This window comes from Streptomyces sp. cg36 (assembly GCF_041080675.1).
In the GTDB taxonomy this organism is placed as follows: Bacteria; Actinomycetota; Actinomycetes; order Streptomycetales; family Streptomycetaceae; genus Streptomyces.
This window is the reverse complement of sequence record NZ_CP163520.1, coordinates 7,640,552-7,755,894: the sequence shown is the minus strand read 5'-3', so window position 1 is coordinate 7,755,894 and position 115,343 is coordinate 7,640,552. Positions and strand designations below refer to the sequence as shown.

Genomic DNA, 115,343 nt, shown 5'->3' with positions numbered 1-115,343 from the left:
TCACGGATGCCGCCCCCGTCGGCCGCAGGCCCTTCGACGTGGACGTCGCCCCGGACGGCCGCGAGGTCTACGCGACCGGCCACGACTCCTTCGACGTGACGGTCGTCGACACGCACAGCCGGCGCACCCGCCGCATCGAGGTGGCCCCCTACGGCACCGAGGGCGGCCTGGGCTCATGGCTCAAGCCGCACTACACGGCCGTACGGCCCGCCGACGGACGCCTCCTCCTCCCCTTCGAGGGCGAACGGCTCGTCGTCGTCGACCCGCGCACCGGCGCCTCCACCATCGAGCGCATGACGGCGAACACCCATCAGCACGGTGCCACGGTCACCGCCGACGGCACACTCCTCGTCGTCGGCACGGGGCCCATCGACCCGTCCGAGGACGACGGCCCGTCGCTCACCGTGCGATCCCCCGATGGCCGGGAAACCGTGATCCCACTGCCCGGCCCGCACGAGAACGTGACGGTCTCCCCCGATGGCCGCACCGCCTACGTCACCGGCGGCTTCACCCGCGACGGATACTGGAACGGCATCACCCTCGTCGACCTCAAGAGCCGTGCCATTTCCCAACTGCCCGTAGGGTCGCGCCCGCTGGGCATTGCGGTACTCAAGGCGCCGGGCGACTCCGAGCCGTAGCCGTTCTCACCCAGTGGCCACATACGGTCTGACGCGGAGCCTCGGCGAGTGCCCGTCCGTACGGGAACACGGCCCGGGTTACTGTGGCGCACCACAGGACTGTCACCGAACCGTCCTCGTCTCCGCACGCCACAGATCGCTCGTCCCGCCTGGAGGAAACCGTGGCCATGCCCGCGCGTACGCCCGCCGACCCGATGCCGAGCCACCGCGCCGTCGAGAACCTGATCGGGCGGTACGCCGAGCTCGTCGACGACGGTGACTTCGCGGGTCTCGGGGACCTCCTCGCCGACGCCACCTTCACCGGCAGCGGCGCACCCGTCAGAGGCCGCGCCGCGATCGCGGAGATGTTCCAGGACACCGTCATCCTCTACGCCGACGGCACACCGCGGACCCAGCACGTCACCACCAACATCGTCATCGACGTCGACGAACAGGCGGGCACGGCCGTCTCGCGCTCGTACGTCACCGTGCTCCAGGCCCTGCCCGGTCTGCCGCTGCAACCCATCGCGGGTGGCCGCTACCACGACCGTTTCGAGCGCCGTGACGGAGAGTGGCGCTTCACCGAGCGGCGGGTCCGCATCACCCTCGTCGGCGATGTGAGCCACCATCTGCGCCCGGTCGGCGCGGATCGCTGACCCCGCATCGCCTCCCCGCCCTGCGGACAGCAGCCATGGAGGACGACGAGCGGTGGGCCCCGCACGCCTTCGCCGCCCCTTGGCTTCAGGTCATCCGGCCCTGCCCCGGGCGGAGTTGGTGCGGGGCGGCGCCTCGCCCAGTACCAGACGGGCGGCGGACGCCCATGTGACCGAAGCGGCGAGACGGGAGCGTACCGCGTGCATCCGCTCGAACGCCTCGTCCCGGCCCGTCAGACACTTCTCGATGCGATCGGCCCATCCCCGGGCGTCCTCGTCGAAGTCGCCGGTGACCGGGACGATCAAGTGGTCGGCCTCCGCACCGAGTTGTTCGCGCAGCAGCTGCGCCAGGCCGCTCTGGTCGCTGACCAGCACCGGCACCCCGCGCAGGATCGCCTCCTGCCCGACGAGGCCGAACGCCTCCGAGCGGGAAGGCACGACCACCAGCGCGGCGCGCAACATGTCGGATTCCAGTCTGCGCGGGTCGGTGGAGTAGGGGCGCACCACCACGCGAAGGCCCGGGCAGGCCGACCAGTCCCGGATGAGCTGCTGCTGTTCGTCGGCCTTCTCCGGCGGTGCCCCGCGCACGAACAGCTCGATCGGCTCACCCGCCGTTCTGGCCCTCAGCTCGTGCACCATTCCGCTGGCCCGTGCGGCGAGGTCGACGCCCTTGAGCCGGACGTCCTCGGTACGGCCGACGAACAGGATCTTGTGCAGCCCATCAGGCGGGGGGCGGCGGCACGCGAAGGCGTTCGCCGCGCTCCCCTCGACGAGCGCCGCCGTGGCCGAGGCCCTGTTCGTGGGTGAGTCGAAGCCGGGGTCCAGACGCAGCGGTTCGGGAACTTCCGCGCCCCACAGTTCGTTGCTGAAACGGCGTTTCAGCGCGGGGCCGACGGCGACCACCCGGTGGGCCGTGAGCCCGAGCTCGCGCTCGATCTCGGTGCGTTCCTCCGCCTGCCGCGCTCGGTCGACACCGTCGCCCAGCTTGTGCCATTCGATCTCGTCCGGCGCCATGTGGACGAAGTGCAGCCGTCGGGCGTTGGGGAAGAAGTCCTCCTTGAGGTGGGCGGCGGCCGGGCCGGTGATCCGGGCGTGCCCGATGACCAGGTCGGGCTCGACGCCGTGCGGGAGGGCCGGTCGGCGGGTGAGCCGGCCGTACTCCGGTGCGCCGGGCGCGCCGGGGTGGGTTAGCAGGGTGACGTGCTTCTCCTTGGCGTCCGCCACCTCGGAGGCGTCGGCGTCCAGCACGATGCAGAAGACCTGGGCACCGGCGGTCGCCATCGCCACGCACAGGTGACGGTTGAAGGTGCTCAGGCCGCCCCGGCCGGAGGACCACTCGGTGGCGACCACCAGGACGCGGGTCTGCTCCGCCAGGACGTGGGCGGCGGCCAGTTCGGTGGCGCTCACCCGGCCCAGGACGGAGTCCGGGACGCCGGGGTCCGAGTCCGGCGGATCGAGGACGAAGTCATGGCCGTACGCGTCGTCCCCGTCCTCGTCGGCGGCCACGTCCTCGTCCGTGGTCATGCCCGTCTCGACCTCGGCGTCCGCGCCCACGTCCTCGTCGGTGGCCGCGTCCTCGTCCGCGGCACCACGGGTGTCCCCGGCCCAGGAAGCGTCGGCCGGGCGGAGGCCGACGCTGTCGTCCAGCGCCCGGGACAGCGGCTCCGGTGCGGCGTGGTCGAGGTAGGAACCGTCCCGCACCACTTCGTCGAGGATCCGCCCGGCGGCGGCGTGGGTGGCGAGGTGTTCGAGGATGTACGGGTCCGCGCCGGCCCAGTCCCGTCGCCCCTCCGCCGTACGCGGCACCAGGCGGACCAGTTCCCGGGTCATGCGCCGCTGCTGGTCCCGCTCGTCGGTGGACGCCCGCAGGAACTCGGCGAACGAGACGTGGAAGAGGCGGTGGACGGTGGACCCGTCGGGCCTGGTGCTGTCGACCACGAGGGCGTCCGCCCGCTCGCGGAACCGCCCGAGCTCCTCGGCCGTGCACACCTCGCCGGTGAGGGCCTCGACCAGTGGTGCCCAGAGTCGGTCGGGCAGGCCGGTCCCCTGTGCGTAGGCGAGGGGCAGCATCAGATGTGTCGAGAGTGCCTCGTCCGGGCCGAGGCGTTGGACGAGGCCCCGGAACAGGGAGGAGAGGTCCCCCGGGCCGGAGAGCATGTCGTCGGGTGTCACCAAGCCCGACGCCAGCAGCTGCACCATCAGGAACGAACGGTCCGCTTCAGCGTCGGCCTGGCGCTCAAGTTCTCCCAGTACGGCGGCGGTCCGGCCGGGATCCGCAGCCAGGCGGTGGGCGACTTGGCGCAGGGCGTCCTCGTCCCGGTACTCGGCCGAGTCGAGGTCGAGCACCTGCACATCCGGTCCCAGCGACTCCAGTTGGGCCGCGCGGGTCGAGACGAGGAGACGGACGGCGGGAGCGCGGCCGAGCGCACGGACGAAGGCGGGGAGACCGGCGTCGTACGCGGACGGAGAGATCTCGTCCAGCCCGTCGAGGACGACGACGACGGGGTCGGTCCGTGTGCGCAGTGCCTCAAGCACCCCTGCGGGGCTCGACTCCGGGGGCAGGCCGAGGGCGGCGGCCAGGTCGGAGGCGAGCGCGGGCGGTCCGCCGACTCCCCCGCCGCTGAGCGGGATGACGGCCAGACCCGGTGGGGGCAGCGTCTGGGGCGCGGTGTTCATCCGGGCCGCGCTGTCGAGGTCGGTCAGGGCCAGGAAGCGGCCGAGCAGGGCGGTCTTGCCGGAGCCCGGCGCTCCGATCACCGCCAGCGGCGGCACCGGGTCGCCGGGGGCGGCCCGCACCCAGGAGGCGATCCGGGCCAGGGCGTTGGTGCGCCCGACGAAGAGGTCACCCGGCTCGGCGGGGTGCGCCACGCCACGGGCGCGCGGGCCGAAGTGGCTGCTGAGCTCGTGCCGCAGACGGGCGACACCAACGGGGTCCAGGGCGTCTCGCGGCAGGTCCGGCACGTACTGGGGGTTGGGGAAGAACGCCTCGGTCCCCGAGATCCGGCGCCCGACGTACGAGACTTCCTCGGCCGCCCCCTGGCGTCTGATGTGCCGTTGCACTCCCTGGAACACGTCCACGACGGGGAGGTAGCGCCGCCTGGGCCCCGCGTCCGAGTGGGTGAGCGCATGCTCGAAGGTGTCCACCAGGGACACCTGGGTCTCTGGGTTCCGGTTCCGCGTGATCACGTGGTGGGCAGTGTCGTGAAGCCGGGAGTCGACGTGGGGCACGTCCCACCCGGCCATCGCGCGGTGAGCGACTCCCGACACGCACGCGTCGAGAACCAGCAGCACGCTCCCGACCCCGCTGTCGATGATCCTTTCGGAGAGTTCGCTGACGGCCAACGCCGTGTACGCGCGCTCCGGTTCGCTGTCCGAGGTGAGCAGATGGAGACGCGCCCCGTCCGCCAAGCCGTGTCCCGCGAAGTACACGATCAGCAGATCGTCCGGCCCCAGCCGGGCGTCCCTGCTCCAGCGCGCGACGCCGTAGCGCAGCTGCTCGGCGGTGGGAGCCGTGCCGAGTTCAGTGAGCACGCGTTCGTACCCGAAGCGCGCGAGCAGTACGGCCATCTCGTCCGCGTCCTGCCCGGCCCGGGGGAGGTCCGGCAGACGCGGTGAGCCGTAGTGGGACACGCCGACCGCGACCAGATACCGGCGCCCCTGGTCCGTACGGTGACGACCGCCTTCGCCTGCGTCCACGCCCGCCCCCTCGCTCCGGCACACGAGCGGGACCCCTGCCGCCGCTGCCGGTCCGACACTAGGGCAACCCGCCCGTCCTCCGCGGCGGTTCGCCGGGAACTCATCGCGCCGAAGCGGGCTCCAGCGGCAGGCATTCGGCGAGGAGGTCGACGATGTCGCGCCACGCCCGTCGCGCGTGCTCGGGGTGGTGGCCGACGCCGGGCACGGTGGCGTGTTCGACGGGAGGGTGGTGGAAGGCGTGCAGGGCTCCGCCGTAGACCACCAGGCGCCAGTCGACGCCGGCGGCGCGCATCTCGGCGGCGAACGCGTCGCGTTGGGCGGCCGGCATGATCGGGTCCTCGGATCCGACCCCGGCCCACACGGGGCAGCGGATGCGGGCGGCCTCGCCGGGGCGGCCGGTGTTGAGTGCGTTGACGGTCGCGATGGCCCGGAGGTCGGTGCCGGCGCGGCCGAGCTCCACCGCGATGGCACCGCCGGTGCCGTAGCCGATGGCGGCGACCCGGTCGGGGTCGCTCCTCGGTTCGGCGCGCAGCACGTCGAGTGCCGCGTGGCCGATGCCGCGCATCCGGCCGGAGTCGGCGAGCAGCGGCATCGCGCGGTCCAGCATGTCCTGCGGGTCGGTCAGCACGCGCCCTCCGTGGAGGTCGAACGCCAGGGCCACATAGCCCAGTTCGGCCAGGGCGTCGGCGCGGCGGCGTTCCACGTCGGTCAGGCCCATGCCCTCCGGCCCGACCAGGACGGCGGGCCGTCGGCCGGTACCCGCGGGGAGCGCGAGGTGCCCGATCATCGTCATGCCGTCGGCCGGGTAGGCGACCGTGCGGGTGGCAATCGTCGTCATGCCGCTCGACGGTAGTGAACGCCGGGTCCGTCCGGTCCGGTCTTCACTGTCGGCGGAACGGCCGGGCGCGGACCGGCCCGCCATCAACCCTCCGCTCGTCACTCATCACCACCGCTCGTCACCCACCGCAGAGCGGCATGCTCCAAAGCGGGGCCGTCTCGGCGGCCGGGTGGAAAGTGATCAAGTCGAGATGCCGCACGAGCAACCGTGACCTGCGCGTATGCGTCGCGTAGGGCATGGAACGCGAATGGCTCTTCTCCCTCATCCCCCTCACCATCGGTGTGGCCTTCCTCGGCATCGGCGTCCATGGCCTGCGCCGCACCAACGCGCTGCGGCGCGACGGTGTGAACGCCACCGGCCGGATCGTGCGCCACGAGGTGAGCCGCAGCGACGAGGGCACCAGGTTCCACCACCCCGTCGTGGCGTGGACGACACCGGACGGGCGCCCGTGCGAGTACGCGTCGAGGTTCGGCCGTACGTCCCTCGGGGGCGGCTTCGGGGTGGGGGCGCGGGTCACGGTGCGGTACGCCCCCGATGCGCCACAGCGTTTTCTGATCCTGGGCTGGGACAAGAAGGTGGTCGACGTCGTGTTCACCGTGCTGGGAGCGGTCTTCGCGGCGGGCACGGTGGCGGCCCTGCTCATCCGTCTACTCACCCTCTGAACTACGGCCCGCCGCTCCCCGCCACCGACCGATGGGCGCACCGACGCCTTGACCCCGCGTCAGCTCCCGGCGGCGAGCAGGGGCAGCAGGAGCGCGGCGGACCAGCTGAAGTTCGACGCCTTCAAACCCTCCCCGGTCAGCGGGTCGTAGTTCTCCCTGATCGGCCCCTCCCCCAGCAGCCCCTGCGCACCTGCGGTCAGGCGCGCGGCCAGTGTGTCCGCGTCGCGGCCGAAGCCGTAGCCGCGCAACCCGGCGAGGGCGAAGTACGCCTGGTCGAGCCAGACCGGGCCGCGCCAGTACTGCCGCGCGGAGAAGTACGGCGAACTCCTCGCCACCGTGGGAAGGGGCATCGCCGTGGCGAACTCGTCCTGGTCCAGCAGTCGTTGACGTACTGCGGTGGCTTGGGCGGGGCTCGCGAGGCCCGCCCACAGCGGGATCGCGCCCTCGATCCCCCGGCCCCGGTCCGTCAGCCGGGTTCCCGTGCCGAGCGCGGTGTCGTAGAACCAGCCGGTCGCCGGGTCGTACATCCGCTCGCGTACGGCCTTGGCGGTGGTGGCCGCCCTGGCGTGCCAGGCGTCCGCCGCCGACCGCTTCCCCAGCTCCGCCGCGATCATCGCGAGATAGCGCTGGTCGGCGGCGAGGTAGGCGTTGAGGTCGACGGACTCCTGGGTCAGCGAGTAGCCGGTGAGCCGCCCGGAGCCGTCGCGGTTGGGGACCACCGAGGTGCCCAGCGCGGCGTCGAAGCGCGGGGCGTTGTCCATGCCGCTCTCCCAGGCCGCGGCCAGCCGCTGCTGGGCGGGCGAACCGTTGGCGGGATCGACGGTGGCCCCGTACTCCGCGAGCCCGTTGTGGTCGTGGTCCCGGTTGCGGTACCACCAGTCCTCGTACGCGGCGAGTTTGGGGTACACCTCGCGCAGGAAGTCCTTGTCGCCGCCGCGCCGGTAGACCTGCCACACCGACCAGGCGCCCAGGGGCGGTTTGCTGTTGCGCTCGTTCCAGTTGGTGCCGCCGCGCTGCGGGTCGTTGTAGAAGACGACGTCGGGGATCATGCCCGCGTCCTGCGGCCGGGTCGTCGAGCCGGGCCGTACCTGATGGTCGAGGACCGAGCGGATCTGCGTCCGGGCGAGCGCCGGGTCGAAGCGGGCCGTGCCGACCGCCTGCTTCCAGGTGTCCCAGGCCCAGAAGCCGCCCGCGAACCACTTGTACGACACGGACGGGGTGATCCCGTCGTGTGCGAGGGCGCCTGCGGCGCTGCGCCAGTTGGTGACGAGTGTTTCCAGCGCCTTGACGGCGAGCCGCCGCTCGGCGACGGGAACTCCGGCGGTCACACCGTCCACGTATCCGCGCCAGCGGGCGTCGACGGCCCGGACGGTCCGGTTCGCGTCGGCGAGGACCCGCTCGGTCGCGGTGGCCTCCGCCGTGTGTTCGGCCGTCGTGAACGTATAGCTCTCCGTCCAGTCCAGGGAGCGCTGGGCGCCGGGTGCGAGGGTGAACGGGCGGGCCAGTTCCGTACGGTAGGAGTCGCCGTTCACCGTCGTCCGCACCGGGTCCGCGTGCCGGACCTCGAAGCGTTCGGTGCCGTCGGTGAGGAAGTCGTCCGCCGCGCGCACCTTGGCGAAGCCGACGGCCACGCCCCTGGGCGCGGCCATCAGCGAGAGCGCCTGGCGCAGGGGCTCCTCGGCGGGCCGCAGCAGGGTGCCGGTCCAGTCGGCGCGCAGGGTGCGCGGGACACCGCCGGTGTTGCGCACGGCCGCGCGCACCAGTGCGGTGCGGTGGGTGGCGTAGCGGAGTTCGAGCGTGAACCCGAGGCCGCCGCCGAGGTCGTACGCCTGGAACAGGGATCCCGGGCGGGAGGTGAAGCGCGGCTCGCCGCCCCCGGCGAGGTCCAGGGTGCGACCCCGCTCGCTCAGCCCGATGCGGCTGAAGGCGGTGCTCAGCCACCAGGGGTATTCCTGGGCGATGTAGAGCGGGCCGGTGAATCCGCCGTAGCCGCTCGGGGCGCCCGTGGCGGGCAGGGCGTAGGCGTGCCAAGCCCCTTGATCCGCGAAGACGTTGACCGGGTTGTCGTCCTGCGCGTCCCCGGGCAGCGCGGCCACGGGAGCACCTCGCAGGTCGAGCACGTCGTCGTAGCGGTCGCGACCGGTGCCCCCGGCCGGCTCGTGGGCGGTGCGGGCCGTGACTCGGGGCCCGGCGTCGGCCGGGAACTGGAGGCAGGCCAGGGCCAGTACGAGGGCGAGGACGAAGAGGGCACGCGGGGGTGGCCGCACCGGCGGACTCCGTTCTTCGAGGGGGGTCCCGGGGTGTGTTTGACGGGAGCTGCTTCACGGGATCTGCTTGACGGGTTCGGCGTGCTCGGCCGGAGCGGCGACTCACCGCCCCTCGGCCGTGGTGGCGCCGCCTACAGCCAGCTCACGCGCATGCTGGTGGCCTGCGGGCCCGCGTCCCCCGGCGGACGGCCGAGTTCGCCCGACCACACGCGGTCCAGGAGGCGGCGGACGGTGTCCGTGATCTCGGGTGCCGCCGTGCGCAGGGCCTCCGCGTCGGCCGCCGGGATGTCCTCCGGCGCGATACGGGTCTCCTTCAACAGGCTTTCCAGATGGGTGAGTTTGTCGGTGAGCCACACCAGCGGGTCACGGGTCAGCTCCTCGACGAAGACGCGCGGCCCCGGGTCCCAGCCGTGGAACTCCGGGTGGTGGTGGGTGCGGTCGAAGGTGCGCGGGGCGGCGTCCGCGTCCTGGAGGAGGTCCACCCGCCACAGCGGGCGGGCGATGGTGAGGGGCCGTGCCGCGTAGATGGTCCCGGTCAGCTCGCCGCGCTCGAAGACCCGCAGTTCCAGCCGGACACCGCGCTCGGGCGTCTCCTGGCCGGGCGAGGGGTCGGGATCGATGAAGTACAGATCGCCCACCACGACGCCGACCCGCTCGAAGCCGAATGCGTACAGCACGTCAACCACCTCCACGACCGCTCGCGGAACCCCTGCCTGTGCGCCGTCGAGCCTACGGTGGCGGGGGTGTCGTCAACAACGGCACGGCAGGCCACATTGTCGCCACCGCTCCCGGGCGCCGCCTTCCGCCGCACACGGTGGAGGCCCGCGCCCCTACGGCCGACGGGCCATCAAGTGGGCGTCGAGGAAGCCGCGTTCGGAGGCCGGGTCGTGGAGCAGCCGGGCGAAGGGGACGAGACCCGCGGCGGTCAGGAGCTCGGCGAAGCGGTCCACCGGCCAGCTGTACGCGGGCGCCACCTTGTGGTCGAAGCGGACCGGTTCCGGTGCGTCGGTCGCGAAGAACGAGACCAGGAGCAGACCGCCGGGTGCCAGGACGCGCACCTGCTCGGCGAGGAGCGCGGGCAGCTCCCCGGGCGGGGTGTGGATCATCGAGTAGTGGGCCAGCACACCGCCGAGCGCGCCGTCGGCGACCGGCAGCGCCTCCATCCGCGCCTCGTCGAACCGCAGCTCCGGCTCGGTCCTTCGGGCGTGTGCCACCATGCCCGGGGAGAGGTCGAGACCGAAGGCGTCCAGTCCCAGCTCGTGCAGCATGGCCGTCATGTGTCCGGGCCCGCACCCGACGTCGGCCGCCCGTGGGTTGCCGGACGCGCGCACCAGTTCCGCGAAGGTCGCGAGCATGGCCCGCGTGAACGGCTGCGTCTCCAGCCGACCGGCGAACAGCGACGCGTACAGCTCCACGACCCCGTCGTAGGCCGCCCTGGTCTCCTCCTGGTGCTCCGCCACGGGGAGGACGCTAACACCCGTGCCCGCGGGTGGTTTCCTCCGGTCCCGCGCCGGACCCGGAGACCGCCGACCACTGTGTGACCGTCGCCGGTCGCGCGCTCGCCAGGGCCGCCACCGCACCCCGCCGGTGATCCGTCCACTCCACGAGGTGGGGGCTGTCCGAGCCTTGGGCCTTGAGGTCCGAGCCTCCCGCGTTGAAGTCCGGACCCCCGGCCTTGAAGAGGGCCTCGCGCCGCACCCAGGCCCGCAGTACGGCGGCGCCGTCGTGCGGGTCCTCGTGCGGGAAGAGGCGGCGGACCACCGGCAGGGGGGCGGGGCGGCGGATGCGGGGTTCCACGTCGATGCCGAGCGGGCCCGGTCCGGCCGCCGCCGCGACCACACCGTCGGCGTGGCTGAGGCTGACACCTATGTGCGGGAGTCCGGGCAGGTAGGGGCGGCCGTGCTCGGCGCCGCCGCACTGCGCGCAGTGCTGTGCGGGCTGCACCTGACCCGGCGGGTTTCCGGTCAGGTGTGCCACGCACAGCCGCAGCAGCAGGCGGGCGGCCAGTACGTCGTCACGTCGCCGTGGCAGCCGGATCCTCGCCAGCCGGCCGAGCTCCCATGGTGCGAGCAGGTCCTCGGGGAGGTCGGGGCGGGCGAGGACCTCGGCGGTCGTGGCCACCACGGCGATGACCGGTAGGGGCGTGACCGGTACGGCCGCGGCGGGCGCGAGCGTACTGCTCACCCGGTGGTGCTCAGGAAGCGGTCCTGGACCCGGTTGAGGGTGCGGAAGTCGTCGATGGTGACTTCTTCCAGGTCGATCGAGCTGCCGGAGATCTCCTCCAGGAGGTCGACGAACTCCAGGAAGTCCATGGAGTCGATGAGTCGGGCTTCGATGAGGTCCTCGTCGGTGTCGATCGGCCCGTCGAGGCCGGGGTTCTTCTCGTGGAGCCAGGCGGTGACGCGTTCCATGACGGGTGGTGCTCCTTGTGTCGCGCGGGTGGGATCAGACCGGGTCGGCGGCGCGCAGGCGGTCCAGCGCCTGGGCGGGGGTGCCGTGGGTGAGGATCATGGCGTGCACCCAGCGTTCGAGGCCGAAGGCGACGCAGGCGCTGTGGACCGGGCCGTGCGAGCCCGCCCGGATGCCGAGGCGCTCGCCGAAGAAGTTGCGGTGCCGGTTGACGGAGGCGATGGCGGTGCCGTCGGGGGCGCTGAACTCGTGCTTGACGGGGTCGAGCGCCATGAGGCGGGCGCGGGAGCCGCCCTTGTCGTAGAAGGGGTCGTCAGCCGTCGCCCGGGTGAGTTCCAGGCCGAGCCGCCGGGCGGCCTCCTGGATGAACTCCTCGCCCCGGGCGAGGTGTTCCAGGGCGCCCTCCCGGGTGCCGAGGTACACCACCTCGCGCATGTGGAAGCCCCACAGGCGGCGGAGCCCGTCGTAGTGGGTCTCGTTGCGGAAGCACCGGCCGCTCGCGGAGAGCCGCAGTCCGTCCTCGCCGACGTCGCGCCCTTCCAGGGAGAGGAGCAGTCCGTAACAGGTGGCGGAGGGCAGGAGGTATCCGGTCGGCTCCAGCGGCAGGTCCGCCGGGGACTCACCGACCGCGAGGCCGTCGAGGGCGCCCGCGGGGAACCGGCCCGCGGACACACCGAGATGGGGGAAGTTGCGGAAGTAGTCGAGGCGGGCGAGTCCGGCCGCGGGCAGCAGCGGCGGGCCCACCGTCTCGGGGGCGGCCAGCGCGGTGGCGAGGCCGGTGAGGAGTCTGTCGAGCCCGTGCAGCAGGGCGGTGTGGACCGGATCCAGCGTGATCAGTCCGGCACCGGGGCTCTTCAGGAAGCCGTCCGGCAGGACCGTGGTGCTGGGTGTGCTCAAGGAAACCGTCCCCTCTCGGCATGGCGGATTCGGTCAAGGGCGCGGCGGGCTGGTCGGACCCGTCGGCGGAGGCGGTCCCGCGGTCATGTCCTGACGGCCGGGTTCTCCTCCGCCCGCGATCGCCGTCGACCGGGGCGCGCGGTACGTGTCCGGCTCACCCCCCGGGGGATCCGGTGCCGCGCAAGGGCGACGTTAGGCCAGCCTTCTCTGAATGTCTAGACCAATCAGAGGGAACTTATGGGCACTCAAATCCGTCTTCCGGACGCCAGTTGACCGCCGCGGGGGCACAGACACGCCCGTACCGGCCGGTCACTTGACACCATCGATGGTCTACACCAATCCTGCTCATCCGGAGCGTGTCCGCACCGCCCCCACCCGAGCAGCGCGCCACCCGGCCACCCGTCACCACCCGTCCGCGAATCCCGCCTGGAGGGCCACCTTGACGACACCCACCACCGGCACCCGTTCCCGCAACTTCCTGCACCGCGCCGCCTCCGAACGGCCCTACTTCAGCGCGGACGGCGAGTCCTACCTGGCCCAGACCACCCTGCGCGAACTGAAGAAGTCCCGCCCCCTGCGGGTACTGTCCGAGGAGGACTTCGCCCACTGGCAGACCTATGGATACGTCATCGTGCGCGAGGCGATACCGGCGGACGCGGCGCGCCGACTCCTCGACTTCACCTGGGACTTCCAGGGCCTGGCACCGGACCGGCCGGACGACTGGTACGCGGACCGCCCGTTCCGCAACGAGCTGGACCGGCAGCTGCACGTGTACGGCTTCGTCGAGGCGTACCACCACCAGCTCCTCTGGGACAGCCGCCAGGCACAGCGCGTCTACGACGCCTTCGTCGACGTCTGGGACTGCGAGGAGCTCTGGGTCACACTGGACCGGCTCAACCTCAACCCGCCCAACCGGGGCAACCGGGACCGCGCCCTCATCGAGGCCACCGAGCGCGGCTTCGACATCGAGCTGCACTGGGACATCGACACCACCCTCGGCGTACCGCCCCAGCGGGTCCAGGGCATCATCGCGCTCAACGACACCCGCCCCGAGACCGGCGGCTTCCAGTGCTGCCCGGAACTGTTCCGGCGCTTCGAGGACTGGAAGACCGGCCAGCCCGGGGACCGCGACCCGCTCCGCCCCGAGCTGGACCGGGCGGAGTTGCCCGTCGTACGGCCCGATCTGCACCCCGGCGACCTGCTGATCTGGAACGGCCTGCTCGCCCACGGCGTGGCCCGCAACCTCTCCGAGAACGGGGTGCGGGCGGTGCAGTACCTGTCGATGATGCCCGCCCTCGAAGAGCACGAGCGGCTGCGGCGCTCGCGCGTCGATTCCTGGCGCCATCTGCGCACCCCGCGCTGGAACCGCTCCCTGGTCGGCGACCCCGTACTGCACGAGTCCAAGCGCTACCCCACGGCCGAACTCACCGAGCTCGGCAGCCGGCTGCTCGGACTCGGCTCCTGGCACGGCACGCCGGACGGGCAGCGGAGCGGGGAGCCGGCATGCGCCGTATCTGCCTGACCCTGCCCACCCACCGCGCCTGCCCCGACACCATCACGGCCCTCGCCGAGGAAGCCGCCCACGGCGCCCGCCACTTCGGCGTCGAGGTGCGCCTCCTCGTCCTCGACACCTCCGGCCCCGCCGCGCTCGCCGAGCACCGCGCGGCCGTCGCGGCGCTGCCCCCGGCTCCCGGAGTCGTGGTGCACCACCTCGACGAGGACGAGCAGCGGCGCTTCCTGCGCGAGGTGATCGCCCGTTCCGCCCTGCCGGAACCGGAACGGCTCCTGGATCTGATGCTGCCGTCCGCCGTCTCCTACGGCGCCTGCACCAACCGCGCCTTCCTCCTGGCCGAAGCCCTCGGCTGCTCCTCCGTGCACCGCCGCGACTCCGACAGCCACTACCCCGAACTCGACGGCACACCGCTTTTCCCCCTCCACCACGAGCTCACCGCCCTCGGGCTCCCCGCCCACGAAGTGGCCGGGCTCGTCACCCGCAGCAGGCTCGACCCGGCCGACGCCCACCGCGACGTGGCCCTGGTCGGCGGCTCCTTCACCGGCGCGATGTCCGTCGACGTCGAGGAGATCCAGCGGCTCGACCCCGCCGTCTACCAGCAGGTCATCGGCCTGTCCGTGTCCGAGGACCACCCGCCGCTGTGGCGCCGCAACCTGATCGACGAGGCGTTCCGGGGCGCCGGGGACACCCCCTTCACCGCCGACCGCACCACCCTCACCCACGTCAGCCCCACCCGCGTGGACATGTGCAACATCGCGCTCGACCGCGCGGTGTACGGGCGGGTGCCGCTGCCACCGGCCACCGACACCATCGGCAGCGACTACTTCCTGCTGCACCTCGTCCACAACGCCCGGCTGCCCGGGGTCCTCCACAACCGGCACATCGTCAACTACCACACGGGCGAGCGCCGTTCACCGGAGGGTTTCCTCGCCTACCAGTGGCGTTTCGCGAAATACCTCATGGCCGCACCCCACCTGGAGAGCGTCTACACCCGCCTGAGCGCCCTCGGCCCGGAGATCCTGGACGCCGACGGGCTCGTGGACGCCTCCGCCGTCGCCACCTTCGCCCGGCACGCCTCGGCGGCGGAACCCGGCCGCGACGCCGCCCGGCTCGACGTCCTGGACCGCTGCTACCGCACCCTGGGCGGCCACTACACCGAGGCCGCCGACCTCTTCGCCGCGCGCCGCGACCGGCTCCTCGCCGAGGCGGGAAGCGACATGGCCGACTTCGCCGATCTGACGGACGCCTGGGCCGCGCTGACCGAACACGCCCGGCGCACCCCCCTGCGGTCCACCCGCACCACCGCCGTGCTCCGGGCGCGCGCCGACGGGACCACCGACCGGCGGGGTCCCGTCACCATGGGCCAGGCCAACATGATCCGCTGCATCCTGCGCGACGAGCCCGACCAGATGAACATCCACGACGTGTGGCCGGTCCCGGCGGGCACCACCAGCGAGGCCGCCCTCGACGCCCTGCGCGCCCTGGCCGTACGGCACGAGGCGCTGCGCACGGTCTTTCCTGCCGACCCCACCGCCACCGCGTCGGTCACCGGATCCGGCACGGCTTCGGCCCCCGCCGCACCGCGCGAGCAACTCGTCGCGGCGGAGCTCACGTTCGAGGTCACCGTCGCCGACCACGACGAACTCCCCCACGACGAGGCCCGCTACGCGGAGGAGCTGGCCCTCGAATCCCGCCGCCACGCCTTCGCCCTGGACCGGGACTTCCCGCTGCGCGTCACCCTCGTCACCCGGCGCGGCACACCGGTGCGGGTCGCGCTCGCGGCCAGCCACGCCGCCACGGACGGCGGCGCGCTCGCCGTCCTGCGCGAGGAGTGGCTGGCCCTGGTCGCGGGCGAGCGGCTGCCCGACGTCACGGCCCTCACCCCGCTGGCGCTCGCCACCGAGGAGGCCAGCCCCGCCGGGATCCGCAAGTCCGACGCCTCCCTCAAACACTGGGAACGCGTCATCGGCACCGGGCCCCAGGCCATGTTCGCCGAGCCGGGCGCCGAGGGCGCCGAAGTCCTGGCGCCCGGCCTCACCCTGCGCAGCGCACGCGGCGCCCGCGCCCTCGCCCGCGTCGCCGAACGCACCGGCGCCCTGCCCTCGACCGTACTGCTCTCCGCCTGGTGCGCCCTCGTCGCCCACCGGGCCGGACAGCCGGTCTGCGTCACCGCCGTGCCCACCTCCAACCGCTTCCAGGGCCGCCTGGCGCGCTCCGTCGCCGCCATCTCCCAGGACGCGCTGCTGCTGCTCGACACCCAGGTGGCGACCTTCGACGTCCTGCTGTCCAAGGCGTGGGGCGCGGCCCTCAAGGCGTACCGGCACAGCCAGTTCGACGCCCTGCGGCTGTGGGACATGATCGACCGGGTCACCCGGGAGCGCGGCAGCCACTTCGCCCGCGACGTCGTCTTCAACGACATCAGCGCACTGCCCGCGACCCTCGCGGGCGCCGCCCCGCCGGACACCCGCGCCCCCGACCTCGAACTCACCTGGGGCCAGGCCCAGATGCTGCCCGGCCGCGTCCTCACCTTCGTCTACGAGACGGCCCCCGTGCTGCGGCTGGCCACCTGGACCGACCCCGCCCTCTTCCCCAAGGACCGGGCCGAGGAGCTGGCCACCGGACTCGTCCGGCTGCTTGAGGCCGCCGCCGAGCACGACGTGCCCCTCGCCTCCCTCACGGAGGTGACCGGGGTGCATCCCGCCGAACGCGGCCCCGACTGGGTCCGGGTGGACGGCTGCTGGGTCTCCCCGGCCGCGGTGGCACGCACACTGGGCCGCGCCCTGGACGACCGGCCCGTCCACGTCGCCCTGGACGCCGACGCCGCGCTCACCGCCTACCTCCCGGCCGATCCGCGCCCGCTCACCCCGGCCTCGGCGCACGACGCCCTGATGGCCGCGCTGCCGGGCAACCCCGGCGTGCTGGCGCCGCACCGGTACGTGATCGTCGCGCGGGCGCCCGAGCAGACCGACCACACGCCCGCCTGGCTCCAGCAGCGCGTTCTCACGGAAGGAACCGGCCGGGAAGCGGCCGGAACACCATGACGACCCACGACTCGACGGGCACGGCGACCGCCCCGCAGGACGGCGCCGCACTCCCCAGCCCCTGGCTCTCCTCACGCTTCCGGCTCTTCTTCATGGCCCGCAGCACCTCGCTCCTCGCCGACGGCATGCTGATGGTCTCGCTCACCACGGCCGTCCTCGGCGCGGGCTACGGCGCCGGTGGCGTCGGCTACGCCCTCGCCGCCTGGATGGCGCCGATCGCCCTGCTCGTCCTGTTCGGCGGGGTGCTCGCGGACCGGTTCACCCCGCAGGTGATGATGGTCGGCGCCGACGTCGTACGCATGCTGGCCATGCTCGCCATGGCCGTACTGCTCTACGGCTCGGGCTCCGGAGTGCGGCTGTGGCAGATCATGCTGCTGATGGCGGTCAGCGGCGCGGCGACCGCCATGTTCCAGCCGGGTCTGGCGAGCATCGTGCCGCAGGTCGCCGAGGACATCCAGCGGGCCAACGCCCTGCTGCGCGTCTCGGAGGCGATGAGCGCGCTGATCGGCCCCGGCCTGGCGGGCTTCGTCGTCGCGTACGGCGAGGTCGCCGCCTCCTATCTGGTCATCGCCGCCGCGTACGCGCTGAGCGCGCTCGGCCTCGCGCCACTGCGCCGGCTCGCCACCGCCAAGGACGACAGCGGCGACCCCATCTGGACCCGGCTCGCCACCGGCTGGCAGGAGTTCCGCGCCCGGTCGTGGCTGTGGGGGGTCATCGCCCTGTGGGCGGTGTACGGCCTGTTCGTCTTCGGCCCGGCGCTGCCGCTGGGCGCGGCCCTGCTCACCGAACAGCACGGCGCCGGCGGCTACGGCTGGATCGCCTCGGCCGACGGGGCGGGCACGGTCCTGGGCGGTCTCCTCGGCATGCGGGTCCGGCCGCCCCGGCCGCTCGTCGCGGGCGCCTGCGCCATGTTCTTCTTCGCCCTCAACCCGCTGGCGCCCGCGCTCGGCTGGTCGTTCGCCCTCACCGTCGTCACCGGGGTCCTGGCGGGCTGCGGCTTCGCGTTCTGGGGCGTGATGTGGGCGACCAGCATCCAGTCCCACATCCCGCTGGCCGTCCTGAGCCGCGTCTCCGCCTACGACGTGGCCGGCTCCATCATGGTCATCCCGCTGGGCCGGGCCCTGTCCGGACCCGCGGCCTCGGCCTGGGGCGCGGACAACGTGCTGCTGTTCTCCTCGGCCATGTCGGTCGTGTGCATCGCGGCGATGCTGTGCGTCCCCGCCATCCGGCGCCTGGGCCGCGCCCCGGAGCGTATCGCCGGCGAGATGACGGTGCGGGAGGCGCCGGTCTAGCGGGGCATCGGCGGCGGACGGCTACCTTTGCGTGGCGAGCCACCGGGCGGCAGCGGATTCCGCCCCGGTGGCGCCATGGACCACGGATGGCTGGAGGGGTTCTGTTGACTGCCGGCACGGCCTTGAAGACCTTGTTGGAGCGCCGGGAGATCGTGCTGGCCCCGGGAGCGCCCGACTCGATGACCGCACGGCTCGTCGAGGCCGCGGGCTTCCCCGCCGTCTATATGACGGGCTTCGGCGCGACGGCCAGTCGGCTCGGCATGCCGGACATCGGGCTGCTCAGCCAGACCGAGATGACCGAGCACGCCCGCAACATGACGCGCGCGGTGTCGATCCCGGTGATCGCGGACGCCGACACCGGATACGGCGGCCCCAGCAACATCGACCGCACCGTACGCGAATACCTCCAGGCCGGTGCGGCGGCGATCCACCTCGAGGACCAGGCCATGCCCAAGCGGTGCGGGCAGAGCAGCGGGGTGCGGCTGGTGGACGCGGAGAGCGGCGTCAAGCGACTGCGGTGCGCGCTGCGGGCCCGCGGGTCCGCGGACCTGCTGGTCATCGGCCGCACCGACGCCCTGCCCGTGGCGGGGGTGGCCGAGGCGGTCCGGCGGGCCCGGCTCTACCAGGACGCGGGCGCCGACCTGGTCTTCGTCGACGGCATCAAGAGGATCCGCGACCTGGAGGCGGTGGCCGCCGCCGTGGAGGGCCCCAAAGCGGTGTCCGTCGTGGACGGCAACGAGACCACCGCGCTGACCGCCGCGGACCTTCAGGAACTCGGCTTCTCGCTGGCCTTCTACGCCGTGACAGCCCTGTTCACCGCCACCCGGGCGGTCGCCGACGCCCTCTCCCACCTGCGGAGCGCGGGCACACCCGCGGGCGGCCCGCCGCAGCACAGCTACACGGAGTTCTCCCGGCTGGTCGGCACGGACCTCCACGCCGAGCTCGACGAACGGTTCGGCGGCTGAGGACCCCAACTCGCCATGTCCCACACACCATTTGGATACGCGTCGGATCAGCCAGTGGCTCCGGTTCAGGCCAGGCCCGCCTCGATGGCCCGGCGCACCGCCTCGGCCCGGTCGCGGACCCCCGCCTTGGCGAACAGGTTGTTGATGTGGGTCTTGACGGTGGCCTCGCTGATGAAGAGCTCCTCCGCGATCCCCCGGTTGGGCAGGCCCCGGCCGATCAGCGCGAGCACCTCGCGCTCGCGGGGCGTCAGGTCCACCGGCAGGGCCCGGCCCCGCTCCGGCGCCCTGGTCCGCGCGGTGGCGAGCAGCCGGTCCTGGACCTCGCGGTCGAGGACGGACTGCCCGGCGGCGGCGGCCCGGATCGCCCGGGTGATGTCCTGGCGTCCCGCGTTCTTGGTCAGATATCCACGGGCGCCCGCGCCCAGCGCGCCCAGGATCGACTCGTCGTCGGCGAACGTCGTCAGCACCACCACCGCCACACCCGGGTACTCCTCGGCCAGCCGACGGGTCGTCTCGATCCCGTCCATGACGGGCATTCTCAGGTCCATCAGCACGACGTCCACCGGCCCGGCGGCGACGGCCGTCAGTACCTCGCTGCCGTCCGCCGCCGCCGCGACGACCTCGATGCCCTCCGACAGCCCGAGCACCGCCGCCAGCGGCTCCCGCACGGCGGCCTGGTCATCGGCGACGACCACCCTCAACTGCCCGGTCCGCTCCACCGGTCCACTCACCTGATCCACCCGTCCGCTCCGCTCATCTGGTCCACTCATCCCGGAATCACTGCCTCCACGCGCCAGCCGCCCCGGTCCGGCCCCTCGGTGACCGGGCCCGCGCTGACCGTTCCGCCCAGCAGGGCGACCCGTTCGCGCATGCCGATCAGCCCCATCCCGCTGCCCGCTCCCGCGCTCGCCCCGCGGGTGGCGGGGCGGTTGCGTACGGTCAGCGCGGTCGACGCGGCGGCGAAGGCCAGCTCCACGCGGACCTCTCCGCCCGGAGCGTGGCGCGCGGCGTTGGTGAGCGCCTCCTGGGCGATCCGCAGCAGGTTCTGCGTCGCCGGGGCCGGCAGCTCCCGTACCGTGCCCGTCACGGTCAGGACGTCGCGGTGGCCCGACGACTCGATCATCGCGGTCAGGCTCTCCACCAGCGGCAGGGAGTCCTCGCGCAGCGCGTGCACGGTCCACTGGGCCTGCTTGAGGCTCTCCTTGACCAGGGCGTGCGCCTTGTTGTTGACCTCGCGGACCCGCTCCAGATCACCGGCGTCGATCAGCGCGTCGGCCAGTTCCAGCTGCATGTTGATCCCGGCCAGGGAGTGCGCCAGCACGTCGTGCACGTCCCGGGCGATCCGGCCGCGCTCGGTCAGCACCGCCGTGCGCGCCTCGGCCCGGGCCGCGCGTTCGGCCGACTCGGCCGCGTCGATCGCCGCCCGCACGGCCAGGCGCTGGCTGCGGTTGATGATTCCGATCAGGACCGGGACGGCGGAGGTGAGGCCGATGAACCAGGGCACCACGTGGTGGCCGGGCCCCAGCTGGAAGTAGAGGACGCCGCCGCAGAGCAGTCCGCAGGCGCCCGCGAGGAGGAGGGCGGGCTTGGTCTCCAGCCGGTATCCGGCGTGGCCGGTGAGGAAGAACGCGAAGAGGTAGCCCGTACCGCTGCGGCTGACGGCGATCAGGGCGACCGCCGCGATGATGCCGAGGCCGAGCCAGACGACGGCGAGGCGCTGGGACACCTTCTCCTCGGGCAGGCGCCGCGCCAGCAGGGACGCGGAGTTGAGGACGAGGAGGACGGCGACGACCAGGCCGCGGCCGGTGAAGTCCAGGGGCCGGATCGTCAGGACGCCCACGGCGATGACCCCCAGGGTCAGAACCCACTGGACGCGCGGGTCCTGGCCGGGGACGGGCCGCGGCCCCGCCCCCCGGGGTGCGGACTTCGCGGGGGGCGGGGTCTTCTCGCTCGCGGTCACGGGCCGAACATAACGCATGGTCAGACCGTACGGTTGCCGACGGGCACGGCCGGGGCCACGGCCCGGGTCCGGCTGCGCAGGTAGATCGTGGCCACCCGGGTAACGACCTCGGTGAGCGCCATGAGGACGAACGCGGTCACCCACGCCTGGTCGCCGGTGATGTGGTGGTCGATGCTGAACCGGGCGATGTCGTCGGCGCCGCCGCCGTGCTCGGCCCACATCTGGAAGCCCATCCGCGCCCCCATGCCAACCACCCACAGGATCGCCGACACCGCGCCGGCCTTGATCATCAGGTGGCCGTCCACCGCGCGGATCCGGGTGTAGACGCCGCCCGCGACACCGAGCACGGCACCGACCGCGACGAGGACGCCGATGAGCACCAGGTCGTTGCCCGCGGTGGGGATGGTGTCCAGGTACGAGTAGGCCACGTACCCCACGATCCCCAGCGGGATCAGGAAGGTCTTGAGGTCGAGGCGGTCCTCCCGCAGCTGCCGGAAGACGACCAGGACGAGGGCGATGTCGGTGATCCACTCAGTCGTTGTCATGCCCTCCAGACTGCGGTGAAAGGGCTCCGGGCACCTGGACCCATGGGTGGAACCCGGGGTGGAGTTCCACCCCCTCCCCGCTCTCCACCCCGGGCCGCGGCCGATAGGGAAACCCCTCGCACTCCGCGCAGTGCCTGGCAGCCCCGCCCCCGCGTTCCGGACACTCGTGCGTCGGCGCCGCTCTCCCCGCGAGCGGCGCCGGCAGCCACCCGCAGGCGTGCTTCCCCGAACGCCTGGCGCAGTACCGGCGGACGCGCCCCCGCGCGCGAGCCGCCCCTCGGCACGAAGTGAAAGGAACCCCCACCTCCATGGACATACGAAGAGCCGCGAGGCTCTGGACGGTCACGCTGGCCTGCGTGTCCGCGTCCGCGATCGCCCTGCCCGCCGCCTCGGCGGCCGGGGCGCCCTCCGCACGGCCCGCGCCGACCGGCGCCGCGGCGTTCAGCGCGCCCGCCTTCACCGCCGACCCGACGCCCGCCGTCCGCAGCCGCGTCGTGGACGCCGCGCAGAAGGCGCTGACGGCCCACTCCCGGGACGCCCACAAGGCCGACGGCGACGCGTTCTCGGTCCGCAACCTGGTGGTCGACCGGGACGGCTCGGCCTCCGTCCGCTTCGACCGCACGTACAAGGGTCTGCCGGCCTACGGCGGCGACGTCGTCGTGCGGCTGAAGAAGGACGGCACCTACCAGTCGCTGGCCACCGGCTCGCAGGTCTCCGGGGCGGTCTCCACCGAGCCCGAGCTGACCGCGGCCCGCGCCGTTCAGCTGTCGAAGTCCGCGTTCCGCGGCCGGATCGACTCGGCCTCGGCCGCACACCTCGCCGTGCAGATGAAGGGCACCGACGCCGCCCTGGTGTGGGAGACCGTCGTCAGCGGGGTGCGCCCGGACCAGACGCCGAGCCGGCTCCACGTCCTGGTCGACGCCCGCACCGGCAAGGTCGTGCGGACCAGTGACGAGGTGAGTACGTTCGCCGCAGAGGGGGCGGCGCACGCCACGGGTGCGGCGGCGGCGCCGAAGACCGGCGCCGCTGCCCCCGCGGTCGCGGGGACCGGGGTGTCGATCTACAGCGGCAGGGTCTCCATCGACGTCACCCAGAGCGGCAGCGGCTACTCGATGACGGACCCGTCGCACGGCAACGGCTACACGACCAACCTCAACCACGCCACCAGCGGCACCGGGTCGGTCTTCACCAGCTCCAGCGGCACCTTCGGCAACGGTTCCACCAGCGACCCCGCGTCCGCCGGTGCCGACGCGCACTACGGCGCCGCGGAGACGTACGACTACTACAAGAACGTCCAGGGCCGCAGCGGCATCTTCGGCGACGGCCGGGGCGTGCCGTCGCGCACGCACTACGGCAACGCGTACGTGAACGCGTTCTGGGACGGCTCCCAGATGACGTACGGCGACGGCCAGGGCAACGCGCGCCCGCTGGTCGAACTCGACGTCGCGGGCCACGAGATGAGCCACGGCGTCAGCGGCGCCCTCACCGGCTGGGACGAGACCGGTGAGACCGGCGGCATGAACGAGGGCACCAGCGACATCTTCGGCACGATGGTCGAGTTCTACGCCAACAACCCGGTCGACAAGCCCGACTACACCATGGGCGAGCTCATCAACATCAACGGCGACAACAAGCCGCTGCGCTACATGTACAACCCGTCCCTGGACGGCCAGTCGCCCAACTGCTGGGACAGCAACAACGGCAACCTGGACCCGCACTACTCGATGGGCCCGCTGAACCACTGGTTCTTCCTCGCGGCCGTCGGCAGCGGTGACCACGGCTACGGCAACAGCCCCACCTGCAACAACTCCACGGTGACCGGGCTGGGCAACGACAAGGCCGCCAAGATCTGGTACAAGGCGCTGGCCTCCTACGCCAACAGCAGCGAGAACTACCACCAGGCGCGCACCGACTCGCTGAAGGCCGCCGCCGACCTCTACGGCGCGCACTGCACCGAGTACAACACCATCGACGCCGCCTGGGCCGCGGTCAGCGTCACCGGCGCCGACCCCGTACCCGGAAACTGCAACGGCCAGCCGGGCTCGCCCTCGGTGACCAACCCGGGCAACCAGAACGGCGCGGTCGGCACCGCCGTCTCGCTGCAGATCCAGGCCAGCGACCCGGCCGGCAAGACCCTCACCTACAGCGCGAGCGGCCTGCCCGCCGGGCTGTCCATCAACGCCACCACCGGCCTGATCACCGGCACCCCGACCGCCGCCGGTACCTCGTCGGTGACCGTGACGGCGAAGAACACCGACAACGCCACCGGCACCACCTCCTTCACCTGGACCGTCACCGGCAGCGGCCCGCCGCAGGGCTGCGGCAACCTGCCGGCCTGGAGCGCCAGCACCAGCTATGTGCCGGGCGACCAGGTCTCGTACAACAACCACAAGTGGTCCTCGCAGTGGTACTCGACCGGCGCGGAGCCGGGAGCGCCCGGTTCCTGGGCCGTCTGGAAGGACGCCGGGGCCTGCTGAACGGCACGCCCCGCGCCTTCAACTCTTGTACGTGGACGGGTCGTTGGTCTTCTGACCAGCGGCCCGTTCCGCATGCCGGTGACCGGCTGTGAGAGCGACAATTGGTCTTGACCTTTCACCGACGGCGGTCCTACATTCGGGCGCGGCGCAATGAATGGCAGGTTCATGATCGCTGTCTGAGACATGAACGAGGCCGTCTCCGGAAGGGCTTGCGATGACCGAGCCGATCACCCTGCCGACCGGTGGCCCGGCCCACCCCCGGCCGCCCGCCGTCGCACGCGACGCGCTCCGCGACACCGTACGGGCCCATCTGCCGCGCGGCGGCGTGCTCCTGACCGGACCGGCGGGCATCGGCAAGACCACGGTGGTCTCCCAGGTGGTCGCGGACCTCGCCCCCCGCGGCCACCGGGTGCTCCACTGCTCGCCCTCGCCCGCCGAACGCGACAGCGCCTTCCTCGGCCTCATCGACCTGCTGACGGGCGTCGGCGACGACGTCCTGCGCGCGCTGGCCGCCCATGAGCGCGCCCTGCTCGAAACGACCCTGCTGCGCAGCGCGCAGCCCTGGACGACCGACCCGGGCGGACCAGCGGGCGGGCGCGACGCGCTCGTCCTGCGGATCGCCGTGCGCAAGGTCCTCGCCGTGCTCGCCGCCGCTGGCCCCCTCCTGCTGGTCGTCGACGACGCGCAGTGGCTGGACCGGCCCACGGCGGAGATCCTCAGACACGTCGCCCGGCGCGCCGACCCCGGACTGCGGGTGCTCGTCACCCTGCGCACGGATCCCGCGGGCGACGACCTCGGCCCCGCGGCGGACCGCCGGGAGGGCTGCGCGGGCGCGGCCGAGCTGTGCCCGCGGCCGGTCCACCGCCTGCGCGTGCCGCCCATGACCGCCCACGAGGTCGCGGAGTTACTGGAGCGGCACGACCACCCGTACTGGCCCCGCGCCCTGACCGCGCGCCTGCACCAGGCGAGCGGGGGCAACCCCCGCACGGCACTGGAGCTCAGCTCCGCGCTCGACGACCGGGTCCGGGGCGAGGGCCGGGAGCTGCCCGACGCCGCCGAACCGCTCCCCGTCCCGGGCTCCCTGCGCCGCCCCATCCTGGCCCGCATCGGCGCCCTGCCCGCCGACGCCCGCCGCACGCTGGTCGTCGCGGGCGCCGCCGTACGCCCCACGGTGGAGCTGCTGCGGCGCGCGGGCCGCCAGGACGCCGCCGCCGACCTGGACCTCTGCGTACGCCACGGCATCCTCGACGTCCTGCCGGAACCGGGCCACGGGACCATCAGGTTCCTGGATCCGCTCACCCCGATGGTGCTGCGGGCGGAGACCCCGTACGAGCGCCTGGTGGCCGCGCACCGCGCGCTCGCCGACGCCTCCGACGACCCCGTGGAGCGCGCCCACCACATCGCGCGGCTCGCGGCGGGCCCCGACCCGGCGGTCGCGGCCCGGCTCACCGCCGCCGCCTCGGCCGCCCGCCGCCGGGGTGCGCCCGGAACCGCGGCGCGGCTGGGCCGCCTCGCCGCCCAGTACACGCCCCCGGGGCAGGCGGACGCCGACATCGCCCGCAGGCTCACGGCCGCCGAGGACGCCATCGAGGCCGCCGACCTCGACTTCGCCCGGCAGCTCGCCCACGAGGTGCTCGGCGAGGCGCGGCGGCCCGCCGAACGGGTGCGGGCCTGGAACGTGGTCATCGACTCCTGCGGCCAGGCCATGGCCGAGATCGCGGACGTCTTCCCGGAAGCGGTCCACGACGCCGCCGACGACCCCGGGCTGCTGGCCCAGCTGCACTACCGGATGAGCTGGCGCGAGTGGATGGTGGGCGGCTCGGCGGCCCGCGCCCACGGCCACGCCGTGCGCGCCGCCCATCTCGCGGCCGGGACCGGCGACCGGCGCACCGAGCTCATGGCACTGACCCAGCAGGCCGCCCTGGAACTCTTCCTGGGGCTCCCGCAGGCCGAGACGACCCTCGCCGCCGCACTCGCCGCACCCCACGACGCACACGCCATGACCCACCACAACGGCCCCCTCTACCTCAAACACCGCTTCCACCTCGTACACGACGAGCTGGACGAGGCCCGGGCCGAACTGCGCACCCTCGTGTACCGGCTGCGCCAGCGCGGCTCCGCCGACAGCCTCAGCCACTGCCTCATCGGTCTCGCACAGGTCGAGATCCAGCGCGGCCGATGTCGCCCCGCCCTCACCATCGCCCGGCAGAGTCTGCGCATCGCCGAGGAATCGGCGCTCAGCCAGGGGCCCGCCTGGTACGCGGTCTCGCTCGCGGAGACGGCGGGCGGCAGCCTCAGCCAGGCCCTGACGGCCGCGGAGACGGCCAGACGGCACAGCGAGGACGACAACGACCGGCTCTTCCTGCCCCGGGCCCTGCACGCCGAGGGCCGGATCCGCCTGTTCAGCGGCGAGTACGAGCAGGCGGCCGAACTCCTGCGCCGCACCGCCGAGTCGGAGACCGCCCAGGGCCAGCGGGACCCCGCCACGCGACGGTGGCACGCCGACCTCGCGGAGGCGCTGGCGGCCGTTGGCGCCCCAAGGGAAGCCGGGGCCGTGATCACCCTGGCCCGCCACCAGGCCGAGCGGCTCGGGCGCCCCGGCGTCCTGGCCACCCTGGACCGGGCGGCGGCGACGGTCAGCGCGGCCCGGGGCGATCTCGCCCATTCCGCACGGCAGTTGGAGCACGCCGCGGTCCGGCTGCGAGCCGCCGGATACCCCTTGGAGGAGGCCCGCACCCAGGTCACCCTGGGGCGGGTGCGCCGCCTCCTCGGGGACGAGGCCGCCGCCCGCGCCGCCTTCGCGGGCGCGCTGCGGATCTTCACCAAGGCCGGTGCCCGCTCCTGGGTCTCCCTCACCCGCGCCGAACGCGACCGCGTGCAGGACGGCTCGGTCTGCGCACCCGAGGGCGGCTCGTGGGCGGAGCACCTCACGTCGACGGAGCGCAGTGTCGTCGCGCGCGTCGCCCAGGGCGCCAGCAACCGCGAGATCGCGGCGGGCCTGGTGGTCAGCGTGAAGACCGTGGAAGCGGCCCTGACGCGCGCCTACCGCAAGCTCGGTGCCAAGTCCCGGGTGGAGATCGCCCGGATGGTGATGGCGCGGCCGGCCGGATAGCTCCCGGACCGGGCGTCGTGCGACGGCGCCCGCCGCCGGGGCGGCGGGCACACCGTCGCCGAAGTGCCCGCGCTCCCGCCGCGCCACGGTCCGGCCGCCCTCCTACTGCTCGCGCTCGTCCGCCGGGGACGGTCTGCGGTGCCGGCCGCCGCCCTCGCCCGGCGGCGGGCAGTCCCACTCGGCGGACCCGTCCTCGGCCGGGCGGGGCGGATAGAGCAGGGCCTTCGCGGCGGCGAGGTCCTCGGCGACGCCGACGGCCACCCACTCCGAGCCGTTCCACTCCTGGATCACCCGGGGCGTGTCCGGCTCGATGTGCGCACCCTGGTGCGGTCCTCTCGTGAGCGGGATCGCCCGGAGTTTCCCGGCCGACCGGGCGCGGCGCTCCTCGCGGCGCCGCGCCCATTCCTCCAACGGCTCCTCGTGCATCGCAGCATCGTGGCGCAGTCGCGTCCTCGATCGCCACCCCGGGCCGGCCCCCGCCCCCTCCGGGAAAACCGTGCCGGACCCCCGGCGTACAGTGCGGCTCGCCCCGGCACCGGCCCGGGCAGTCGACGAGGAGTTACGTGAGAACGCTCAAGTCCGTGATGGCCCTGTTCGGGACCTTGGCCCTGCTTCTGGGGATGTGCGTCCTCGGCGCCGCGACCGCGTCGGCGGCGGACGTGGTGGATCCGAGTACGGCGCCGCCGCTCAGGTTCTCCACCTTCAACATGTGCGGCCACAAGTGCGTGGCCGTCGACAAGCTGACCAACGACGCCTACCGCGAGGACGTGGTGGTCCGGGAGACCGACCTCACCGGCTGGAAGGCGGACCAGATATTCCTCCAGGAGGTCTGCGAGTACCAGTACAACGCGATCGCGGCCCGGCTCCAGCCCCGCGGTTTCACGGGCCGTTACGTGGCGACGCTCCCGAAGGGGGCCGTCGACGCCGACCACAACACGATCTGCCTGGGCACCTCCTCGTACGGCATGGCCGTCTTCGCCAAGGGCGCGTTCGTCGGCGGCACCGATCTGGATCTGAACACCTACGGCGCGGACAGCAAGCGCCAGGAGCCCGAGGACATCACGAGCCCCTGCATCCAGAGCTATCTGCAGAACCGGCTCACCTGGTCCTGCTCCGCGCACCTGTACTGGGAGCCCGAGTCCTCCGGGGCCGCGCTGCGCAACGCCGAGGCGCTCAAGCTCGCCGCCAGGGTCAAGCAGTGGGACGACGCCGGCATCCCCGTCGTCGTGGGCGGCGACTTCAACACCCAGCCGTGGAACGGCGGCACCCAGCCGCTCTACTCCCCCGCCGCCGGGAGCGGCGGCGCGCTCGGCCCGGGCAGCGGCACGATGACCGAGGCCGACGAGACCGACGCCGACTTCTTCCAGCAGAAGTGCAAGGACCTCCAGTTGACGCACTGCCGTTCCGGCGCGACGACGTACGAGGACGCGGGCGGCAAGCGCAAGATCGACTACCTCTTCTTCGCCTCCCGCTTCTTCAAGGACGAGAAGGGCGACTCCCAGCCCCGCGAGACGACGGTGTCCGACCACCACGTCTACCGCGCCGCCGCCACCTGGTCGGACTGCGGGCCCGCCGCGCCCACCGCGGGAGGCGTCTTCCGCGTCGACGCCACCGGCGCGCTGTTCCGCTACGCGGGCAACAGCGACGGCACCCTCGCGGGCGCCTGCAAGACCGGCTTCGGCTGGGGCAACATGCGCCACATCGCCCGCCAGGGCGGCACGCTGCTGGCCGTCGACCAGAGCGGTGACCTGTGGCGGTACCCGGCCGACCCGGTGACCGGCTCGTACTCGGGCAGCACCCGCACCAAGGCGGGCAGCGGCCTCCAGGGCGCGACCGCCCTGCTCGCCCCCGGCGACAACAACCACGACGGCCACCCCGACCTGCTCGTCCGCGACGCGGCCGGTGACCTGTGGCGCTACCCCGGCACGGCCGCGGGCGGCTACGACTCCGCCGCCGCGGTGAAGGCCGCCGCGCCCGCGCCCGGCACCTCCTGGGGCGACTACAAGGCGCTGCTGGCCGTCGACCTCGTCCGCGACTCCGCCAACGCCGCCGACCTGGTCGGCCGCGACACGACCGGGCTCCTGTGGCTGCACAAGGCGGACGGCAGCGGTGGCTACGCGCCGCGCGTCCAGATCGGCAACGGCTGGCAGACCTACACCGCCCTCGCCGCCCCCGGCGACCTCGACGGTGACGGCAACGCCGACCTGATCGGCCGCGACCACGTCCTCAACAAGAGCTACGGCAACCTCTGGTTCTACAAGGGCGACGGCACGGGCGGCTACGCGCCGCGCGTCCAGATCGGCAACGGCTACCCGGACGACGAGCCGCTGTTCTGAGCACGCGGCGACCGGTGCGCCCCTGGGGGCGGTGACCGACGGCGGTCACCGCCCCTCCCGGCCACCGCCCCACCCGGTCGGCGCCTGCCGCCGGCGGCGGCGTTTGTCCAGACGTGACCGGACCGCTTCGCGGAAGGCGTCCAGGCGCGCGGTGTCCTGCTCGACGCATTCGAGGATGTCCAGCGCGGTTTCCGTGTCACCGTGCGTCGCCTCGCGGTAGATGGCCCAGATGCCCGCGCGCACCTGCTGCTGGATGGCGGCCCTCCCGCTCTCGTCCTCCGCTCCCAGCACGCAGCGCCACAGCGTGATGATCAGCTCGCTGCGGGCGTCCGCGCCGAGGTCCTCGTGGAGTGCGGCCATGATGACGCCGGCGGCCGGTACGGCCACATCGGCGAGCATCCCCTGGTCCTCCACGTGCCCGTCCAGCGAGGCAGCGCCCATCTCGGCGACGGACCGGGCGGTGATGATCTGCCGCAGGTCGTCGGCGAGATGCCCCCGCTCGCCGCACCAGCACGCGTACGCGTTCCAGTCGACTCTCTCCAGCTCGACCGTCCAGGGGACCAAGACCGTTCCTTCCGCCGCGTGCCGCCGAGGTGACCGAGGCGGATGCCCACCCCGGTCGGTGGCTTCCGTACACTTCGGCCACTCCATCGTACGGACGCGGCGAGTCAGGCCGGGTGGGGAGGATCCGCGAGTAGGGTCGACCGGAGACCAACGGCCTTTCCCCGACGGGGAGTCGGCCAGACAGGGGGTACGTCCAGGTGGAGTCCGGGGTCGTTCTGGGCGGCAGCTTCGCGGGGCTGCTGGCCGCACGGGTGCTGAGTGAGCACGCCGACGACGTCGTCGTCATCGACTCCGACGACCTGGCCACCGGCGCGACCGGCCCGGGAGCTCCGCACCGGGAGCAGCTGCACGCCCTGCTGTCGATGGGGCACCGCCAGCTCGAACGCTGGTTCCCCGGGTTCACCGAGGAGGCCCTCGCCGAGGGCGCGCTCCTGGGCCGCGGGCCGGAGGTGCAGTTCCACGTCGACGGGGTGCGCAAGGTGGATGTGCCGCGGCTGCGGATGCTGAGCGCGACCCGCCCGTTCCTGGAGACCCTGCTGCGCCGCCGTGTCATGGCGCTGCCCAACGTGCGCCCGCTGCACGGCCGGGCCACGGGTCTCCTCGACGACGGCCGCCGGATCACCGGCGTCCAAGTGGCGGCCCCCGGCGCCCCGCCCGGACCGTCCGGCGCGGAACACACCGTCCTCGGCGCCGACCTGGTGGTCGACGCCATGGGCCGCTCCAGCAGGCTCGGCAGCTGGCTGCGGGCCAACGGCTGGGACGCGCCGCCCGTCAGCCGCATGCGCATCGACCTCGGCTACGCCACCGCCCTCTTCGCGCGCGGCGACGAACTGCCCGGCACGGTCATCGCCCACGCCACCCCCGGGCCCGCCAACCACTACCAGCCACGGCTCAGCGAGCCCGGCGCCCTGGCGGCCGTCGAGGGCGGCCGTTGGTCCGTGGTCCTCGCCGCCTACACCGACTACCGGCCGGGCAGTGACCCCGAGCGGTTCCTGGCCCGGATGCGCCGGTGCGTGGCTCCGCTGCGCACGGTCGCCGACTCCTGCACGATGCTGGGCGAGGTGCGCACGTACCGGTTCCGCGAGAGCGCGCGCCGCGACTTCACCCGCCTCACCCGCTTCCCCGGCGGCCTCGTCGCCGTGGGCGACTCCGTCGCCTCCGTCAACCCCGTCTACGGCCAGGGCCTCACCCTCGCCGCCCTCCAGGCGTCCTCCCTCGCCGTCCATCTGCGCTCCGGGGCCCACCCGCACACCGCCGCCCGAGGGTACTTCCGCCGGGCCCGGACCGTCGTGGACGCCGCCTGGTCCACCGCGACCACCGCCGACCTCGCCCAGCCCCATGTGACCGGCCCCTATCCGCGCGGCTACCGCCTCACCCGGTGGGCGGGCGATCGGCTCATGACCGCCTCGGTCCACAACCGGGAGGTCAACAGCGCCTTCATGGACGTCCTCCACATGAACGCCCATCCCCGTACGCTGGCCAGCCCTGCCCTGTTGCTGCGGGTCGCCCTGACCCGCCCGCCCCGCTGACGCGTCCACCGGTCACCCTGCTGGGGGCTGGCGGGCCGGTGCGGTTCCGCGACACCATCGCCCTCACGCCCGCCAGCCGTGAGGAGCGTCCCGCCATGGCCCCTGCCGCGCCCACGCCGGTGCTCGACGCGTCCGGGCCGCCGGGCCTGCCGCTGTTCGGGCACCTCTTCGCCTTCGGCCGCGACCCGTTGGCCTTCTTCGTACGGCTGCGCGACGAGCACGGCGACTTCGCCCGCTGGTCACTCGGTCCCTACCGCAGTCTGCTCGTCTCCCGGCCGGAGCACATCGCCGAGTTCCTGGGCGCCGTCGAGGACACCTTCGAGGTGATCGACATCAGCTGGACGCTGAAGCAGCTGGTCGGCGACAGCGTGCTGCGCAGCCGGGGAGCCGAGTGGCGCCGCAAGCGCTCGCTCGTCCAGCCGGTGGTCCGCCCGCGCCAGGTGCGCGCGTACGCGGCGACGATGGTCGAGTGCGCCTCGGCGCAAGCCGACGGCTGGCGCGACGGCCAACGCATCGACGTGCAGGCCGAGATGGCCGACCTCACCCAGCGGATCGTCGTACGCACCCTCTTCGGCGGCGACCTCGGCGACGACGGCCGGGCGCTCGGCGCCGCCATGGCGGTGGCCCAGCGCGAGATGCGCGCGGAGCTGCGCGGAGTCGGCCTCTTCCTGCCCGGCTGGGTCCCGACCGTGCGGCGACGGCGGGTGCGCGCGGCCGTCGCGGTGATCGACGCGGAGGTGCACCGGCTCATCGACAGCCGGCTGAACGGCGGCGCCGGCTCCGGGCACGGAGACGATCTGCTCAGCCGTCTGCTGGCGTCGCGCGACACGGAGGGGCGTCCGCTCTCCCCCAAGGAGGTCCGGGACGAGGCCGTCACGCTCTGGGCCGCCGGGCACGAGACCACCTCCACCGCCCTGACGTGGTCCTGGTATCTGCTCTCCCGCTCCCCCGAGGCATTCGCCCGGCTGACCGAGGAGCTCGACCTGGTGCTCGACGGCCGTCCCCCGGCCTACGAGGACTACGAGCGGCTCGTGCGGACCCGGCACACCCTCAAGGAGGCCATGCGCCTCTACCCGCCGGTCTGGACGGTGCCCGCCCGGGCACGGGCGGGCGCGACGCTCGGGGGCGCGCCCGTTCCCGCCGGTACGACGGTGTGGTGCAGCCCGTGGAGCGCGCACCGGGACCCCCGCTGGTTCCCCGACCCCACGGCCTTCCGGCCCGAGCGCTGGGACGACGACGCCCCGCACGCGGTGCCCGAGCACGCCTGGTTCCCGTTCGGCGTTGGCCAACGCGCCTGTCTCGGGGCGCGGTTCGCGCTCGTCGAGGCGGCGCTCCTGCTGGCGACCCTCGCCCAGCGGTTCCGGCTCGCCGTCGACCCCGGCGAGCCCGTCCCCCGCCCGGGCATCATCCTCCAGCCGACCGAGCCGCTGCACGCCACCCTGCGCGCACGGTAGCGGCCCACGCGGCACGGGCGGGGGCGCGGCGGGCGGACGTGACCGTCCTCAGCCGGGCGCGACCGTCCTCCACCATGGCCGAGCCGACCCATCTGCAACGCATCGACAGGAAAGGGTCACGTGCAGACAAAGGCATCGCCAGGTCTCCGTGGCGGTGCGCGGCCTCCCGTACACCGCGCTCCTAGCCTCCCGGCATGAGCGAGGAACGTCCGCACCGTACGGAGAACAGGGCCGGGGCCGACGCGCGGGCGCGGGACGGCGCACGTCACCGCGACGCCGAGATCGCCCGCCTCCGCCTGTACCGGCCCGGCCCCGCGCCGCCCGCCGCGGACTCGGCCGAGGTCGTGGCCCTGGTGCGGGACTGGGAGCGCGACGGTTCCGCCGCCATCGAATGGCCTTGATGGCGCGGCCTTGACGGACCAGCGCGGGGAGAGCGCCGCGGCCCGGCGCGTCAGTGGGCCAGCAGCCGGATTCCGCCCGTCAGTTCCCGCAGACAGCGGATGGCGAGCTCCGCGGGGGAGCCCGCGCCCGACACCGGCGCGTCCGTGGCGGCCCACTCCTCCAGGGCGACGCGGATGGCGTCGGTGGCCGCAGCCGCGGCGAGCCGCACCTCAAGGGAGTCGGCACCCGGCCCGGCGAGGCGGGTGAGCACGGGCAGCAGCTTCTCCTCGGACTCCTGGTTCACCCGGTACCAGACCGCGCGCAGCGCCGGGTCGTCCTGGGCGGCGCGCAGCAGCCCGCGCGTCCACCCGAACTGCTCGGCGGCGTGCTCGTCCGGCACCGACAGGGCCTCGGCCACGGCCCGCTCCAGGACGGCGGGCAGCGGACCCGGCTCGGCGGCTTCGAGCAGGGCGCGCCAGCGCTCGGCGCCGCCGGAGAGCAGCGGGCCGACGGCGTCCTGCTTGGAGCGGAAGTAGCGGTAGAAGGTGCGCAGCGCCACTCCGGCCTGGCCGGCGATGGCCTCGGCGGTGGTGGCGTCGGGGCCTTGCTCCGCGAAGAGCGCGGCGGCGGCACGCGCGATGTCGAGCTGGGTCGCGGCCTTGCGGCGCTCGGTGAGGGAGGGCTGGGTCACTGCTGCAGCCTACGCCCGCACCAGGCGGAAGACATGAAATGCCTAGGTGGCAAACCGTGTCACTTGGGCGTACGGTGACATGCGAGGGAGCCGATACGAGCGGGCTCCCCGTACTCACGAAAGCGGGAACGCGATGACCGTCACCCACCGCTACGAAGGCCGCCGCGCACTGATCACCGGCGGCGGCTCGGGCATCGGCCAGGCCACCGTGCTGCGCCTGCTCGCCGAAGGCGCCCGGGTCGTCGCCGCCGACGTCAGCGAGGCCGGCCTGGACGACACCCGGGCCAAGGCGGGCGCCGACGCCGCGCGCCTGAGCACCGTCCTCGTCGACATCGCGGACGAGTCGTCGGTGCGCGCCGCAGTCGCCGCCGCCGTGGAGACGCTGGGGGGCCTGGACGTACTCGTCAACGCGGCCGGCATCCTGCGCTCCTCGCACACCCACGAGACGTCGCTCGCCGACTTCAACCGGATCGTCGCGGTCAATCTGACCGGAACGTTCCTGATGATCCGCGAGGCGATACCGGCGCTCCTCGACGGCAACGGCGCCGCCGTGGTCAACTTCAGCTCCACCTCCGCCGCGTTCGCCCACCCCTACATGGCGGCGTACGCGGCCAGCAAGGGCGGCATCCAGTCGATGACCCACGCGCTCGCCGCCGAGTACGCCAAGCGGGGCATCCGCTTCACCGCCGTACAGCCCGGCTCCATCTCCTCCGGCATGACCGACGGCTCGGGCGCCTCGAAGGCGAGCCTCGGCCCGGGCCTGCCCGAGGACGCGGACATGTCGCTGTTCATGAAGCTGGCCCCGGCCATCGGCCAGGGCTTCGCGGGCCCGGAGACCGTCGCCTCGGTCGTCGCGATGCTGGCGTCGGAGGACGGCCGGTTCATCACGGGTACCGAGGTGCGCGTGGACGGTGGAACGCACTTCTGACGGCCCCCGCGCCCGAGCCCCCTCCGATGCGACCGGCCGACGAGAAGGCGGGACGCGTCAGCGGGGGCGTCGAGGTGTCAGGGGAAGGTCACCGTCGCCCCTGCCGAGCGGATCGTCTCCACCACGTCATCCACGTAGCCGTCTCCGAGGTGGGCGCGGGCCGTTGCCACGGAGTGCCAGTTCAGCTGGAAGGGCGCTCGCACCCCGAAGCCCCCGTTGAGGCAGTCCCGCAGCGCGTCCAGGGTCCCTCCGAAGTAGCCTCCCGGCCCCCGGAGCGCCTCGCCCAGAGCGCAGTACAGCCCCACCCAGTCGGTGATGTGGCGCCCGTCCAGCTCATACACGCCGCCCGACACGTCCGCCCCCGTGCGACGGGGCGCGGCGAAGTGGTGGAGCCGTACGCAGTCGAGCCAGGCGCGTCGTACCGGTGCGGGCAGGGAGGCCCACGCGCCGGCGCGGAGCTCGCCCGGCTCACGCCAGCGATCCCAAGCGGCGGGCGCCAGAGGGTGGGGCCGGCTCAGCAGATAGCCCGTCACCTCAAGGACCGGCTGCCCCTCCTCCTCGGCCTCCTCGATATGGACAGCGCTGACGTCGTAGGAACCGAGCACCCCGCCCCGGGAATCGAGGACGCGGACCTTGAGCTCGTCCACCTCCCCGGCCGCGGGACGGCCGCTCGCCGCACAGCGCAGCGCGCGGAAAGTGCGCCAGTCGTCGTCCGCGTCGACGAAGAAACCGGAAAGGTCGCCGACGGTGAAGAGCTCCCTCTCGTCATCGACGGAATAGAGGGAATAGAGGGGGGCGGACTCTTCACGGTGCACATCAGTCATTCGGACCACCAAGGGAATCGGGATGAACATCGAACGGGCCGGCGGGGTGCGTCATCCTACGCACCCCGCCACCGTCTCGTTTTCTAGGACTTCTTCTTCTTCAGGTTCGGGACCTTACCGCCGTCCTTGTACCAAGGACCGGGGAACAGCCTGGGGTTGTCGTAGTCGTGCTCCCAGGCAAAACCGATCAGCCCGTCGGGCCTCTTGATGATGCGGTGGCTGGTACCGGGCACGTCGTAGATCACCGAGCCCTTCCACTTGGCCTTCTGGGCCCCCTCCAGGTTGTTCGCCTGGTAGATGTCCAGTCCGCCGGGGCCGTTGCCGGGCCGGGGCGTTCCCCGGCCGGCGAGGACCTCTTCGTACTCGTACCGCAGCTCCTTGCTCGGGATCGGGTTCCGGTCCGAGAGCTTCGGGCACTTCCGATCCGGGTTCGGCTTCGCCGCGGCCTTGGCGAAGTAGACCTGGGAAACATTGAGTGAACGGGCGCTGCGCGAAGACTGGCTGAAGCTGCTCGGCTCGAACTCGATTTCACAGGCGACGACCGTTTCGAGGGCGTCCTCGGCCTTCTTGACGTACTTCTTCGCCTTGTCCGACTCTTCGAGGAGCTTACCGATTCCGGCGAGGCGCTTGATGGCCTTGGCGATCTCCGGGAACTTCTCGATGGCCCGGAGCGCCTTGCCCCACGGGAGGTTGTTGACCAAGCTCCAGAAGCAGGCTTCGACGTTGCCCTCGCTGACGCACTTCTTGATGTTCTCGACGTCGAAGTACTCCGCGAGGAGTTCCCCGCCGATCTCGATGATGAAATCGGTGAGGCTCTTGTTCGCGAGGTCGCGCAGCCGCTCGTACTCTTCCGGGTCCAGGCCGGCGGCCCGCAGCGCCTTCTTCTGCTCGTCGGTCAGCTCCAGCAGGTCACCCTTGGCGGTGGCCTTCGTGGCGGCTTCCTCCCGGGCCTTGCGTTCCCGTTCGGCCTGGTCGGCTTCGGCCTGCTTGGCTACCTCGTCGGCCTCCTTGGCGTACTTGAGGGCGTTGTCGGCCGCTTCCTTGGCGGACTTGGCGTGGCCTTCGGCGGATTCGGCGAGTTTGCCCGCGGCTTCCGCGTCCTGCTGGGCCTGGGTGGCGGCGGTCTGTGCGGTGGCCGCTTCCTTTTCCGCGAGGGTGGCGGCGCCGGCCGCGGCGTTGGCGTGCTGTTCGGCTTCGGCCGCGGCGCCGCGGGCTCGGGCGGCTTCGGCTTCGGCCTGGTTGGCGGCCTGGCGGGCCGCGGCGGCGTCCGCGGCGGCCTGGTTGGCGGCCTGGCGGGCGAGCTGGGAGTCCTCGCGTGCCTGGGCCTCGGCCTTGTTGGCGCTGGCCGCGGCCGCGCGGGCCTTGGCGCCGTCCTCGGCGGCATCGGCCGCGGACTTCATGGCCGCGGCGGCGGAACGCGCGGCACTGGCCGATGACTTGGCGGCGTCGGCGGCGGCCTTGAAGGCCGGGGCGACCTGGGCGTTGGCGCGCTTGGCGGCGGCCTCGGCGGCCTCGGCGGCCTTGACCGCTTCCACGGCCTTGGCCTCGGCGGCGGCGACCTGCTCGCGTCCCATGTCCTCGGCGGCCTTGGCGACCTGGACGGCGAAGTCGGCGTCGACGTCGGTGCCCGCGAAGGGCGCGGCCAGCTCGATGGCGGTGTTGGCCGGGTCGGCGATCCCCGCGGCGGTGCCGCGGGCGGCGGTGGCGGCCTGGAGGGCGATGCCGGACTGGAGGCGGGCCATGGCGGCCTCGCGGGTGGCGCCTTCGGCTTCGTCCTTGGTGCGGTTGGCCGCCTGGAAGGACAGCTTCGCCTCACCGGCGGCCTCACCCGCGAGGCGGGCGGCCTCATGGGCGGCGAGCCCGGCGCGGGCCTCCTGCGCCGTGGCCTCGGCGGCCTTCTGATTGGCGCGCTGGGCCGCGGCGCGGGTGGCCTGGTACTCGGCCTCGGCGCGGTTGGCCGCCGCGTTGGCGGCGGAGGCCGCGGCTTCGGCCTTGTTGGCGGCGGCGTTGGCGCGGGCGGCGTGCGCGGTGGCTTCCGCCGCCGCTGCCCGGGCCCGGGCGGCCGCTCCCGCGGCCTGGGTCGCGGCGCTGCGGGCGCGGATGGCAGCGCCACTGGCGGTGTCGGCCGCGCTCTGCGCCTGTCCGGCGGCGGCGTTGGCGGTGTCGGCGTCGGCCCCGGCGGCGGTCGCCGCGGTCTGGGCCTCGACCGAGTAGGCGGTGCCCTTGGCGGCAGCCGCCATCGAGGCGGTGGCCTGGGCGCGCGACGTCTTGGCGTCGGCGTCCATCCGGGCCTCGCGGGACTTGCGCCACGCCTCGCGCGAGGCGTTCTCCATACCGCGCGCGTTCTCGTCGGCCTTGGCCGCGATGCCGTCCTGCTTCTCCGCGTCGGCGCGTGCGGAGGCGGCGGTGGCCGCGGCGGCCTGGGCGTCGGCGCGTGCCGCGGACGCGGTGCGGGCCTCGGCCTCGGCGCGGGCGCGGGCCGCGGCGGCGATGTCGCGTTCCTTCTCCGCGCGGGCGCGTGCCTGGGCGGCCAGGTCGCGTTCACGCTCGGCGATGGCGCGCTGCTCGGCGGCGATCTTCGCCTGGCGCTGGGCCTCGACGCGGGCCTCGCGGGTCTTCTGGGCGTGCTCCCACGCCTGCTTCTCCGCCTTCTCCGCCTCGATGCGCGCCGTCCTGGCACGGGAAGCCGCGTCCGCGGCGATCTTCGCCTGCTTGTCGGCGGCCTCGGCCAAAGAAGCAGCGGCCCTGGCGTGCTGCTCGGCGTTGGCGCGCCACTGCTTGGCCTGCTGCTCGTGGAGCTCGGCCTGGTTCTTGGCGTTCAGGCCCTTGGCGTCGGCCTCGGTGGCGTCGATGGCGTGCTGCGCGGTCTGGCTCGCCTTGACGGCGGCCTCCGCTGCCGCCGCGATGCCGGCCGCGACCTCGGACCACTGGGTGCCGTAGGTCAGACCGGTCTCCACCAGCACGTCCGCCTGGACCTTGGCCTGCGCGGACGCGACCTGCGCCGCCTTGGCGGCACCCGAGGCGATGGCGACCTGACGGGTCGCCTCGGCCTTCACCGCCTCGTAGGAGGACAGCGTCTTGCCCGCCCGGTCCGCCGACAGCATCCGGTCGGCCTGGCGCGCCTGCCCGGCCGCCGAAGTCATCGCGTTGGACGCTTCCTTGAGCGCCTTGACCGCACTGCCGTGCGCGGCGATCAGTTTCGTACGGGCCTCCGCCGCACGGGCGGCCTTCTCGGCCAGCTGACGGAGCTTCTCCGCCGCCTCCTGCTCCTCCTTCAGCGCCTTCTCGTGCGCCGCGCGGTCATCCGCGTCCTTCTGCGCCGCGATCTGGTAGCCCTTTTCCAGGAACTCCGCGATGGCCTTGTCATCACCCGTGGCCAGGGCCGCCGCGGCGGCCTTCTTGACCTCCGGGCCACCCGAGGCGACCAGCGTCTCCACGCGCTTGCGCAGCTCGGCCGCCCGCTCCTTGGCGGTCTGCTCGTTCTTCTTGTCCTGCGCACGGGCGAGGTCCGCGCCGAACGCCAGGAAGTCGGCACGGGCCTTGGCGTCCGACTTCAGGACCCGCTCGACCTCGGCGTTGAACACCGGGCCGCCACTGCCGCGCAGCGCCTCGATCGCCTTGCGGTTCTTGACGTCGGTGCCGTCACGCTTGTCCTTGGCACGCTGGCGGGCCTCGGCCTCACCGTGCTCCAGGAACTCCTTCACCGCGTTCGGATCGCTGCTCTCCAGCGCCTTCTTCGCGGCCTCGCGGACCTCGTCCTCCTCGTCGAACTCCGCGTAGTCCTCCACCAGCTGCCGGTCCCGCTCGGCGCTGATCCTGTCCAGCTCCGACAGCGGCGCGGCGGCCGGCGCGCCCGGCGGCTTCGGCAGGGCCGCCGCCACCCGGTCCAGCGCCGCCAGAGTGCCGGTGTAGGACGCCTGCTCGGCGCGGGCCGTCGTGGCCTCGGTCGCCTCGGCCGTCGCGCCACCCAGCATCGCCAGCACCAGCGTCGCGGACAACGTCCCCGACGCCACCGCGGCCACCCGGCCACGTACCCGTCCGGCCCGCGGCCGGAATCTCCCCATCACGGAAGCAATCCCCCTCAAAAAAGAAACACACAGAACACCCCCCACCCCAGGCGTCACCGCACCACGGAACAGGGGGCACAACACATGCGCGCGGAACGCGGCGAAAGAGGCGCACCCCGGTAGGGCGCGCGGCAGGCAGCCGCCGGGCGCGCGAAGTCAGGGGTGCCGGCCGACCGGTCACGCCGGCCGGCACCCGGGGCGGATCCGCGGATCAGCCCCGGACGCGGGTCTCCGCGTCGCGGGCACGCCCGTACATGTCCTTCCAGAAGTCGGCCGACGCGACCGCCCCCGCCTGCTCCTCGGCCCAGGACGTCCCGTTGGAGTCGGCGGGACCGCCGATCTCCTTCCAGAGCCCGTTCGCGGACGCCTTGGCGGCCTCGGCGATGCTCCGCCAGTTCGCCGCCTGCGCGGCGGCGGCCTCCTGCTCCGCCAGCCACGCCTTCTGCGCGGCGCCCGCGTGCTCGGACACGGACTTCCAGGCGGCCTCCGCCTCGGCCCGGGCCCTGGCCGCGTCCGCCGCGCCCTTGACCGCTTCCTCGGCCGCGGCCGCCTTCGCGATCAGCTGCGACAGCGTGGCGCGCCGCGCGGTCTCGGCGTCCGACACGTGCAGCCGGTACGCCTCCAGGTCCAGCGTCCCGCCGGTGGCCCAGCCGTACCCGTAGAACTCGGCGACGTCGGCGTCCGTCGCGCCCGCACGCAGCGCCCACCGCGCCGCCACCCGCACCTGCTCACCGGGGGCGTTCTGAGCCAGCGCGGCCACGAACTCCCGGTCGGAGGCGGCGACTTCGAGGCGGTGCTGGACATCGGCCGCACGGCTGTCCCGGTCGAGCTTCTGGGCCTGCGCGTAACCGGACTTCACGAACGCGGCACGGTCGGCGTCCGAGCCCTTGAGGGCCTTCTCGGCCGCCGCCCGCACCGCCGGGGAGAACTGCGCGGGGTGCGTGGCCACGACCCGCTCGCAGAAACTCCGGTTCTGGGTGCGCGAGTCCTTCAGGCGCTGCTTGGCGTACGCGTAACCGCCGCCGGGTGCGATCCACTCGGCGATCGCCTCGTCCCCCCGGGTGCTGCGCAGCGCGTTCCACGCGGAGACGCGCAGCTCGGGCGGCAGCTTGGAGATGGCGATCTGGTGCACGTAGTCACGCGCGCTCTGCGCGGCGGCGGCCCTCATCGCCGCCGCCGGATCGACCGGCTGCTCCGCCACGGCCGCCGGGCCGGGCGCGGCCCACGCCGGTGCCGCGCCCGCCGCCAGGACTCCCCCGCCGGCGAGCAGGGCGACCGCAACGGCCTGCGCGATCCACCGCTGTCGGTTCACGGCGGTCCTCACTTGACCGGCTTGATCTGCCACAGCTGGGCGTCGGTCTGGTTGCAGTGCCAGGACTGGGCCTTGACGCCGTTCTCCGTCTTGGAGCTGACGATGTCCAGGCAGCGGTCGTCGGTGTGGCCGGGGCGCAGCTGGAAGAGCTTCCTCGCCGGGTCGACGAGCACGGCACGCCAGCGCATCTGCGCGCCGCTGCCGCACGTCCACTGCTGGACGGCCGCACCGGCCTGGGTGCCGCTGTTCTCGACCTCCAGGCACTTGTTGCCGGTCACGGTCCGCAGCTCGTAGGAGGCGCCCCCGGTGGGGATCATGCGCCACTGCTGCGCGACGGTGGCCGCGTTGCAGGTCCACTGCTGGGCCGGGAGGCCGTCGTTGACGGCGCCGTTGTTGATCTCCAGGCACTTGCCGCTGGAGGAGACCTGGAGCTGGACGGTGGTGGCGGGCAGCTTCGCCCGCGCGGCGGCCTCGGCGGCAGCGGCACGCGCCGTGTTGGCGGCTTCCCTCGCGGCGATTGCCGCGTCCTCGGCGGCGCCGGCGTGGGCGGTGGTGGTGGTGCCGGCCAGGGCGGCGGCGCTGGCGGTGAGGGCCAGCGTGGCTCGGATGATCCGGGACATGGGGTGTGCGGTTTCCTCTCGCGGGTGGGGGTGGTCGGGCCCGTGTCGGAGCGGGCGGGGTGGTGGGTGGTCAGACCTTGGCCGGCTTGATCTGCCACTGCTGGGCCGCGCTGCCGTTGCAGTAGTACAGCTGGGCGTTGGCGCCGTCGGTGGTGGCGCCGTTCTTGATGTCGAGGCAGCGGGGCGCGGTGGTGTGTGCGGGGCGCAGCTCGTAGAGGTCCTTGGCGACGTCGACGAGGAAGGGGCGCCAGCGCATGTTGCCGCCGCCGCTGCACCACCACTGCTGGATGGTGGAGCCGCCGTTGGTGGCGCTGTTCTCCACTTCGAGGCACTTGCCGCTGTGGGCGGGGCGCACCTCCAGGGTGCCGTCGCCGGTGGGGGCCATCTCGAAGAGCTGGTTGTCGGCGCCGTCGGCGCAGGTGCTCTGCACGGCGCCGGCGCCGTTGCGCAGGCTGGCCTTCTCGATGGTCAGGCACTGGCCGCTGTGGGCGGCCTGCAGCTGCACGACCGCCACCTCGGGGGCGGCGGCCTTGGCGGTGGTGGTGTCGTCGGCTTGGACGGCGGTGACGGTGCCCGCCAGGGCGGCCAGGCCGGCGGTGGCGGCCAGCGCGACTCGGGTGATCCGGGACATCGGGTGTTCCGTTCTGTCTGTTCAGGTCGGTGAGGAGGAGGCGGCCGGTCGGGCCGGATCAGGGGGCGAGCGGGCCGGCGAGCTTCCAGGTGGCGTCCTGGGCGAAGTCCTTGCCGCCGTCGAAGCGGTTCTTGCCGTCCTTGTCGGCGGCGTGGATGTCACCGGCGAAGTGCCGCAGCCAGCGGCCGGGCTGGCCCGCCGACTCGAAGGACTTGCCCACCCCGGACAGGCCCGGACGCACGCACCAGGTGGCGGCGTTGGCGGAGGCCGCGCTGCCGTCGTGGGCGGCGGCGACGACCCGCTGGCCCTTCAGCGTCAGGAAGGAGCCCCGGTCACGGGCGGACTCGAAGGAGTAGCACTCGGCCTTCTTGGCGAGCGAGGGCACCACGACCCAGGTCGCGTCCTGACGGTCGGCCACCTTGCCCTTGGCGCCGACGGGGGCGACGAACGCCTCGTTGGCGTCCACCTTGGACTGGCGGACGAAGAAGCCCGCCGCCCTGCCGGACGCGGGCTGCAGCGACTGGCGCATCGCCCGGTACTGGCTGTCCTCCTTGAGGAAGTCCACCACCTGCTCGTCGGTCCCGGCCAGCGCCTTGTTGGCCTGGGCGACGAACCACGGGTTGACCCCGGTCTTCGCCATGGCCGCCGTGATCTGCTTCAGCCGCAGCCGGTTCGCCGTGGCGATCTCCTGGCGCCGCGCCTCCGCGTCCGCCTTGTACGCCTGCTCCGCACCCGTGTGGATGAACGCGCTCCAGTCGGCCGCGCTCTGGCTCAGCGCCGCCTTCTGAGCCGCCGCATACAGCTGGGGACCGTTGGCCGCCACGCTCTGGCGCAGCAGCTCACGGATGAAGTTGTCATCGCTGAGCGCCAGCATCGCCTCGGACGGGGTCAGGTTGAACAGCGCCGCCGTGCTCTTGCGCGCGGCCAGCTCCTGCAGGCGCCGCGCCTCCTCACGGTTCTTCTCCTCCAGCTCCTTCAGCTCGGCCGCCACATCACGCTGATGCGCCTCACGGGCACCATTGGTGATGAACTCGCGCCACGCCGCCGCATCCCCCGCCAGCGCCGCCGCCGCGGCCGCCTTCACCTGCGCGCCCGAGGCCGCGTGCTTCATCACCGCGCGCACGAAGTTGTCGTCGCTCAGCGCCAGCAGCTCGGGGCTGCTGGGGATGCCCACCACGATCAGCGCCTGCGCCTTGGCGAGCCGGTCCGCGCGGGCCGCCGCCTCACGCTCCTGCTCACGCTTCTTGTCGACCGCGTACGCCTCGTGGATGCCGGTGGTGATGAACCGTACGTGCACCTCCGCGTCCGCGGCGAGCATGGCCTCCTCGGCCGCCAGGCGCACGGCTTCGTACCTCTCGCCACCCTCGCGGGCCTTGCGCCACAGCTCCTGGATGAAGTCCACGTCGTTGCGCTGCAGCACGTCCCAGGTGGCGTCCAGGCCGACGACCGCCGCCGCTTCCACCCGCTGCTTCTCGTCCGTGCCGATCGCGGCAGCCGCGGCGACGGCCTGCGCGGGCCGGGCGTGGGCGACACCCGGTGCGGCCACACCCGCCACAGCGGCCAGGGCCGTAGTAGTGACAACGCCACGCGTGATGGCCCTGCGCATGCGCGCCGGGGTGATGTCTTGCTTGTCCATGCTGGTTTGGCTAACCCTCTTCGTCCCGTAATGCCCCTGTAAATAAAGGGGAGATGAAGGCGAAGTCTTGAAGAGTCACCCGATAAGAGTCAAACCGGACTAGCGGGATATGATCTCGTCCAGCACACCCAAAATTTGATTTGCTTTTGCAATTTCATGGGATGTGGTTGGTCTGCTGTTTACCTGCATGGTATAGGTAGGCCCGCCTCAACTCCCGGCACGGGCACGGCGCGACACCCACCCCGGAACGCGACCGGCACGCAGATCCGCGCCGCGACATTTGTCCAAGACACGGGTGCGCACCGGCCGCGACAGTGGGGCCATGAACAGCACCAACATCATCGAGAACGTCTTCGCGGCGCTGGCCGGCTCGGACTCCGACCGCATCAGTGCCGTCTTCACGGAAGACGCCGAATGGCTCTCACCGGCGGGAAACGCCACTGCCGTGGCGCTCGGGAGAACGCATCACATGGTGGGCCGGGACACCATCACGCGCTTCTTCGCGGAGGACTTCCCCCGCCTGTTCTCGCGCGACCTCTCCGTCGAGTTCCGCAGCATCCACGTCAACGGCGAGTGGGCGGTGGTGGAGGCGACCATGACGGCCACCCTCACCAACGGCAACCCCTACAGCAATGACTACTGCTTACTCTTCGAGCTCCGGGACGACCTGATCCACCGGGTGCGGGAGTACGTGGACACGGCCCGCGGGCTGCGCACGGTCCTGGGCGAAGTGCCGCGGGAGACGCCGCAGTTCCACGAGTGAACGGGGCGGCCCGGCGCACGGTTCGGCCCTATCCTGGGCGCCGACAGGCACTCACGACCGAGTGGCCTTGCCGCACTTCCCGCTCTCGGCGCCCTGTATCCGCGCGTCCAACGACTGGCTCCGGTCGTACGGGTCGACCTCACGGTCGCTCCTGACCTCCGAGGTCGAACGGTCGGCCAGGAACTTCGGGACGAAGTATCCGGTCGACTCACCGCAGCCGCCGTTGGTCGTGTCCACCTTGTAGGAGACGAGGGAGAACGTCCCCTCTTCGGTGATCACCTTCGCCGGGTCGTCCCAGCTCATCACGATCTCCCGGCGCACGATGGTGCGCGCGACCTCGTCGCTGCCGCCGTTCGCGCGTACGACGGGATACACATAGGTGACGTCGGCGGTGACCTCCACGGCGCCCCGGCTGCCTTCCCGGTAGGTGAGGCGCCCCCGCGTCTTGACCACGGTCCCGACCAGCCGCACCTTCTCGGTGTCGAAACGGCTGAACAGGGTCAGGGGGTCGTTGGCCCGGCTGGGTGTGCGGAACGAGGTCGTCAAGTGGTCCTGGACGTCGGTCTGATGCGGATTGATCAGCGCGATCGCCTTGGCGGGACGCTCGCCCCGCAGCACCCCGGCGTCGAGGTTGGCGGCGGAGAGGAAGTCCTGGGTCCGCCGAAGGGTCCGCGCGACCTGTTCGCCGCTCATCCAGCCGGTCGCCCGGGCCCCGGGCACATGGACACCCGCCGCGCCGTCGGCCCACCGGGCCGCGGGAGACCCCCTGAACGGCGCGTCCAGGGTGGGCAGTTGCTCCGCCGCGTCCATAGCGGGCGCTCCGCTCGGGCGGTCGGACTCCGCTGCCAGCGGCGTACTGTCACCGTCTCCGCCGCCGAACCAGCCGACCACCCGGCCCGGGGCCAGCGCCACCACCAGCAAAGCGAGCCCGGCCAGTACACCGAGCACGTGCCAACCCGCCCGCCGTCGGGGCCGGACCGGCGGACCGGCCCGCCACACCTCCGGCCGCCGCTTCTCCCGGCTCAGCCGCTGCGCCACCATGCGCGCCCGCGCCGACGGCTCCTCCGGTGCCCCCGCGGTACCCGCCTCGGATTCCCGCAGGAAACGCTCCCACTCGTCGTCCGGTACCGACGCCCCGCACTTGCTCACGATCCTCGCCCCTCACAGCCGTGCGTCCCTCCCCAGAGACGCCCCCCATGCCAGAGACGCACGCGACCAGCGGTGGTGGATGGGGAATCGATGTAAGCGTCAAGTATAGGGAGCCCCGTCACCAGTGGCGTCGGCCCGTACGGGAGCGCCCACGCATGCCCGTACAGCGGCCGTGACAGACGTGTACGGAACATGTCACAGACTGCTTTCGGCCAGGTACCGCTGCTTCCCCCCGCACCCCATCGGTGGGATCTTTACGGCCCGAAGCGGCCCGAAGCGGGCCGCACGGAGGGATTCGGGGTGGCACCTTGAGAGGTCAGCAACCGCGCACCGGCGACGGCGAAACCGCTGGAACGGCTCGAAGAGCCGGCAACTCCCGCAGGGACGGCACGGCCCGACGGCGCCTGGCGGCCCGCGCCGCCATGGCGGTCGTCCTCACCGCACCACTGACGCTCGGCGCGGCCACGGGCGCGGGAGCCACGGCGGACCACGCGATCGTCTTCGCCCGCTACACCACGGCAGCACCCGTCGAGGACCTGTACGCGATCTCGCCGGGCGGCACGGGCACCGTCAAACTCACCCACACCGCCGCCGTCAGCGACGTGTCGCCCAGTTGGTCCCCGGACGGCAAGCGGATCGCGTTCGTACGGTACGGATCCGGTGGTGCCATCGACGGCATCTGGACGATGACGTCGACCGGCGGCGGCCTGAAGGCCGTGCCCGGCACCGCGGGCGCCTCCGACCCCGCCTGGTCCCCCGACGGCAAGCGCGTCGCCTACGCCAAACCGGTCGGCGCCCGGCGCGAGATCTACGTCGCCGACCTCGACGGAACCCACACCACCCGGCTCACCCACACCGCCGCCGACGACCTCCACCCGACGTGGTCCCCGGACGGCGCGTCCCTGGCGTTCAACCGCGCGGACGCGGCCGGGCACAGCAGGGTGATGCGGATCCGGCTGTCCACCCTGGCCCAGGCGGCGGTCACCGGGTCCGGCGCCCACGACTGGACGCCCGACTGGTCGCACGGCAACCGGATCGCGTTCAGCCGGGTGGACTCCACCGGCTTCGCCCACCTCTACTTCGTCCGCCCCGACGGCACCGGACTCCGCCGCGTCACCAACGGCCGCTACAACGACAAGTACCCGTCCTGGTCCCCGGACGGCGGCCGACTGGTCTTCACCAGGGGTGGCGGCGACGACACCGACCCCGAACACCTCTACCTGGTACGGGCCGACGGCACGGCGCTGACCCAGCTCACCACGACCGCCTCCCACGACCTGGAGGCCGACTGGCGCCCGTGAGGCGCGCCGACACGGCCGCCACCGCGCCCGGATCCGGCAGGCTGGGCACCGGATCCGGGCGCCACACCGCGACGCCCGCCAGACTGTCCGTCCGGTCGCCCAGCCCGCTCAGCCGCGACCGTGGCGCGCGACCGAGTCGAAGAACCGCACGGTCTCCGGGGCAGACTTCATGAAGGCCCCGTTGTGGCCGACCGCCCCCTGGTCGACGACCCGCGCCCGGACGCCGTGCGCGGCGAACTGCCGGGCGCAGGCATGGGTGTTGGCGATGGGTACGTCCGTGTCGCCGGTGGCCGTGTAGAGCCGTACGGGCACGGCGGGCTTCCAGTCGCAGGTGCCGTCGGCGGCCTTCATCGCGGCGAGGAGGCCGCCGTCGGGGTGGCGCAGCCGCTCGTAGAAGGCGGGGGTGAGCAGTTCCCGCACCGACGGGGCGAGGGATGCCACCACGGCGTCCTCCTCGTGCTCCCCGTCGAAGAGGGACTCGACGCGTGAGGCGTAGGGCTCCCGGAAGGCGTTCTCGGGGGACTTGTAGAGGGGGTGGAGCCGGTTCTGGGCAACGAGCCAGTACGAGAGGTAGAACACCCCGCTGACATCGTTGACGCGCCCGTCGAACAGGGCTGGCATCTCGGTGTGTTCGATGTCGTACGGCCCGGACACGGGCGCGACGGCCTTCAGCCGGAACCGCTTGTCCACCCCCTGGTCCAGCTGCTTCGCCAACGCCATGGCGACCTGGCCGCCCTGCGAGAACCCGGTCGCGTAGACGTCGTGGCCCACCGGCCGCCCGAGGGCGTACGCGGCGGTGCGGGCCGCCCGCAGCATGTCGAGCGAGGCGGACACACCGGAGGCGGTGTCCATGTACGGGTGGAGCCCCGGGCCCTCCCCCAGCCCCAGATAGTCGGGTGCGGCCACGGCCCGCCCGGCGGAGCCCTGCACGAGCGGTGAGAGCCGGCCGAACTCCTCCCCGGCGGAGGGTGCGTAGCTGCGTTTGACCATGGTGCCGTGGGTGTCGGAGACGAGGTCGAGGCGGCGGTGGCCGCCGGTCTCCGGGAGGACCAGCAGGCCGGTGGCGGCGGTGGGGGTGCCCTGCGGGGTGAGGGTGCGGTAGGTGAGCCGGTAGGTCGTGACGCCGTAGCGAACGGTGGCGGGGTCGATGTGCCCGTCGGCACGGCCGTCGCCACTGAGCACGCTCCTGACCTGGTCGGCGGTGAGGGTGTCCAGGGGCACCGGGTCCCCGACGAGCTCGCCGCGCCAGGACGCGGGGTCCTGGGCGTGGGCCGGCCCGGCGAAGGCCGGGACGGGAGCGAGCCCGCCGAGGGCGGCGAGGGTGAGGGCGGCTGCGGCGAGAGCGCGCGATGACTTCATGTCCCAGACGGTAGGACTCCACGGCTCGGCGCCCCATCCGGCGGTCCCCCCGAGCGGGGGTGTACCTGGAGACACCCCCGGGGGGACCGCGGTTCAGGCCGGGGTGGGGACGTGCCAGATGCTGGGGCCGTCGAGCTGGGCCTTCTCGACCTCGGCCAGGGCGGCCCGGCAGGCGTTGACGAACGCCCAGTAACGCGTGTTGGTGTTCTGGGAGCGCAGCGTGGGGCTGTTGACGTCCGGGGCGTTGCCGAAGTCGTCGAAGAGGCTCTCACGGAGTTCGCTGGTCAGCTCCAACTGGGCGCCGCCCTCGTCGGTCAGCGTCCGGTTGCAGATGTTTCCGGGCGCGTCGCCGTTGATCTTGTCCGGGCTCGTGTCGGCGATGGTGAAGCCCGCCCTGTCCAGACGAACGGCCAGTGCCTCGCGCAGCCGTCGGCCCGCGCCGCCCACGATCACGGCCTTGGTGCCCGCGGGGAGCTTGGCCGAATCGGTGGTGCAGCCGTGGACGCTGATGACGTTGGCACTGGCGGCCGCGATGGAGCGGGCCACCGGGTCGTCATTGTTCTCGGCGGTGACGTGCAGCTGCACGTTGTCCTTGGACAGCAGGCCCTCAAGCATCCAGTAGTCGTACAGGGGCGCGCTCTTGTCGACCGGGGCGAGGGTGGCGGGGTGGTAGCCCGCGATACCGAGGCAGAGTTCGGAGGTGCCCCGCTCGATGTTGCCGCCGTGGATCGCCAGGATCGAGCTCAGACGGGGGCGGGCGTTCGTGGTCATCGACGAGTCGAGCAGCTCGTGGCGCTTGAAGCGGCGCCCGAAGTCGACCCCCTCCACGGCGTTCGCGTAGAGCGCCGTGTTCGAGGCGTAGAGGTCGGCGGCGTGCGCCGGGGCGGCGGTGAGGGTGTCCAGCAACGGGGCGCCGGCAGCAGCGGCCACGAGGCCGGCCAGCACGGTCCGGCGGCTGGCGGAGGGCTTCGACATGGGAATCCTTGATGGTGCGTGGCCCGGCGGGCGCAGCCGCTCGGTCTCCGGTACATGGGCGTGGAGGAACCACGGCTCACGGATCGCTCCGCACCCCACCGCGCACGGGTGAGCTGCGCCGCTCACTCATGTACTCGCGTCCCCCCGACGTGGCGTGAACCTATCACCACGTCGTGCGGGGCCGCCGGGCCCCCGGCCACCGTCCGCCCGTGTCCAGGCCGCCGCCAGACGCCGAAGGCCCGTCCGACGGGCGCGACGGGGTGGTCCGTGGCGTCACCGTCGCTACAGCTCCCGCGCCAGCCGCGCCCGGGTGTGGGTGTCCAGGCCGTCGAGGGGGCCCATGCGGGAGAGTTCGGTGCCGTCGCGGCCCACGGCCACGACGAGGGGGCGGAGCGGGCGGCCGGGGTGGGACGAGGTCCAGACGGCTACGAGTGCGCGCCCCTCGGGCACCGGGATGCGGCGGGTGCCGACGAGTACGTGGTCCACGTCGGGGCCCACGTGGACTTCGAGGCAACCGATCCACAGCGTAAGGGAGTTGGGGAGCGGCGGGGTGTGGTCGTGGGGAAAGGTGCGCACACCGCAGCCACTGCGCACGTCCAGCACTTCGACGTCCACGGGATCGCCCACGGGGCCGCCACCACCCCCGACAGACCGCCACCGCCGCCCGTACCGCCGCATCAGCTCGAAGTGCTCGCGCCCCCGCCGCGACCTCGGGCGCCACACGAAGCGCAGCGCCCCCACCCCCTCGGCGGCGTCGACGTCCGCCGACACGCTCAGCACCCGGCGCGGAATCCAACGGGGCCGCGCTGTCGCGCCCGCGAGCACCCGGCGTACGGCACTTCGCAGCAGCGACTCCCGCAGCAGCCCGGTCCATGTGTCCACTCCCGCAGTCCGCATGTGGCTGCGATACCCCGCCCGCGGACGCGCCAAAGCCCGGGCGCCGGCCCTGTCCGGTCGGCGCCCGGCTGCCCTGCGGTCGCTCTTACTGGAGCTTCCACTGCATGGAGTCGAGGCCGTCCGCCGTGGTGCAGGAGGAGACGGTCAACTGGCCCTCGCCCGAGGGGGCGCCCAGGCACAGGTCGCCCCGCTTGCTGCGGACGCTGTACCAGCCGGGGCGGTTGGGGGTGGCGCGGAACCGCCAGAGCTGGTTGTCGGACCCGCCGCCGTTCACCTGGTGCGACCAGGCGGTGCCGTTGGAGAAGTTGTAGTCCAGGACACGGGCGTTGGCGCCGGTGAGGCCGTTGCGCTCGGTGTAGCGGTTCTCGATGAGGAAGTAGCCGCCGCCTTGGTCCCACAGGTGCCACTGCTGGTTCTCGGTTCCGGTGGCGTGGTAGCTGTAGACGGCGGTGCCGTCGCCGGTGTTGTACTGGTAGAGGTCCGCGAGGTCGTTGTTCGCGTTGGTCAGGGTCGTGATCTTGTTGTGGGCGGGCTGGCCGTTGACGCCCTGCATGCTGTTGAAGACGGCGTAGGCGGGGTCGCGCCAGGCCGCGGCGGCGGGGTCGTCGCCCGCGCTGCCGGAGTAGTTGCCGATCTGGACGGGACCGCTGTCGAAGGTGTCCCCGTTGAGGAGGGGACCACCGCTGGCGCCTCCCGGGAGGTCGCTGCCGCCGGTGCAGGGCCCGCCCCTGCCCATGATCTGCGGCGGGTTGTCCGAACCCCAGTAGGGCTGCTTCACACAGGTGTGGAACTGGTTGCTGTCGGCCGGGATGCCCGCGAACACGACCTGCGACGGCAGGGACCCGATGTTGAACTGGTAGCCGGAGGCGCCGACGGCGTCCTGGACGTGGGTGCCGTTCTGGGTGTTGAGCGCCAGGAAGGCGGTGTCGTCCGTCTGCGGGGCGTTGACGGTGAAGCTCCCCACGACCCCGAGGCCGCGGTAGGTCCACTTGCCGACCGGGGCATGCTCGCCCTTGTCGTCCGTGTAGTAGCCGGGGGTGAACTCGTACTCCGCCTGCGGGTTGATCCGGCCCTGTCCGTCGTGGGGGATGCAGTGGCGGGCGGTGGCGACCATGTCCTTGCTGTCGCTGCTGATCACATTGCCCGTGCACAAACTGATGTTCCACCAGCCGGGCTTCTCCTCGTTGGGCCAGGCTATGCGGACGCGGCCGGTGGTGGCCCGCAGGCGGGTCTCTCCCGGAGACCCCGCGGTGATGCCGCTCTTCGCCTTCCGCACGGGCGCGGTCGCGGGCGCCTTCACGGGCTTCCCGGCGCCGGGCGCGTCGGCCTTCGGGGGCGTGGCGTCCGGCTTCCAGTCGCGCATCTCGCCCTTGAACGGGCGGAAGGTGCCGTTGCTGTCGTGCTGGTCCCAGAAGGCCCGCTGCTGGGCGTCGCTCGTGTCGGCGGTGGCGTACACGCCGCCGTCCGAGGCGCGCGGTGCGGGCGCCCCCGTACCGGCGGCGTGCGCCGCGGCGGTGGGCAGGGCGGCGGCGAGGCTCGCGGCCGCGAAGGTCAGCGTAAGAACGTGTCTGCGCAACAGACTCTCCATCCATGCGTGGTTGACCGCGATGTGCGATGCGTGGAGAGCGTCACCGCGCCGAATCCATGGGAGATCGGCGGACGATAAACAGCGGCCCGCGCGGCGATGCCGCAGGCACGTCTTCCCCTGCCGGAAGCGGGGTGCGCCAAGGGGCAGTGGTCCGGGCCGGGTCAGCCGCCGGGCAGCAGCCGGGTCTCGGCGGCGGACACGCCCTTGGCCCACCAGTGGTCGTAGCGGGCGTAGGCCCGGAGGTCACGGGCGGCCAGGAACGCCGCCAAGGCACGGGCCTCGGCCGCCAGTTCCTCCCAGGTCCCCTCCGGCAGGCGGTGGAAGGCGCCGGCCTCGATGCCGTCGTCGGCGACGCGCCAGACACCGGCGACATGGCCGTCGACGAGCAGGGTGGGCAGCACATCGCCGTTGACCCGGATCACCCGTTTGCGGTACTCGGGCGGGAGCACCCGGCCGCGGTCGGCGTACGCCAGCAGGACGCTGTCCCACATCGCCATCAGCCGGGGCGGGGCGGGCGTGTCCTCCACGGGCCTGGGCGCGCCGGGAACGTCGTACAGCACCGTGCCGTCGGGGCCCTCCAGTTGCTCCAGGCCGTCCGCGAGCGCCGCGACGGCCGCTCGGACCCGGGGGCGGTGGACCATCGCGAACTGCGCCATGTCGGCCATGGACGCCGGTCCGAAACCCGCCAGATACCGCAGGATCAGGTCCCGCAGCCCGGCCTCCGCCGCCCGTGGGTCGCCCAGCGCGGGTCGCGGGGCGGCGGCGACGTACGAGAGCCGGTTGGTGAACGTCCAGGGCCCGCCCGTGGGCGCGTGCCACAGCGGCGCGTACTGCCGGAGCATCCGCTGGGCCCCGTTCTCCAGGGGGCGGCCGAGGCGCGCTTCGAGCCACTCCCCCAACTCGGCGCTGCCACGGGGCCGCCCGGTGTGCTTCAGCAGGTCCGGAAGCAGGGCGTCCGCGTCCTCCCCGGTCAGCCCCGAGGAGCGGAACCGCGCGTCGCCGAGCCGGGACGAGCGCAGCGTGGGTTCCATCGCCTCGCGGAAGCCGCGGTAGTCCTCGGCGTGGACCGCGTGCAGGGTGACCCGCATCAGGGTCGCCTTCACGATCCGCCGGTCGCCCAGCGCCGCGTCCAGCTCGGCCGGGTCGAAGCCGTGGATCCTGTTCCACAGCGCGATGTACGGGGACGCGGCCTGCTGCGCCTGGAGCGCCACCAGGCGGCGCAGCGCCTCCACGGTGTCGACCTGCTCGCGGCCGAGCAGCAACTGCCGGGCGAGGGTGGCACGGTTCAGGGCGCGCGCGGAGATCACCATGCGCCGATTCTCCCCTGTCCCGGTGCGGCCGGTCCTCCCTTGTCCGTCCCCGTGCGGCCGATCCCCCCCTTGACCCGGCGCGTGGGAACCCGTGCCATTCGCCCCGCACACGGCACTCGGGGGCCGGCCCCCTCCGGAGCCGACCGGACCCGACCGGCCCTCTCGGCCCGCCCGACCGCCTCGGCCCGCGCGCTCGCGGTGTCCGCGCCACGCCGGGCGCGCCCAACCCCGCTGCCCCGCGACGCCCGGCTTTCTATGGTGGACGCCCGACCGGGGCGCCCCGACAGCCGCGCGGCGCCGGACAGCCGGACAACACACGGGGAAAGCACGGGGGTCATGCACGGAGACGGGCTTCGTTATGCCCTGCTCGGGCCGGTCAAGGTGGTCAACGCCAAGGTGCCCAACGGGGTCGAGGAAACGATTCTGCTCACACCGCAGCAACGGGCGGTCCTGGTCATGCTGGTCGCTCGGCGCGGCCGGGTGGTGACTGTCCACGACCTGGTGAACGGCGTCTGGGGCCACCGCCCTCCGGGGCGGGCGCGTTCCATCCTGCAGAGCCAGATCTTCGAGCTGCGCCGCAAACTGGAACCCGGACGGCCGCCCCGCGCGCCCGCGCGGGTCCTGGTATCGGCGGCCGACGGCTACCGGCTGCTCACCGCGCGCGGCGCCTGCGACACGGACCGCTTCGACCAGGCCGTCCACGACGCCGGGCGGGCGGAGCTCGCGGGCGACCTGGAGGGCGCCCGGCGGCTCCTGTGCGCGGCGCTCTCGTCGTGGCGCGGCGAACCGCTCGCGGGCGTACCGGGACCGTACGCGGAGAGCCTGCGCGGCGCGCTCACCGAGCGGCGGCTGGCCGCCGTGGAGACCCGCATCCGCCTGGCACTGGAGCTCGGCGCCCACGCCGAGATCGTCCCCGAGCTGACGCCGCTGATCGCCGAACACCCGCTGCGCGAAGGGCTGCGGGCCCTGCAGATGCTCGCCCTGTACCGTGGCGGGCGGCAGGCCGAGGCGCTCACCGCCTACACCGACTGCCGCTCGGCACTCGCCGCCGAACTGGGCGTGGAACCGGGTGCTCAACTCAACGACCTGTACGAACGCGTCCTGCGGGCCGACCCGTCCCTGACCCTCCGCCCCACCTCCAGCCCGGCCGTGAGCGGTCGGCCCACGGCGTGCAGCGCGAGCCCCGGTGACGAGGAGCCGCACGTACCGACGGCCGACGCCGCGCGCTACCAGCACCCCACACCCGCCCAACTCCCCGCGCCCGCAGCCGACTTCACGGCGCGGGCTGCCGAAGTCGAGCGACTGACGGCCGTGCTCGACCCCGGCTCCCCGCACGCGGTGGTCGCGGCCTTATCGGGTCCCGGCGGCGTGGGCAAGACCGCGCTCGCCCTGTACGCGGGACATCGCGTCCGCGACCGCTACCCGGACGGCCAGCTCCACGCCGACCTGGGCGGCACGGCGGCCGAACCCGTGTCGCCGGCCGAGGTCCTGGCCCGCTTCCTGCGCGCCCTCGGCGTCACCCCCGTACCGGACGGTCTCGACGAACGGATCGCGCGTTACCGCTCCGCACTGGCCGGACGCCGAGTCCTGGTCCTCCTCGACGACGCCGCACACGAGCGGCAGATCGCACCGCTGCTGCCCCGCGCACCCGGCTGCGCGGCCCTGGTGACCAGCCGCGAGAGGCCCGCGCCGGCGTCGGCGTACGCGTACGAGCTGGAGGTCTTCTCCACCGAGGAGGCGCTGGCGCTGCTGTCCCGGCTCGCGGGGCGAAGACGGATCGTCACCGAGCCGGAGGCCGCCGCCGAACTCGTCGCCCTGTGCGACCATCTGCCCGGCGCCCTGCGCGTCGCCGGGGCCCGGCTCGCCCAGCACCCCACCTGGACGGTCACCGACCTCGTCGAACGAGCGGCCGAGGCGCGGTACGGGCCCGACTGCGGCAGGGCGGGCGGCGCGTCTGGGGCGGCGGAGTTCCGGCCCGAGCACGGCCATGCGGGCACCTCTTCCGGGGAGGCTGTTTTCCGGCCCGAGCACGGCAATACGGACGCCCTTTCCGGGGAAGCGACGTTCCGGCCGGGTCACGACCGGCCGACGCCGGAGCCTGTGCCCGCGTCCCGCTTGGCCGCCCCCGCCCCCGCCACGGGCCCGGCGCCCGGCGCCCATCGGTCGCGTCCCCGGCCCGCCGGAGCGAACGGCCGACCACATCTACACCCTCACAACGGCCTCTGAACGGTCCCGACGCGCCTTGCACTGCCGCGCCACACGAACGTCTCGTCCCCGCCGACCGCACCCGGCAACGAAGGCCCTGCCACTGCCACCCGTTCCCCTGCCCGGACACCAGACCGCCCCGGTCAGCCCACTCCGTCGGCCCGACCGGCGTAACTGGCCAAACGCGAACGTCCCCACCCCGTACGAATCGGGGTGGGGACGGATCGGAGCGCTGGGCAGGGCTTGCACCTGCATCCCCCCGCAGGAAGCGGGATGTCTTGACTTGGACCACCAACGCGCGGCCGGATGGCGGCAGTTCTGCCGACCGGCTCAAGATCCATCCTACCCCATCGGAGCACCGCATCCCGGCCATCCCCCGGACCCGGCCGGGTGCCGGGCCGCGGCACATGAGGGTAGGGTCCCAGGCCACTCGGGGGACAGACCGACACACCAGTCGTGCCTTCGGCACCACGGCAGGGGGGATCGCTCGTGACCATCGTCCAGCGCCGCCGCACGTCCCAGCGCGTACTCGCCCTCGTCTCCGTCGCCGCCGCGACGGCCACCGCCGTCGGCACCGCGTTCGCCGCCCCCGGCCCGGCCGACGCCGACCTGCGGCTGGCCCGCGCCCAGGCGGCGCACCACGACGGCTCCCCCGCGGGCAGGGGGCACGGCCGGCCCGGCGCCGCCCCGGGAGAGGTGGTGACCCCGACGTTCGACCTGACGGCCGTCGACCGGCAGAGCGGGAACCTCTATCTGTACTTCGCGGACGGCCAGGGCGGCTTCGGTCCCCGCTACGACGTCGGCGTGGACTACTCCTCCTCCGCCGCCGTCGCGGACGTCGACCGCGACAAGGACGGTCACGGCGACGGGTTCTGGAACTTCCAGAAGGACGGCCTGCTGACCTACACCTGGAGCGACGGACACGACGCGTACACCAAGGACATCGGCCCGGGCTGGCAGATCTACGACAAGGTCCTCTCCCCCGGCGACCTCGGCGGCGCGGGCGACGCCGATGTGATCGGGCGCGACGCGTCCGGGGTCCTGTGGCTGTATCTCGGTTATCCGGACGGGGAGTTGACGGCCCGTCACCGGGTGGGCGGCGGCTGGGGCCAGTACACGGAGATCGCCGGTCAGGGCGATCTCGACGACGACGGCCACGCGGACATCGTCGCCCGCGACCGGGCGGGCACGCTGTGGCTGTACCGGGGCACGGGCGACTACACGAACCCCTTCGAGGCCCGTACGAGAATAGGCGGCGGGTGGAACACCTACGACCGGATCCTCTCCGTAGGCGATCTCGACGGCGACGGTCACGCCGATCTCGTGGCCCGCAGCAGCGGCGGCGACCTGTACCGCTACTCCGGCAACGGGAACGTGTCGGACCCCTTCGACAACGCGGTCAAGATCGGCCGGGGGTTCGACATCTACAACCTCCTCTGAACCTCCGCGCAGAGCAAGCCTAAGACGGAGAAGCAGCGAACGGCCGAGTGGTCGTCGCTACGCGGCCCGCAGCGCCTCCACCGCGACGCGGGCCGCCGTGCCGATGACCGCGTCGGCCGCGGGCAGGGTCGCCGCGGTGCCGGCGGCACGGGTGAAGACGGCGACGGCGTACCGTCCGCCGTCGGGGTACTCGACCACGCCGACCTCGTTGCGCAGGGTCGGCAGGCTGCCCGTCTTGCCCGCGACGTGGACGTCGTCGAAGGGGAACCCGGAGGCCATCCGGTGCGGCCAGACCTGGAGCCCCAGCAGCCGGCGGATCGCGGCGCCGTGCTCGGGGGCGCACGCCTCGTCGCGCCAGACGGCGCCGAGCAGCCGGGTCATGTCGCGGGGCGTGCTGCGGTTGGTCCTGGCCGGATCGAGCGCCCGGAGCCGGGCGATGACGTACGGATCGGTGAGCGCCTGGGCGCCCTCGGGCCCCGCGTCCTCCTTGACGGTGTCGAGGAGCTCGCGGAAGCCGTGGACCGCGTGGGTGTGGGCGAGGCCGAGCCGGGCCGTGGTGGCGTTGACGGCGTCGAGGCCGACGCGGGTCAGGAGCACCTCGGCGGCGGCGTTGTCGCTGACGGCCATCATCAGATAGGCCGCGTCGCGCAGGGAGATCCGGACGGGGTCGAGCATGGCGGCGAGACCGGTGGGGCCCGGCGCGCGTCCCGCCGCCGGCACGTCGATGCGCTCGGTGAGGTCGAGGCGCCCCTCGGCCGCCTGTTGGTGGAGCGCGACGAGCAGGCAGAGCTTGTGCACGCTCGCGGTCACCACCGTCCGGTCGCCGCCCGCGCTGATCTCGGCGCCCGAGTCGATGTCGACGGCGTGCAGGCGGCCGGTGACACCGGCCGCGTCGAACGCCTCGCGCAGGCGGGTGAGGGCGCCGGTCACAGCCAGTACTCCGAGGCCGGGCGCAGACGCAGGGGGTGCGGGGGCGGTTCGCTGCTCACGTCCGAAGTCTCCCGCAGCGCGCGCGTGGCCGCTTCGGCGAAGGCGCGCACCGCCGTGTCGCTGCGCCCGCGCGGCCAGGCCGCGGACAGCCGCCAGGAGAGCGGCGCGCCGGTGAGCGGGCGCCAGACGAGGTCGGGGTCGCGGTCCGCGGTGTGCTCGGGGTGGGCGTCGCGCGGGCTGAGGGCGACGGCGTTGGCCGACAGGATCAGCCCCCGGATGAAGCTGGCGCCCTGGCCGTGGCGTACGGCGGCGGGCGTGTAGCCGTCGCGGGCGCAGGTGGTCAGCACGTCGTCGTGGAGCGCGGGCGCGGCGGCGCGGTGGAAGAGGATCAGGTCGTACGGGGTGAGCGCGGCCAGCGGGACGGTGTCCAGGGCCGCCTCCGGGGCGTCGCGGGCCAGCAGGACGCCCACTTCGCGGCGCAGGACGGGTCCGAGTTCGAGGCCGGAGACGTCGCACGGGTGGTGCAGGAGTCCCGCGTCGAGGTCGTGCGAGGCGAACTGGGCGAGCTGCTGGGAGGTGGTCAGCTCGCCCAGTTCCAGCTCCACGCCGGGGTGCCGCTCCTGGAACTCGGCCAGGATCGCGGTGACCGTCTCGCCCGCGATGTCGGGCGGCAGCGCGGCCCGCAGCAGCCCGCTCTCGCCGTCGCGGATGCGGCGTGCGGTGGCCATGAGCGCCTCGGAGCGGGCGAGCAGCTCGCGGGCCTCCGCGAGGAGCAGGGTGCCGGCCTTGGTGATCGTCACCTGGCGGCTGGTGCGCTCGAAGAGCCGTACGCCCAGTTCGCGCTCCAGCCGCTGGACGCGCTGGGAGAGGGGCGGCTGGGCCATGCCGAGCCGCTCGGCCGCCCGACCGAAATGTGACTCTTCTGCAACAGCCGCGAAGCACTCCAGATGCCGGATCAGGTCCACGAGCAGCAATGATATCGGATTTTTATTGATGGTCGATTGATAGGGAACTTGGACATGCGGCGCAGAGCGCTGTTCCCTTCAGGCCAGGTCCAGGGCCTGCCCCCCACCCCGCGGCCTCCACGTCAACCTCGGCGTCCACCTCAACTGGAGCGTGATGAACCGGCCACTGCGGCGCGCCGCCGTCTTCTGCGGGATGCTCGTCCTCGCCCTGCTCGTGCGGGCCACCTGGGTGCAGTTCGCCCAGAGCGACAGCCTCGCCAAGCACCCCGAGAACCGGCGGGTGCGGATCGAGGCGTTCGCCCAGCCCCGGGGCAACATCATCGTGGGCGGGGTACCGATCACCGGCTCGGTGGCGACCCCGGGCTCGGACTTCAAGTACAAGCGCGTCTACCGGGACGGCCCGATGTACGCACCGGTCACGGGCTACCTCTCCCAGGCACAGGGGTCCACCTTCCTGGAGGGCGTCCACCGCGATGTGCTCAGCGGCAAGGACAGCCGTCTGCTGGCGGGCCCCCTGGCCGCCCTCACCGGGGCCAGGCCGCGCGCCGGGGACGTGATCACCACCATCGACCCGAAGGCGCAGAGGGCCGCGTACAAGGGGCTGACGGACCTCAAGGCCAAGGGCGCCGTGGTCGCGCTCGACCCGCGCAGCGGACGGATCCTGGCGATGGTGAGCACGCCCTCGTACGACCCGTCCGTCTTCGCGGGCATGTCCCGCGCGGAGGGCGAGCTCTTCAAGAAGCTCGACGGGGACCCGGGCAAGCCGCTGAGCAACCGGGCGATCCGCGAGACGTACCCGCCCGGCTCCACCTTCAAGATCCTCACCGCGGCGGCGGCCCTGGAGCACGGCACGGTCACCGACATCAACGCCCCCTCGAACGCCCGGGCCCCCTACCGGCTGCCGCAGAGCACCACGGAGATCGGCAACGTCGTCCCCAACGCGCAGTGCGACAAGGTCTCGATGAAGACCGGCCTGCAGTGGTCCTGCAACAACGTCTTCCTCGACGCCGCGCTGAAGACCGGCAAGGACAGGATGCGCGAGACGGCGGAGAAGTTCGGCTTCAACAAGGAGCAGTTCACCCCCGTGCGCGCGGTGGCCAGCGGCTACCCCAAGGAGCTCGACAAGCCGCAGACCGCCCTGACCGGCATGGGCCAGGGCAGCCTCACCAGCACCCCGCTGCAGATGGCCATGGTCACGGCCGGGATAGCCAACGGCGGTGAGGTGATGAAGCCGTACCTGGTGGAGGAGTTGCGCGGCCCCGACCTCTCGCCGCTCGCCACGACCCGGCCCGAGGTGCTGGACCGGGCCGTCTCGGAGGCCACCGCGAAGAAGGTCCAGGAGATGATGGAGTTCACGGTGACCGACGGCTCGGGCGGCAAGGTCCGCATCGACGGCGTGACGGTCGGCGGCAAGCCGGGGACGGCGCAGCACGGCGCCGATGTGCGCGACGAGCGCCCGTACGCCTGGTTCGTGTCGTACGCCAAGCAGCGGGACGGCACTTCGCCGGTGGCGGTGGCCGTGCTCGTCGACCCCGCCGGCATGGACATCTCGCGCGACGCCATCGCGGGCGGACGGCTGGGGGCGCCCATCGCCAAGGCGGTGATGCAGGCGGTGCTCAAAAAGTAGCGGCCCGGGGTGAGACACGGAAAAAGGTGACGCGTTCTGTCACCTTTCACGTGCACGGTGGATGACATGGACAAGGACATCACCACCCAGCGCCCCGGCCCGTCGGCACCGCTCGCCGACCGCGTCGCGCTCGTCGCCGGAGCCACCCGGGGAGCCGGACGCGCCCTCGCCGTCGAGCTCGGCCGCACGGGCGCCACCGTGTACGCGACCGGCCGCACCACCCGCGGACACGCCAGCGAGGTCGGCCGGACCACGGAGACCATCGAGGAGACCGCGGAGCTGGTCACCGCGGCCGGCGGCACCGGCATCGCCGTCCCCACCGACCACCTCGACGAGGACCGCGTCCGCGCGCTCGTCGAGCGCGTCGAGCGCGAACGCGGCCGACTGGACATCCTCGTGAACGACCTCTGGGGCGGTGAGCACCTGCTGGTCGGCTCGGTCTTCGGCAAGAAGAGCTGGGAGACACCGCTCGCCGACGGGCTGCGCATCCTCGATCTGGGGGTGCGCTCCCACATCATCACCGCGGCGCTCGCCCTCCCCCTCCTGATCCGCTCGGACGCGCCGCTGCACGTGGAGGTCACCGACGGCACGGCCCGCTACAACCGCCGCTACCGGGAGAACCTCTACTACGACCTCGCCAAGAACGCCCCGCTCCGGATCGCCTTCGGACTGGGCGAGGAACTGGCCGAGTTCGGGGGCACCGCGGTCGCCGTCACACCGGGCTTCCTGCGCTCGGAGCAGATGCTCTCCCACTTCGGTGTGCGCGAGGAGAACTGGCGCGAGGCCGTCGCCCAGGACCCGCACTTCGGGATCGCCGAGTCGCCGTACTACCTGGCCCGGGCGGTCGCCGCCCTCGCCGCCGACCCGCGCCGCGCCGAGCGCTGGAACGGCAGGTCCACCTCCAGCGCGGAGCTCGCCCGGACCTATGGGGTACGGGACGTGGACGGCAGCAGGCCGGACGCCTGGGCCTACTTCGAGGACGTGGTGCACGGCGGGAAGGACGCTTGCGCGGACGACTACCGCTGATCCTTCGCCGCATCCCGCCCGTAGAGGCGGACGAGGGCCTGCGCGTGGTCGCGGAAGCGGGCGCGCAGGCCCGGCGGGGCAAGGACCTCCACGTCCGCGCCGAGCCCGGCGAGCTGCGCGAAGGCGACGTCCTCCGACTCCACCGGCAGCTCCAGGGTGACGCGCCCGGCCCCGTCCGGCTCGCCCGCGTGGGCCAGCGCCTCCTCGACACCGGCCGGGTCCGCCACGGACGGCAGTCCGCGCAGCCCCCGCTCGCTCAGCCGCACGGTCACCGTGGCGCGCAGCAGCACCCGGGCGAATCCGGCCGCGCTCCGCCGCCAGTGCGCGGCCAGGTCGAAGGACGGGTCGCGCGCGAAGGGTCCGTCGGCGCCGGGAGCGGGGGCGAGCGCCGTGACGCGGTCCACGCGATAGGTGCGCCAGCCGCCGTCCCCGTCGGCCGGCTCGCCGGGGATCCGGCCCACGACGTACCAGACGCCGGCTTTCAGGACCAGTCCGTACGGCTCCAGCAGGCGCGTCACCGTACGCCCGGGAGCGTCCTCGCGGTCCGGGCGCGCGTACGTCAGCTCCACGGTGCGGTCGGACCATACGGCGCGGGCGAGTTCGGGCAGCAGCTCCGGCGCGGAGGGCTCGCGGAACCAGGCCGGGGCATCGAGGTGGAAGCGGCGCGCCGACGACTCCGCCGCCTCCCGCAGCGACGGGAGCAGGGTGGCCGAGAGCTTCAGACGGGCCGTGTCCGCCGCGTCCGAGAGCCCGAGATCGCGCAGGGCGGCGGGCAGCCCGGAGAGGTAGAGGGTCTCGGCCTCGGTGGGGCGCAGGGTGGTGAGCCGGGTGCGGTACCCCGGCGCCAGCCGGTAGCCGCCCGCGCGCCCGCGCTCGGACCGGACCGGCACACCGGCTTCCACCAGCGCCTGGGCGTCCCGGATGACGGTGCGCTCGGAGACCTCCAGCTCCCGGGCGAGGGCGGCGGCGGTCAGACCGGGCGTCGACTGGACGAGGAGGGCCATACGGATCAGGCGGGCGGCACGCATGGGATCAAGGATCGCCCACCGGGCCCGACCAGCACACATGCTGGACAGGCATTGACAATTCCTTTTGCCACGTGCCTAACTTGCGGCGCACGACGGGACGCACCACGACCGGAGAAGCGACGGTGACAGCGATGTACGCAGCTGACGGGACGGCCGCATGGCGGCGCCTCGGCCGCGTCCTGCTGTGCGCGAACCGCTCCGTCGACCTGCTCCGCGTCAACAGCGCGCTGTGTACGGGCTCTTCCCGCGCCCTTCGACAGGGCTGACCCTCCCGAAGCCACCGGGTCCCCCGCTCCTGTCGACGTGATGCGCCCGCCCGCTTCCTGAGCCTTCCGGCCTCCTGAACCGCGCGTTCGCCGTGCGGTCCTCCCCTGCCCGGCCCCGTCCCCGTGCCACCGCGCGCCGTCTCGCCCCCGGGCCCTCCCGTCCGGCCCGGTCCGGCCGCTCCCACGGGTCCGGGCTGTCCGAATCCGCTGGAGCCCTCCATGAGTGAATCTCCCGGCATCGCCGTGTCCTCCGGATCAGCGCCACCCGAGGCGATGCCCCTGCCCGACATCCCCGCCCCGCCCGAACCCCCGGCGGCCCGGCGCGTGCTTCCGCTGCGGCGCCCCGGACGCTGGATCGTCACGGCCGTCGTACTCGTCCTGGTGGCGCAGATCCTCCACGGGCTGGCCACCAACCCGTTCTACCAGTGGGACCGGTTCGCGTACTGGTTCTGGCGGCCCGCGATCCTCGACGGGCTGGCCATCACCCTCGAAGTCACCGCGTACAGCGCGGTGCTGGGACTCCTCGGCGGCGTTCTGCTGGCGCTGGCGCGGCTCTCCCCGAGCCCGGTGCTGCGCTCGGTCAGCTGGCTCTACACCTGGCTGTTCCGGTCGGTGCCGCTGATCGTGGTGCTGCTCTTCCTCTACAACTTCAGCGCGCTCTACCAGACGCTGAGCGTGGGAGTGCCGTTCGGCCCGGCCTTCTTCACCTTCGACGAGTCGCGCCTGGCCACCGACATGGTCGTCGCGGTCGTCGGCCTGAGCCTCAACGAGGCCGCCTACGCCTCCGAAGTGGTGCGCGGCGGCCTGCTCTCCGTCGACCAGGGGCAGCACGAGGCCGCAGCCGCGCTGGGGCTGCCCAAGCGGTACCAGTTCGCGAGGATCGTGTTCCCGCAGGCGCTGCGCTCCATCGTCCCGAACTACGTCAACCAGCTGATCGGCCTGGTCAAGGCCACCTCCCTGGTCTTCTACGTGTCCCTGCTCGACCTGTTCGGCTCGGTGCAGAGCATGGGCGCGACCTATCCGGGCGACATCGTGCCCCTGCTCCTGGTCGCCACCACCTGGTACCTGATCCTCACCAGCGTCGTGTCCGTCGTCCAGTTCTACGTCGAGCGGCACTACTCGCGCGGCGCGCTGCGCACCCTCCCGCCGACCCCGCTGGGCAAGGCACGGACCGCTCTGCGCGAACTGCGCACCCGCGCCCGGAGGGAGACGGCGACATGAGCCTCAAGACCACACCCACGGCGGACACCGCGGTGCCCGACGCGCGCCCCGCCGCCGTCGAGGTGCACGACGTACACAAGTGGTTCGGCACCCAACACGTGCTTGACGGAGTGGAGTTGACCCTGCGACCCGGCGAGGTCACGGTCGTCCTCGGCCCCTCCGGCTCCGGCAAGTCCACGCTGCTGCGGGTCATCAACCATCTGGAGAAACCCGAGAGCGGCCATGTCAGCCTGAACGGCGAGCTGATCGGGGTACGGCGGCAGGGCGAGCGGTTCCGGGAGCTCAGCGAACGCGTGATCCTCGCCCAGCGCGCCCGGATCGGCTTCGTGTTCCAGAACTTCAACCTCTTCCCGCATCTGACGGTGCTGGACAACGTGGCGGCGGCCCCGGTGGCGACCGGAAAGCTCTCCCGCCCGCAAGCCCGGACACTGGCGCGCGAACTGCTCACCCGGGTGGGTCTGGCCGACCGGACCGGCGCCTATCCCCGGCAGCTGTCCGGCGGCCAGCAGCAGCGGGTGGCCATCGCCCGCGCTCTCGCCCTGCGCCCCGGCGTCATCCTCTTCGACGAGCCGACCTCCGCCCTCGACCCCGAACTGGTCGGCGAGGTGCTGGCCGTCATCAAGGACCTCGCCGGCAGCGGCACCACCCTGCTCATCGTCACCCACGAGATCGGCTTCGCCCGGGAGATCGCCGACCGGGTGGTCTTCATGGACGGCGGCCGGATCGTCGAACAGGGCCCGCCCGCGCAGGTGTTGGACCACCCACGACACGAGCGGACCCGCGACTTCCTCAGCAGGGTCCTCTGACTCCCTCCGCACATCGAAGCCCCGCACACCGAAATCCCGCACAACGCACCACGGCAACCGACAACGGACAAGGAAGACCATGAACACCCTCGCTCTGCGCAGCAGACTCCTCCGTGGCGGCGCCGCGTCCACCGCCGTCGTCTCCCTGGCCGCCGGGCTCTCCGCGTGCGGCGGCGACAGCGACGCCGCCACCCGGCCCGCCGCCGCGCCGGCCGGGACCGTCACCGTCGGCGCGCTCTCCAACGGCGCAGCCCGGCAGATCGCGCTGGAGGTGCCCGAGGTGAAGTCGATCAGCGCCAAACTGCCCAAGGGCGTTGCCGCCAACGGCACTTTGGTGATCGGCGTCGGCGCGCTCCCCGCCGGGTCCCCGCCGCTGGAGTACGTCGGCCAGGACCAGAAGACCCTCACCGGCGCCGAACCCGACCTCGGCCGTCTCGTCGCCGCCGTCCTCGGGCTGAAGCCGGAGGTGAAGAACTCCACCTGGGAGAACCTGTTCGTCGGCATCGACAGCGGCAAGGTCGACGTGGCCTTCTCCAACGTCACCGACACCGAGGAGCGCAAGAAGAAGTACGAGTTCGCCTCCTACCGGCAGGACAACCTCGCCTTCGAGGTGCTGAAGAACAGCACCTGGGAGTTCGGCGGCGACTACGAGAACCTGGCCGGGCGGACCGTCGCGGTGGGGGCGGGCACCAACCAGGAGAAGATCCTGCTGGAGTGGAAGACGAAGCTGGAGCGGGAGGGCAAGAAGCTCACCGTCAAGTACTACCAGGACAACAACGCCATCGCCCTGGCCCTGTCCAGCGGCAAGATCGACACTTACTTCGGCCCCAACCCCGGCATCTCCTACCACGTCGGCCAGACCGCGAAGACCCCCCGTCCCACCCGTAACGCGGGCAAGTTCTCCGGCGCGGGCGCGAGCCTCCAGGGGCTCATCGCGGCCACCGCGAAGAAGGACAGCGGGCTCGCCGGACCGGTCGCGGAGGCCATCAACCACCTCATCGCCAACGGCCAGTACGCCAAGTGGCTCGCCGCCTGGAACCTCGGCAACGAAGCCGTCACCACGTCGCTGGTCAACCCGCCGGGCCTGCCGCTCGACAACTCCTGATCCCTGCGCGCCCGTTCGTCCCGCCAAGGGGCTCGCGGCACGCTCAACCCACTCACAGCCGCCCCCTCCGCACCGGTGCGGCTCTTCTGCGACACTCATCAGGAAGGCGCGTTCCCTTGTCCACAACACCTTCGCCTCTGCACCTCGCCGTCGCCCTCGACGGCGCGGGCTGGCACCCCGCCGCCTGGCGCGAACCCGTGGCCCGCCCCCGCGAGCTGCTGACCGCCGCGTACTGGACCGATCTGGTCACCGAGGCCGAGCGGGGCCTGCTCGACTTCGTCACCATCGAGGACGCCCTCGGCCCCCAGTCCTCGCACCCCACCGAACCCGACGGGCGCACCGACCAGGTCCGGGGCCGGCTGGACGCGGTCCTCGTAGCGGCCAGGGTCGCCCCGCTCACCCGCCGCATCGGACTGGTGCCGACCGTGGTGGCCACCCACACCGAGCCGTTCCACATCTCCAAGGCGATCGCCACGCTCGACCATGTGAGCCTGGGCCGGGCGGGCCTGCGGGTACAGATCGCCCCGCGTCCGAACGAGGCGGCCCACTTCGGCCGGCGCACCCTCCCGCCGCTGCCCGCCGACGCCTTCCGCACACCCGCCGGACAGCAGGCGGTGCGCGGCCTGTTCGACGAGGCCGCCGACTACGTGGAGGTCGTGCGCCGGCTCTGGGACAGCTGGGAGGACGACGCGGAGATCCGCGACGTGGCCACCGGCCGCTTCGTCGACCGCGCCAAGCTGCACTACATCGACTTCACGGGTGAGCACTTCAGCGTCAAGGGCCCCTCGATCACCCCCCGGCCGCCCCAGGGCCAGCCGCTCGTCAGCGCGCTGGCGCACGCCACCGTCCCGTACCGGCTGGTGGCCCGCTCCGCCGACCTCGCCTACGTCACCCCGCACGACCGGGCCCACGCCCTCGCGATCGTCGAGGAGATCCGTACCGAGCAGACGGCCGCGGGACGCGGTGGCGAGCGGCTGCACGTCTTCGGTGACCTGGTGGTCTTCCTGGACGACGCCCCCGGGGCCGCCCGGGCCCGGCGGGAGCGTCTGGACGCCCTCGCCGGGGACCCGTACACGAGCGACGCCCTCGTCTTCGCCGGCACTCCGGCCGAACTCGCCGATCTGCTGCTGGACTGGCAGGAGGCCGGGCTGAGCGGATTCCGGCTGCGCCCCGCCGTCGTGGGCCACGACCTGCCGGCCGTCACCCGCGCGCTGGTGCCCGAGCTCCAGCGCCGTGGCGCCTTCCGGGCCGCCTACGAGGCCGACACCCTGCGCGGCCTGCTCGGGCTCGCCCGTCCCGTCAGCCGCTACGCCGCCACCCCGACCGTCTGAGCCCCGAGGAATCCCACCATGAGCAAGCCGCTCAAGCAGATCCATCTCGCCGCCCACTTCCCCGGGGTCAACAACACCACCGTGTGGAGCGACCCCGAGGCGGGCAGCCACATCGACTTCAGCTCCTTCACCCACTTCGCCCGCACCGCCGAACGCGCCAAGTTCGACTTCCTTTTCCTCGCCGAGGGGCTGCGGCTGCGCGAACAGGGCGGCGAAATATACGACTTGGACGTCGTGGGCCGCCCGGACACCTTCACCGTACTGACCGCGCTGGCCGCGGTGACCGAGCGCCTCGGGCTGACCGGCACCATCAACTCCACCTTCAACGAGCCGTACGAGGTGGCGCGCCAGTTCGCCACGCTCGACCACCTCTCGCAGGGCCGCGCCGCCTGGAACGTGGTCACCTCGTGGGACGCCTTCACCGGGGAGAACTTCCGGCGCGGCGGCTTCCTGCCGCAGGAGGAGCGCTACTCTCGGGCCAAGGAGTTCCTGGCCACCGCCCATGAGCTGTTCGACTCCTGGCGCGGGGACGAGATCGTCGCGGACCCCGCATCGGGCACCTTCCTCGGCGACGCGCGCGCCGGGGCGTTCGCCCACCGGGGCGCGCACTTCGACATCCAGGGCCGCTTCAACGTTCCGCGCGGCCCGCAGGGCCGTCCGGTGATCTTCCAGGCGGGCGACTCCGACGAGGGACGCGAGTTCGCGGCGGCCGGTGCGGACGCCATCTTCAGCCGGTACGCGTCCCTGGAGCGCGGCCAGGCGTTCTACGCCGACGTCAAGGGGCGGCTGGCCCGCTACGGCCGCGCGCACGACCAGCTGCTGATCCTGCCCGCCGCGAGCTTCGTGCTCGGCGACACCGACGCCGAGGCGGAGGAGCTGGCGCGGGAGGTGCGCCGGCTCCAGGTGAGCGGGGCCACCGCCATCAAGCACCTGGAGTTCGTGTGGAACCGCGATCTGTCGGCCTACGACCCGGACGGCCCGCTCCCCGACATCGACCCCGACCCGGGTGAGCACACCATCGCCCGGGGCCGGGCGCAGGTGCGGATGTACCGCGATCCGCTGGCCACGGCCCGCGAGTGGCGCGAACTGGCCGCCGCCAACAAGTGGTCGATCCGCGACCTGGTCATCGAGACCGGCAACCGGCAGAACTTCGTCGGCTCCCCGGCAACGGTGGCCGACACCATCGACGCCTTCGTCCAGGCGGACGCCGCCGACGGCTTCATCCTGGTCCCGCACATCACCCCGGGCGGCCTCGACCCGTTCGCGGACCGGGTCGTACCGCTGCTCCAGGAGCGCGGTGTCTTCCGGACGGAGTACGCGGGTACGACGCTGCGCGACCACCTCGGTCTGGCCCACCCCGACGAGGGGCGCGAGGGGCGTGCGGCCAGGAGTGCCTAGCCGCACGCCCCTCGTGGAAGGGGTCGTTCAGTGCCCGGTGGTGAGGCCGTATCCGTAGCGGAACAGCGGGTCGTAGGAGGCGTCACCGATGTTGATCGGTTCCTGGGCCTCGCTGCGGGGCCAGGTGACGGGGAGCTTCCCGGTGAAGGGGCGCTTGCCGAACAGCACGTCGGCGACGCCGTCGCCCTCGCTGCCGGGCAGCCACGACATGACGAAGGCGTCGGCCTTGGGCAGCTGGTCGGTGATGATCTGCGGCCGGCCCGCCACGTCGAGGACCAGGCACGTCTTGATCGCGGAGCAGACGCGGTCGATGTTCGCCCGGTCCGCGGCGGAGAGGTTCAGGGTGTGGCCGCCGTTGCCGACATCGCCGACGCCTTCGGCGTAGGGGGTCTCTCCGACGACGACGATGCCCACGTCGTGGCCGGTGGTCGGGGCGCTGGCGTCGGCGCTGTAGGTGACGTCCTGCGCGGCGTGCCGGATGCCCTGGAGGATGGTGGTGCCGGGGAAGGCGGTGTTGCCGGACTGGCCCTGCCAGGTCACGGTCCAGCCGCCCGCCTGGTTGCCGAGGTCGTCGGCGTTGACCCCGGCGACGTAGATGCGCTGGGAGGGCTTGAGCGGCAGGGCGTGGTGGTCGTTCTTCAGCAGGACCTGGGACGCGGCGACGGCCCGGCGGGCCACGCCCCGGTGGGCGGCGGAGCCGACGTCGGCGAGGTGGGTGCGGTCGGTGTAGGGGTGCTCGAAGAGGCCGAGCTGGAACTTGGCGCGCAGGATCCGGGAGACCGCGTCGTCGATACGGGTCATCGGCACCCGCCCGGCCTGTACCTCGGCGGCGAGGGCCTGCTCGAACTGCGGCGCGTCGTACGGCTGCATGAACATGTCCATGCCCGCGTTGACGGAGGTGCGGACCTGGGCGGCGAAGTCGCCCGGGAGCTGGGTGACGGCGTCCCAGTCGCTGATCAGGAACCCGTCGAAGCCGATCTTCTGCTTCAGGACGTCGGTGAGCAGTTCCTTGCTGGCGCTCATCTTGACCGGCGTGCTGCCGGGCACGTCGGTCCACTGGACGGAGGAGTACGACGGCATGACGCTGCCCGCGTGGTGGACCTGTACGGCGGTCACGTACGGCGCCAGGTCGACGGCGGCGAAGCGCTGGTGGCTGGTGCGCGTGACGCCCTGGTCGAGGGTGTAGGTGTTGGTGGTGGACGTGCCGTAGGTGGTGTCGCCGTCGCCCGCGTAGTGCTTGACGGTGGCCAGGACGCGATCGGGCCGCGCCAGGTCCTCGGCGCGGGTGCCCTGGAAGCCGTCGATGGCGGTCTCCATCCGCTGGACCAGGGCCGGGTCCTCGCCGAAGCTCTCGTAGGTGCGGCCCCAGCGGTCGTCGCGGGCCACGCAGACGCACGGCGCGAAGACCCACTGCGGTCCGGTGGCGCGGGTCTCGGTGGCGGTGACGTGCTCGACCTCGGCGACCAGCCGGGGATCCCGTGTGGCACCCAGGCCGATGTTGTGGGGGAAGACCGTCGCCCCCACCAGGTTGCCGTGTCCGTGGACGGAGTCGACGCCGTACAGGAGCGGGATGCGCAGCCGGGTGGCGAGGGCGCGCGACTGGTAGCCGTCGACCATGTCCGCCCACGCCTTGGGGGTGTTGGACGCCGGGGTGGAGCCGCCGCCGGAGAGCAGGGAGCCCAGCTGGAGATCGGTGATCTTCGCGGGGTCGGCGTCGACCGAGCCGCGTTCGGCCTGGGTCATCTGGCCGATCTTCTCCGCCGTCGTCATGCGCCCGAGGAGATCGGCCACGCGCCGGGCGGTGGGCACCTGGGGGTTGAGGTAGGGCGGGGTGCCGTGCCCGCCCGCGGCGGTGGCACCCGGTTCGGCCATGGCCGAGGAGACGGGGACCGCGGTGGCGACCAGCGCGGCGGCGGCCAGGAGGATCCCCGCCGTGCGTCGTCCGGTGGTGCGTCGGCGCGGCAGGGCGCCGCGTACGAGCTGTCTCACGTCAATGGCTCCTTGGGACGTGGCCGCCCGGCTCCGAGCGGCCGGGCGGCGGTGCTGGAGTCGGGTGGTCGTGCCGGGGCGCCGAGCGCTCGGCGGTCGGGCGGAGCGGGCTTCTTGAGAGCGCTCTCCTCGATGGGCGACGGCTCCCTCGGCTTCTTCCGGACATGACTTGAAGGACTCGGGCCGAGGCAGCCGGACGGCCGCCTCCGAAGCAGAACCAGTACGGGACGGGCGCGCCGGACCGACGCGCTCACCCTGCAACACATGAAGCCAGTGGGGCCAATTGACTGTCAAGCGGTGCGCATCCCTTCACTTGACGAAGTCAATGGGGGCGCAGCCGGAAGCCGACCTCCGCACCGCCTCCGGGCGCGGCGTCCACGAACACCTCGCCGTCGTCGGCGGCCACCAGGTCGTGGACGATCGCCAGGCCGAGCCCGGAGCCCGGCACCGCCTGGGTGCGCGGGCCCCGGTAGAAGCGGTCGAAGACGGCCTCCCGCTCGTGCGACGCGATACCGGGGCCCCCGTCGCGTACGCAGAGCCGGGGTCCCTCGATGTGGACGGTGACCGGGGCGCCCTCGGGGCTGAACTTCACCGCGTTGCTGAGGAGGTTGTCCACGCAGCGCCGCACCGCGCGCGGACGGGCGCGCACCGGTACGGCGGCGGCGGCCGTGACGGTGACGGCCCGGCCGGTGCGCCGGGCGCAGCGCTCGGCGGCCTCCTCGGCGACCGCGTGGAGGTCCACCTCCGTCTGCTCCTCCTCGGTCGTGCGGTCGGTGGCCAGGTCGACGAGCTCGTGGACCAGGGCGTCGAGGGCGGCGGCCTCGGTGACCAGGGTGGTGAGGATCTTCTCCTCGTCCTCGGGCGCCAGTCTGCCGCGCCCGCGCTGGAGGAGCTCCGCGCTGCCGCGCACCGAGGTCAGCGGGGTGCGCAGTTCATGGCTCGCGTCCTGGACGAGCCGCTGCTGCTGGGCGCGCGAACGGCGCAGGGCCGTGAGCATGGCGTCGAAGCTGCGGGTCAGCTGGCCGATCTCGTCGCGCCCGGCGGGCGGCAGCCGGGTGGTGAGGTCCTGGGTGGTGGTGATGGTCCGGGTGGCCCGGGCCAGCCGGCGCACCGGGCGCAGGACGCGGTCCAGGGCGAGCCAGCTGAGCAGCGCCGACAGGGCGGTGGCGGCGACCGTGGTCCAGGGGATGCGCCACAGGAAGGCGTGGTCGATGCGTTCGGCGCCGGCGTAGTGCTGGGCGATCATGACCGCGCCGCCGCCGGGCAGGGGCGTGGTCAGGACGCCGTACTCGGCGCCGTCCACCGTCAGGTCCTGGCGCGCGGCGCTCCGTCCGGTGCGGGCGACGCGCAGGGCCGACTCGGGGGGCGGCAGGGTCGCCCGGCCCGGCGCCAGCGGACGCACCGAGCCCTCGGCGCCGATCAGTTGCTCGGTGGTGTCCGGCCGGGCGGGCGGGGTGCGGGAGGCCCCCAGCAGGGCGACGACCGTCGCGGCGCGGTCGTCCAGGGCGCGGTCGAACTGCTCGGCGACGACGTCGCTGACGTTGCGGTAGGAGATGGCGGCGGCCAGGGTGATGGCGAGCGCGGCGGCGGCCACCACGACCAGGGTGATCTTGGCGCGCAGCATCAGAGGGCCCGGACGGTGTAGCCGACGTTGCGCACGGTGTGGATCAGGCGCGGGGCGCCGTCCTGCTCGGTCTTGCGCCGCAGATAGCCGATGTACACGTCCAGGGAGCGGGAGGTGGTGTCGAAGTCGTAGCCCCAGATGCGTTCGTAGATCTGGGTGCGGGTGAGCACCGCGCCCTCGTGGTGCAGCAGCAGTTCCAGTACGTCGAACTCGGTCTTGGTCAGGTCCAGCGGCCGGGTGCCCCGGTGCGCCCGGCGCGCGGCCGGGTCGAGGGTGAGGTCGGCGACGCCGAGCACGTCGGTGGCCGCCGGGCCCGGCGCGTCCGTGGTGCGGCGCAGCAGTGCGCGTATCCGGGCGAACAGCTCCTCCGTGGCGAACGGTTTGGCCAGATAGTCGTCGGCCCCCGCGTCCAGACCGGCGACCCGGTCGCCGATCTGGTGACGCGCCGTCAGGACCAGTACGGGCAGCCGGTCGCCGCGGCGGCGCAGCATCCGGCACAGCGCCAGGCCGTCCAGGCCCGGCATGACCACGTCCACCACCGCCACGTCCGGACTGTGGCGGTCCAGCAGCTCCAGGGCCTCCAGCCCGTCGGATGCCAGCAGGACGCGATACCCCTCGAAGCGCAGCAACTGGTCCAGCGTGCTGCGCACACCGGGGTCGTCCTCGGCGACCAGCACCGTCCGGCGGTTCTCGCTTGCCTCAGTCATGTGATCATCTTCGCCGGTGGTGGGCGTGGTCACGACACCGGCCCGTCAGCGGCGTACGGGCGTGACGGACACCGGCGGCAGGGTCCGCAGGCAGGAGGTGTCGCCGGGGGTGCCGGTGCGGATGAAGTGGCTGGTGACGCCCGTGACGCAGCCGCTGGGCTCCAGCTCCGGGACGTGCCCGACATTGCGCACCGAGAAGAACGCGCCGTTGCGGAACTCGCGCGCGGCCAGCACGCCATTGGCGTCCGGGGTGTTGGCGTCGAGGTCGCCCGACAGGACCAGCACCGGCACGTTCGGCGGCTTCGGGCCGGTGGGCTGCGGGCGGGCGGTGTTCTCGCGCGGCCAGGAGATGCACACGTCCCCGCCGTCCGTGGGAGCCTCGTTGAACCCCCGGCCGCTGAACGCGCCGAACGCGCCCTGTCCGGCCCCTGCCAGGGCCTTGCGGTACTGCTGCCACCGCACGGGCAACGGCGCGTCCGCCGCCCACGCCTTGCGGTAGTCGTTGCAGACCACGGCCACGTACGGGGCCTGGTCCTCGGCGCTCGCCGAGGCGCCGTCCTCCTGCACCAGACGCCGCAGCGGCGCGCTGTCGCCCTTCACGAAACGGTCCAGCGCCCAGGGCGCGCTCCCCAGCAGCGACGCCTCGGCCGGCTCCATCCCCGCACCGCGGCTGGCGGCCTCGTACAGCAGATTGCCGAGCTTGCCCTCGGTGAAGCGCACGCGGTGGGTCGTGCCGTCGGCGGTGACCGGCACCGTCAAGGGCCGCGCCCGCAGCCGCGCCGCGGTGGTGGCCAGGTCCCGCACCGCCTTGTCCCCGTCGCAGGCGCGGGGCACCGAACGCTCGCACACCCGGCGCAGGGCCAGCGACACGGCCTGCGCGTTCGGCCGCGCCAGCGGGTCGAAGTCGTGCGGATAGGCGCCGGACAGCACGATCGAGCGCACCCGCTGCGGATGGCGCTCCGCGTACACCGGCATCAGATACGTGCCGTACGAGAGGCCGTAGAGGGTGAGGCGCGGAACGCCGAGGCGGGCACGGACGGCGTCGATGTCGTCGGCGGTGGCCGCCGTGGTGTAACCGCGCGCCTTCGGGCCGAGGTGGTGGGCGCAGCGCGCGACCGCGTCCCGCTGCTCGGCCCGGGTGCCGAAGCGGTACTCGGCGTCGGTGACCCCGCACGGCAGCCGTTCGGACTCGCCGGTGCCCCGGGGGTCCACCAGCAGGAGGTCGTGGTCGTCGAGGAGCCCCTCAAGGGCGCCCGCGAACTGCTCGGCCTTGCCGATCGCGACCTCGCCGGGCCCGCCCGGGTTGACGGCGACGGTTCCCTTGGCGGCGCCCGGGCCGCGGTGGCGCACCACCGCGTAACTCACCCCGATCGTGCCGAGCTCCGGCTCGCCGGCCACCAGGGGGCGGCGCAGCGTGTCGCAGTCGACCCGGTGTCCGGCGACGGTGGGGCACCAGCCGGGGCCGACCGCCGCCGAGGTGGCGGCGCTCGCGGTGGGCAGCGCGGAGAACAGCAGCGCCATCGTTCCCACGGCCAGCCCCGCCCGGCGCGCCCCGCCCATGTGCGTCGTCATTCCCGTGCCTCCATGTCCGATGCCGTCCCGCCGGGCTCTCCCGCGCGGTGTGAACACGACCTTGCCGGGCCCGTGAAAGGGGTACGGAAGAGCGGAGGCAAAGGTGTGTAAGAAAACGGGGCGGCGAAAATACACGTGCCCCCGGCCGTGTTGGTGACCTGTTAGCGGGCCGCGGCAGAATCCGGAGCGCCGGTGATCATTTCCCTTCCCGCTTCTGGAGTTACTTTGAGCAGCAGCATCAAGCGTCGCGGCGCCGTCCTCTTCGCGACCGCCGCCCTGGCCACCGTCGGCGCCCTGGGGGGCACCGCCCAGGCGTCCTCCAGCACCTCGCTCTGGGTCGGCTACGGCCAGGCGAACGCGTACAACAGCGTCCGGTGCGTCCAGCTGATCTCCAACTCGCTGCACTGGCAGACCGGTTACCACACGGTCGCCGTGGACGGCGCCTTCGGCAAGGACACCGACGGGGCGATCCACGCCCTCCAGCACTGGGCGGGCCTGGACGAGGACGGCGTCGTCGGACCGAAGACCGGCGAGACCCTCCTCATCGCCACCAAGGACGCGTACGGCTGCAACGCCTACCTGCCCACCACCCGCTGATCCCCGCCACCGGCGGCGCGCGGACCGCTCGTCAGCAGCGGTTCCGCGCGCCGCCGGTGCCACTCTCGCGGGCCAGGACCCTCCGCAGCACGCCCGGGAGTTCGCCCGTGGGGCCGTCGGCGCTCCAGGCGATGTGACCGTCGGGACGCAGCAGCAGGACGGCGTCCGGCGCCGGAGTGCCCGTCAGCCGCTCCCAGCGCCCGGCGTCGGCCGCACGCCGGGTCCCGGTGGCCAGGGCGCGGGCGGCGAGGGGGACCCCGTCCCCGACCGCGTCGGCCTGTCGGCGCCAGTACGGGCTCTCCGCCCCGGTCAGCAGCGTGAACCCGGGGCCGACCAGGTCCAGGGTGGACGTGACGGCCCCGGAGCCGCCGAGCAGGGGCACGTGCGGCACGCGCCCGCCCCGCAGGCAGCGTCCGCCGAGGTCCGCGGCGGGGTCCAGGGCGCTCTCGGCGCCGCCGCCGGGCGCCGGGACGACGGCCGTGGAGCGGTAGACCGCCGTCAGCAGGAGTTCGTCGTCGATGCGGTAGCCCGCGCGGTTGCGCGCGTTGGCGGTGGAGATGTCGATGACCTGGCGGGCGATGGGGCGCCGTTCGCTCTCGTACGTGTCCAGCAGAGCGGCCCCGGCGTACCCGGCGGTGACGGCGGCGAGCTTCCAGGCGAGGTTGTCCGCGTCCCCGATCCCGGTGTTCATGCCGTGTCCGCCGGTCGGCGGTGTCAGATGTGCGGCATCACCCGCGAGCAGGATCCGGGAACGGCGGTAGGCGCCTGCCAGCCGGGCGTCCATGCGCCAGGTCATGGTGTCGCGCACGGTCACGTCGAGGTCCGGGACACCGGCGGCCGTCCGGACGAGAGCGGCCAGCCGCTGGTGGTCGAAGTGGCCCGGCTCGGCCGTACCGTCGGCGGGCAGCGGGTACTGGTAGATCCAGTGCCGGTCGTTGTCGACCGCCAGGAAACCGCCCCGCGCCCGGTCGGTGAGGAAGTACGAGGCGCTGGCGCGGTCGGCCACCAGCTCGCCCAGCGGCGCCTCGAAGCGGATGCTCAGATATCTGCCCAGACCGGTCGGACCGGTCATGGCGATGCCCGCGCCGTCGCGCACCGCGCTGCCGGCGCCGTCGCAGCCCACCACCCAGTCGGCGCGGACGGTGTGCCGGGCGCCGGTGGCGGCGTCCTCGACCACCGCGTCCACCCCGTCGTCGCCCTCCGCGCACGACACCAGCCGCACACCGAAGCGCACCCGCGAGGCGTCCGGGCCGGCGGCGTGGCACAGCAGGAGCGGTTCCAGCTGGTCCTGGGAGCAGATGAGGCCCGGCGAGGGGGTGCGTTCCGGTTCCCCGTCGGCCGGTGCGGCCACTCCGGTGCGGACGAAGTCGGGGTCGACCAGGTCGCGGCCCCGGTAGAAGAAGACCTGCGAGGCCGGGAGCCCTACGGCGCGGACGGCGTCCTCCAGGCCCATCCGGCGGAAGACCTCCATGGAACGGGCGGAGACGCCGCGGGCCCTGGGGTGGCGCGAGGCGGTGCGCCGCCTCTCGACCAGGAGGTGGTCCACGCCGTAGCCGCTGAGCAGACCCGAGAGGGTCAGACCGACCGGCCCTCCCCCGACCACCAGCACTGATGTCCTCGACGGGAACAAGAGGGCCTCCATCCACGGCACCGAAAACGGGAGTAACGCCAACATTCGTTTTTGACGTTACCATGGTCGGAAGCGCCGATGACGTGGAGGAGTTACGGATGCAGGGGCAGCCCGCCGACGACAACAGACCGCGTGGACTCCACTTCCTGGTCGAACTGGTCAACACCGTCCAGCAGGACGCGACGGCGACGGCGCAGGAGCTCCAGGGTGTGGTGGACCGCCACGGCGGGCCGGACCTCGGCCTCACCGAGGCCACGGGCCGGGAGCTGCGCGAGGCCATCGCGCCCCTCGCCCGCATCCTGGACACGGACGACACGGACCGGGCCGCCGAGGCCATCAACGCTCTGCTCGACCGCCACCCGTCCCGCCCCCGGCTGGTCCGGCTGCCCGAACGGCCCTGGGCGCTGCATTCCCAGACGCCTCCCGGAGCCGACCCCGCCCACTGGCTCCTGTCCACCTGCGCCCTGGCCCTGGCCCTCTGGCTCAGCGAGCGCGGCCACTGCGCCTGGGGCCGGTGCGCGGCTCCGGGCTGCGACCGCCACTTCATCGACACCGGCCGCAAGTCACCCCAGCGGTACTGCTCGACGCGCTGCGGCACCCGCGTACGCGTCGCCGCCCACCGCGCCCAGCGACGTTCATGACCCCGGGGCGGAGAACCCCACTCCGCCCCACGGACCACACCACTCCCCTCAGTGACGGCGGCAGGACGGAGCGCGCGCCGCGGCCACGCCCCGGTGGCGCGTTCCTCTTCCCCCACGGCCGCGTGGCTGGGCAGACTGGTCCCGCGTGTCGAACGTGAGCGGGGGAACCCATGGCATTCGAAGGCACGGAGCTGTCCGAGGCGATCAAGGCGGTGCGCGCCGGTCTCCAGGAGGCGCAGCGGGAGTGGCCGACTCCGCACATCCGCTTCCAGGTCAAGGAAGTCGTCCTCGACTTCGTCATCGAGATCCGCAGAACCTCCGCGGCCTCCGGCGGCGTCAAGGCGTTCGTGGTCTCCGCCGACGCCCGCCGCGAACGCTCGCTCGGGCAGACCCACCGCATGACCGTCACCCTGAACACCGACGGGCCGGTGACGGTCGGCGACCACGGCGAAGTCGGCGAGGACCCCACCCGCCGTGAACGGCCCTTCTCCTAGCCGGGCCCGCCATGTCCTGGAACCGGGCGGTCTCGGTCGAGTACCTGAACGGCGTCGGCGCCGGATGCGTGGTCGCACCCGGTGTGATCCTGACGGCCCGTCATCTGGCGGGGCCCGTCGCCGGAGCGGAGGCGGCACCCCCCGTGGTGCGCCTGCTCAGCAGCGGCCCCGGCCCCAAGGCCCGCGCCGAAGTGGCCTGGCAGGGCGGGGACGCGGTGCTGCTGCGCTGCCGACCGCAGCAGCTGGGAGAGGTGTTCGCCCCGGTCCGCTGGGGCGAACTGACCTGCACCAAACCCACGCCGGTGCCGGAGTGTTCGGCGGTGGGCCTGCCCCGTGCCGCCGTACGCGGTGGGGTGGACGCGGCGGGCGGGGCGTGGCGGCACCGGGAACCGGCCGCCGTGACCGGGCGGATCAACGTGGTCGACAACGCGTCGCACCCCTACAGCCTGCAGATCGACGGGCAGCCGCCCGAGGGCGACGCGGGCTCCTCCCCCTGGCAGGGGATCTCCGGCGCCGGGGTGTTCTGCGAGGACCTGCTCCTCGGCCTCGTCACCACCGCGCCCCGGGGGTGGAACCACGGCCGCCTGGAGGCGCTGCCCGTACGGCAGTTGCTGGACGACCGGGAGTTCGGCGACATCCTCGAACAGGCCACCGGAACGCGCCCGAGGCTGGAGCCCGCGGACATCGACGGGCTCTTCGACAACCCGCCCCGGCCCGCCTCGGCCGCCTCCTACCTGCTCTCCCCCCGCTCCGAAACAGTGGAGTTCACCGGCCTCGACTCCGAGCTGGACGCCCTGTGGGAGTGGTCCACCAGTGAACGGCCGATGGACGTCGCCGTCGTGCACGGGCCCGGTGGGACCGGCAAGACCCGGGTGGCGACCGAGCTCGCCCGCCGGCTCTCCGAGCGCCGCCCCTCCGCCGGGCGGCCCGGCGGGCGGGACGTCCCCTGGACCGCCGGTTTCCTGTCCGAGGAACCGGTGCTGCAGCCCCCGCCGTACGGCATGCTCCGCCATCTGGTCCGTCCCGTCCTCGTGGTCGTCGACTACGCCGAGTCCCGTCTCGCCCAGGTCGAGCAGCTGCTGGCCGCGCTCTCCTCCCACGAGGCGCCGGGCCGGCGCATCCGCGTACTGCTGCTGGCCCGCTCCGTCGACGCCTGGTGGCGGCAGCTGCGGATCCGCAACGCCGCCCTCACCACCGGGCTCGCCGTGCCCCTGGCGCCCCGGGCGGTGTACCGGAACACCGATCCCCTCCGGCTCCGCGAGCAGGCCGAACGGGACTTCGGCCGCCGGCTGGCCACCCTGCACCGGGCGGGCGTGCCCGACGACTGGAACGCCGAGGACGCGCGCGAACAGCTGCGGGCAGCCGCCCCGCCACCGCCGGACACCCCGGGCGCCCCCGAGCCGGACATCCTGGCCGACCCCGGGTCCGACGCCCCCGGACGGTTCACCAACGCCGCCGCCGTCCACCGGGGCGACCTGGTCCGCCCCTCGGACGACAGCCCCGACCGGGACCACACCGACCGGCGACCGGCTCTCGAACCGCCGCCGACGCCCGAGCCCGGCGAGGACGACGACCCAGCCGTCCTCGCCGTGCACATGGACGCCCTGGCCCGGGTCCTGCTCGACGTGCCCGACCGGTTCACCGACGACATCCCGGCCCAGGCCGTCCTCATCGAGCACGAGATGAAACACGTCCAGCGTGCCGCCCGCAGAGAGGAACTGGCCCTCGACCCCGACCTGTTGCGCACCCTGATCACCGTGCAGGGCATGGGGCGCGCCAGGACCAAGGGCGAGGCCAACGGCGTCTTCGAAACGGCGTGGGACTTCCACTACCGCGGTTTCCCCCGTCCCCCCGACCTGGCCCCGGACACCGTTCTGAAGCTGCGCCGCATGGCCCGCGCCCTCTACCCCGCGCCCGACCGCACGTATCTGGGCGGCATCGGCCCCGACGCGCTCCTCGCCGCCCTCATCGCCCAGCACGAGGCCCCCGCCCCACCGGAGCGGGCGGACGCCGCCGAGCCCGAGGACGACGGCTTCCTCGACCGGGTGCTCAGCAGCCCCCGCCTCGGCGAGCACCAGCGCCGCCACTGCATGGTCATGCTCGTACGCGCCCTGCCCACGCAGCCGCAGCTGCTCACGGGCGCCGCCCGCGCCGTCGCCGCGCACACCGAAACCCTGCGCCACTCGGCCGACACCGTCGCGCGACAACTGCCGCCGGGGGAACGGGCGGACTGGCTGCGCGCCATCGAGGAGGCCGTCCGCGCCTCACACACCGCAAAGCGCGGGCCCCGAACCGACCGCAGGCCCGTGCCCCCACCCCGGCCGGACGTTGCGCCGCGCACCGGGGCCACCTCGCTGACCCAGTGGGCCAACGGCCTCGGCGACTTCCAGGTCATGCTCATCGTCGCCGTCACCGCCCTCGTCGTGGCCGGGGTCATCGTGCCCCTCCTGCTCACCGGCTGACACCGCCGCCTCCCCGGTCAGTGGGCGTTTATCGGATGTGGACTGCCCCTTCCTACCGTCCTCCACGAGGTGAACGGCCCTGGTGACGCGCCCGGGCCGAGGACGCGAGGACAAGGAGGGACCGCCATGGGACTGGCGCTCAAGAAGTCGCACCTATGGGGAACGCTGGCGGTGGCCGCGCTGGGCATCGCCGCCGTTCCGGCCACGGCGCAGGCCGCGCAGCTGACCGGCCAGGTCGTGGGGCTCGGAGGCAAGTGCCTCGACGTGCGCGGCGGCATCCAGACCAGTGGCACCCCCGTACAGATCCACGGCTGCAACGGCACCGCGTCGCAGAAGTGGACCTACACCGAGCAGCCCGGGCAGATCGGCGCGACGATGAGCGCGTTCGGCAAGTGCCTGGACGTGGCCAACAGCGGCACCGCCGACCGCACCCCCGTGCGACTGTGGGACTGCAACGGCTCGGGAGCGCAGAAGTGGGTCCGCTACCAGGGCGACGTGCTCATCAACCCGCAGTCCAACAAGTGCCTGGACGTGCCCGGCGGGATCGCCGCCGACGACACCGCGCTGCAGATCTACACCTGCAACTACACCGCCTCCCAGGTGTGGAAGTGGGGCGACCAGGGCCAGAACCCGCCCGCCGCACTCCAGCGGCAGGTGTTCGACCTGGTCAACAACTACCGCGTACAGCACGGCAAGGCGGCGCTCCAGTACGAGGACTCCGTGGCCCGCACCGCGCAGGACGAGGCGGACGAGGAGGCCCGACGCGGCCAGCAGGGGCACTGGACCTTCCCCGGGGTGTTCGACACGCTCCGCAAGTACGGCTACCCGCGCCAGTTCGGCTCCGTGGCCGAGAACGCGGCCGGCGCGCCCGGCATGTGGAAGGACGCCGCCTCGGTCGTCGACGCCTGGATCAAGGAACCGCTGCACGAGAAGAACATCCTGGGCGACGCCTACAAGTACACCGGCGTCGGCGTGACCGTCGACGGGAACGGCAACTACTGGTGGGCCCAGGACTTCGTCGGCTGACCGGGCCGCTCCCCGGCCGCGCCGCGCCGCCGCGCGCGGCGGGTGCGTGCGCGTGCCGCGGGCCCGGCGCCGCGGCGCGCGCCGGGCACCGCCGCCCCCGGTCCTTCACCACGGAGCGCCCCGGCCGCACGAGGGCGGGAGTTTCGCATCCGGCCCGCGTCGCGCAGAGTGGACCCATGACGACACCCGCGGAACTGTTGCGCTCCCTCGCCCGCACCCGGGCCTCGCTCGACGGCGAGGAGGTGACGTACTGGTGGTCCGGCGACGTGTACTCGTGGGCGCCCGACGAGCCGTACCGGCGCGTCTTCGGCTTCGAGGGGGTGAACGTCGCCCGGCTGGTCCAGGACGCCGAGGACGGGCCGGACGGCTACCGGCTGCTGACCCGGGAGGCCGCCTTCTACCTCGACCCGGTGACCCGCGAGATCCTGGAGACCTGGCAGGACCTGCCCGTGACGCACGTCTGGAACGACCCGGCGAACCAGCGGTGGCGCCCCTTCCCGATAACGACGACGGAACTGGGCGGGCAGGTCTGCTTCAGCCTGGAGATCCCCCTCGCCTACCCGTCGCCGCTGCCGGTGGCGCAATATCCCCTCCACTCGGCCGGTGACACCTACCGGGCCCTGGAACTCTTCCAGTTCTTCGCCGACCGCGCCGACCTGGCCGGTTCCGCACCCGGCGTCCCGGCCACCATGTCGTGGAGCCGGATGTCGCCGTGGCTGCCCTGGATGGCCCGGGGCCAGCGGCCCGGCGGCCTCACCTTCCACTGCCGGGGGCGCAAGCTCGCCTCGTACGCCGAGGTCCCCGAGCGCACCCGCGCCTACATCGCCGCCCACCACCCGGAGTTCGCCCGGGCGCCGGAGAAGTGGAGCGAGCCCAACGAGACGAGCTGGACGTACTTCCGCAAGCTCAATCCTCCCCGGTAGCGACCGCGCCCGTGCTCCCGCGATGGACAGGAGTGGCGGCCGTCTGTTTCGCTGTCAGGTGCTTCAGGGCGCCCGAGTCCGCTCGGGACTGCTTCCAGCGCGCACAGACGGGGCGGGGATGACGCATTCGGCGGAGTACTGGGACCGGCGCTACCTCCACGGCGACGTCGGCTGGACGTTCGCTCCCCATCCCCTGGCCGTCGAGGAGCTGGCGCTGGTGTCGCCGGGCCCGTCCGGCCGCCCGGACGCGCCGGGGCACCGGGCCCTCGACCTCGGCGCGGGTGCCGGGCGCCACACGCTGTGGCTGGCGCGCCACGGCTGGCGGGTGACGGCCGTGGACTTCTCGGCGGCGGCCCTGGAGCGCACCCGCCGGGACGCCGCCGAGCAGGGCCTGGAGGTGACGACCGTCCTCGCGGACCTGGCCTCGTACGAACCGCCGCCGGGCGGCTTCGGACTGGCCCTCATCACCTATGTCCACATCGAACCGCCGCAGCGGGCACGGCTGCTGGCGCGCGCCGCCGGGGCGCTGGCCCCCGGTGGGCGGCTGGTGATCGTGGGGCACCACGTCGACAACCTCGGCCGGGGGCTCGAAGGTCCCTCCGAGCCGGAGAAGATGTTCACCCCGGAGCGCCTGTGCGCGGAGCTGCCGGAGCTGCGCGTCGAACGCGCCGCGCGGGTGCCGCACACCGTCACCACTTCCACGGGTGAGCGGGAGGCGTACGCCACGGTCGTCCGGGCCAGCCGGCCGGTCGGCGGCGCTGTGGGAGACGGCTGAGCCAGGGCCCCTCAGAGGCCGGGCCGCCGCACCACGAGACGCACCAGCAGCCTGCGCAGGGCTTCGCGTTCCTCGGCGGTCAAGGGGCTCAGGAACTCCTGGTGCGCCCGGGCCAGCGCCTCCTGCGCCTCTTCGAGGCGTACGGCACCGCGCTCGGTCACGTGCAGTGCCAGTTTCCGCCGGTCGGGACCGCGCCTGCGCTCCATCAGCCCCGTGCCCTCCAGTTTGTCGACGAGGGCGACGACGGTCATGCGGTGGAGGCGGAGCAGGTCGCCCACCGCCCGCTGGTTCAGTCCGGGCCGGGCGGCGACGACGCTCAGCACCCCGAACTGACGCATCGTCACCTGGAGTGGGCCCAGGCCCCGCTCGACGCGTCCCGTGGCCGCCTTCGCGGCCGCGCACAACAGGAAGCCGTGCCACTGCTGGAACGCCCGGGGCAACGCGGGCCCCTCACACAGGGGTGGGTCCCCGACACCGGCGTCGTCGCTCACGGCCATCCCTCCGCCACCCCTCAGCACTTCGGGTCCGACAGCGGCACTGACTGTCAATTAGACAGAAGACCAACGGTTTTGAGACACGTCAAGTCTTCAACCGCGAGCATCGCGGGCCGCCTTCGCCGACCTGGCGGACGACCCTCCCGAGCGGCGGCGCCGCGAAATACCGCCACCACATTGACGATTCCAGCCAGCCGCCCCATACTGACCCATCAGGTCCTCTGACTATCAGCGCCAGTGACGAATTGGCCTTTCCGGGCAGCCATGGAGGCGCGGGTGCACACGACGACCGCAGCCCGTCAGCGGACCGCCGAGCCGGAGGAAGGGCCATGAACAAGGGCACCACGGACGCCCAGGACATGCGGTTGATCTACGCGGGCTCCTTCCTCGGCAACTTCGACCGGATCGTGATCACCCCGCTGCTGCTGCCCGCCGCCAAGGGCCTGGGCGTCAGCGTCTCCCACGTCACCATCGCCCTGACCGCCTATCTGCTGCTGTTCGGCCTCATGCAGCCCGTGCACGGCCTCGTCTCGGACGTGTACGGGCGCGTCCGGGTCATGCGCGCCTCCCTGCTCGGCATGTGCGCGGCCGACCTGGTCTCCGCGCTCGCCCCCAACCTGGGGGTGCTCATCCTCGGGCGCGCGCTCGCGGGCGCCTCGGCGGCGGCGCTGCTCCCGGTGATGGTGGCGTACGTGGGCGACCGGCTGCCGTTCGCCCAGCGGCAGCGGACCGTGGCGAGCGTGCTCGCGGCCGGGGCCGTCGGCACGGCCGCGGCGACCGTGGTCGCGGGCGTCTTCACCCATCTGTGGAACTGGCGCGCGGCGATCCTGCTGGTGGCGATCTGCTCGCCGGTGCTCGTCCTCGCCTTCGGCCGGCTGCCGGAGGCGTCCGCCCCGGCGCCCGGCGGAACGAGCGTGTCCGCGCGCCTCGCCATGGTCTTCCGCATCGGCTGGTTCCGGTTCCTGGTGGCCTTCGCCGTCTTCGAGGGCGCGGCCATGCTGGGCTTCTTCAACTTCCTCAACACCGCGCTCCAGTCGGGCGGGCACAGCGTCGTCTACGCCGGTCTGGTCACCGGCAGCTACGGCCTGGCGGCCGTGGCGGGCGGTGTGGCCGTGCGCGCCCTGGGCGAGCGGGTCTCCCCGGCCACCCACTTCGCCGTCGGCAGCGTCCTGCTCGGCGTGGGCTATCTGGTCTGCGTCCCCACCCAGTCGATGGTGACCGTACTGGCGGCCAGCGTGCTGTCCGGACTCGCCTTCGCGCTCGTCCAGTCCACCGTGCAGACCTGGGGGACGGAGGTCGCGCCGCCCCAGGTCCGGGGCATCGCCACCTCGCTGGTCGCGTGCGCCGTGTACACCGGGGCCGCGCTCAGCACGTATCTGGTCAGCGGGCTCGCGGACGACAAACGTTTCGGGGTGCTCTTCGCGATCGCCGCGGCCGTCACCCTGCCCGTGGCACTGGTCGGGCCGGTCGCCCGCGCACGGTTCTCGGCATCCCTGGCCGCGGGGCGGGGCCAGCCGCTCCCGGCCGGGCCGCCGCCGGTGCGGCCCACCCGGCAGAACCCCTAGCAACTACCCCTGTTCCAGGGCGCGTTGGCCCGAGTGCGCCGTACACGAACACCGTATGACCTGCGGAGAACGCGGTTCCGCGGCCGGGAACGACCCGCCCTGCGTGTATCGCGCCGGATTTGTTCATCCTCGTATCACTTACGAATGAGACAAACTGCCGCCGACGGCCGGTGCGTCCATCTCAGCTCATTGACGAGCAGTCAGATCCACCGCGACCCTCTCGGTAGGGGTGGACCACCGCAGCACGAAAGCCGACGGGCCGACCCGTGCGGGCGCGATGGCCACCGACCACCTCTGGGAAAGGACGGTTGGGATGAAGCAGCTCAAGCAGCCCACGGCCGGAATGAAGAAGTTCCGCGTCCGCAAGACCGGTCCGGTGCGCCTGACGAGCGGCACGTCCGTCTACGACTGGTGGTGCTGAGCACCGGGAGACGGTGTGTGCGGCCCCCTGGGACGGGGCCGCACATCCCCGTTCTCCCGAGGGGAGGGCTGTGGACGGCACCCGTGTCGCGCTCCACCCGCTGACGTTCGTCGAGGAGGGCGAGGACGTCGTCATCGGCCGCTCCGACATCGACTCGTTCGCGGTCTTTCCCGCCGACGCCGCCGCCGTCGTGCGCTGGCTGCGGGACGGCGCGACCGTCCATGACGCCGCCCTCCGGTACGCCGCCGCCTACGGCGAGGAAGCCGACATCGAGGACCTGGTCGACACCCTCGACGAACTCCGGTTCATCCGCCGCGACGACGAACCACCGCACCGGCCCGGCCCCTCGGACACGGTCGCCCTGCGTGGACTGGGCGCGGCCCTCTTCTCCCCCGCCGCCTGGATCCTCTACACGGCGCTCGTCGCCGCGGCCGTGACCGCGGCCGTGCGCGAGCCCGCCCTGCGCCCCGGCCCCTCAAACGTATTCTTCAGCTCCTCGCTGCTGCTGGTCGAACTCGCCTCGTTCCTGGGGCAGTTCCCGGGCATCGCGCTGCACGAGTCCTTCCACGTCCTGGCCGGACGGCGGCTCGGTCTGCCCAGCCGCCTCAGCCTCGGCCGACGGCTGTACTTCGTCGTGTTCCAGACGACCCTGGTGGGGCTGATGGGCGTCCCCCGCCGCAAACGCGTCCTGCCGGTGCTCGCCGGGCTCGTCGCCGACGCGCTGGTCGCCGCCGTCCTCACCCTCGCCGCCTGGGCCGACCTGCTGGCGCACGGCTCCGTCACCGTGTGGGGCGGTCTCGCCCTCGCGCTCGCCTTCGGCGCGCTGATGCGGATGGCCTGGCAGTGCCTGTTCTTCCTGGAGACGGATCTGCACCACCTGTTCGCGCACGTGCTGGCCCTGCCCGACCTCCAGGAGCTCGCCCGCTCCCACCTGCGGGAGCGCACCCCCTGGCTGCCGCGCCGCGCCCGGGCGAAGACACCACCGCTCGCGGCCACGGCCACCCCCCGCGAACTGGCCGTACTGCGCTGGTACGCCCCGCTGCTCGTGGTGGGCAGCGCGGCCCTGTGCGCACTGGCCGCGGCGGCGGCGCTGCCCGTCCTGGTGGGCTTCGCCACCCGCTTCCACACGGCGCTGTCGTCCGGCTCGCCGGACGCCGGCTTCTGGGACGCGGCGGTGGCCGCGCTGATCATGTTCGTCCAGTTCGGCGTCGCCGCGTGGATCGCGGTACGGGACCGGCTGCGCCGGTCGGCCGCCGACAGGGCCGCGAAGACGGCCCCCAACCCCTGACGCGTGCGAGGACTTCACCGGGCTGACAAGGAGGATCGGCGTGCAGGACAGGACGTCGCACATATGGCTCACCGGCCCCACCCGGGCCGCACGGCAGGCCGCGGCGGCCGGGCTGTCCCCGGCGGCGGCCGTGGAATGCCACCGCGGGTTGCGCGGCCCCTACACCGGAGCCGGCGAGCTGATGCGCCTGCTCGTACCGGCCGCGCACGGGCGGGGCGCACCGCCCACCGCCGGTACCCGGCTGTCCGTCCTGGCGGCGGCCCCCGAACTCGGCGGGCTGCTCGGGGCGGCGGAGGCGACCCTCACCTCGGCGGCCCCGCCCGGCGAGCGCACCCGCTGGTACGCGCGGGAACGCACCCGCCGCATCGCCAACGGCCTGGTCGACTTCCTGGCCGCGCACCCGGGGGACCCGCTCACCCTCGTCCTCCACGACGTGCACGAGGCGGACGCGACCGACACGGAGTTCCTCGACATCGCGCTGCGCCGGCTCGACGCGCGCCGCGTACGGCTCGTGCTCTGCGGTCCCGAGGACGCACCGCTCCCCGCCCATCTGTCGGCCCGCCTCGACGGCCGGGCCGAGCACCGCGCCGCACCGCCCGTCGCGGCCCCGCCCGCCGTCACCGGCGAGCAGTTCGTGCGCACCGACGGCACCGGCGGAGCCGACGACGCCTACCGCCTCCTCGACGACGCCGAGCGCGCCAAACTCCACGACGTGCGCGCCGAGGAGCTGGAGGCGTCCCCCGTCCGCGCCTGGCGCCTCGGCGCGCTCCCCCACCACCGCGCGCACGGCAGCTCCCCCGAGACCGCGCCGGCGGCCTTCGAAGCGGCCGTCGAGCACTGCCTCGGCATGGGGTACTACACCGCCGCCCTGGAACTCAACGAGCGCATGGCCGCCCTGCTCGGCCCCGACGCCCCCTGGCCCGTCCGCTACCGCCAACTGCGCCAGCGCGGGCTGTGCCTGGCCCTGCTCGACCGCCCGGCCGAGGCCGAGGCCGCCTACTACGACGTACTGTCGCGCACGACCGACCCCAAGGTGCACACCACCGTCAGCTACGCCCTCTCGGTCCTGTTCACCCGCCTCTACGACACCTCCCGCAAGGACCACCTGCGGGCGCTCGCGCACATCAACACCGCCATCGCCTTCATCGAGCAGCTCCCCGACGCCGAGGACCGCGCCTTCCACACCGCGTTCATGCACAACGGCAAGGCCCTGGTCGCCATGCACCTGGGCGACCTGGCGGGAGCGCTGGACCTGGTGGCGACGGCCATGGCGGCGGTGGACGACGGTCTGCCCGCCGACCGCCACCTCCTGCACAAGTCGGTGCTGCACCACAACCGGGCCCAGCTGCTCGCGCGCCTGGGGCGGGGCGGGGAGGCGCTGGAGGAGTACGACCGGATCGTCGCCGTGGACCCGCACCACCCGGAGTACCGCTTCGACCGGGCCGTCCTCCACCACCAGCAGGGGCGCTTCGAGGCCGCGCTGGCCGACTACGCCGAGGTCGAGGCCATCAGCCCGCCGTTCGTCGAACTCCACTACAACCGGGGCGACTTGTACGTCCAGACGGGCGAGGGCGATGCCGCCGCCGAGTTCGCCCGCGCCCTGGAGCTGGAGCCGGGCCGGGCCGACGCGCGCCTCGCCCTGGCCGAGCTGTGGCTGGACGACGACCGTGCGGCGGACGCGGCCGAACTGGCCGCCGAGGGCCTCTCCCTCGCCCCCGACGACCCGCTCCTGCACTCGGTGCACGGCACGGCGCTGCTCGCGCTCGACTCGGCGGCGTCCGCGCTGCACAGCTTCGACCGGGCCCTCACCCTCGATCCCGCGCTCGCGGGAGCACACGCCAACCGGGCCTGCGCCCATCTCGCCCTCGGCGACCACGAGGCGGCGCTGGACGATCTGACGACGGCGCTGGAGCGCTCCCCCGACGACCCCGGCCTCTTCCACAACCGCGGGTACGTCCACGAGGACGCCGGACGGTGGGAGGCGGCCGTGGCCGACTACGCCCGGGCGCTGGAGCTGCCGGGCGCCGACCGCGAGGAGCTGGCGGAGCGGCTCGCCGCGTGCCGCTCGCGCCTTGCGGGGACGGACCGCTGAGCGCGCGGGGCCGCGGCGTCCGGCCGCGGCCCCGCACCACACCGTCGCGGCGTCAGCCGCCAATCGGCGCCCTGGGGTACGGGGTGGACTGGAAGTCCTCGTCCTGCCGTTCAAGTCCGCGCGGCAGCCAGTAGGCGGCCTGCTGGGCCACCGTGCGGCGCGGCAGGGGCCGGTTGGGGTTCTCGGCCGAGGGCTGGGCGAGGGACTGGAGGCCCCAGGCGAACCCGATCAGCGGCGCGAGCTCGTACCACCGCCGCCGGTCGATGCCGAGCAGCGCCGTGCCCCGCGCGTAGACGTGCCAGGCGTGGTAGCCGGTGAACCGGTTCATGGTGTGCACGCCGTTGCCGTCGGCGACCCGGCGCGGGTCGTACAGGGTGCCCTGCCCGAACTCGGCGAAGGCGACGACCAGTCGGGGGTCGCGGCGGTGGTAGAACTGGTCGAAGACGCCGAGCTGGGTGCGGGAGATCAGGCGCAGCGGCTCCGCTAGAGGAGCCATCCAGTCGCGGAAGTTTCCTGGATAGCCGGGCTCTTGGTATCTGGTGCGCCAGGCGTCGATGACCTGTGCTTCCAGTCCGCCCGCGTACGTTCTGATCGCCGTGTAGGCGTCGTCGAGTTCCTGGGAGCGGTGGAAGAGGGTCGTGTCGTCGAAGACGTACCAGAACTCGTTGGCCAGCCGGTCACCCAACATGCCGGGTACGGGCGGCAGCTGTGTGCCCGGACGGCCGACTCGGCTCCGGGGCGCGGCCGGGGCCGCACGCTCGGCGGCGCCGGCCGTGCCCGCCCCCGCGAGGACGGCTCCCCCGGCGCCGGTTCCCGTCACGACTGCGGCGGCGAGGCCGGCCCGTAACGCCTGTCGCCGTCCGATGCGGTGCATGCTCATCGCTTCCCCTTCTCGGTGTGCTCACCTGTCTCGCCCCGGGCCGGGAAGCCGGGACCGTCCGCAGGTCCGCGGCGGCGCCGGTCGCGAGGTGCCCGAGCGTACGGGCGGTGCGCGATGGAGGGGAGTCCTCCGGGCAGCCGGTGCCGCGCGGAGGTTCAACGGGCCCGGGAGCAGGGGGTGTTCAGTCCTCGTAGACCGTCAGGACCGCGCCGTCGACCTCGATGCGGCGCGGCGCGGGGCCCTCGCCGCGCCGCAGGGTGTCCAGGCACCGGCGGAAGAGTCCCAGCTCCTCCTCGTCGAGTATCGCCGCGGCGAGGTTGACGAGTTCGGCGAGGGCGGCGTCGGTGAGGACGTCGGGCAGTTCACCGGAGAGCAGCACGACCGACTCGCCGGTGCTTCCCCTGACAACGGCGGTGGTGGGTCCACCATGCACAAGCAGCACATCTCCCCCTCGGGGGCCGAGGACCGACCGTGCGGCTCACGCGTCCCGGGCAGAACGAGAGAGTAGCCGGGGAACCCGGGCGATTCGGCCGGTCCCGGATTCTTCGCCGACATCCGTCGTCCGCGGAACCGGCACCGCGCACCGGGCGTCCTCAGCGGAATGCCCCCGGCGGCCGTGGCGCCGCACATGCGGGCGCGGGCGGGTCATTCGCTCCGCGGGGGGCGGTTCAGCAGGGATTCGACGAGCGCGGCCACATGGCGGCGGTCGCTGGCGGAGAGCCGCTGCAGACTCGCGATGAGCAGGTCGACCTCGGGGTCGGCGGCCGTCTGGGCGGCGGGCGCCTGCCCCGCGGCGTAGACGTGGATGCCGCACGCCTCGGCGGCGGCCTGCCGCAGGGTGTCCAGCGGCAGGTCGAGCCCCTTGGCCAGCCCTTCCAGGGTGGCCGGCTGCGGCATCCGGGCCACCCGGTCGGTGGTGGCGAGATGGTGGACGGTGGAACGGGGGATGCCGCCGCGGCGGGCCACGTCGCCGTACGACCAGCTGTTCTGATCCAGGCGCTCTCTGATGATCTTCTGCAGTGCGTTGGCCACAGATGGTCACTTTCCGTTCGGCACCGGGCGGAACCCTTCCGCGTCGGATCGATTCTAGGGGGCCGTTGGCTTCTCTCCGGACCGCTGGGGGCGAACCGCTTGCGCCGTGACGGCCCGGGCCACTAGCGTCCAATCTCGTTGGACAGCACGTCCAATCGTGCCGGACAGGCGGGGGGACCCATGCCCGTCCGGCCGTGAGCACCCGTTCCCGAGGGGGAAACCACCATGCTCGACCACCACGAGCTCGACGCCGAGTCCGCCGAGCTGCTGCCGGGCCGCGAGGCCCTGGGACGCCTGAAGTTCAGCCTGGGCAAGAGCGTCGACGTCACCAAGCACGTCAGCCACATCACCGCCCACAACGAGTCCGCCGCCCTCAACGACCACTCCGCCTGGTCGTCCGCCGAGTCCTCCGCGGTCCAGAACATCCACGTCGCCCAGTAGCCGTACCCGCACCACCGCACCACCGCACCCTCGCAGCCCCCGCCGCGCACACCGGCCGGGCGCCGAGGCGGCACTGCTCTACCAACGAAGCACATCCTGAAAGGACATGCCATGAGCCTGAACATGAACGAGCTGGAGTCCGAGTCCGCCGAGCTGCTGCCGGGCCGCGAGGCCCTGGGACGCCTGAAGTTCAGCTTCGGCAAGAGCGTCGACGTCACCAAGCACGTCAGCCACATCACCGCCCACAACGAGTCCGCCGCGCTCAACGACCACTCCGTGTGGTCGTCCGCCGAGTCGCAGGCCGTCCAGTCGATCACCGTCACGCAGTAGCACACGCGGTCACGGGCACCGCGCACATCGCAAGTCGGCGGGCCGCGTTGGGGATGGCGCGGCCCGCCCTCGGGGGGAGGACCCATTCATGGCCGTGCTCGGTGAGGGAGCGGCAGTCTGGTACGACACGGGGACCCCGGTCCCCGGCCCCGGGGGGCTTCCGGTCGCGTACACGGACGTCACCTCGGACGCCCCGCAGACGGCGGGCGGCGCGGACGGGGCGCCGCCCGTACCCCGGCTGAGCACCGGGCTCCAACTGCACGGCGAGTACCAGGGCTCGGGGTTCACCGATCCCAAGTACATCGCCCGCCGGGCCGACGGGCAGGTGGTGCAGCTGTCGCGGCTGCTCTATCTGCTCGCCCAGTCGATCGACGGCGTCCGGGACGTCGAAACCCTCTCGCACCGGGTCAGCGCCCGGTTCGGGCGCGAGGTGAGCACGGACAACGTGCGGTACCTGATCGAGCGGAAGCTCGACCCGCTCGGCGTCACGGTCCCCGAGGGGCTGCGGGAGGACGAGGTCCGCGCCCCCCGGTCGGACCTCCTGCTCGCCCTCAAGGGCCACCGGGTGATCTTCGACGAGCGCAGGGTGGCCCGCATCGCCGCCCTGCTGGCCTGGCTGCACCGCCCCAAGGCGGTGGTGCTCGCCCTCGCCGTCGCCGCGGTCATGGACGTCTGGCTCTTCGGGTACTTCGGGGCCATGCGGCCCGTCCTGGAGGTGCTCGACCAGCCGGTCCTCCTGCTCGTGGTCTTCGGGCTCACCGTGGCCTCGCTCGTCTTCCACGAGTTCGGCCACGCCTCCGCCTGCAGATACGGCGGGGCCCGCCCCGGCTGCATCGGGTGCGGGCTCTTCCTGATCTGGCCCTCCATGTACACGGACGTGACGGACGTGTACCGGATCGGCCGGGCGGGCCGGCTGCGCACCGATCTGGGCGGCGTGTACTTCAACGTCGTCTTCATGCTCGCCATGGCCGGGGCCTACTTCGCCACCGGCCAGGCGTTCTTCCTGGCGGCGGTGTACCTGGGCCACTTCGAGATCCTGGAACAGCTCATGCCCGCCGTGCGGCTCGACGGCTACTACATCCTCGGCGACCTGGCGGGCGTCCCGGACCTGTACGGCAAGATCAGACCCATTCTGCTCAGCCTGTGCCCCGGCGCGAAGGGGCGCCGCGCCCGCGCGGAGGTCGCGGACCTCAAGAGGTCCGCCCGGCTCATCGTCGCCACCTGGGTCCTGACCATGGTGCCGCTGATCGTCGCCGAACTCGGCTACGGCGCCTGGAACCTGCCCCGGATCGCCACCACGATGATCCGCTCCCTCGTCGACCAACTGGCGGGCACCGGGGGCGCGTTCGCCGACGGGGAGATCGCCTCCGGCCTCGTCGGCGTCATCGGCTGCGTCATGCTGCTCTGCCCCATGGCCGGTGTCGTCTATCTGTGCGCCAAGCTCGGGGGCAGGGCGGGCCGGGCCGCCAAACGGTCCACCGCCGGGCGGCCCGCGCTGCGAGCGGCCCTGTGCGCGGTGGTCCTGGTCGCACTCTCCGGCCTCGGCTACGCGTGGGTGTCCGGCCTGACGCCCAAGCCCCTGCCGAAACAGGCGCCGCTCGCACCGATCCTGCAGCCCGGAGTGTCGGCGGCCCCCGCGCCGGTGCGGCACACACCGCCCCGGCGCCCGCACCGCCCCCGTCCCACTCCCGCCGCGAGCAGGCCCGCCGCCCGCCACGCCGCGCCTGGCCCGGCCGCCACCCACCGCCCCACCACCGCTCCCGCCAAGACGCCGCACCCGTCGCCGACGCCACGGCCCGCGACCACCGCGCCGTCCCCCACGACCGGCCCGGCCGCGGCGCCTCCGCCACCGTCCACCAGCCCCGCCGCACCCCCCTCCCCCGGGCCGTCGCCCTCCGCGCCGCCCCCCAGCCCCGCTCCGTCCACGAGCCCCGTGTCCGCGCCGCCGCCGAGCCCGGCCGCGACCTGACCCACGACAGCAGGAGAAAACGTGAGCATCCACCGCAAGTCCGCCGTCCGCCAGCACCCGCTCACCCGGCACGCCCTGCGCATCGGGCTGCTCGCCGCCGGGGCCGCCGGTGTGGCCACGGCCGCGCCCGCCCAGGCCATCGCCGTCACGCCCCCGCACCGCGAGGTGGCGATCGCCCACGACGCCAGCTCCACCCGGGCCGACAGCCACCACCCCACACGGGTCGACGACACCTTCACCGTCGAGCAGTTCGGCACGGTCAAGGCCGCCGACCTGCGCAACCGGGCCCAGGCGGTGTCCGTGGGGTGCTCCGCCGACGCGCACTGCCGCTCGGTGGCCCTCTCCTTCCAGATCGTCACCCTGGCCGGAGAGCACGTCAGGCTCAACGCGGTCAACCTCAGCGACGCCGTCAACGAGCACTGCGACGGGTGCCAGACCCTGGCGGGGGCCTACCAGTTCGTCGTCTCGACCGCGCGGCCGTTCCACCTGGACAGCGCGGCCCAGCGCAAGCTGGCGGACATCCACCGCCGACTGGACGCGCTGGCCCGCTCCACCACCCCCGCCCAGGACCTCAAACAGCGGGTCGACGCCCTGGCCGCCGAGGTCAACTCCGTACTCCACCAAGCCGTTTCGTCGGCGCCGACGACGGCCGGTGCCCGGCCGGACGTCACCGTGCACCGCCGTCTGGACGGCTGGCCGACCCGCTGAGCCCGGCGGTCAGGGCCGGTCCGCGGTCCGCACGAGGCGGGGATCGGACGGCGGGTCGCAGGGCTCGTACACCTCGTGGAAGCGCTCGGCCGTCAGGCCCCGGTAGCGCAGCACGCTGAAGACGATCCACATGCCCGGTGTGACGGCCTGTTCGTCGCGTTCCGGCAGATGGATCACGGTCCGGTCGTCGCCGGGCCCGGGCAGCGGCCGGCCCAGGAACGCGCAGACCTCGGCGAGGTTGGCCTCGCCGCGCCACTGGATGGCCAGGGCGGGCCAGGGCAGTCGGCAGAACCGCTGGGGCCGCTTCCACTGCGCGGGGTGGCCCAGCGGCCCGCTGTCCGGGGGGACCACGAGCGCGTACCAGTGCTCCATGTGGCCGCTGTAGTCCTCGGCGGTGACGTCCACCCTCCCGCGTTCCACCTGGCGGATGATCCAGCTGCCGGGGAAGACCGCCGTCTCGTGCTCGGAGAGGTGGAGCACTCCCCGGTCACCGCTCTCGTCCTGCGGTTTCGCCCCCGAAAAGGCGCACACCTCCCGGTAGTTGTCGGCGCCGTTCCAGTAGAGGGCCTCCACATAGGTGGCGTCCTCCCTCTCCTGGTACGGCGCCACTCCCTTGAGCAGGTGTTCCCCGGGGTCCACGGGGTCGTAGTTCTCCAGCATGAACATGGGGCTCACGCTGAGGAAGGTGTGGTTCGGCCACCGCAGGATCCACTGCCCCGGGACGGCCGTGCGGGGCTCCTCGGCGTAGCTGGGCGCCGGCAGGCTCAGCCAGCCCCGGTCGGCCCCCTCGTCCTCGGGAACGCCGACGAAGCGGCACACCTCGGCGAAGTTGGTGTCGCCCAGCCACTGGAGGGCCTCGATGTGCCGGGGTTTGCGGCGGTAGCGCGCCACTCCCCGGCGCAGGAAGGGGAAGTCCACCAGCCCCGCTTCGCCGACGCCCTGCTGGTCGTGGGTCCTGGCGAACTCGCCCGACGAGGCACTGAGGCACCGGCCCACCATGTCGTCGCGCAGGATCCAGTCGCCCGGCACCGCCTCGAACTCGTACTCCCCCGGCAGGTAGATCCGCCGTGCTCCGTCGCGCGCGGGCTCGGCTGCGGCCTGCGGCGGGATGCCGATGAACGCGCACACATCGGAGTAGTTCGCGTCCCCGAGCCACTGGATGGCGTCCACGTACTCGTACTTGCCGCGCACCCGCATGGGCCACCTCCCCCGGCAAGCAGGATGCCGCGCACCGGGCGCGGGCGCCATAGCGCGACGCCCGGCAATCGCACCCGCCCGCCGGTGCCGGACGCCGGGCCCGGCCGGGACGGGAGCCCGCCGCCCCGCCGCCGGGGTGTCGGCCGCGCGTCGGGCGGCATTCACCCCGGCGTCTCCTCGCGTTCGGACGCGGCCAGCAACTTGGCCACCGTCACATGTTCTGCTGGCCAGGAGGCCCGATGTCATCCCACGCGCACACCCGGCGCACCGTACGCCGTACCCTCTCCGCGGGCGTACCCCTCGCCCTGCTCGCGGCGGTCGCCGTCACCGCGACGGGCGCACCCGCGTCCGCGCACGGCGGGCCGCACGGCGACAAGGGCGTACGGGTCGTGGGCTCGGCCACCCTGGGGAACACTCCTCTCGGCCCGTTCAGCAACGCCCTGCTGCCCGGCTCGGTCGCGGACGACCACGGCATCGACCTCGGCGGGATCGGCAGCGACATCTACCCGGCCGGGCGCAAGGGCGAGTTCTGGACGGTGACCGACCGGGGCCCCAACGGGCAGATCAAGGTGGACGGCACCAAGCGCCGCACCTTCCCGGTCCCCGGCTTCGACCCGGCGATCGTCAAGATCCGGGTCTCCGGCCACCGCGTCCAGGTCCTCAAGTCCATCCCGCTGACCACACGTTCCGGCAAGGCCGTCACCGGTCTGCCCAACCAGGCGTCCCGCGACGAGGCCCCGTACACGTACGACGCGAGGACCCCGCTGCACTACGACCCGAACGGGCTGGACACCGAGGGGATCGTGCGCGCCGCCGACGGCACGTTCTGGCTGGTCGACGAGTACGGGCCGTCGCTGGTGCACGTCTCCGCCCGGGGCGAGGTCCTGACCCGGTACGTCCCCAGGGGGCTCAACCTCAAGGGCGCCGACTATCCGGTCGTGGAGTCGCTGCCCGCCATTCTGCTCAAGCGCAAGACCAACCGGGGCTTCGAGGGGCTGGCCCAGCTCCCCGGCGGCGACCTGGTCCTGGCGGTGCAGAGCCCGCTGTCCGTGCCGGACGCGACGGCGGGCAACGGTTCGCGCAACACGCGCCTGCTGCGCTTCTCCCCCAAGAAGCGCGCCGTGAGGGCCGAGTACGCCTACCGCTTCGACCCGGTGGACGTCGTCGATCCGAGTCAGCACGACACCTCCGAGCTCAAGATCTCCTCCCTGGTGGCGCTCGGCGGCGACAAGCTGCTGGTGCAGGAGCGCACCGACAAGACCTCCCGCGTCCACCGCGTCACCCTGCCGCACGGCCGGGGCATCCTCGCCGGCGCCTGGGACGACCCGGCGACCTCGCCCTCGTACGAGCAGTTGGACGACCCGGCGGCGGCGAAGGTACCGGTGCTGCGCAAGACGCTCGTCGCCGACTTCGGCAAGGTGCCGGGCGTGCCCGGCAAGATCGAGGGCATCGCCCTCACCGGTCCGGACACCCTGGCGCTCATCAACGACAACGACTTCGGCATGAGCGACGGCCCCGAAGCCTTCGACGCGCGGGGCCGCCTGGTGGACAGCGGCATCGAGACGACCGTCACGTATGTGCGGCTGCCGCGGCCGGTGCGCGGCTGACAATCGGTCGGGGCGGCCGAAGACTCCTCCGGCCGCCCCGCGACTGCGGATCGCGGGGCGGGACGCCGTCCGCCGACACCCCCGGGACACCTCAGCCGGTCCCCGGCTCCTCGGCGCCAGCCCCGCACCGGCACGGACCATCCCTAACGACCACCTTCCGCGAGGAGCCGCCGGGGCGGGTCACACCGCCCCCGGCTCCCCCAGGTCGCACCAGGCCACCGCCCCCTCCGCGAGGCTGCCCAGGACGAGGCGGCCCGCGTGTTCGGCCACTCCGGTCGCCATGCGGTAGCGCTCCCCGGCGCCGCGCAGCCGGCGCACCACCCGCCCCCGCGTGTCGACTTCGAGGACGCGGGCGGCCCGGGGCGGAAGGTCCGGAAGGTGCCGGGTCGCGGTGGCCGTCGCCCGGCGCACCGGGGGTGCGGCCCGGTGCAGCCACTCCAGTGCCGGGTTGCGCGGGGAGGCCAGCGCCACCCAGAAGCCACCGCGCGGGGTGCGGGACATGTTGTCGGGGAAGCCGGGCAGGTCGTCCGCGAAGGTGTCGTGGCCGCCCGCGCCGGGGCCCGTCAGCCACCGGCGGGTGAGCCGCCGCGCCCCGGTCTCCGCCACCACCAGATACGACTCGTCGGGGGCCAGGGCCACCCCGTTGGCGAAGTGGAGCTCGTCCAGGAGCACTTCGGGCTCCCCGCCGGGTACGAGCCGCGCCAGCAGGCCGGTCGGCCGGTGCTCGACGATGTCGGAGAGCCAGTGTTCCAGCCCGTACCGGCGGCTGGAGACGGTGAAGTAGACCGTGCCGTCCGACGCCGCGACCGCGTTGCTGCAGAAGCGCAGGGGCGTTCCGGCGACCGAGTCGGCCAGCACCTCGGCGGCCGATGTGCCGTCGGGGTCGATCCGGAGCAGGCCGCGCCGCGCGTCGCACACCAGCAGGCGCCCGTCGGGCAGTGCTTCGAGTCCGAGGGGGCGCCCCGCCGTACGGCCCACCTCGTGGACCGTCGCGGCGGATCCGGGGGTCCGGGGCAGTTCGATCCGCAGGAGGCGGCCGTCGCCGACGCCGGTCAGGACCCGGCCCAGGCCGTCGAACACGACGTCCTCGGGCCCGGTCGCGCCCAGCCCGACCAGGTGGAGCGGCGGTGTGCGCGTCACGCCGGCGGTCCGGGACCGGCTCATGCGGCGCGCCGACCAGGACGGGCACACGGGCGGCGCCGCCTCTCCTCGGGGTGCGGATCGGGGTGCGGGCCCATCTCGGTGAGCAGGGCGCGCCCCCTTCGCCGACGGATCCGGGCGGGTGCCGGGCGGCGCGTCGGCAAGGGTGTGTCGGTACCGGGCATGGCAGTCCCTCTCGTCACGTGACCGCCATTGTGTGCCCGGCACCGCGCGTCCGAGTCAAGACCCCCTCGGGCCGCACCTTCTCAGGCCGAGGGGCCGGCGCCGTCGCCGTTGTCCCGGCGGGGCGGTGGTTCGGCCTGGTCACGGGCGCGCCGGGTGCCCTGGTTGCCGAAGCCGGGGAGCTGGTGCGGGGTGAGCCGGGGCCCGTCCCGCGGTACGTCGGCGGGTTCACGGCGCTCCCGCGCCTCGCGCCCCGAGCGCGGGCGCCGGGGCTGCTCCTCCGGTCGGGGCGGGCGCGGTGCGCGGTCCTGACGGCGCAGCCCCCACCACACTGCCGCGATCAGCAGCGCCACGATCACCACACCCACCGCGACGAGCAGCGTTCCGGTAACGCCCTGGTGGGCAGCGAGCTGTGCAGCGAGGATGTTCATGCCCTGCGAGTACCCGGTGGATCCCGGCGAAACATCACACAACGCCACCGCCCGGACCACCCCGCGAGCGAAAGGGTTTGGGTTGCCCAGGGCGCGGGACCCGGGCGGTCCACCCTCCTCCCGGAAGGCGGGCCCACCGATGCCCGTGCTCGTCCTGCTCGTTCCGCTGCTGGTGCCCGGCGTCCTCCTCCTCGGCGTCGTGGCCATGGGGCGCTACGAGGAGCTGTGGTTCGGGTCGAAACGGGAACAGGGGTCGATCCCGGCGGGCTCAAGTCGCGCGAATGAGTCGGCCGCCGTGGGACACCCGTACGCCGTGAGGGTCGCGCGGCCCTCGTCGACGGGTCCCGTCCCGAAGCATTCCGGGCCCGTCAGGGGTGCCCTGCCGAGCCCTGGGTCTCCGCCCCGGCAGGGCACCACCGGAGCGCCGCCGGGCCACCGCGCCCCGGACGCGTCCGCCCGGAGTCCCTACTCCCACTCCCAGCGCATGGCCTCGAACCCCGGGCCCGGGTCCTCGACGGTGAACGCGGCCCGGCCGGACGCGCTGATCCACACCTGCTCGGCCGCGACCATGGGCCCGCCCGCCGTGGTGCCGGAGTAGCGCCGGCACCGTACGGGGACGGCGTCGGGGTGGAACTGCACCTCGACGGTGTAGAGCCGGGCCGGGGCGCGGAACCCGGTGCCGACCTCGCTGGTGCGCGCGCCGCTGGTACCGAAGGCGTAGGTGTACTCGATGACGTCGGTCTCGCCCTTGGTGAGCACCCGGTCCAGGAGCAGCTCCGCGACGGACAGCGGTACGGACGTGTCAGAACGGACCCTGCCTTTGCGGGCATTGCGGACGCCGGTGATCTCGGGCAGTTCGCGCTGCGGGTCGTCGCCCCGGCTGATCAGCACCAGCCGGTCGACCCGCTCGTGCTCGGCGCGCAGCACCATGGTGACCGTCAGCCGCCGCTCGGCGCCGTTCTCGTCGATCTCGTACCGGTCGTGCACGGCGAGCCGGGTCAGGCCGTCGTCGGTGGAGCCCATCGCGTCGAGCAGCGCGGGCAGGCTCTCGTACCGCTGCCACAGGTCGCCGGTCTCCAGGATCCGCGGCGCGCGGTTGACCCAGCGCCCGCGCGGGCGCTGGGGGCCCAGCAGGGAGACCAGGGAGTCGGTGGGCAGTCCGAGGAGGTCCTCCAACAGCCGCACGGCCTGCCGGGACTGGGGGCGTTCGGGGCGGCTGCGGCCCCGCCGCCAGTAACTGAGCGTCGTCACGCTGACGACCACTCCACGGGCGGCCAGCCGGTGCTGGATGCGTTCCAGGCTCAGGCCGCTGGCGCGCACGGCACAGTCGAGCGCGGTCTCGAACGGGCCGTGGCGCAGGGCGTCGGCCAGGTCGGGCGGCGGGGGTTGAGAGGGCACAGGTGATCCGTCCTGCGTGCCGTGCGTGGGGTAGCACATGCTAGCGACTTCCAGCCAAACGGCAGGTGACGCGGGTCACGATGTGAACAGTCTTGACCAAGGCCCCGGTTGCGCCGCCGGTTGCGCCGACCGTCCGTTCTGCTCCCGCCACACACGTCCATCAGCGCAGGAAACAGCGTGGACACACCCCCGTTACTTGTCATGGCCGTTTCACAGGGAAGCGTATTAAACAGAATTGGCATCTCATTGCCCCGCAGCGGTGGATCCCGCCATTCTCCCGCTCCATGAAACGATCTCTCCTCGTCGGTTCGCTGTCCCTCGCGGTCAGCGGCCTCCTGATAGCCGGTGCGGGCACCCCGGCCTCCGCAGCCAAGGGCCCCCGGGCCGCCACGCCCAAGCCGAGCAAGTCCCAGGCCCTGCGCGACGCCACCGCCGAGGTCGCCGCCAGCCCCGGCACCGTCAAGGCCGGCGCGCACGACACGTTCGTGTCACACGACGTGACCGTCGACAAGGACGGCACCCGCCACGTCCACCTGGACCGGCGCTACCAGGGTCTGCCCGTCCTGGGCGGCGACGTCATCGTGCACTCCGCCCCCAACGGCGAGCTGCGTTCGACCACGCTCACCCTCAAGGCCCCCCTCACGCTCTCGGTGACCCCCAAGGTCACCAAGCAGCACGCGGTGGCCGTGGCCGTCGCGAAGTTCAAGGGCGCCCGCAAGGGCAGCACCGCCCAGCTCGTGGTCGACGCCACGGCCGCCACGCCGACGCTCGCCTGGCAGGTCGTCGTCAACGGCACCGCCCCCGACGGCTCCCCCAGCCACGTCCACACCCTGATCGACGCCACCACCGGCAAGGCCGGCAAGACCTGGAACACCTTCCACAGCACCATCGTGGCGGGCCGGACCACCACCACCGCGCAGGGCGCCACCGCCGCCGGTGCCGCGGCCTCCGGCACCGGCCACGGCTACCAGGTCGGCGACGTGACGCTGGGCACCAGCACCGGCGCGGGCGGCGGCTACGAGCTGAAGGACCCGACCCGCGGCAACGGGGAGACGCGGGACGCCCAGAACAAGACCGTCACCAACGACTCGCCGCCGGCCGGCTGGGGCGTCCCGTTCACCGACACGGACAACGTGTGGGGCGACGGCACCCTCAACGACCGCGCCACCGTCGCCGTGGACGCCCACTACGGCATCCAGGCCACCTGGGACTACTACAAGAACGTCCACGGCCGCAACGGCATCAAGAACGACGGCGTCGGCGCCCGCTCCTTCGTGCACTACGGCACCAACTACGACAACGCGGGCTGGGACGACGACAGCTTCAGCATGATCTACGGCGACGGCGCCGTCGGTCAGAAGCCGTTCACCGAACTGGACGTGGCCGGCCACGAGATGAGCCACGGCGTCACCGCCGCCACCGCGGGCCTCAACTACTTCGGTGACGCGGGCGGCCTCAACGAGTCCACCTCGGACATCTTCGGCACCCTGGTCGAGTTCAACGCCAACAGCCCGGCGGACAAGCCCGACTACCTCATCGGCGAGAAGATCGGCTCCACGCCGCTGCGGTACATGGACGACCCGAAGAAGGACGGCGTCTCCCAGAGCTGCTGGACCACCAACACCAAGAACCTCGACCCGCACTACTCGTCCGGCGTCGGCAACCACTGGTTCTACCTGATGGCGGTCGGCTCGGGCTCCTCCAGCTGGGGCAACAGCCCCACCTGCGACGGCGGTACGGTCACCGGCCTCGGCAACGACGCCACCGGCAAGATCTGGTACCGCGCGCTCACCACGTACCTGACGGCAGCCTCCACCTACGCGGACGCCCGTACCGCGAGCATCAAGGCCGCGACCGACCTGTACGGCGCCTCCAGCACCCAGTGCGCCACCGTCGAGAAGGCGTGGAGCGGCGTCGGCGTCGCCCCGACCGCGACCACCTGCGGCGGCACCACCACCCAGCCGCCGAGCGGCTCCAACCTGCTGCTCAACCCCGGCTTCGAGTCGGGCGCGACCAACTGGACCGCGTCCTCGGGCGCCATCACCAACGACACCGGCGCCACCGCCCACGGCGGCTCGTACTACGCCTGGCTGGACGGCTACGGCTCCTCGCACACCGACACGCTCTCCCAGTCGGTGACGATCCCGGCGTCGGCCACCGCCCCGAAGCTCTCCTTCTGGCTCGCGATCGACACCAAGGAGACCGGCAGCAGCGCGTACGACACCCTCAAGGCGCAGGTCGTCTCCGGCAGCACGACGACCACCCTGGCGACGTACTCCAACGCCACGCCCAGCGGCTACGTCCAGCGCACCCTCGACCTGTCCGCCTTCAAGGGCAAGACGGTCACCATCAAGTTCACGGGCACCGAGGACTCCTCGCTGGCCACGAGCTTCCTGATCGACGACGCGTCGGTCACCACCGGCTGATACGGCTCACCCACGCCGCACCAGCTCTGATCCACGGCCCGGACGGGATGCCCCCCAAGCCCCCGTCCGGGCCGTTCCATGCCCCGCCGCCCCCGTACGGGGCGCCGCCCGGGGGCGCACGGGATCGCGGCACGGCCCCCGCCGCCGCAGCGCCTCGCACCTTCCCCGCCATCTGCCTAGGCTCGGAACCAGCGAGAGAATCCGCGTACGGACCGGGTTCGGCGAGGACGGACATCATGGCGGGCACGGTGGCGGGCTACCCCTTCGTCGGGCGCCGGGACGTGCTGGCCGAGCTGCGGGAGGCCCTCGCACGGGCCGCGGCGGGGCGCGGCGGTCTCGTCACGCTGACGGGCGCCGCCGGGGTGGGCAAGACGCGTACCGCCGAGGAGCTCGCCGCGCGCGCCGACGGCTTTCGCACGGTGTGGGCCTGGTGCCCGCCCGGGACCGCGGGCCGGGCGCTGCGGCCCTGGTCACGGCTGCTGCGCGAGCTCGTGGCCGACGACGTGGCGTGCGGGCGGCTGGTGGCCGCCTCGCCGCCGCTGCGGGCGCTGGTGTCCGGTACCGGGGAACCGGCGGTCGGGGCCGACCCGGAGGCCGCGCGGCTGCGGCTGGCGGGCGACGTCGGCGAGGTGCTGGCGACGGCGGCCCGGCGGCGCCCGCTGTTGCTCGTCCTCGACGACGCCCACGCGGCCGACGGGTCCTCGCTGCGGCTGCTGCTGGAGACGGCGGACGCGGCCCGCACCGCGCCGGTGCTCCTGCTCGCCACCGCGCGCGACGACGACGGCGCCTGGCAGGACCGGGCCTGGGCGCGGGCCCAACTACTGGGCCGGGGAAGGTCGTTGCCCCTGGGCTCCCTGCGGACCGAGGACGTGGCGGCCCTGATGTCGGCGGCGACCGGCTCCGCGCCCGCGCCCGGGGAGGTGCGGGCGGTGCTGCGGCGCACCGGCGGCGAGGCGTTCTTCGTGACGGAACTGCTGCGGGCGTGCGGCGGGCGGGACGGCCCAAAGGACGCGCCGCCCGGTGACGGATCCGGGCCGGGCGGCTCCCCGGCCGCGGTACGGGCCGCCGTCCTCGCCCGTACCGGCGAACTGTCGCCGCGCGCCGCGCGGACGCTGGAGGTCGCCGCCGCGCTCGGCACCCGGTTCCGCCTCGACGTCGTGGCGGAGGCCGCGGACGTGCCGTTGGAGGAGGTGCGCGCCCTGCTCGGCGAGGCCGCGGGCGCGGGGCTGCTGGCGGACGTCGGCGCCGACCACGCCGTCTTCCGGCACGACCTGCTGAGGGAGGCGGTGTACGGCGGGCTCGCCCCGCCGGAGCGGGCCGCCGCACACCGCGCGATCGGCGCCGTACTGGCCGCGCACGCGCGGCGCGGACGCGACACCGGCCCCGCCGCCGTGGCCCACCACCTCCTGCTCGCCGGTCCGGGGCGGACGGCCGAGGCCGCGCGGTACGCCCGCGAGGCCGCCGAGCGGGCCGCCGGGCTCCTCGCCTACGAGGACGCGGCCCACTGGTACGAACGGGCGGCCGAGGTGTGCGCCGACGGCGCCGCGCTCGCCGAGGTGCTGATCGGGCTCGGCGCCGCGCGCCTGGGCGAGGGGCGCTGGGACCCGGCCAGGACCACCCTGCTGCGCGCCGCCGCCCTCGCCCGCGAGGCGCACCGGCCCGACCTGCTCTCCCGGGCCGCGCTGGGGCTCGGCACCGGCCCGGTCGGCTTCGAGGTCGACCTGGCGGACCGCGAGCAGACCGACCTGCTGGCCGAGGCCCGGGCCGCCCTGACCGGCGATGCGGACCGTGCCGCGCTGTACGCGGCGGTGACCGCCCGGCTGTCGCTGGCCTCCGGGGCGGTCGAGTCCGAGGAGCGGCGCCTCGCCCTCGCCGAGGAGGCGGTCCGCACCGCGCGGGAGGCCGGTGACGCGGCCACGCTGGGCCAGGCCCTCGCGGCCCTGTGCGACGCCCGGCCGGGCCCCGACCACTGCCAAGAGCGGCTGGAGCTGTCCGGCGAGATCATCGCGACGGCACGGGCCCTGCCCGACCCCGTCCTGGAGCTCCTGGGCCGCCGGCTGCGTCTGGTGGCGCTCCTGGAGACCGGCGCGTTCGCGGCGGCCGACACCGAGGCCCTGGTGTACGAGGACGCGGTGCGCCCGCTGCGCCGCCCCCTGTACGCCTGGTACGTGCCGCTGTGGCGCGGTGCGCGGGCGCTGCGCGAGGGCAGGTTCGCTCAGTGCGCGGCGGCGCTCGACGAGGTGGAGGCGCTGGGCCGGGCGGCGGGCAGCGCCAACGCGGCGGTGCTGGCCCAGACCCAGCGCTGGTGCCTGTACGCCGAGACGGACGACCCCGGGCGGGCGGCGTGGAACCGGGCCGCCGTGCCCGGCCTGGAGCGGTTTCCGGGTCTGTGGCCGCGCGTCACACTGGGCCTGCTGGCCGCGCAGGACGGACGCCGGGAGGAGGCCGCGCACCGGCTGTCCGCGGTGGCGCCGAGGCTCGGCGAGGCGCCCCGGGACAGCGAGTGGCTGCCGATGATGGCGCAGGCCGCGGAGATCGTCGGCGCGGTGGGCCACCACCCGTCGGCGGCCCTGCTGTACGAGGCGCTCGCGCCGTACGCGGGGCTGTTCGCCGTCGAGGGCATCGGCGCCGCCGTACGCGGCCCCGTCGACCGCCATCTCGCGCTCCTGGCACGGGCCTTGGGGCGCCCCCGCGACACGGCACGCCATCGCGAGGCGGCGCTGGCGGCGACCCGCGCGGCGGGCGCGGTCGCGCTCACCGAACGCATCGAGCGCGAACTGCCCGTATCCGCCGGGCACCCCGCCGCTCCCCCGGCCGTCGAGGCAGCCGGGTCGGTGGACGCCGCTGTCGCGGTGTTCCGCCGGGAGGGCCCGCTGTGGCATCTGCGCTTCGCGGGGCGGGACGTACGGGTGCCCGACAGCAAGGGTCTGCGGGACCTCGCGGTGCTGCTGGCGCGGCCCGGCACCCCGGTGCCCGCCGTGGAGCTGGCGTCCCCCGCGCCCGCCGCCCCGGGCACGGTTCCCGAGGGTCTGGGACCGCAGGGCGACACGGGGGAGCTGCTCGACGCCACCGCCCGGGCCGCCTACCGGCGCAGGCTGCACGAGCTGGAGGAGGAGGCCGCCGACGCGGACGCCCGTGGGGACGCCGTGCGGGCCGAGCGGATCGCGGTGGAGCGCGAGGCGCTGGTGGGCCAGCTGTCGGCCGCGTACGGCATCGGCGGCCGGGTCCGCCGCACCGGCTCCCCCGCCGAGCGCGCCCGCACCGCGGTCACCGCCCGCATCCACGCGGCCGTCCACCGGGTCGCGAGCGTCCACCCCGAGCTCGGCCGCCACCTCGAAACCGCCGTGCGCACCGGCACCCTGTGCGTCTACCGGCCGGAGGACCTGCCCGTCTGGCGCCTGTGAGGACCGGCCGCACACCGTGCCGCGGGAACTCACGCCTTTCGGGTGTCGAGAGCCGCACACCAGGGATGCGGCCGACGGACCAAGGGACGGACGCCATGCCACGCACATCCAAGGCCGAGGCGGTGCTCAAGGTGGACGAGCCGGTCATCGAGGGGCGCTACGCCGAACTCGGCCCGTACACCGTCTCGTACGAGACCATGAAGCAGGACATGGACCCGGCGCCGCTGTTCCGGGGCCTGCCCGACGACCGCTGCCAGTGCCCGCACTGGGGCCAGGTCGTCTCCGGCAGGATCGTGTTCCGCTACGCCGACCACGACGAGGTCTTCCACGCCGGTGACGTCTACTACGGCGCCCCAGGCCACCTTCCGCTCCTCTTCGCCGGTACCGAGGTCGTCGAGTTCAGCCCCACGGACGAGCTGAACCGCACGATGGAGGTCATCGGCCGCAATCTGGCCGGGGCGACGTCATGAACACCACCGCCGACACCCTGTCGCAGGGCCGGGCCGGGCGCGCCCTCGACGAGCGCGCCGCCGAACGCCTGGCCGCGCTCTTCGTCGAGTTCCTGTGCACCAACTCCGCACCCGAGGGCCTCTTCACCGAGGACGCGTTCTGCGATCTGTCCCTGCCGCAGTGGCGGATCCAGACGGTGGGCCGCGACCAGTTGGTCGCCCTGCGCCGCACCAGCCACCCGTACCTGGGCACCGTTCCCCGCCATCGCGTCGACGTGACCGGGACCGGGATCGTCATCGAGTTCGAGGAGCGCTGGAGCGACGGCGGCGGCGACTGGTACTGCCGCGAGATGCTCCGCGCCGAGGTGCGCGACGGCGCCATGAGCGAGCTGTCGATCTACTGCACCGGCGACTGGGCACCGGACGTACAGGAGGCCCACGCCCGGGAGGTGACGCTGATACGCCCGTGAGCCCGGCGCGCGGAGAATGGGGCGGAGCATGTCGGGAACGGCCCGGCGGCTCCGTCCCAGGGCTGGCCGCGGCCACCATGGCCGCAGCGGAGCACCGCGGCGAACGAAGGAGTGCCGGCATGGCGATCCAGCGCATGGACAACGTCCTCATCGTGGTCGAGGACCTGGACGCGGTCGTCGCGTTCTTCGTGGAACTCGGCATGGAGCTGGAGGGCACCATGCCCGTCGAGGGCGAGTGGGTGGACCGTGTCATCGGGATCGAGGGCGCCCGGCAGGACGTCGCGATGCTGCGGACCCCCGACGGCCACGGCCGGGTGGAGCCGGCCCGGTTCCACACGCCGAAGGCGGTCGGCGCCGTACCGCGGGACGCGCCGTCCAACACGCTGGGCATCCGGCGCGTCATGTTCGCCGTGGACGACATCGACGACACCGTCGCCCGGCTGCGCGGCCACGGCGCCGAACTCGTGGGGGAAGTGGCGCGGTTCGAGAACGTCTACCGGCTCTGTTACGTGCGCGGCCCCGAGGGCATCGTCGTCGGACTGGCGGAACAGGTCGGCTGAACGGGCGACCGCGCCCGCCGCCCCGGACCCGCCCCCGACCGGCCTTCCCGACGGGCCGACGGCCGACGCGCCGATTCCCCGGCCCACGGAAATCCCACGCAATTGGCCGACCATTCCCGGGAACTGAAAACCGATCCCATTGGCGTTTCTCGCTGCCGCATATCCGCAGGTCAGCGCACTCTTATGCGAGATGACAACGGTCACCAATGCAGCCTTTGCCAAATCCTTCGGCCATGCGTTTGACTGCGTCGCGTCTTATCAATTCACGCACGGGGGAAGGCGTCTTCCATGAGCCACCACGACGAATCCCATGGACACGGCCACGCCCATGGCGCAGGGTCGCACTCGGGGCACTCCCATGGGGTTTCGGCGGACGCCGACCGGCGGTGGCTGGCCATCGCCCTCACCCTGATCACGACGTTCATGGCGGCCGAGGTCGTCGTCGGCGTCATCGCCGGTTCCCTGGCGCTGATCTCCGACGCGGCGCACATGCTCACCGACGCCGCCTCGATCGTGCTCGCCATGATCGCGATGCGGCTCGCCGCGCGCCCCGCCCGCGGCGGATTCACGTACGGGCTCAAGCGCGCCGAGATCCTCTCCGCCCAGGCCAACGGGCTCACCCTCCTCCTGCTCGGGGCCTGGCTCGCCTACGAGGCGGTACGGCGGCTGATCGACCCGCCCGAGGTCGAGGGCGGCCTGATGCTCGTGGTCGCGCTCACCGGCATCGTGGTCAACATCGTCGCCGCCTGGTGCATCTCCAAGGCCAACCGCACGTCCCTCAACGTGGAAGGCGCCTACCAGCACATCCTGAACGACCTGTTCGCCTTCATCGCCACCGCCGTCGCCGCGCTGATCGTCGTCCTGACCGGCTTCGACCGCATCGACGCCATCGCCACGCTCGTGGTCGTCGCGCTCATGGTGCGGGCCGGGTTCGGGCTGGTGCGCGACTCCGGGCGGATCCTCCTCGAAGCGGCCCCGGCCGGCCTCGACCCCGATGCGATCGGCGACGAACTCGCCTCGCAGAGATCGGTGGTGGAAATCCACGACCTGCACATCTGGACGATCACTTCGGGCGAGCCCGCCCTGTCCGCGCACGTCCTGGTCGAGCCGGACGGCGACTGCCACGCCGTGCGCCGCCACCTCCAGCGGCTGCTGCGCGCGACCCACGGCATCGGCCACGCCACGCTGCAGGTGGACCACCTCGGGGAGGACGACGTCAAGGCCGACGAGCTCCTCCAGATCACGGCCGCACCCGGCGGAGCGGGCGGGGCCGACCACTGCGACGACGCCCACGGCCCCGTGCACCGCGCCGGACCGCACGACCACTGATCCGGCCACGGGGTCCGACGGGCAGTCGGGACTCGTTCACCCGTTCGGCTCGGTTAGCCGCGCACAGGTCGGGTACAGAACGCCCCGTCCCACCCCGAGCGCCACCCACCGGAGGCCCCCGTGCCCGACAAGAACGGCCCCTACAAGCCCGGTACCCCCTGTTGGATCGACCTGATGGTCCCCGATCAGCAGGCCGCCCTCGACTTCTACTGCGACCTCTTCGGCTGGCAGGGCGAGATCGGCCCGCCGGAGACCGGCGGCTACTCCGTGTGCCTCCTCAAGGGGAAGCCCGTCGCCGGAATCATGAAGGCGATGAACCCGGACGGCACCGTCCCGGACCCGATGCCGCCCACCGCGTGGACGACCTACCTGGCCACCGACTCCCTCGACTCCACCCTGAAGACCGTCGCGGACGCCGGGGGCACGGTCGTGATGGGCGCCCAGGACGTCATGGAGCTGGGCCGCATGGCCGTCGTCGCGGACCCGACCGGCGCGGTCTTCGGCCTGTGGCAGGCCGGGACCTTCGACGGCGCGGGAATCGTCAACGAGCACGGCGCGCTCATCTGGAACGAGCTGAACACCGGCGACACCGCCGCGGCCACCCAGTTCTACGGCGCCGTCCTGCCGCTCACGGCCGCGCCCACCGAGATGCCCGGCGCCGAGGGGTACATCGAGCTCAAGGTCGGCGGGCGCGCCATCGGCGGCATGATGGACCTCGCCGCCCTCCCGCCGGGCGTCCCCCCGCACTGGATGCCGTACTTCGCGGTGGACGACGTCGACAGCGTCCAGGCCGCCGCCGTGCGCGCGGGCGGCTCGGTCCTCGCCCCCGCCTTCGACATGGCCGCGGGCCGCATGGCCGTCCTGACGGACCCGCAGGGCGGCGGCTTCTCCGTGATCAACGCGACGACCCCGGAACAGCCCGAGTGACGCCGTAGGTCCGGCCGCCGGATCCCCCGCCCGGGCCCCTCGGGGCCCGGGACGGCCGGATCCGGCGGCCGGACCGCCGAGGCGGTCAGAACCAGTGCAGGCAGTGCGGCGCGCGCTCGCTGTGGAAGAGGGCGTCGGCGAGCTCCGCGGCGCCCGGGCGGTGGGCCCGTATGTGCCCCGCTCGTACGAGGGTGCTCGGGGTGGTGCCGCCGAGGTAGACCGAGCCCAGATCACTGATGTCCAGCGTCAGATCGGGCTCCCGGTCGGTCGTCACGCACTCGGCCTCGCCGCCCTTCACGGTCAGCAGATAGCGGCCGTACTCGCCGAGGAACCGGTCGTCGACGTCCAGGACAAGTTCGCCCTCCGCCGACCAGCCGCGCGCGGTCAGCGCGCGCGGGACGTCCAGCAGCCGCACCCACAGCCAGTCGGTGTCCTCGGCCACCTGACCGGCCCGGAAGTCCGCCAGCTGCCAGCGCAGCGGATGGCCGGGCGGAACGTGCCTGAACGCCACCTCGCCGACCAGGTCGTGGCCCAGCGCGAACCCGGCCAGGGCCGTGAAGACCGCGTCGTCGGTGGCGATGACCTCGTCGACGTTCAGGGTCTCGCGGCCGGCGATCGCGTAACTCGCGTACCCGTCGGGAACGCCGTCGGCGTCGCGGTGGACGGCGACGAAGCGCGGCGCCCTGCTGACCGGCGGCCGGCCCGCGCCCAGCGTCCACCAGCGGTGCGGGCGCGAGAGCGCGCCGGGCTGGGCGCGCCGGTACCGGTCGTAGACCTCTTCGAGGATCTCCCCGCACTCGGCGCGCCGCAGCACCTCGATCGAGCCCGTCGCCGCCGCACCGGCCGTCTGCTGCGCCCGTGGCCGCGCGAGCGCGGCGCGCGGGCGGGGAACCTTCAGCCGCTGGGTGTAGGTCGCCGGTCCGTAGCCGAACCTGCGGTAGATCAGGGCCTCGGAGGCCAGGAGCACGGAGAGGAACTCGCCCCGGGTCCGCAGCTCAGCGAGCTGGTGCCGCATCAGCGCGGTGAGCACGCCCTGGCGCCGGTGCGAGGGCACCACGCCGACGGCCGTCACTCCGGCGGCGGGGACGATGGTCTCACCGGGCAGGGTGAGCTCGAAGGAGTACGCACCGGCGGTGCCGACGGGCCGTCCCTCGTCGGTCGTCGCCAGCAGGCCGCGGTCCATCTCCCACGCCGACCACCACACCCCGCCGCCCTCGTTCGGGGGTTCCTGGAAGAGCCCGAAGGCGGCATGGAGGGTGTCGACGAAGACATCGTGGTCCTGGTCGGTGGTGGGACGGATCTCCATTGCTGCCGCTGCCTTCCGCGCTACCGGCACCACCGCTCGCGGTGCCCCGCCACAGTGCATCCGGGCGGCGCGGACTGGTCAAGTGAATTACGGCGGACCGCACTTCACCGACCTGGCCCTTTGGGCGGAGCCGGGGTCAGAGCGGCTGGATCCGGGCGCGCAGGAGGCAGAATTCATTGCCCTCCGGGTCGGCCAGCACATGCCAGTTCTCGGTGCCGGACTGGCCGACGTCGGCGGGCTCGGCGCCGAGCGCCAGCAGCCGCGCCAACTCGGCGTCCTGGTCGCGGTCGGTGGCGTTGACGTCGATGTGCAGGGGGAGTTTGCCCGCGCGCGGGTCGCTGCTCGGGCTGAGGATCAAGGTGGGCTGCGGACCGCCGAAGCCGACGCCGGGCGGCCCGATCTCGATGCTTCCGTCGTCCTCGCGGCCGAGTTCCACGTATCCGAGGACCTCGCTCCAGAACGCGGCGAGCCGCTCGGGGTCGGCGCAGTCCAGGACCAGTTCGCTGATGCGGCATGCCATGGCCGTCAGTGTACGGAGGCGGTGGCCGGGGCGGGTGCGGGACCGGCCGCCGGAGGGGCGCGCCGGGTGCGGCCCGGGCCTGTCAGGGGGCGGGCTCGCGGGGGTGGCCGTCGCGCGCCCGCACGGTCATGTGGATGCCGTCGCGCGCCCACAGGACGAACCGTTCCACCGGGGTCACCGCACGGCCCGGCGCGGCATCGAAGCGCAGGCGCTTGAGGAGGACGGCGAGGACGGCCCGGGCCTCCACGGTCGCCAGGGCGGCGCCCTCGCAGCCGCGCGACCCGATGCCGAACGGCACGTAGGCGTACCGCGCCCGTCGGGCCACCCGCTCCGGCGTGAAGCGCTCGGGGTCGAACCGCTCGGGCTCGGGCCAGTGCTCCGGGTTGAGGTGCACCGCCCAGAACGGATAGAACACCGTCGCCCCGGCGGGGATCTCGTACGGCCCGACGACCAGGTCCTCGCTCGTCGTACGGGCGCCGTACGGGCCGGGCGGGAACAGCCGCATCGACTCCTTCAGGACCATGTCCAGATAGGTGAGGCGGCGCAGGTCGCCGTAGTCGGGCACGGCGCGATCGCCGAGGACCCGGTCCAGTTCGGCGGCGACGCGGTCGGCCGCCTCGGGGTGGCGGCCCAGCAGGTGCAGGGTCCACGAGACGGCGACGCCGGTGGTGTGGTGGGCGGCGAGCAGCGTCACCATCACCGTGTCCCGGATCCGCGCCGGGCTCTCCCCCGCCTCGACCAGCGCCCCGATCAGGTCGCTGCGGTCGGTGCGGCCCGCCGGGCGGTGGGCCGCCACCACCCGGTCGACGGTCGCGCGCAGATACGCGAGGGCCCCCTCGGCCCGCTCTGCCGAGCGGGGGTCGGCCTGCGGCACCTGGTAGAGCCTGCCGAGGTGCTCGGTGAGCACCTCCTCGAACGCGGCGGCGACACGGCCGACGTCGGTGTCGGCGTCCGCGCCGCCGAGCGCGAAGCCGCAGATCATCCGGAGGGAGAGGGCGGTCAACTCCTGTTGCAGCTCCACGGGTTCACCACCGGCCCGTCCGGCCCAGCGGTCCGCGAGTTCCCGGGCCGCCCCGGTGAAGTGGGCGAAGTGCCGCTCGTGGGCGGGGCGTCCGGCGAGCACCGACAGCAGGAGCCGCCGCCAGGGCGTGTGCTCGTCGGCGGGGAGCATCTGCAGATTGCCCGCCTCGCACAACGGGTCGAGGAAGGCGAAGAGTTCCCCCGGCCGCTCGTCGAGGTGCGCCGTGGCCTCCAGGAGGACGGGGTCGGCGACCGACACGGCCGTGGCCGCACCCGGCAGCTGGAAGCGCACGACGGGGCCGTACACCTCGTGCAGCCGCAGTTGGTACCGGTGCAGCCCGCCCGCGGCGGCGACCGCACTCGCACCGCCGTCGTCCTGGGGGTCGGGGCCGGGAATGTGCATGGGGGCGTCTCCTGTCCCGGGGGCCTGCCCGGGAAGGAGCCGCCGACTCGCGCCTTCCCACGGCCGTTTCCCCGCGCTCCCCCTCTACCCCGTGCCGGGCCCCCCATCCGTCCCCCGGCGCCCTACTCCGGGCCGCTGTCCTCCCAGTCGGTCGCGGCGCCGCCGGGCTGGGGAGTGCCCTGCTCGTCGACCGACTGGTGCGTGTGCTTGATGAGCTGGTCCATGCGGGCGAAGAACTCCGCCGCCTTCTGCTCTTCCTGGCCGTATCGCGTCTGGAATTCCTTCAGCGACGCCAGGGACCGGCCGGAGAGGTAGAGAACGCCGGGGCGCACGTTGTCGTTCCCCTTCGGGTAGAGCCTCGTGAAGCAGGCCGCGCAGGGGCGTTTGGTACCGGCCACGTACTGAGGGGTCCTGCCGTTCCTCTCAAGGATCCGGATCTCGGCGTGCAGTTCGTTCCCGCCGTTCGACGCGACGACCACGCCCTTGCTGACGGCGCTCCTCACCAGGTCGTACCGGCCCGCGGTCTTCTCGATGCCGGCGAGGATGTTCTGCACCTTCTTCTGGCGCTTGGACTGCTTGTCTGTGGTCGCCCCGGCACCGTCCACGAAGGCCGCGAACTCTTCGCCGCCGCCCTTCCCCAGCCCTGCGGCGAGCGTCTCGTTGCTGAAGGCCCGGTTCGCCGCGATGAGGAGCTTGCCGTTGTCGCCGATCGCCGCCTGGACCTCCTCGCTGGTGTCCGCCAGATAGGACCTGGCGACGGTGGCCACCGACTCCAGGCCCCGGATCACATGCCCCTTGTCCGTGCTGTTCGGCTTCGGCTTCCCCTGCACCTTGGTCTCGATCGACAGGCCCCCGTTCTGGGCCGTGTGCAGCTGCCACTTGCTGGAGTTCCGGGCCTTCGCGACCAGCGCGTCGATGAACTTCTGCTGGCTGAGGACCACGTCCCGGGCATTGATCGCCCCCATCTCCAGAAGGTCATCGATCGTCATGTCCATATCGATGTCCATGTCGTCGTCCAGCAGGGCGCCGGAGCCGCCCTCCCCGCCCTGCTTGGGACGCTTCGACCCGGACGGCTCCCCCACGGTGCCCGACCGCTCCCTCTTGCCGCCCTCGGCCGGGGCGCGCTGCACGGAGAGGGCACCGGGGTGCGCCGCCACCGGGACGGCCGGGCCCTCGGCTCGCGTCGGGGCCGGGGAGGCGCCGCGCCGCTGGGCCAGCATCTGGGCCACCGCCTGGTTCCCGGCGGTGGGCATGAAGGCGGCGACCCCACGCGCCGCCGGGGTCCGGCCCGCTCCGGTCCGCCCCGGCTCCTCGGCGCGCTGCACGGGGGCCGGCGCACGATGCGCTCGCGCGGCCCTGTCCGGCTCGTCCTTCGCATGCATGGCGGTTCCCCTCGCTGTGTTCCCCCCACCCCTTGTACGGACCGCCCGCCCGGGCCGTAAAGGGCTGAAAGGGCAGTCCCGCAGGCACAGGTGCGGCCCCCGCGCACCACGCCGTCAGCCCGTGGCCACGGCGGCCACGGGCTGACGGTCGGCCGGGGCCGCGAGCGGGCCCGGCCGAAGGAGAGGTCAGCGGACGGTCACGTTGAACACCGGCGAGGCGGTGCTCCCGCTGACGATGCGCAGGTCGTTCTTGCCCTTGATGCCGAGCTTGACGCCCAGCGAGTAGGAGCCCTTGGCGTTGAGCGGGACCGAGGCGGGCAGGCTGACCCACTTGGCACCCTGCTTCTGCTGCAGGACCATCTTGCTGCCCGGCTTCAGGCCGGTCGCGGTGCCGGTGACCCGGAACAGCTCCCACGCCTTCACCGAGGTCACCGACGGCTTGGCGGTGATGCCGGCCTTGGCGGCGGTCGCCTTCACGACGGTGGCGCCGGACGCCGCGGGGGTGGCGGCCGAGGCGACGGTACCCGCGAGGACGACGGACGCCGCGCCGATGACGCCCACGGCGGCGATGCGCAGGGAGTACCGCTTGGTGATGGCCATGAAATATCCCTCTCGGTCAGAAAAGCGCCGGATCTCACGCTTCTGCGTGTTGGCGCTGTTTGCTCGTTTCTTGACTGAAGAGATGTCCCTCACCAGCAGTGCGTTGCTCCACGTTTGTCACTGCCCTGTAACAGCCGCTCCAACCCCCTCCACCCGGCGAACGCCCCCGGCCGCCTTCGTGGTTGGCGGCCGGGGGGGCGTCCGCGTCAGGGCGTGTACACCGCGTCGGTGCCGTACAGCTGCCGGGTGAACGCCGACATGTAGGTGTGCCGGTCGGCGGCGTCCAGGTTGTAGGTGAGGTAGACGCCGTATCCCTCGCTCACC

95 protein-coding genes (2 of these 95 running past the window's edge) are annotated in these 115,343 nt (G+C 73.2%); 47 read left to right on the top strand and 48 right to left on the bottom strand.

Annotated elements, in window-relative coordinates:
- Positions 1-638, top strand: the 3' portion of a protein-coding gene (locus AB5J87_RS34155) for a hypothetical protein (RefSeq protein WP_369382581.1). The gene continues 532 nt to the left of window position 1, outside the view; 638 of the gene's 1,170 nt are visible here — the last part of the coding sequence; its start codon lies off the left edge, out of view; its stop codon occupies positions 636-638.
- A 167-nt stretch (positions 639-805) separates the two neighbouring features.
- Positions 806-1,273, top strand: a complete 468-nt coding sequence (locus tag AB5J87_RS34150) for a nuclear transport factor 2 family protein (protein WP_369382580.1) — start codon at positions 806-808, stop codon at positions 1,271-1,273.
- A 90-nt stretch (positions 1,274-1,363) separates the two neighbouring features.
- Here AB5J87_RS34150 and AB5J87_RS34145 read toward each other — a convergent pair whose 3' ends face one another.
- A complete protein-coding gene (locus tag AB5J87_RS34145; RefSeq protein ID WP_369382579.1) occupies positions 1,364-4,966 on the bottom strand; it encodes a glycosyltransferase in 3,603 nt (1,200 codons plus the stop codon).
- 100 nt (positions 4,967-5,066) lie between these two features.
- Entirely contained in the window at positions 5,067-5,804 is a 738-nt protein-coding gene (locus tag AB5J87_RS34140) for a dienelactone hydrolase family protein (protein ID WP_369382578.1), read from the bottom strand.
- A gap of 236 nt (positions 5,805-6,040) precedes the next feature.
- Between AB5J87_RS34140 and AB5J87_RS34135 the strand changes: the two genes are divergently transcribed.
- Positions 6,041-6,466, top strand: a complete 426-nt coding sequence (locus AB5J87_RS34135) for a DUF3592 domain-containing protein (protein ID WP_369382577.1) — start codon at positions 6,041-6,043, stop codon at positions 6,464-6,466.
- Positions 6,467-6,525: 59 nt separating this feature from the next.
- Here the strand turns inward: AB5J87_RS34135 and AB5J87_RS34130 are convergent, their stop codons facing one another.
- From AB5J87_RS34130 to AB5J87_RS34105, 6 genes are all read right to left on the bottom strand, one after another.
- A complete protein-coding gene (locus AB5J87_RS34130; protein ID WP_369382576.1) occupies positions 6,526-8,733 on the bottom strand; it encodes a trehalase family glycosidase in 2,208 nt (735 codons plus the stop codon).
- A 131-nt stretch (positions 8,734-8,864) separates the two neighbouring features.
- Entirely contained in the window at positions 8,865-9,410 is a 546-nt protein-coding gene (locus AB5J87_RS34125) for a hypothetical protein (RefSeq protein WP_369382575.1), read from the bottom strand.
- A 153-nt stretch (positions 9,411-9,563) separates the two neighbouring features.
- Entirely contained in the window at positions 9,564-10,193 is a 630-nt protein-coding gene (locus AB5J87_RS34120) for a class I SAM-dependent methyltransferase (RefSeq protein ID WP_369382574.1), read from the bottom strand.
- 10 nt (positions 10,194-10,203) lie between these two features.
- Positions 10,204-10,917, bottom strand: a complete 714-nt coding sequence (locus AB5J87_RS34115) for a 4-phosphopantetheinyl transferase (RefSeq protein WP_369382572.1) — start codon at positions 10,915-10,917, stop codon at positions 10,204-10,206.
- Positions 10,914-11,144, bottom strand: coding sequence for an acyl carrier protein (locus tag AB5J87_RS34110; protein WP_369382571.1), 231 nt, complete (start codon positions 11,142-11,144; stop codon positions 10,914-10,916). The genes AB5J87_RS34115 and AB5J87_RS34110 overlap by 4 nt, the downstream gene beginning before the upstream one ends.
- 34 nt (positions 11,145-11,178) lie before the next feature.
- Positions 11,179-12,039: an aminoacyl--tRNA ligase-related protein gene (locus AB5J87_RS34105; protein WP_369382570.1), complete on the bottom strand. Its 861-nt coding sequence runs from the start codon at positions 12,037-12,039 to the stop codon at positions 11,179-11,181.
- 439 nt (positions 12,040-12,478) lie between these two features.
- Here AB5J87_RS34105 and AB5J87_RS34100 point away from each other — a divergent pair, with 439 nt between their 5' ends.
- The 4 genes from AB5J87_RS34100 (at position 12,479) to AB5J87_RS34085 (ending at position 18,850) form a co-directional block, all read left to right on the top strand.
- Positions 12,479-13,561: a phytanoyl-CoA dioxygenase family protein gene (locus AB5J87_RS34100; RefSeq protein ID WP_369382569.1), complete on the top strand. Its 1,083-nt coding sequence runs from the start codon at positions 12,479-12,481 to the stop codon at positions 13,559-13,561.
- Complete coding sequence (locus AB5J87_RS34095; RefSeq protein WP_369382568.1) at positions 13,543-16,593, top strand: DUF6271 family protein; 3,051 nt, start codon at positions 13,543-13,545, stop codon at positions 16,591-16,593. Before AB5J87_RS34100 ends, AB5J87_RS34095 begins: the two co-directional genes overlap by 19 nt.
- A complete protein-coding gene (locus AB5J87_RS34090; RefSeq protein WP_369382567.1) occupies positions 16,590-17,885 on the top strand; it encodes an MFS transporter in 1,296 nt (431 codons plus the stop codon). The genes AB5J87_RS34095 and AB5J87_RS34090 overlap by 4 nt, the downstream gene beginning before the upstream one ends.
- Positions 17,886-17,989: 104 nt before the next feature.
- Complete coding sequence (locus AB5J87_RS34085; RefSeq protein ID WP_369382566.1) at positions 17,990-18,850, top strand: oxaloacetate decarboxylase; 861 nt, start codon at positions 17,990-17,992, stop codon at positions 18,848-18,850.
- A gap of 65 nt (positions 18,851-18,915) precedes the next feature.
- Here the strand turns inward: AB5J87_RS34085 and AB5J87_RS34080 are convergent, their stop codons facing one another.
- Genes AB5J87_RS34080 through AB5J87_RS34070 form a run of 3 tightly spaced genes read right to left on the bottom strand, consistent with a single transcriptional unit; the run spans position 18,916 to position 21,355 of the window.
- Positions 18,916-19,581 (bottom strand): response regulator, encoded by a 666-nt coding sequence (locus tag AB5J87_RS34080; protein WP_369382565.1) that lies wholly within the window; start codon positions 19,579-19,581, stop codon positions 18,916-18,918.
- 35 nt (positions 19,582-19,616) lie between these two features.
- The gene (locus AB5J87_RS34075; protein WP_369382563.1) at positions 19,617-20,828 is read right to left on the bottom strand and encodes a sensor histidine kinase; all 1,212 of its coding nucleotides are present in this window, start codon (positions 20,826-20,828) and stop codon (positions 19,617-19,619) included.
- 2 nt (positions 20,829-20,830) lie between these two features.
- Positions 20,831-21,355, bottom strand: coding sequence for a hypothetical protein (locus AB5J87_RS34070; RefSeq protein WP_369382561.1), 525 nt, complete (start codon positions 21,353-21,355; stop codon positions 20,831-20,833).
- Positions 21,356-21,663: 308 nt separating this feature from the next.
- On the opposite strand from AB5J87_RS34070, the gene AB5J87_RS34065 reads away from it, so the two are divergent.
- Both AB5J87_RS34065 and AB5J87_RS34060 read left to right on the top strand, forming a co-directional pair.
- A complete protein-coding gene (locus AB5J87_RS34065) occupies positions 21,664-23,832 on the top strand; it encodes a M4 family metallopeptidase (protein WP_369382560.1) in 2,169 nt (722 codons plus the stop codon).
- Between the two features lie 214 nt (positions 23,833-24,046).
- Entirely contained in the window at positions 24,047-26,944 is a 2,898-nt protein-coding gene (locus AB5J87_RS34060) for an AAA family ATPase (RefSeq protein ID WP_369382558.1), read from the top strand.
- A 102-nt stretch (positions 26,945-27,046) separates the two neighbouring features.
- Here AB5J87_RS34060 and AB5J87_RS34055 read toward each other — a convergent pair whose 3' ends face one another.
- Positions 27,047-27,370, bottom strand: a complete 324-nt coding sequence (locus tag AB5J87_RS34055) for a DUF6087 family protein (protein WP_369382556.1) — start codon at positions 27,368-27,370, stop codon at positions 27,047-27,049.
- Positions 27,371-27,507: 137 nt separating this feature from the next.
- Between AB5J87_RS34055 and AB5J87_RS34050 the strand changes: the two genes are divergently transcribed.
- The gene (locus tag AB5J87_RS34050) at positions 27,508-29,280 is read left to right on the top strand and encodes an endonuclease/exonuclease/phosphatase family protein (RefSeq protein WP_369382555.1); all 1,773 of its coding nucleotides are present in this window, start codon (positions 27,508-27,510) and stop codon (positions 29,278-29,280) included.
- 45 nt (positions 29,281-29,325) lie between these two features.
- Here the strand turns inward: AB5J87_RS34050 and AB5J87_RS34045 are convergent, their stop codons facing one another.
- Entirely contained in the window at positions 29,326-29,844 is a 519-nt protein-coding gene (locus AB5J87_RS34045; protein ID WP_369382554.1) for a hypothetical protein, read from the bottom strand.
- Positions 29,845-30,041: 197 nt separating this feature from the next.
- On the opposite strand from AB5J87_RS34045, the gene AB5J87_RS34040 reads away from it, so the two are divergent.
- From AB5J87_RS34040 to AB5J87_RS34030, 3 genes are all read left to right on the top strand, one after another.
- Positions 30,042-31,373 (top strand): hypothetical protein, encoded by a 1,332-nt coding sequence (locus AB5J87_RS34040; protein ID WP_369382553.1) that lies wholly within the window; start codon positions 30,042-30,044, stop codon positions 31,371-31,373.
- Positions 31,374-31,468: 95 nt separating this feature from the next.
- Positions 31,469-32,827, top strand: a complete 1,359-nt coding sequence (locus tag AB5J87_RS34035) for a cytochrome P450 (protein ID WP_369382552.1) — start codon at positions 31,469-31,471, stop codon at positions 32,825-32,827.
- 194 nt (positions 32,828-33,021) lie between these two features.
- A complete protein-coding gene (locus AB5J87_RS34030) occupies positions 33,022-33,228 on the top strand; it encodes a hypothetical protein (RefSeq protein WP_369382550.1) in 207 nt (68 codons plus the stop codon).
- Between the two features lie 50 nt (positions 33,229-33,278).
- Here AB5J87_RS34030 and AB5J87_RS34025 read toward each other — a convergent pair whose 3' ends face one another.
- Positions 33,279-33,899 (bottom strand): TetR family transcriptional regulator, encoded by a 621-nt coding sequence (locus tag AB5J87_RS34025; protein WP_369382549.1) that lies wholly within the window; start codon positions 33,897-33,899, stop codon positions 33,279-33,281.
- A 133-nt stretch (positions 33,900-34,032) separates the two neighbouring features.
- On the opposite strand from AB5J87_RS34025, the gene AB5J87_RS34020 reads away from it, so the two are divergent.
- Complete coding sequence (locus AB5J87_RS34020) at positions 34,033-34,827, top strand: SDR family NAD(P)-dependent oxidoreductase (protein ID WP_369382548.1); 795 nt, start codon at positions 34,033-34,035, stop codon at positions 34,825-34,827.
- Positions 34,828-34,904: 77 nt separating this feature from the next.
- On the opposite strand, the gene AB5J87_RS34015 is transcribed toward AB5J87_RS34020, so the two are convergent.
- From AB5J87_RS34015 to AB5J87_RS33990, 6 genes are all read right to left on the bottom strand, one after another.
- Positions 34,905-35,651 (bottom strand): barstar family protein, encoded by a 747-nt coding sequence (locus AB5J87_RS34015; RefSeq protein WP_369382547.1) that lies wholly within the window; start codon positions 35,649-35,651, stop codon positions 34,905-34,907.
- 83 nt (positions 35,652-35,734) lie between these two features.
- The gene (locus tag AB5J87_RS34010; RefSeq protein ID WP_369382546.1) at positions 35,735-39,664 is read right to left on the bottom strand and encodes a hypothetical protein; all 3,930 of its coding nucleotides are present in this window, start codon (positions 39,662-39,664) and stop codon (positions 35,735-35,737) included.
- A gap of 265 nt (positions 39,665-39,929) precedes the next feature.
- A complete protein-coding gene (locus AB5J87_RS34005; protein WP_369382544.1) occupies positions 39,930-41,030 on the bottom strand; it encodes an ALF repeat-containing protein in 1,101 nt (366 codons plus the stop codon).
- An 8-nt stretch (positions 41,031-41,038) separates the two neighbouring features.
- Entirely contained in the window at positions 41,039-41,650 is a 612-nt protein-coding gene (locus AB5J87_RS34000; protein WP_369382543.1) for an RICIN domain-containing protein, read from the bottom strand.
- 70 nt (positions 41,651-41,720) lie between these two features.
- Entirely contained in the window at positions 41,721-42,281 is a 561-nt protein-coding gene (locus AB5J87_RS33995; protein WP_369382541.1) for an RICIN domain-containing protein, read from the bottom strand.
- Positions 42,282-42,339: 58 nt separating this feature from the next.
- Positions 42,340-43,917, bottom strand: a complete 1,578-nt coding sequence (locus tag AB5J87_RS33990; protein ID WP_369382540.1) for an AbfB domain-containing protein — start codon at positions 43,915-43,917, stop codon at positions 42,340-42,342.
- Between the two features lie 322 nt (positions 43,918-44,239).
- Here AB5J87_RS33990 and AB5J87_RS33985 point away from each other — a divergent pair, with 322 nt between their 5' ends.
- Entirely contained in the window at positions 44,240-44,680 is a 441-nt protein-coding gene (locus AB5J87_RS33985) for a nuclear transport factor 2 family protein (protein ID WP_369382538.1), read from the top strand.
- 51 nt (positions 44,681-44,731) lie between these two features.
- On the opposite strand, the gene AB5J87_RS33980 is transcribed toward AB5J87_RS33985, so the two are convergent.
- A complete protein-coding gene (locus AB5J87_RS33980) occupies positions 44,732-45,829 on the bottom strand; it encodes a hypothetical protein (protein ID WP_369382537.1) in 1,098 nt (365 codons plus the stop codon).
- Between the two features lie 308 nt (positions 45,830-46,137).
- Between AB5J87_RS33980 and AB5J87_RS33975 the strand changes: the two genes are divergently transcribed.
- A complete protein-coding gene (locus AB5J87_RS33975; RefSeq protein WP_369382536.1) occupies positions 46,138-47,130 on the top strand; it encodes an LpqB family beta-propeller domain-containing protein in 993 nt (330 codons plus the stop codon).
- 108 nt (positions 47,131-47,238) lie between these two features.
- Here the strand turns inward: AB5J87_RS33975 and AB5J87_RS33970 are convergent, their stop codons facing one another.
- The 5 genes from AB5J87_RS33970 to AB5J87_RS33950 all read right to left on the bottom strand — a co-directional run bounded on the left by AB5J87_RS33970 (position 47,239) and on the right by AB5J87_RS33950 (position 53,259).
- Entirely contained in the window at positions 47,239-48,489 is a 1,251-nt protein-coding gene (locus tag AB5J87_RS33970) for an alpha/beta hydrolase (protein WP_369382534.1), read from the bottom strand.
- Between the two features lie 93 nt (positions 48,490-48,582).
- A complete protein-coding gene (locus tag AB5J87_RS33965; RefSeq protein ID WP_369382533.1) occupies positions 48,583-49,464 on the bottom strand; it encodes a poly-gamma-glutamate hydrolase family protein in 882 nt (293 codons plus the stop codon).
- A gap of 282 nt (positions 49,465-49,746) precedes the next feature.
- On the bottom strand, positions 49,747-50,361 hold the full coding sequence (locus AB5J87_RS33960) for a hypothetical protein (RefSeq protein WP_369382532.1): 615 nt from the start codon (positions 50,359-50,361) through the stop codon (positions 49,747-49,749).
- Between the two features lie 85 nt (positions 50,362-50,446).
- Positions 50,447-51,937, bottom strand: coding sequence for a hypothetical protein (locus AB5J87_RS33955; RefSeq protein ID WP_369382531.1), 1,491 nt, complete (start codon positions 51,935-51,937; stop codon positions 50,447-50,449).
- 173 nt (positions 51,938-52,110) lie between these two features.
- Positions 52,111-53,259 carry a winged helix DNA-binding domain-containing protein gene (locus AB5J87_RS33950; RefSeq protein WP_369382530.1) on the bottom strand — a complete coding sequence of 383 codons (1,149 nt, stop codon included), beginning with the start codon at positions 53,257-53,259 and terminating at the stop codon, positions 52,111-52,113.
- Positions 53,260-53,595: 336 nt separating this feature from the next.
- Between AB5J87_RS33950 and AB5J87_RS33945 the strand changes: the two genes are divergently transcribed.
- Positions 53,596-55,485, top strand: a complete 1,890-nt coding sequence (locus AB5J87_RS33945; RefSeq protein ID WP_369382529.1) for a BTAD domain-containing putative transcriptional regulator — start codon at positions 53,596-53,598, stop codon at positions 55,483-55,485.
- A gap of 468 nt (positions 55,486-55,953) precedes the next feature.
- Positions 55,954-56,904, top strand: a complete 951-nt coding sequence (locus AB5J87_RS33940; RefSeq protein WP_369382528.1) for an FG-GAP repeat domain-containing protein — start codon at positions 55,954-55,956, stop codon at positions 56,902-56,904.
- A 57-nt stretch (positions 56,905-56,961) separates the two neighbouring features.
- Here AB5J87_RS33940 and AB5J87_RS33935 read toward each other — a convergent pair whose 3' ends face one another.
- Together AB5J87_RS33935 and AB5J87_RS33930 are read right to left on the bottom strand one after the other, a co-directional pair.
- Positions 56,962-57,834 carry a serine hydrolase gene (locus AB5J87_RS33935; RefSeq protein WP_369382526.1) on the bottom strand — a complete coding sequence of 291 codons (873 nt, stop codon included), beginning with the start codon at positions 57,832-57,834 and terminating at the stop codon, positions 56,962-56,964.
- The gene (locus tag AB5J87_RS33930) at positions 57,831-58,799 is read right to left on the bottom strand and encodes a LysR family transcriptional regulator (RefSeq protein WP_369382524.1); all 969 of its coding nucleotides are present in this window, start codon (positions 58,797-58,799) and stop codon (positions 57,831-57,833) included. The genes AB5J87_RS33935 and AB5J87_RS33930 overlap by 4 nt, the downstream gene beginning before the upstream one ends.
- Positions 58,800-58,953: 154 nt before the next feature.
- Between AB5J87_RS33930 and AB5J87_RS33925 the strand changes: the two genes are divergently transcribed.
- The gene (locus tag AB5J87_RS33925) at positions 58,954-60,426 is read left to right on the top strand and encodes a peptidoglycan D,D-transpeptidase FtsI family protein (protein ID WP_369382523.1); all 1,473 of its coding nucleotides are present in this window, start codon (positions 58,954-58,956) and stop codon (positions 60,424-60,426) included.
- A 66-nt stretch (positions 60,427-60,492) separates the two neighbouring features.
- On the top strand, positions 60,493-61,452 hold the full coding sequence (locus AB5J87_RS33920; RefSeq protein WP_369382522.1) for an SDR family oxidoreductase: 960 nt from the start codon (positions 60,493-60,495) through the stop codon (positions 61,450-61,452).
- On the opposite strand, the gene AB5J87_RS33915 is transcribed toward AB5J87_RS33920, so the two are convergent.
- The gene (locus AB5J87_RS33915) at positions 61,443-62,480 is read right to left on the bottom strand and encodes a helix-turn-helix transcriptional regulator (protein ID WP_369382521.1); all 1,038 of its coding nucleotides are present in this window, start codon (positions 62,478-62,480) and stop codon (positions 61,443-61,445) included. The two genes, AB5J87_RS33920 and AB5J87_RS33915, sit on opposite strands and share 10 nt — an antisense overlap.
- Positions 62,481-62,965: 485 nt before the next feature.
- Between AB5J87_RS33915 and AB5J87_RS33910 the strand changes: the two genes are divergently transcribed.
- From AB5J87_RS33910 to AB5J87_RS33890, 5 genes are all read left to right on the top strand, one after another.
- Positions 62,966-63,967, top strand: coding sequence for an amino acid ABC transporter permease (locus AB5J87_RS33910; protein ID WP_369382519.1), 1,002 nt, complete (start codon positions 62,966-62,968; stop codon positions 63,965-63,967).
- Positions 63,964-64,773 carry an amino acid ABC transporter ATP-binding protein gene (locus AB5J87_RS33905; RefSeq protein WP_369382518.1) on the top strand — a complete coding sequence of 270 codons (810 nt, stop codon included), beginning with the start codon at positions 63,964-63,966 and terminating at the stop codon, positions 64,771-64,773. The genes AB5J87_RS33910 and AB5J87_RS33905 overlap by 4 nt, the downstream gene beginning before the upstream one ends.
- 79 nt (positions 64,774-64,852) lie before the next feature.
- The gene (locus AB5J87_RS33900) at positions 64,853-65,878 is read left to right on the top strand and encodes an ABC transporter substrate-binding protein (protein WP_369382517.1); all 1,026 of its coding nucleotides are present in this window, start codon (positions 64,853-64,855) and stop codon (positions 65,876-65,878) included.
- Positions 65,879-65,994: 116 nt separating this feature from the next.
- Entirely contained in the window at positions 65,995-67,209 is a 1,215-nt protein-coding gene (locus AB5J87_RS33895; RefSeq protein ID WP_369382516.1) for an LLM class flavin-dependent oxidoreductase, read from the top strand.
- Between the two features lie 18 nt (positions 67,210-67,227).
- Complete coding sequence (locus AB5J87_RS33890; RefSeq protein ID WP_369382515.1) at positions 67,228-68,607, top strand: NtaA/DmoA family FMN-dependent monooxygenase; 1,380 nt, start codon at positions 67,228-67,230, stop codon at positions 68,605-68,607.
- Between the two features lie 27 nt (positions 68,608-68,634).
- On the opposite strand, the gene AB5J87_RS33885 is transcribed toward AB5J87_RS33890, so the two are convergent.
- The 4 genes from AB5J87_RS33885 to AB5J87_RS33870 all read right to left on the bottom strand — a co-directional run bounded on the left by AB5J87_RS33885 (position 68,635) and on the right by AB5J87_RS33870 (position 74,499).
- Positions 68,635-70,596 carry a glycoside hydrolase family 3 protein gene (locus tag AB5J87_RS33885; protein ID WP_369382514.1) on the bottom strand — a complete coding sequence of 654 codons (1,962 nt, stop codon included), beginning with the start codon at positions 70,594-70,596 and terminating at the stop codon, positions 68,635-68,637.
- A 322-nt stretch (positions 70,597-70,918) separates the two neighbouring features.
- Positions 70,919-72,220: an ATP-binding protein gene (locus AB5J87_RS33880; protein WP_369382513.1), complete on the bottom strand. Its 1,302-nt coding sequence runs from the start codon at positions 72,218-72,220 to the stop codon at positions 70,919-70,921.
- Positions 72,220-72,927, bottom strand: a complete 708-nt coding sequence (locus AB5J87_RS33875) for a response regulator transcription factor (RefSeq protein WP_369382512.1) — start codon at positions 72,925-72,927, stop codon at positions 72,220-72,222. Before AB5J87_RS33875 ends, AB5J87_RS33880 begins: the two co-directional genes overlap by 1 nt.
- A 45-nt stretch (positions 72,928-72,972) precedes the next feature.
- Positions 72,973-74,499: an alpha/beta fold hydrolase gene (locus AB5J87_RS33870; protein WP_369382511.1), complete on the bottom strand. Its 1,527-nt coding sequence runs from the start codon at positions 74,497-74,499 to the stop codon at positions 72,973-72,975.
- A 225-nt stretch (positions 74,500-74,724) separates the two neighbouring features.
- On the opposite strand from AB5J87_RS33870, the gene AB5J87_RS33865 reads away from it, so the two are divergent.
- Entirely contained in the window at positions 74,725-75,096 is a 372-nt protein-coding gene (locus tag AB5J87_RS33865; RefSeq protein ID WP_369382509.1) for a peptidoglycan-binding protein, read from the top strand.
- Between the two features lie 31 nt (positions 75,097-75,127).
- Here AB5J87_RS33865 and AB5J87_RS33860 read toward each other — a convergent pair whose 3' ends face one another.
- Positions 75,128-76,738 (bottom strand): FAD-dependent monooxygenase, encoded by a 1,611-nt coding sequence (locus tag AB5J87_RS33860; RefSeq protein ID WP_369382508.1) that lies wholly within the window; start codon positions 76,736-76,738, stop codon positions 75,128-75,130.
- 86 nt (positions 76,739-76,824) lie between these two features.
- Between AB5J87_RS33860 and AB5J87_RS33855 the strand changes: the two genes are divergently transcribed.
- The 6 genes from AB5J87_RS33855 (at position 76,825) to AB5J87_RS33830 (ending at position 83,047) form a co-directional block, all read left to right on the top strand.
- Entirely contained in the window at positions 76,825-77,367 is a 543-nt protein-coding gene (locus AB5J87_RS33855) for a CGNR zinc finger domain-containing protein (protein WP_369382506.1), read from the top strand.
- 170 nt (positions 77,368-77,537) lie between these two features.
- The gene (locus AB5J87_RS33850) at positions 77,538-77,861 is read left to right on the top strand and encodes a trypco2 family protein (RefSeq protein WP_369382505.1); all 324 of its coding nucleotides are present in this window, start codon (positions 77,538-77,540) and stop codon (positions 77,859-77,861) included.
- An 11-nt stretch (positions 77,862-77,872) separates the two neighbouring features.
- Positions 77,873-80,323, top strand: a complete 2,451-nt coding sequence (locus tag AB5J87_RS33845; protein WP_369382504.1) for a hypothetical protein — start codon at positions 77,873-77,875, stop codon at positions 80,321-80,323.
- Positions 80,324-80,449: 126 nt separating this feature from the next.
- Complete coding sequence (locus AB5J87_RS33840; protein WP_369382503.1) at positions 80,450-81,349, top strand: CAP domain-containing protein; 900 nt, start codon at positions 80,450-80,452, stop codon at positions 81,347-81,349.
- A 176-nt stretch (positions 81,350-81,525) separates the two neighbouring features.
- On the top strand, positions 81,526-82,272 hold the full coding sequence (locus AB5J87_RS33835) for a DUF1838 family protein (protein WP_369382502.1): 747 nt from the start codon (positions 81,526-81,528) through the stop codon (positions 82,270-82,272).
- A gap of 118 nt (positions 82,273-82,390) precedes the next feature.
- Positions 82,391-83,047 carry a class I SAM-dependent methyltransferase gene (locus AB5J87_RS33830; RefSeq protein WP_369382501.1) on the top strand — a complete coding sequence of 219 codons (657 nt, stop codon included), beginning with the start codon at positions 82,391-82,393 and terminating at the stop codon, positions 83,045-83,047.
- 11 nt (positions 83,048-83,058) lie between these two features.
- Here AB5J87_RS33830 and AB5J87_RS33825 read toward each other — a convergent pair whose 3' ends face one another.
- Positions 83,059-83,487, bottom strand: a complete 429-nt coding sequence (locus tag AB5J87_RS33825) for a MarR family transcriptional regulator (protein ID WP_369382499.1) — start codon at positions 83,485-83,487, stop codon at positions 83,059-83,061.
- Positions 83,488-83,870: 383 nt separating this feature from the next.
- On the opposite strand from AB5J87_RS33825, the gene AB5J87_RS33820 reads away from it, so the two are divergent.
- The 3 genes from AB5J87_RS33820 (at position 83,871) to AB5J87_RS33810 (ending at position 88,907) form a co-directional block, all read left to right on the top strand.
- A complete protein-coding gene (locus AB5J87_RS33820; protein ID WP_369382498.1) occupies positions 83,871-85,106 on the top strand; it encodes an MFS transporter in 1,236 nt (411 codons plus the stop codon).
- Positions 85,107-85,597: 491 nt separating this feature from the next.
- A complete protein-coding gene (locus AB5J87_RS33815) occupies positions 85,598-86,815 on the top strand; it encodes a hypothetical protein (RefSeq protein ID WP_369382497.1) in 1,218 nt (405 codons plus the stop codon).
- 40 nt (positions 86,816-86,855) lie between these two features.
- Positions 86,856-88,907 (top strand): tetratricopeptide repeat protein, encoded by a 2,052-nt coding sequence (locus AB5J87_RS33810; RefSeq protein ID WP_369382496.1) that lies wholly within the window; start codon positions 86,856-86,858, stop codon positions 88,905-88,907.
- A gap of 52 nt (positions 88,908-88,959) precedes the next feature.
- Here AB5J87_RS33810 and AB5J87_RS33805 read toward each other — a convergent pair whose 3' ends face one another.
- The 3 genes from AB5J87_RS33805 to AB5J87_RS33795 form a co-directional block, all read right to left on the bottom strand.
- Positions 88,960-89,787: a hypothetical protein gene (locus tag AB5J87_RS33805; protein WP_369382494.1), complete on the bottom strand. Its 828-nt coding sequence runs from the start codon at positions 89,785-89,787 to the stop codon at positions 88,960-88,962.
- A gap of 181 nt (positions 89,788-89,968) precedes the next feature.
- The gene (locus tag AB5J87_RS33800; RefSeq protein WP_369382493.1) at positions 89,969-90,229 is read right to left on the bottom strand and encodes a hypothetical protein; all 261 of its coding nucleotides are present in this window, start codon (positions 90,227-90,229) and stop codon (positions 89,969-89,971) included.
- A 203-nt stretch (positions 90,230-90,432) separates the two neighbouring features.
- Complete coding sequence (locus AB5J87_RS33795) at positions 90,433-90,819, bottom strand: helix-turn-helix domain-containing protein (RefSeq protein WP_369382491.1); 387 nt, start codon at positions 90,817-90,819, stop codon at positions 90,433-90,435.
- A 225-nt stretch (positions 90,820-91,044) separates the two neighbouring features.
- Between AB5J87_RS33795 and AB5J87_RS33790 the strand changes: the two genes are divergently transcribed.
- From AB5J87_RS33790 to AB5J87_RS33775, 4 genes are all read left to right on the top strand, one after another.
- Entirely contained in the window at positions 91,045-91,260 is a 216-nt protein-coding gene (locus tag AB5J87_RS33790) for a hypothetical protein (protein WP_369382490.1), read from the top strand.
- A 111-nt stretch (positions 91,261-91,371) separates the two neighbouring features.
- Positions 91,372-91,590: a hypothetical protein gene (locus tag AB5J87_RS33785; RefSeq protein ID WP_369382489.1), complete on the top strand. Its 219-nt coding sequence runs from the start codon at positions 91,372-91,374 to the stop codon at positions 91,588-91,590.
- Between the two features lie 88 nt (positions 91,591-91,678).
- Positions 91,679-93,559 carry a hypothetical protein gene (locus tag AB5J87_RS33780; RefSeq protein ID WP_369382488.1) on the top strand — a complete coding sequence of 627 codons (1,881 nt, stop codon included), beginning with the start codon at positions 91,679-91,681 and terminating at the stop codon, positions 93,557-93,559.
- A 21-nt stretch (positions 93,560-93,580) separates the two neighbouring features.
- The gene (locus AB5J87_RS33775) at positions 93,581-94,267 is read left to right on the top strand and encodes a hypothetical protein (protein ID WP_369382486.1); all 687 of its coding nucleotides are present in this window, start codon (positions 93,581-93,583) and stop codon (positions 94,265-94,267) included.
- Positions 94,268-94,276: 9 nt separating this feature from the next.
- On the opposite strand, the gene AB5J87_RS33770 is transcribed toward AB5J87_RS33775, so the two are convergent.
- Positions 94,277-95,464: a hypothetical protein gene (locus AB5J87_RS33770; RefSeq protein ID WP_369382485.1), complete on the bottom strand. Its 1,188-nt coding sequence runs from the start codon at positions 95,462-95,464 to the stop codon at positions 94,277-94,279.
- A 239-nt stretch (positions 95,465-95,703) separates the two neighbouring features.
- Between AB5J87_RS33770 and AB5J87_RS33765 the strand changes: the two genes are divergently transcribed.
- Positions 95,704-97,071 carry an esterase-like activity of phytase family protein gene (locus tag AB5J87_RS33765; protein ID WP_369382484.1) on the top strand — a complete coding sequence of 456 codons (1,368 nt, stop codon included), beginning with the start codon at positions 95,704-95,706 and terminating at the stop codon, positions 97,069-97,071.
- 180 nt (positions 97,072-97,251) lie between these two features.
- On the opposite strand, the gene AB5J87_RS33760 is transcribed toward AB5J87_RS33765, so the two are convergent.
- The 3 genes from AB5J87_RS33760 to AB5J87_RS33750 form a co-directional block, all read right to left on the bottom strand.
- Positions 97,252-98,211: an SMP-30/gluconolactonase/LRE family protein gene (locus tag AB5J87_RS33760; protein ID WP_369382483.1), complete on the bottom strand. Its 960-nt coding sequence runs from the start codon at positions 98,209-98,211 to the stop codon at positions 97,252-97,254.
- Positions 98,212-98,477: 266 nt separating this feature from the next.
- Positions 98,478-98,825, bottom strand: a complete 348-nt coding sequence (locus AB5J87_RS33755) for a DUF6479 family protein (protein WP_369382482.1) — start codon at positions 98,823-98,825, stop codon at positions 98,478-98,480.
- Between the two features lie 465 nt (positions 98,826-99,290).
- The gene (locus AB5J87_RS33750; RefSeq protein WP_369382481.1) at positions 99,291-100,223 is read right to left on the bottom strand and encodes a hypothetical protein; all 933 of its coding nucleotides are present in this window, start codon (positions 100,221-100,223) and stop codon (positions 99,291-99,293) included.
- 284 nt (positions 100,224-100,507) lie between these two features.
- On the opposite strand from AB5J87_RS33750, the gene AB5J87_RS33745 reads away from it, so the two are divergent.
- From AB5J87_RS33745 to AB5J87_RS33715, 7 genes are all read left to right on the top strand, one after another.
- The gene (locus tag AB5J87_RS33745; RefSeq protein ID WP_369382480.1) at positions 100,508-102,649 is read left to right on the top strand and encodes a M4 family metallopeptidase; all 2,142 of its coding nucleotides are present in this window, start codon (positions 100,508-100,510) and stop codon (positions 102,647-102,649) included.
- A 236-nt stretch (positions 102,650-102,885) separates the two neighbouring features.
- Positions 102,886-106,053, top strand: a complete 3,168-nt coding sequence (locus AB5J87_RS33740; protein WP_369382479.1) for an AAA family ATPase — start codon at positions 102,886-102,888, stop codon at positions 106,051-106,053.
- 95 nt (positions 106,054-106,148) lie between these two features.
- On the top strand, positions 106,149-106,523 hold the full coding sequence (locus AB5J87_RS33735) for a hypothetical protein (RefSeq protein ID WP_369382478.1): 375 nt from the start codon (positions 106,149-106,151) through the stop codon (positions 106,521-106,523).
- Positions 106,520-106,972, top strand: a complete 453-nt coding sequence (locus AB5J87_RS33730) for a hypothetical protein (RefSeq protein ID WP_369382477.1) — start codon at positions 106,520-106,522, stop codon at positions 106,970-106,972. The genes AB5J87_RS33735 and AB5J87_RS33730 overlap by 4 nt, the downstream gene beginning before the upstream one ends.
- Positions 106,973-107,091: 119 nt before the next feature.
- On the top strand, positions 107,092-107,532 hold the full coding sequence (locus AB5J87_RS33725) for a VOC family protein (RefSeq protein WP_369382476.1): 441 nt from the start codon (positions 107,092-107,094) through the stop codon (positions 107,530-107,532).
- Positions 107,533-107,820: 288 nt separating this feature from the next.
- On the top strand, positions 107,821-108,861 hold the full coding sequence (locus AB5J87_RS33720) for a cation diffusion facilitator family transporter (protein ID WP_369382475.1): 1,041 nt from the start codon (positions 107,821-107,823) through the stop codon (positions 108,859-108,861).
- A 174-nt stretch (positions 108,862-109,035) separates the two neighbouring features.
- The gene (locus tag AB5J87_RS33715) at positions 109,036-109,788 is read left to right on the top strand and encodes a VOC family protein (protein WP_369383750.1); all 753 of its coding nucleotides are present in this window, start codon (positions 109,036-109,038) and stop codon (positions 109,786-109,788) included.
- A gap of 85 nt (positions 109,789-109,873) precedes the next feature.
- On the opposite strand, the gene AB5J87_RS33710 is transcribed toward AB5J87_RS33715, so the two are convergent.
- From AB5J87_RS33710 to AB5J87_RS33685, 6 genes are all read right to left on the bottom strand, one after another.
- Positions 109,874-111,094 (bottom strand): GNAT family N-acetyltransferase, encoded by a 1,221-nt coding sequence (locus AB5J87_RS33710; protein ID WP_369382474.1) that lies wholly within the window; start codon positions 111,092-111,094, stop codon positions 109,874-109,876.
- Between the two features lie 136 nt (positions 111,095-111,230).
- Positions 111,231-111,614 (bottom strand): VOC family protein, encoded by a 384-nt coding sequence (locus AB5J87_RS33705; RefSeq protein ID WP_369382473.1) that lies wholly within the window; start codon positions 111,612-111,614, stop codon positions 111,231-111,233.
- An 82-nt stretch (positions 111,615-111,696) separates the two neighbouring features.
- Positions 111,697-113,037 (bottom strand): cytochrome P450, encoded by a 1,341-nt coding sequence (locus AB5J87_RS33700; RefSeq protein WP_369382472.1) that lies wholly within the window; start codon positions 113,035-113,037, stop codon positions 111,697-111,699.
- Between the two features lie 122 nt (positions 113,038-113,159).
- Positions 113,160-114,419 carry a hypothetical protein gene (locus AB5J87_RS33695; RefSeq protein WP_369382471.1) on the bottom strand — a complete coding sequence of 420 codons (1,260 nt, stop codon included), beginning with the start codon at positions 114,417-114,419 and terminating at the stop codon, positions 113,160-113,162.
- A 186-nt stretch (positions 114,420-114,605) separates the two neighbouring features.
- Positions 114,606-115,019, bottom strand: coding sequence for a hypothetical protein (locus tag AB5J87_RS33690; protein WP_369382470.1), 414 nt, complete (start codon positions 115,017-115,019; stop codon positions 114,606-114,608).
- A gap of 206 nt (positions 115,020-115,225) precedes the next feature.
- A protein-coding gene (locus AB5J87_RS33685) for an endo-beta-N-acetylglucosaminidase H (protein ID WP_369382468.1) crosses the window boundary here: on the bottom strand, positions 115,226-115,343 show its end. It continues 800 nt past the right edge of the window; only the last 118 of its 918 coding nucleotides appear in the window; its start codon lies beyond the right edge, outside the window; it ends in the stop codon at positions 115,226-115,228.

What these genes read in the sequence shown, in the direction of transcription:
- AB5J87_RS34030 (WP_369382550.1), top strand. Translation starts at nt 33,022, where the DNA reads ATGAGCGAGGAACGTCCGCACCGTACGGAGAACAGGGCCGGGGCCGAC.
- AB5J87_RS33725 (WP_369382476.1), top strand. Translation starts at nt 107,092, where the DNA reads ATGGCGATCCAGCGCATGGACAACGTCCTCATCGTGGTCGAGGACCTG.
- AB5J87_RS33835 (WP_369382502.1), top strand. Translation starts at nt 81,526, where the DNA reads ATGACGACACCCGCGGAACTGTTGCGCTCCCTCGCCCGCACCCGGGCC.
- AB5J87_RS33995 (WP_369382541.1), bottom strand. Translation starts at nt 42,281, where the DNA reads ATGTCCCGGATCACCCGAGTCGCGCTGGCCGCCACCGCCGGCCTGGCC.
- AB5J87_RS33805 (WP_369382494.1), bottom strand. Translation starts at nt 89,787, where the DNA reads ATGAGCATGCACCGCATCGGACGGCGACAGGCGTTACGGGCCGGCCTC.
- AB5J87_RS33845 (WP_369382504.1), top strand. Translation starts at nt 77,873, where the DNA reads ATGTCCTGGAACCGGGCGGTCTCGGTCGAGTACCTGAACGGCGTCGGC.
- AB5J87_RS33875 (WP_369382512.1), bottom strand. Translation starts at nt 72,927, where the DNA reads ATGACTGAGGCAAGCGAGAACCGCCGGACGGTGCTGGTCGCCGAGGAC.
- AB5J87_RS33925 (WP_369382523.1), top strand. Translation starts at nt 58,954, where the DNA reads ATGAACCGGCCACTGCGGCGCGCCGCCGTCTTCTGCGGGATGCTCGTC.
- AB5J87_RS33695 (WP_369382471.1), bottom strand. Translation starts at nt 114,419, where the DNA reads ATGCATGCGAAGGACGAGCCGGACAGGGCCGCGCGAGCGCATCGTGCG.
- AB5J87_RS33820 (WP_369382498.1), top strand. Translation starts at nt 83,871, where the DNA reads ATGAACAAGGGCACCACGGACGCCCAGGACATGCGGTTGATCTACGCG.
- AB5J87_RS33765 (WP_369382484.1), top strand. Translation starts at nt 95,704, where the DNA reads ATGTCATCCCACGCGCACACCCGGCGCACCGTACGCCGTACCCTCTCC.
- AB5J87_RS33905 (WP_369382518.1), top strand. Translation starts at nt 63,964, where the DNA reads ATGAGCCTCAAGACCACACCCACGGCGGACACCGCGGTGCCCGACGCG.
- AB5J87_RS34075 (WP_369382563.1), bottom strand. Translation starts at nt 20,828, where the DNA reads ATGCGTTATGTTCGGCCCGTGACCGCGAGCGAGAAGACCCCGCCCCCC.
- AB5J87_RS33840 (WP_369382503.1), top strand. Translation starts at nt 80,450, where the DNA reads ATGGGACTGGCGCTCAAGAAGTCGCACCTATGGGGAACGCTGGCGGTG.
- AB5J87_RS34015 (WP_369382547.1), bottom strand. Translation starts at nt 35,651, where the DNA reads ATGACTGATGTGCACCGTGAAGAGTCCGCCCCCCTCTATTCCCTCTAT.
- AB5J87_RS33970 (WP_369382534.1), bottom strand. Translation starts at nt 48,489, where the DNA reads ATGAAGTCATCGCGCGCTCTCGCCGCAGCCGCCCTCACCCTCGCCGCC.
- AB5J87_RS34000 (WP_369382543.1), bottom strand. Translation starts at nt 41,650, where the DNA reads ATGTCCCGGATCATCCGAGCCACGCTGGCCCTCACCGCCAGCGCCGCC.
- AB5J87_RS33985 (WP_369382538.1), top strand. Translation starts at nt 44,240, where the DNA reads ATGAACAGCACCAACATCATCGAGAACGTCTTCGCGGCGCTGGCCGGC.
- AB5J87_RS34090 (WP_369382567.1), top strand. Translation starts at nt 16,590, where the DNA reads ATGACGACCCACGACTCGACGGGCACGGCGACCGCCCCGCAGGACGGC.
- AB5J87_RS33880 (WP_369382513.1), bottom strand. Translation starts at nt 72,220, where the DNA reads ATGCTGCGCGCCAAGATCACCCTGGTCGTGGTGGCCGCCGCCGCGCTC.
- AB5J87_RS33860 (WP_369382508.1), bottom strand. Translation starts at nt 76,738, where the DNA reads ATGGAGGCCCTCTTGTTCCCGTCGAGGACATCAGTGCTGGTGGTCGGG.
- AB5J87_RS34095 (WP_369382568.1), top strand. Translation starts at nt 13,543, where the DNA reads ATGCGCCGTATCTGCCTGACCCTGCCCACCCACCGCGCCTGCCCCGAC.
- AB5J87_RS33870 (WP_369382511.1), bottom strand. Translation starts at nt 74,499, where the DNA reads ATGACGACGCACATGGGCGGGGCGCGCCGGGCGGGGCTGGCCGTGGGA.
- AB5J87_RS33790 (WP_369382490.1), top strand. Translation starts at nt 91,045, where the DNA reads ATGCTCGACCACCACGAGCTCGACGCCGAGTCCGCCGAGCTGCTGCCG.
- AB5J87_RS34140 (WP_369382578.1), bottom strand. Translation starts at nt 5,804, where the DNA reads ATGACGACGATTGCCACCCGCACGGTCGCCTACCCGGCCGACGGCATG.
- AB5J87_RS33890 (WP_369382515.1), top strand. Translation starts at nt 67,228, where the DNA reads ATGAGCAAGCCGCTCAAGCAGATCCATCTCGCCGCCCACTTCCCCGGG.
- AB5J87_RS33755 (WP_369382482.1), bottom strand. Translation starts at nt 98,825, where the DNA reads ATGAACATCCTCGCTGCACAGCTCGCTGCCCACCAGGGCGTTACCGGA.
- AB5J87_RS33705 (WP_369382473.1), bottom strand. Translation starts at nt 111,614, where the DNA reads ATGGCATGCCGCATCAGCGAACTGGTCCTGGACTGCGCCGACCCCGAG.
- AB5J87_RS33740 (WP_369382479.1), top strand. Translation starts at nt 102,886, where the DNA reads ATGGCGGGCACGGTGGCGGGCTACCCCTTCGTCGGGCGCCGGGACGTG.
- AB5J87_RS34020 (WP_369382548.1), top strand. Translation starts at nt 34,033, where the DNA reads ATGACCGTCACCCACCGCTACGAAGGCCGCCGCGCACTGATCACCGGC.
- AB5J87_RS33735 (WP_369382478.1), top strand. Translation starts at nt 106,149, where the DNA reads ATGCCACGCACATCCAAGGCCGAGGCGGTGCTCAAGGTGGACGAGCCG.
- AB5J87_RS33720 (WP_369382475.1), top strand. Translation starts at nt 107,821, where the DNA reads ATGAGCCACCACGACGAATCCCATGGACACGGCCACGCCCATGGCGCA.
- AB5J87_RS33770 (WP_369382485.1), bottom strand. Translation starts at nt 95,464, where the DNA reads ATGCGGGTGCGCGGCAAGTACGAGTACGTGGACGCCATCCAGTGGCTC.
- AB5J87_RS33910 (WP_369382519.1), top strand. Translation starts at nt 62,966, where the DNA reads ATGAGTGAATCTCCCGGCATCGCCGTGTCCTCCGGATCAGCGCCACCC.
- AB5J87_RS33745 (WP_369382480.1), top strand. Translation starts at nt 100,508, where the DNA reads ATGAAACGATCTCTCCTCGTCGGTTCGCTGTCCCTCGCGGTCAGCGGC.
- AB5J87_RS33945 (WP_369382529.1), top strand. Translation starts at nt 53,596, where the DNA reads ATGCACGGAGACGGGCTTCGTTATGCCCTGCTCGGGCCGGTCAAGGTG.
- AB5J87_RS34065 (WP_369382560.1), top strand. Translation starts at nt 21,664, where the DNA reads ATGGACATACGAAGAGCCGCGAGGCTCTGGACGGTCACGCTGGCCTGC.
- AB5J87_RS33690 (WP_369382470.1), bottom strand. Translation starts at nt 115,019, where the DNA reads ATGGCCATCACCAAGCGGTACTCCCTGCGCATCGCCGCCGTGGGCGTC.
- AB5J87_RS33960 (WP_369382532.1), bottom strand. Translation starts at nt 50,361, where the DNA reads ATGCGGACTGCGGGAGTGGACACATGGACCGGGCTGCTGCGGGAGTCG.
- AB5J87_RS33785 (WP_369382489.1), top strand. Translation starts at nt 91,372, where the DNA reads ATGAGCCTGAACATGAACGAGCTGGAGTCCGAGTCCGCCGAGCTGCTG.
- AB5J87_RS33990 (WP_369382540.1), bottom strand. Translation starts at nt 43,917, where the DNA reads ATGGACAAGCAAGACATCACCCCGGCGCGCATGCGCAGGGCCATCACG.
- AB5J87_RS33900 (WP_369382517.1), top strand. Translation starts at nt 64,853, where the DNA reads ATGAACACCCTCGCTCTGCGCAGCAGACTCCTCCGTGGCGGCGCCGCG.
- AB5J87_RS33710 (WP_369382474.1), bottom strand. Translation starts at nt 111,094, where the DNA reads ATGGAGATCCGTCCCACCACCGACCAGGACCACGATGTCTTCGTCGAC.
- AB5J87_RS34135 (WP_369382577.1), top strand. Translation starts at nt 6,041, where the DNA reads ATGGAACGCGAATGGCTCTTCTCCCTCATCCCCCTCACCATCGGTGTG.
- AB5J87_RS34035 (WP_369382552.1), top strand. Translation starts at nt 31,469, where the DNA reads ATGGCCCCTGCCGCGCCCACGCCGGTGCTCGACGCGTCCGGGCCGCCG.
- AB5J87_RS33715 (WP_369383750.1), top strand. Translation starts at nt 109,036, where the DNA reads ATGGTCCCCGATCAGCAGGCCGCCCTCGACTTCTACTGCGACCTCTTC.
- AB5J87_RS34070 (WP_369382561.1), bottom strand. Translation starts at nt 21,355, where the DNA reads ATGACAACGACTGAGTGGATCACCGACATCGCCCTCGTCCTGGTCGTC.
- AB5J87_RS34055 (WP_369382556.1), bottom strand. Translation starts at nt 27,370, where the DNA reads ATGCACGAGGAGCCGTTGGAGGAATGGGCGCGGCGCCGCGAGGAGCGC.
- AB5J87_RS33950 (WP_369382530.1), bottom strand. Translation starts at nt 53,259, where the DNA reads ATGGTGATCTCCGCGCGCGCCCTGAACCGTGCCACCCTCGCCCGGCAG.
- AB5J87_RS33830 (WP_369382501.1), top strand. Translation starts at nt 82,391, where the DNA reads ATGACGCATTCGGCGGAGTACTGGGACCGGCGCTACCTCCACGGCGAC.
- AB5J87_RS33780 (WP_369382488.1), top strand. Translation starts at nt 91,679, where the DNA reads ATGGCCGTGCTCGGTGAGGGAGCGGCAGTCTGGTACGACACGGGGACC.
- AB5J87_RS33915 (WP_369382521.1), bottom strand. Translation starts at nt 62,480, where the DNA reads ATGCGTGCCGCCCGCCTGATCCGTATGGCCCTCCTCGTCCAGTCGACG.
- AB5J87_RS34110 (WP_369382571.1), bottom strand. Translation starts at nt 11,144, where the DNA reads ATGGAACGCGTCACCGCCTGGCTCCACGAGAAGAACCCCGGCCTCGAC.
- AB5J87_RS34060 (WP_369382558.1), top strand. Translation starts at nt 24,047, where the DNA reads ATGACCGAGCCGATCACCCTGCCGACCGGTGGCCCGGCCCACCCCCGG.
- AB5J87_RS33920 (WP_369382522.1), top strand. Translation starts at nt 60,493, where the DNA reads ATGGACAAGGACATCACCACCCAGCGCCCCGGCCCGTCGGCACCGCTC.
- AB5J87_RS33730 (WP_369382477.1), top strand. Translation starts at nt 106,520, where the DNA reads ATGAACACCACCGCCGACACCCTGTCGCAGGGCCGGGCCGGGCGCGCC.
- AB5J87_RS33855 (WP_369382506.1), top strand. Translation starts at nt 76,825, where the DNA reads ATGCAGGGGCAGCCCGCCGACGACAACAGACCGCGTGGACTCCACTTC.
- AB5J87_RS33850 (WP_369382505.1), top strand. Translation starts at nt 77,538, where the DNA reads ATGGCATTCGAAGGCACGGAGCTGTCCGAGGCGATCAAGGCGGTGCGC.
- AB5J87_RS34150 (WP_369382580.1), top strand. Translation starts at nt 806, where the DNA reads ATGCCCGCGCGTACGCCCGCCGACCCGATGCCGAGCCACCGCGCCGTC.
- AB5J87_RS33965 (WP_369382533.1), bottom strand. Translation starts at nt 49,464, where the DNA reads ATGTCGAAGCCCTCCGCCAGCCGCCGGACCGTGCTGGCCGGCCTCGTG.
- AB5J87_RS33700 (WP_369382472.1), bottom strand. Translation starts at nt 113,037, where the DNA reads ATGCACATTCCCGGCCCCGACCCCCAGGACGACGGCGGTGCGAGTGCG.